Below are 99,360 nucleotides of genomic sequence, written 5' to 3'. Positions count from 1 at the left end.
AATGAAGGCAGGGCCAGATTGCGGTGACTGTGAAGACGACACGAACCGAGAGTTTGTTCGCACATTACCGAACTATCACATACCCATTCGCTGGGACGTAACCCGCAAGGGCCAACGCACCGGCAACCGAATTTCTTGACGACCATAGAGCATTGGAACCACCTGATCCCATCCCGAACTCAGTAGTGAAACGATGTATCGCCGATGGTAGTGTGGGGTTTCCCCATGTGAGAGTAGGTCATCGTCAAGATTAAATTCCAGAACCCCTGATCGCTTACGCGTTCAGGGGTTTTGTTTGTGCGCGAAGAAAAAGGATTAGCCGTAGGAGCGCGCTTGCCCTTGACGGACGACCACGCGTTGGACCTGGCACACCGCCTCGCTACCGGGTAGGACCGAATTCATTCGGGAAGGCTATATGTCAGGCGATACATAAGCTGCGGATGTACCGCCCCCTCGCGAACAAGTTCGCTCCTACCGTCCATGCGCGAACCTCGGTAGGACCGAATTCATTCGGGAAAGCTATATGTCAGGCGATACATAAGCTGCGGATGTACCGCCCCCTTGCGAACAAGGAGGGCTTTCTCAGTACCAGCGATTACTCACCGCGGTAGATACAACCACTGGTGCACGTTTCGTGAATACGTATAGCAGACAGCTCCGGCAACAGCGGCTTGAGCTCAGCAAAGATCCATTTGGCGAGGTTCTCGCTGGTTGGGTTTTCAAGCCCGGGTATGTCATTCAAATAGTGGTGGTCGAGGCGTTCATAAAGCGGCTTGAAGATCGCCTTGATTTCAGAAAAGTCGCGGATCCAGCCGATGTGCGGATCGACTTCACCTTCCAGATGAATAGCGATGCGGAAGGAATGCCCGTGCAGCCGTCCGCATTTATGACCTTCGGGCACGTGAGGCAGGAAGTGGGCCGACTCGAACGTAAACTCTTTAAAAATTTCCAAAATGCTCAACTCTAAAAATGGCGATCGTCGCAGCGACGCATGCAGGCCAAGAGTTTATCAGCATTGGTTTGGGCTTTGCGCTAAAACGCGGTAGTTCATCCGCACTGATGGCACCTAGCCAGATAGATTCAGGTTGAATTAAGTTGGGACGTTTATTCTAAATGCATAGGAATAAACATTTTCGACGGAGCCTGATAGTGAAAACCCTGACTGCGCTTTTGGCTTCTGCCCTTCTGGTATTTACCAGCGGTGCAGTCAGCGCTCGCGACATTTCCCCTGACGAAGCTGCTACATTGCGCGCCGCTGGTAGCATTCAAAGCGCGGAGCAGCTTAACGCAGTAGCGTTGGCCAGGCACCCTGGCGCGACCATCAATGACACCGAGCTTGATGAAAAATACGGCAAGCATGTTTATGAGGTTGAGCTTACCGACCCTCGAGGTATCCACTGGGACGTAGATATCGATGCCGCGACCGGGAAGGTGCTCAAAAATCATCAGGACCGATAATGAAGTTACCTAAGCGTCGTGGCACTCTTGTTTGCCTTGTGCTGGTCTGCATCTCTGTGCAAGCGAGGGACCTGGATCAGGATGAAGCGCTGAGCTTGCGTCAGAAGGGCACTATTCTTCCGCTTGAGCAGTTGATGGATTTGGCCATGGCCCGTCATCCGGGCGCCAAGTTATTAGAGGCGGAACTTGAAGAGAAGCATGGCGTGTACGTTTATGAGTTTGAGATTCTGACCTCGGAAGGGGTCGTCCGCGAGCTGAAATATGATGCTCGGGACAGTCGACTATTGAAGGATGAGGAAGACTGATGCGCCTGTTACTGGTAGAAGACCATGTCCCGCTGGCTGATGAGCTGCTTGCCGGTCTGGGCCGGCAGGGCTATGCAGTTGACTGGCTTGCGGACGGGCGTGATGCGGTTCACCAAGGCGTAACCGAGCCTTATGATTTGATTATTCTCGACCTTGGCTTGCCAGGGCTTCCAGGTCTGGAAGTGCTCGAGCAATGGCGTACCGCAGGTCTGGCAACGCCGGTTCTGGTACTCACGGCGCGAGGTTCCTGGTCTGAACGTATAGAAGGGCTGAAGGCCGGTGCTGACGATTACCTGACCAAGCCTTTTCATCCGGAAGAGCTACAGCTGCGTATTCAGGCGTTGTTGCGCCGCTCCAAAGGGCTGGCGAATCAGCCTCGTCTTGAATCCGCTGGTTTGCATCTGGACGAAGGGCGTCAATGTGTTAACCAGGGCGGAGTAGATATTCAGCTGACCTCCGCTGAATTCAGATTGCTGCGTTACTTCATGCTGCACCCCGAGCAGATTCTTTCGAAAAGCCATTTGGCTGAGCACCTTTATGACGGTGAAAACGAGCGTGATTCCAACGTCATTGAAGTGCATGTGAATCACCTCAGACGCAAGCTGGGTAAAGCTGTGGTCGAAACCCGGCGCGGTCAGGGCTATCGTTTTGGCGGGGAGCCTGCTGCTTGAAGTCTATTCAACGTCGCTTGAGCATCGGGCTCATCAGCGTGATGGTTCTAGTGTGCGTTGTGTTGGCTCAAACCAGCTTGTGGCTGTTTGAGTTAGGTTTGCAGCGTTATCTGGAAGCCGGATTGCGCAACGAAAGCGAAAGCCTGCTGGTTGCCTTGGTGCGCGGCCAGAATGGCGTGCAACTGGATGAGCATCGACTGTCGCCTGCCTATCAGCGGCCTTATTCCGGGCACTATTTTCGAATTGATTTTCCGGAGGGCCACTGGCGCTCCAGATCGTTATGGGATCTGGAAATTCCCGATCCAGGTTCGAGTGGGTTACATGCGAGCTACGAGTTAGGTCAGACAGGCCAGTCCTTGCTACTGCACAAGGCCGATTACCGGAAATTCGGTCAGGACCTGTCAATTACCGTTGCCCAGGACTACACACCGGTCAGGGCGAGCTTTCTTCGGGTACAACAAATTGGCCTCGGGCTGGGACTTGCCGCTCTCCTGCTGATTCTGGCTCTGCAGCGGGTAACGGTGCGTCGTGCCTTGCGTCCACTGGATCGGGCCCGTGAACAGCTTGTTCAGCTCCAGCAAGGCAAGCGTTCCCAACTGGATGAAGAGGTACCCGTAGAACTCGAACCTCTTGTGTCGCAAATCAACCATTTGCTGGAGCATACCGAAGACAGCCTGAGACGCTCGCGCAACGCGCTCGGCAACCTGGGTCATGCATTGAAAACGCCACTGGCAGTCCTGTTCAGCGCCATTGCCAGCCCCAAATTCGATGCCCATCCCGCCCTGCGTAATATTCTGCGTGAGCAACTGGAACAGATTCAGCAACGCCTGGCGCGTGAGCTGAATCGTGCGCGGCTATCCGGCGATGCGTTGCCCGGTGCGCATTTTGATTGTGATGCCGAATTGAGCGGACTGTTCGCCACCTTGCGCATGATCCATGGCGAGCACTTAAACCTTGAGATGCACGTCAAGCCAGGTCTGTCTCTACCTTGGGATCGTGAGGATATTCTGGAACTGCTGGGCAACTTGCTGGACAACGCCTGCAAATGGGCGGACAGCGAAGTATTGCTGACGATTAGTAGGGAGGAAGCGAGCTTCAGTATTGTGATCGAAGACGACGGTCCCGGTATCCCTGAAGCCATGCGCGAGGAAGTCTTCAGCCGTGGTGCGCGTCTGGATGAGCAAATCACCGGTCATGGACTGGGCCTCGGTATCGTGCGCGATATCGTTCAGGTGTGGGGCGGCCATCTGCAACTTGAAGCCAGCCACTCAGGTGGGCTTCGAGTACGGATTGACCTGCCTGATCGTTCAGCGATCGATTGACTTGCTCAGTAAGCCATTAGGCACGTCATTAACCTGGCAACTACCGCTCAATATTCCTGCGTTCAATACGGACTTTACTTACGAGCACTTCAGAAGCCTCTCAACTTTTCAGCCAGATTGCCGATACAGGCCCAAGATCAAAATTTAAAAACAACAAATTGATGCTTGGGGTCCTATGCGCATTAGCCTGAAAGCCAAAGTACTTTCACTGGCGATCCTGCCAGTGCTGATATTCGCGTTGATCATCAGCGTGACGACGATTGTAATGCTGCGCGAGCAAGCAAAGCAGGAAGTCAGCCAAACCCGCGAACGGCTGCTGAATGAAGCCAAGGCTACGCTGCAAAATTATGTCGCCATCGGTATGACAGCTATCAAACCGATCTACGACGCCGCGCCGGCTGGCGATGAGACCGCAAGGGCACAGGCTATAAAACTGCTTTCCGGCATTTCCTATGGCAAGGACGGCTACTTCTTCGGCTACGATTCGCAATCAATACGCTTGTTCAAGGCAAACAGTCCTGATGGTGTCGGGAAGAGCTTCAAAGAAGCACGCGACCCCAACGGCGTCTATGTCAACAATGAACTGGTGGCTGTAGCCAAAGCGGGTACGCACTATCTGCTGTACTCCTCACCGCTGCCTGGCAAAACCGAGCTGCTGCCCAAGCTGGGCTATACCGAATATTTGCCAAAATGGGACATGGCGATCGGTTCATCCGTCAATCTTGATGGTATCGACGCTCAGGTTGCATTGGTCGAGCGGGACGTTGAAGCACGTCTGCAGGAAATGCTGCTGAGCATCGTCGGGGTTGCCTTACTTGTTCTTGTCATTATCAGCATTGTAGGCGTGGTGCTGGCAGGAACCCTGCTGCGCCCACTGCGCCTGATGAAAGATAACCTCGATGACATCGCAGCAGGCGAGGGTGATCTGACTCGGCGTCTGGCAGTGACCAGTCAGGATGAGTTAGGTGACCTGGCCAGTTCCTTTAACCGCTTTGTCGACAAGATCCACAGTCTTGTCAGTCAGATATCCGGCATGACCGGACAATTGACCGGTCTGGTAGGGGAAGTGTCGAGTCAGGCGCAGCGCTCAGAGCAAGCCATGGAACGTCAGCGCCACGAGACGGATCAGGTTGCCACTGCGATCAACGAGATGTCCGCTGCCGCTCAGGAAGTGGCGAAGAGTGCCCAGGGTGCCTCGGTTGCTGCACAGAAGACCGACGAGGAGGGGCAGTCGGCCAAACGCGTCGTCGATGGCAGCATCAAATTGATTCACGCGCTGGTTGAAGATATTCGAAACAGTGGCTCGTCTCTGGATAGCCTGCAGAAAGATGTGTCTTCGATTGTGAGCGTACTCGGGGTGATTCGCTCTATCGCTGAGCAAACCAATCTGTTGGCCCTCAACGCCGCTATCGAGGCTGCGCGTGCGGGGGAGGCGGGTCGCGGTTTCGCGGTGGTGGCCGATGAGGTGCGTGCGCTGGCCAGTCGTACCCAGCAGAGCACGCAGGAAATCCAGGGCATGATTGATCGCTTGCAGAAAGGCACGCAGACGGCTGTTGACGCCATGCGTCGCTCCAGCGAAGCCGGTGATGGTACCTCCGTGCAGGCCAATCAGGCGGGGTCTTCGCTGGATGCCATTGGCGAGCTGATCACCACCATCAACACCATGAACGCGCAAATCGCCAGCGCCGCTGAAGAGCAAACGGCAGTTGCCGAGGAAATCAACCGCAGCGTGCATCAGATTGCTTCTGCCGTTGACACCGTGGCAGACGAAACCCGGCAAAGCGCGCAGACCTCCCGCAGCCTGAATGACCTTGGCCAGCGCCTTGGTGCATTGGTTGGGCAGTTCCGGGTTTAACCCACGTGAGAAGTGCGCTACGAATGGTTGACCTGCAGGAGCGACCTCGTCGTCCGACGCGCTGCACTGTCGCGTAATAAACATGGATCCTGTAGGAGTGAGCTTGCTCGCGATAGCGGTCGATCTGTTAAGAGGCTAGCGTCTGACCTGACGCTATCGCGAGCAAGCTCACTCCTACAGAATAAGCATTTAAACTCAGATAGTTATTTCGTGTTTGATGAGCGCTACCGAAGGCTGCGAGGCATTCATCCTGGCACACCGCTACCACAGCCTTCGGCAGCTCCTACAGATCAAATGTCTGCCGTCAGACAGCGCGATGTTAGCGACACTGTGCGATCTCCTGCAAACCCTGCGGCCAGAAGCATTCTCTGCTGTAATACCCTTTCCAGAGCCTTCATCTGCCCGACCGCAGAATGATCGCACTCGTCCGTCGATTGGCTGACTAAGGATCAGGTCAAGCGAGTTGCTTGCCTACTGACATGGAAAGGACATGAACGAAACCACGCTGCAATACAAAACCCTGATCATGCTGTTGGTGCTGGTGACCATCGCGTTCATATGGATTCTGCTGCCGTTTTACGGCGCGGTCTTCTGGGCGGTGATCCTCGGCATCATCTTTGCGCCGGTCCAGCGTCGCTTGCTGCTGCGCTTTGGCTGGACACGTAATCTGACGTCGCTCTGCACCCTGGTAATCTGTCTGGTCATCGCGATTTTACCGGTCATTGTCATCAGTGCCTTGCTGGTTCAGGAAGGTGCCACGCTCTACAAGAACGTCGAAAGCGGACAGCTCGATATCGCCAGCTATCTGGCCGAGTTCAAAGGCTTGTTGCCGCATTACGTTCAGGGCTGGCTGGATCGACTCGGCATGGGCGATCTCGATGGTCTGCGCGACAAGATCGCCAAAGGCGCGATGCAGGGCAGTCAGTACCTGGCAACGCAGGCATTCAGCTTTGGCCAGGGCACCTTCGACTTCGTCGTGGGCTTTTTCATCATGCTGTACCTGCTGTTTTTCTTCCTGCGTGACGGCCAGGAACTGGTGCGCAAGATGCGTATAGCAGTGCCTCTGGCTGAACCCCAGAAACGTCGCCTGCAGCTTAAGTTCACACGTGTCGTACGCGCTACGGTCAAGGGCAACATTGTGGTTGCGATTACCCAAGGTGCACTTGGCGGCTTTATATTCTGGTGTCTCGACATTCCCAGCGCTCTGCTCTGGGCGGTCATCATGGCGTTTCTGTCGCTGCTGCCAGCCGTTGGGGCAGGGATCGTCTGGGCGCCAGTGGCAGTTTATTTCCTGTTGAGCGGCATGATCTGGCAGGGCGTAGTACTCGCGCTGTTCGGCGTGTTCGTGATTGGACTGGTCGACAACGTGCTGCGACCTATTCTGGTCGGCAAAGATACCAAGATGCCCGATTACCTGATTCTGATCTCTACCTTGGGCGGGATGTCTGTGTTCGGTCTTAACGGTTTCGTGATCGGCCCGATGGTCGCAGCGTTGTTCATGTCCACCTGGGGCTTGTTCGTCAGCGCCAAGAAGGCGGTACGTTTGCCTGGGTAAACTTCCAGGCGAAAAAAAACCTGCTCAATCGAGCAGGTTTTTTTATGCGTCCCTTCATGCCTGATGCTTGAGAGATCAGCCCATCAGACCCGCTTGCTTGACCAGTTCCAGCAGCGGCTGCGGATAGACACCCAGTACGAAGGTCAGAATGGCAATCGCCAGCAGCATCACGCCACCGGTACGTTGCGCCCAGTTAAAGGCCGCATCGTGGCGTGGCAGCTTGGAGTCCACCAGATACAGGGTAACCATCACGCGCAGGTAGTAGAAGACGCCGATAGCGCTACCGATGATCAGCGCACCGAGCAACCACCACAGCTTCGACTCAACGCCGGTCGCGATGATGTAGAACTTGCCGATGAAGCCAGCCGTCAGCGGGATGCCGGCCAGGGAAAGCATCATCAGGGTCATTACCGCTGTCAGGTACGGACGACGCCAGAAAAGACCGCGGTATTCGAACATCGCATCGGTATCACGGCCGCTGTACGGTGACGACATCATGGTGATCACACCGAAGCTGCCCAGGCTGGTCAGTACATAAGTGACCAGATACACGCCGATAGCCTCAACCGCCATGCCTTTGCTCGCCACCAGGGCAATCATCAGATAGCCGAAGTGCGCGATAGACGAGTAACCCAGCAAACGCTTCAAGTTGTTCTGCATCAGTGCCAGCAGGTTGCCGACGATGATCGACGCCACGGCGATGACCGCCAGTACGTCATGCAGTACACCGCTGTTGGCCGCGGGGGAAATCTGGAACAGCCGCACCAGCACTGCGAAAACTGCAACCTTGCTGGCGGTGGCCAGAAAAGCCGCTACCGGGGCAGGGGCGCCCTCGTAGACGTCCGGGGTCCACAGGTGGAAAGGCACCAGCGACAGCTTGAATGCCAGACCTACCAGCATCATGCCCAGACCCAGGCTGGCGATCGGGCTTGGCAGACCGCTTGCAGCCAGCGCCTTACCAATGCCTTCAAAGCCCAGCGTGCCAGCTTCGGCATACAGCAGCGCCATGCCGAACAGCAGGAACGCCGAACCGGCTGCCGAGAGCACCATGTATTTGATACCGGCTTCCAGCGAGCGCTTGTTGAAGAATGCGTAAGCGACCAGACCGTAGACCGGCACCGACAACAGCTCCAGACCGATAAACAGGCCTGCCAGGTGTTGCGCGCTGACCAGTACCAGACCGCCAGCAGCGGCGAGCAGGATCAGCAGGTAAAGCTCTTCACGATTGCCAGGGTAGCCAGCTTTGCCATCGCCGAGATAGGCGTGAGCCATGGTCACGCACGCCAGAGTCGAGGCCAGGATCAGCGCCATGTACAAGCAGGCGAAGCTGTCGATCTGCAGCAGGGGCGTCACTACCAGCGGAGCGACTTTCAATGCCGGGTAGATCGAGAGCAGGGCAAGGTTAAGCCCCCCAACGCTGAGCAGGAAGGTTTGCGAGTGATTGCGGCGCCATGCGATCGCCAGCATCACCACAACAATGGTAAGGCTGGTAATCAGCAGTGGGGCAAGCGCAATAAAATGTTGAGTCGTCAGGTCCATAGCGCTCTTACCGGGCCGAAGCGAGTTGAGTGAAGGCAGTGCCGAGCCATTGCTGCACGCCGTGCATGGTCGCTGCAGACGTATCGAGGAATGGCTGCGGGTAAACCCCGACCAGTACCAGCAATACGGCCAGACCGAGCACCATGATCATTTCCCGTCCGTCCATGCCCTTGAGAGGCTCGTCGGATTTCGCCGGGCCGAAGTAGGCGCGGTGGATCATGATCAGCGAGTAGACAGAGCCAAACACCAGACCGGACGTGGCAATTGCGGTGATCCATGGCGCACTGACAAAGCTGCCCAGCAGGATCAGGAACTCACCCACAAAGTTACCGGTACCCGGCAGACCCAGAGAGGCCGCCGCGAAGAACAGGCTGATCGCTGGCAGGTAGGCGATGCGCGACCACAAACCACCCATTTCACGCATGTCACGCGTATGCAGACGTTCGTACAACTGACCGCTGAGGATAAACAGTGCGGCAGCCGACAGACCGTGAGCAAGCATCTGAATCACAACGCCTTGCAGCGCTTGCTGGCTGCCGGAATAGATCCCGATCAGCACGAAGCCCATGTGCGAGACGCTGGAAAACGCGATCAAACGCTTGATGTCGGTTTGTGCGAACGCGAGGAAAGCGCCGTAGAAAATGCCGATCAGACCCAGAATCATCGCGATAGGCGCGAACTCGGCAGACGCGTTCGGGAACAGCGGCAGTGCAAAACGCAGCAGACCATACGCAGCGGTTTTCAACAGGATACCGGCCAGGTCGACCGAACCCGCTGTTGGTGCCTGGGCGTGAGCATCCGGCAGCCAGGAGTGGAATGGCACCACTGGCAGCTTCACCGCGAAGGCAATGAAGAAGCCCAGCATCAGGATATATTCGGTGCCCGGTGCCAGTTGGGTCTTCAGCAGTGTGGCGTAATCGAACGTGATCACTCCGGTCTGATTGAAGTTGACCAGGACCAGACCGAGGATCGCCACCAACATGATCAGGCCGCTGGCCTGAGTAAAGATGAAGAACTTGGTCGCGGCGTAGATTCGCGTCTTCTTGCCGTCCGCCGAGCTGTGACCCCAGAGCGCGATGAGGAAATACATCGGCACCAGCATCATTTCCCAGAAGAAGAAGAACATGAACAGGTCGATGGCCAGGAACACGCCAATCACGCCACCGAGGATCCACATCAGGTTGAGGTGGAAGAAACCAACGTTACGCTGGATCTCTTTCCACGAACACAACACCGACAGCACACCGAGCAGGCCGGTCAGCAGGATCATCAGCAACGAAAGACCATCAAGGGCCAGGTGGACGCTGATGCCGAAGCGAGCGATCCACAAGTGCTTGAATTCGATAGCCCAGGTTGGGTCGACGCCGGGCGCTGGTGCGTAACTGTAGTTGCCAGTACTCCACAACCAGAGGCCCAGGGCCAGTTCGAGGGACATGGTCAGCAGCGCGATCCAGCGCGGCAGGGTAGGGCCGAAGCGCTCACCTTGCCAGCACAGCAGGCCACCGATAAAGGGGATCAGGATTAGCCAAGGCAGAATCATGACGGGCTCAATTCCTTTCGCAAATTCGCAAGGTTCATGTCAGACCGCAACCACGACGACGGCGCCGAGTACCAGTACGGCACCTACAGCGATCGAAGCGGCATACCAGCGCAGTTGACCGGTTTCGGTACGGGTCATGCTGCCATGACCTGCCTTGACCAGACGTGGGATCAAACCAATGGTGTGGTCCAGTGGGTCGCTACGCAGCAACTGGCAGATAGCCAGATACGGCTTGACGAACAGCTTGTCGTACACCCAATCGAAGCCCCATGCCGCGAACCACCAGGCCGACAGGAAACGGCCCGGTGCGCTGTTGGCGATGGAAGTGACCAAGCGGCGCTTGCCCAGGAACAGCAACGCTGCGAGCAGGATACCGGCGAGAGCGATAGCACCCGAGGCGATTTCCAGGCTGTGCTTGGCATCGCCACCGGCATGGCCGACGCTTTGCGGCAGCACACCCGCCAAGGGTGGGGTGATCAGCGCGCCGATGAAAGTCGACAGCACGATCAGCACACTCAATGGCAACCAGTGGGCAATACCGTGACCTGCGTGCGCTTCCGTTTTCGCTTCACCGTGGAAGGTGATGAAGATCAGGCGGAAGGTGTACAGGGAAGTCATGAATGCGCCGACCAGACCTGCATACAGCAGACCGTTGTTGCCGCTGGCGAAAGCCTCCCAGAGAATTTCGTCTTTGGAGTAGAAACCCGCCGTCAGCAATGGCAAGGCCGCAAGGGCCGAGCCGCCGACGATGAAGCTGGCGTAGGCCAGAGGCAGTTTCTTCCACAGGCCGCCCATCTTGAAGATGTTCTGCTCGTGGTGGCAGGCAACGATCACCGCACCGGAGGCGAGGAACAGCAGCGCCTTGAAGAAGGCGTGAGTCATCAGGTGGAAGATCGCGCCTTCCCAGGCACCGACGCCCAGCGCCAGGAACATGTAGCCGATCTGGCTCATGGTCGAGTAGGCGAGGATACGTTTGATGTCGGTCTGTACCAGTGCTGCGAAACCTGCCAGAACCAGTGTCACGCCGCCGACGATACCTACCAGATGCAGAATGTCCGGAGCCAGAGCAAACAGACCGTGAGTCCGGGCGATCAGGTAAACACCTGCGGTCACCATGGTTGCGGCGTGGATCAGTGCCGAAACCGGCGTCGGGCCAGCCATTGCGTCTGCCAGCCAGGTTTGCAGCGGCAGTTGCGCGGATTTGCCGACAGCACCACCGAGCAGCAGCAGAGTGGCCAGCACGATCCAGAAGTCCCCTACCTTGAAGTGCTCAGGCGCACGCACCAGCAATTCCTGGATATTCAGCGTACCCAGTTGTTGGAACAGGATGAACAGGCCGATGGCCATGAACACGTCGCCGATACGGGTCACGATGAAGGCTTTGAGTGCCGCGTTACCGTTGTTGCGGTTGCTGTAGTAGAAACCGATCAACAAGTAACTGCACAGGCCTACACCTTCCCAACCGAAGTAGAGGAACAACAGGTTATCGCCGAGCACCAGGAACAGCATGCTGGCGATAAACAGGTTGGTGTACGCGAAGAAACGCGAGTAACCGGCTTCGCCACGCATGTACCAGGAAGCGAACAGGTGGATCAGGAAGCCGACGCCAACCACGACACCCAGCATCGTCACGGACAGGCCGTCCAGATACAGGGCGAAGTTGGGCTCGAAACCGTCCACGGCCATCCAGCGCCACAACACCTGGGTGTAGTGACCGCCTTCAGGCGGCGCAACGTTGAATTGCCAGATGACCCAGGCGGTGACAATGGCTGACAGGCCTATAGAGCCGACGCCGATCAATGCCGCGAGGTTTTCCGAGATACGTCCACGGGAGAACGACAGCAGCAGAAAACCGATCAGGGGAAATACGAAAGTCAGAAAGAGTAGGTTCATCCGCGCATCTCGCTGGCAGCGTCGATATCGAGAGTGTGGAAGCGGCGATACAGCTGCATCAGGATCGCCAGGCCAATACTGGCCTCGGCCGCCGCGAGGGTGATCACCAGGATGAACATGACCTGTCCATCCGGCTGAGCCCAGCGGCTACCGGCAACGACGAACGCCAGAGCCGATGCGTTCATCATGATCTCCAGGCTCATCAACACAAAAAGAATGTTACGGCGCACTATCAGACCGACCAGGCCGAGAACGAACAGGACCCCGGCAACCGCCAGACCGTGCTCCAGAGGGATAGCATTCATTGGCTTGGCTCCTTCGCTTCGTTGCGGCCCAAATGGAATGCCGTTACTGCAGCAGCCAGCAGAAGCATCGAGGCCAGTTCAACGACCAGCAGGTAGGGCCCGAACAGGCTGATGCCGACTGCCTTGGCGTCGACGGTGGTGTGACCGATAGCGGCGCCTGTCTGGTTGGCGAACAGCACGTACAGCAACTCAGCCAGCAGCAGCGCGCCCAGAATCACCGGACCGACCCAGATACCGGGTGTGAGCCAGGTGCGTTCCTGCTGAACCGAGGCAGGGCCCAGGTTGAGCATCATCACCACAAAAACGAACAGGACCATGATCGCGCCCGCATAAGCGATGACTTCCAGAACCCCGGCGAACGGAGCGCCAAGGCTGAAAAAAGTCATCGCCACGGCGATCAGCGAAATGATCAGGTAGAGCAGGGCATGCACCGGGTTCGTGTTGGTGATCACCCGCAGGGTGGACACTACAGCGATGCCGGATGCGAAATAGAAAGCGAATTCCATCTTTACTTCCTTAAGGCAGCAAGCTCTTGACGTTGATCGGTTCGGCTTCGTTCTGTGCAGAGCCCTTGGGCTTGCCAGCGACGGCCATACCGGCGACGCGATAGAAGTTGTAGTCAGGGTTCTTGCCGGGGCCGGAGATCAGCAGATCTTCTTTCTCGTAAACCAGATCCTGACGCTTGAACTCGGCCATTTCGAAATCCGGTGTCAGCTGGATCGCCGTGGTCGGGCAGGCTTCTTCGCACAGGCCGCAGAAAATGCAACGCGAGAAGTTGATGCGGAAGAACTCTGGGTACCAACGGCCGTCATCGGTTTCGGCTTTCTGCAACGAGATGCAACCAACCGGGCAGGCCACGGCGCACAGGTTGCAGGCTACGCAGCGTTCTTCACCATCAGGATCGCGGGTCAGTACGATACGACCGCGATAGCGCGGCGGCAGGTACACCGCTTCTTCCGGATATTGCAGGGTGTCGCGTTTGCGGAAGCCGTGACCGAATACCATCACCAGGCTTCGCAACTGGGTACCAGTACCCTTAACGATGTCGCCAATATATTTGAACATGGGTCAAATCCTCACTGAACCGAGCCGGCTGGTGTGTTCAACAGCACAACCGCAGCAGTCACCAGCAAATTGATCAGGGTCAGCGGCAGACAGAATTTCCAGCTGAAATCCATGACCTGGTCATAGCGTGGGCGCGGAATGGATGCACGCAGCAGGATGAACAGCATGATGAAGAACGCAGTTTTGATGGCGAACCAGAAGAACGACAGCGACGGCAGGATATCGAACGGACCGTGCCAGCCACCGAAGAACAGCGTTACCAGCAATGCCGAGATCAGAATGATGCCGATGTATTCGCCAACGAAGAACATGCCCCACTTCATGCCTGCATATTCAATGTGGTAACCGTCAGCCAGTTCCTGTTCTGCTTCCGGCTGGTCGAACGGGTGACGGTGAGTCACGGCGACGCCAGCGATGAAGAAGGTACAGAAGCCGAAGAACTGCGGAATGATGAACCACAGGTTCTGCGCCTGATATTCAACGATGTCGCGCATGTTGAACGAGCCAACCTGCACCACGATGCCCATCAGCGCCAGGCCCATGAACACTTCATAGGACACGGTTTGTGCCGAAGCACGCAGCGCGCCGAGCAGGGCGAACTTGTTGTTACTCGACCAACCGGCAAACAGAACGGCGTAAACCGACAGCCCGGCCATGGCGAAGAAGAACAGCAGACCGATGTTCAGGTCCGCCACGCCCCAGCTTGGGGTGATCGGGATAATCGAGAACGCGATCAGCAAGGCGCTCATGGCAACTACCGGGGCCAGGGTGAAGATCACCTTGTCGGCAAACGGCGGGGTCCAGTCTTCCTTGAAGAACATTTTCAACATGTCGGCAGCAATCTGGAACATGCCGAACGGGCCGACGCGGTTCGGACCGTAACGGTCCTGCCACCAGCCCAGCAGACGACGTTCCACAAAGCTCAGCAGTGCGCCGCAGACCACAACGGCCAGCAGCACAACGATGGCCTTGACGACTGCAATGATCGCGTCGATCACATCAGGGGTGAACCAACTCATTGCGCTGCCTCCTGCAGACCGTCAACGGACTTGCCGAAAATCGCCGGCGGAATACCGGCCAGACCGGCAGGCAACGCCACGAGACCCGCGCCCAGCTCTTCGTTGATACGCAGCGGCAGACGCAGTGTCTGACCAGCAACGTTCAAGGAAAGTAGCGCACCTTCGTTGACGCCCAGGCGATCAGCTTCCGACTTGGCCAGAGCCACATACGGAGAAGGAATGCGTTCTTGAACCGGAGCGGCTTTCGAAGAGTTCTCTTCGCTGCCGAACAGGTGATAGAACGGCACCACTTGCCAGGTCCCTTGGGCCGGGGAGAAGGCGCGAGGTGCGCTGGTGAACCAGATCAGGTTATCGCCCTGGGTTTCGATCAGACGTGTGCCCGGATCACCGGCACGCAAGTGACCGCCGACTTCGTCCTGGAACTTGTTCCAGGCTTGTGGCGAGTTCCAGCCCGGTGACCAGGCAAATGGTACTTGCTGACGTGGTTCAACCGAACCCGAGTAACCTTCCATGGAGAAGGAGAACGCGGTGTCGTTGTCTTGCGAAGTACGCGGTTCGTGCACGCTGATGTTGGCGCGCATTGCGGTACGGCCGCTATAACGCAGCGGTTCGCGAGCCAGCTTCAAGCCTTTGATACGGAACGCAGCCGATGGCGCGGCGTTAACGATGGCGGCCAGTTGCGGATTACTTGCAGCGCAGGCAGCCGTCACGTGGTCCAGCAACGTCCAGTCCACCGGTTTGTTCAACAGGGTGGCGCGCAGGGCGTGCAGCCAGCGCCAGCCTTCGTGAACCAGAATGCTGGCATCCAGATAAGTCGGGTCGAACACCTGGAAGAAGCGCTGAGCACGGCCTTCCTGGCTGACCAACGTACCGTCGCCTTCAGCAAAGCTCGCCGCTGGCAGCACCAGATGAGCACGATCACCGGTCGGGGTTTTCTGATGATCAGCCACGATCACGACTTTCGCCGCGCTCAGGGCTGCATCGACCTTGGCAGCATCGGTGCGGGTGTACAGATCGTTTTCCAGCACGACGATAGCGTCGGCCTTGCCGTCGATTACTGCTTGCAGCGCGGCATCGACAGAGTCGCCACCCAGCAGTGCCAGGCCGAGGCTGTTGGCTTCCGGCACGATCAGGCTGATTGAGCCTGCCTTGTCGCGCAGCTTCAGCGCTTTGGCAATGTTGGCCGCGGCTTCGATCAGTGCTTTGGAACCCAGCGAAGTACCGGCGATGATCAATGGGCGCTTGGCGGCCAGGAGGGCGTCGGCAATGCGCTGTGCCAATTCCAGAGCTTCAGGCTCAAGGCCTTCAACGGCTGGCGCACTGGCATCCAGCGCGTGAGCGACGGCGAAACCGATACGCGCCAGATCGTCCGGTGCTGCGTGGACGCATTCTTCGGCAACATCATCCAGTTTGGTTTCGGCCAGGCTGGCGATGAACAGTGGGTTCAGCTCATGCTGACCGATGTTCTTCACTGCCGCGTCGAGCCATGGCTGGACTTTCATCGCCGCAGCCATGTCTTCGGCCTTGCCTTTCACCGCTTGGCGCAGACCCAGAGCCAGACGAGCAGCGGTCTGGGTCAGGTCTTCACCGAGAACGAAAATAGCGTCGTGGTCTTCGATGTCACGCAGGGTCGGGATCGGCAGCGGGCTGTCTTTCAACACCTGAGCGACCAGACGAATACGCTCAAGCTCTGAGGCTTCGATACCTGAATAGAAGTGCTCGGCACCTACCAGCTCGCGCAGGGCGTAGTTGCTTTCCAGGCTGGCACGCGGCGAACCGATACCGACGATGTTGCGACCGCGCAGCAGATCAGCAGCGTTATCCAGTGCCTGATCCAGGCTCAGTTTGCTGCCATCGGCCAGATGCGGCTGACGTGGACGGTCTTCGCGGTTGGTGTAGCCATAACCGAAACGGCCACGGTCGCACAGGAAATACTGGTTCACCGAACCGTTGTAGCGGTTCTCGATGCGACGGATTTCACCGTAGCGCTCGCCCGGGCTGATGTTGCAACCGCTGGAGCAGCCATGGCAGATGCTTGGCGAGAACTGCATGTCCCACTTACGGTTGTAGCGCTCGGAGTGAGTCTTGTCGGTGAACACACCGGTCGGGCAGACCTCGGTGAGGTTGCCGGAGAACTCGCTTTCCAGAACGCCGTCTTCAACGCGACCGAAATACACGTTGTCGTGAGCGCCGAATACACCGAGATCAGTGCCGCCTGCGTAATCTTTGTAGAAACGCACGCAGCGGTAGCAGGCGATGCAGCGGTTCATCTCGTGAGCGATGAACGGGCCGAGTTCCTGGTTCTGGTGGGTGCGTTTAGTGAAGCGATAACGGCGCTCGTTGTGGCCAGTCATCACGGTCATGTCTTGCAGGTGGCAGTGACCGCCTTCCTCACAGACCGGGCAGTCGTGGGGGTGGTTGGTCATCAGCCATTCGACGACACTGGCCCGGAAGGCCTTGGATTCGTCATCTTCGATGGAAATCCAGGTGTTATCGGTGGCTGGAGTCATGCAGGACATGACGATACGACCACGGGTGTCGTTTTCGTCCGTGTACTGCTTGACCGCACATTGGCGACAGGCGCCAACGCTGCCAAGGGCGGGATGCCAGCAGAAATACGGGATGTCGAGGCCTAGCGACAGACATGCCTGTAACAGGTTGTCTGCCCCATCGACTTCGAGCGCTTTGCCGTCTACGTGGATAGTGGCCATGGTTCAAAGGTCTTCGTTGGCCCGGTGTCAGCGGGCGTGGCTAATGGAATCTTGTTATTCGCACGACTCTAAACAGCCTTCACGGCGTCATCGTGCGATGAACCGGGGGATGTCCCCCGGCCTTGCAAACGGTTACGCGCCGACGATGATCGGTCTTGCCAGAGGGGGAACGGCTGCGCTGGTGGGCGCGATACCGGCCTCGAACTCCGGGCGGAAATATTTGATCGCACTGCCCAGCGGCTCCACGGCACCCGGTGCGTGAGCGCAGAAGGTCTTGCCCGGGCCAAGGAAGCCAACGAGTCCCAGCAGGGTTTCAATATCACCCGCCTGGCCGACACCTTTTTCCAAGGCACGCAAAATCTTCACGCTCCATGGCAAACCGTCACGGCAAGGTGTGCAGAAACCGCAGGATTCCTGAGCGAAGAACTCTTCCATGTTGCGCAGCAGCGAGACCATGTTGACCTTGTCGTCAACGGCCATGGCCAGACCAGTACCCATCCGGGTGCCGACCTTGGCGATGCCACCGGCATACATTTGCGCTTCCAGGTGTTCTGGCAGCAGGAAGCCAGTACCGGCGCCGCCTGGCTGCCAGCACTTGAGCTTGTAACCGTCGCGCATGCCGCCTGCGTAGTCTTCGAACAACTCACGGGCCTGCACGCCGAATGGCAGTTCCCACAGGCCAGGGTTTTTCACCTTGCCGGAGAACCCCATCAGCTTGGTGCCGTGGTCTTCACTGCCTTCGCGGGCGATGGATTTGTACCAGTCATTACCGTTGCCAACGATGGCGGGCACGTTGCACAGGGTTTCGACGTTGTTCACGCAGGTCGGCTTGCCCCACACGCCAACGGCGGCAGGGAAGGGCGGCTTGGAGCGCGGGTTGGCGCGACGGCCTTCCAGTGAGTTGATCAGTGCGGTTTCTTCACCGCAGATATAACGCCCGGCGCCGGTGTGCACGAACAGCTCGAAATCAAAGCCGGTGCCCAGAATGTTCTTGCCCAGCAGGCCGGCTGCCTTGGCTTCTGCCACAGCGCGGTTCAAATGCTTGGCCGCAGTGACGTATTCGCCGCGCAGGAAGATGTAGCCGCGATAGGCTTTCAGCGCACGAGCACTGATCAGCATGCCTTCCACCAACAGGTGTGGCAGCTGCTCCATCAGCATCCGGTCTTTCCAGGTGTTGGGCTCCATTTCATCCGCGTTGCACAGCAGGTAGCGGATGTTCATGGATTCGTCTTTGGGCATCAGGCCCCACTTAACGCCAGTGGGGAAGCCCGCGCCGCCGCGACCTTTAAGGCCGGAGTCTTTGACAGACTGGACGATGTCGTCAGGCGATTGCTGGGTGAGCGCCTTGCGCGCCGCCGCATAACCGTCTTTGGCCTGATACTCGTCGAGCCAGACCGGCTCGCCGTCTTCACGCAGACGCCAGGTCAGCGGATGGGTTTCTGCCGTGCGCGCAATGCGGTTGGCAGGGCCGAAGGAAGTGATGGTCATGGGTAACCCTCCAGCATCTTGGCCACAGTGCCGGGTTGCACGTCGCCAAAGGTGTCATCGTCGACCATCACGGCCGGGGCTTTGTCGCAGTTGCCCAGGCAGCAGACTGGCAGCAGGGTGAAGCGGCCGTCGGCCGTAGTCTGGCCCGGAGCGATGCCCAGCGAGCTCTGGATTTCTTCGACGACCGATTCGTGACCGGCGATGAAGCAGACCATGCTGTTACAGACACGGATGATGTGGCGGCCGACTGGCTGGCGGAAGATCTGGCTGTAGAACGTCGCCACACCTTCAACGTCGCTGGCAGGGATGCCAATCAGTTCGCCGATGGCGTAGATGGCGCCGTCCGGCACCCAGCCACGTTCCTTCTGAACGATCTTCAGGGCTTCGATGGACGCCGCGCGCGGGTCCTCGTAGTGATGCAGCTCGTGCTCGATGGCCGAGCGCTCGGTTTCGCTCAGGGCGAAACGGTCTGTCTGGATAAGCGTGCTGTTCATGCTCATGCTTAGCGGTCCACGTCGGCCATAACGAAATCGATACTACCCAGGTACGCGATCAAGTCCGCGACCATGCTGCCTTTGATCACCGAAGGGATCTGTTGCAGATGCGGGAAGCTTGGGGTGCGGATCCGGGTACGGTAGCTCATGGTGCCGCCGTCGCTCGTCAGGTAGTAACTGTTGATGCCCTTGGTCGCTTCAATCATCTGGAAGGATTCGTTGGCTGGCATGACCGGGCCCCACGAAACTTGCAGGAAGTGCGTGATCAAGGTCTCGATGTGCTGCAGCGTGCGCTCTTTCGGCGGCGGCGTGGTCAGCGGGTGATCCGCCTTGTACGGGCCTTCCGGCATGTTGCGCATGCACTGGTCGATGATCTTGATGCTCTGGCGCATTTCTTCGACGCGAACCATGCAGCGGTCGTAGGCATCACCATTGGCCGCCAACGGCACTTCAAACTCGAAGTTCTCGTAGCCGGAGTAAGGGCGCGCTTTACGCAGGTCGAAATCGCAACCGGTAGAGCGCAGGCCTGCACCGGTGACACCCCATTCCAGGGCCTCTTTGGTGTTATAGGCCGCGACACCAATGGTCCGGCCTTTGAGGATGCTGTTTTGCAGAGCCGCTTTGGTGTATTCGTCGAGACGCTTCGGCAGCCAGTCGACGAAGTCCTTGACCAGTTTTTCCCAACCGCGTGGCAGGTCGTGGGCAACGCCACCGATGCGATACCAGGCCGGGTGCAGACGGAAACCGGTGATGGCTTCGATCACCGTGTAGGCTTTCTGCCGGTCGGTGAAGGTGAAGAACACCGGAGTCATGGCGCCCACGTCCTGAATGTAAGTACCCAGGAACAGCAAGTGGCTGGTGATCCGGAAGAACTCGGCCATCATGATTCGGATGGTGTCGACTTTCTCGGGCACCTTGATGCCAGCCAGTTTCTCGACTGAGAGCACATACGGCAGGTTGTTCATCACGCCGCCCAGATAATCGATCCGGTCGGTGTACGGGATGAAGCTGTGCCACGACTGACGCTCGGCCATTTTCTCGGCACCACGGTGGTGGTAGCCAATGTCCGGAACGCAATCGACGATTTCTTCGCCGTCGAGTTGGAGGATGATGCGGAACGCACCGTGAGCCGAAGGGTGGTTCGGGCCCAGGTTGAGGAACATGTAGTCCTCGTTCGTTCCGGAGCGCTTCATGCCCCAGTCTTCCGGATTGAAGCGCGCGGCTTCTTCTTCCAGTTGCTGCTTGGCCAGCGTCAGGCTGAACGGATCGAATTCGGTGGCGCGCGCCGGGAAGTCCTTGCGCAGCGGGTGACCTTCCCAGGTCGGCGGCATCATGATCCGGCTCAGGTGCGGGTGACCTGGGAAGTCGATACCGAACATGTCCCAGACTTCACGCTCGTACCAGTTGGCGTTGGGCCAGATGCGGGTTACGGTCGGCAGGCTGAGGTCACTTTCGGACAGCGCTACCTTGATCATCACGTCGCTGTTACGTTCGATCGACAGCAAGTGGTAGAACACGCTGAAGTCAGCACCCGGCAAGCCATGGCGCTTGGTACGCAGACGCTCGTCCACGCCATGCAGGTCGTACAGCATGACGTAAGGTTTGGGCAGTTGACGCAGGAAGGTCAGCACCTCGATCAGGCGCGCACGCTCGACCCACAGCACAGGCATGCCAGTGCGGGTCGATTGGGCGGTGAACGCCTCGGCGCCAAAACGGTTGTTCAATTCTACGACGACGTCTTGGTCGTCTGCCTTGTAAGGCGGGATGTACAGAGCACTGCCTGTAGTCATGGTTTTTTATCGCTTTCGGTCAACGTAAAGAATGAAGCCAGCTATTCGTTCTTTAAAAGGAACAGTTCTGGATCAGACTTCGTCGGGGCTGCGCAGATTGGTGACTGCAATTCGCTGTTCGCGGCGCTGTTCCTTTTGCGACGGCATCTCGGCGCGATACACGCCTTGGTCACCGACGACCCAGGAAAGAGGGCGACGCTCCTGGCCGATGGATTCCTGCAACAGCATCAAGCCTTGCAGAAATGCTTCGGGGCGGGGCGGGCAGCCGGGCACATAGACATCCACAGGAAGGAACTTGTCCACGCCCTGAACCACGGAATAAATGTCGTACATACCACCGGAGTTGGCGCACGAACCCATGGAAATAACCCATTTAGGTTCGAGCATTTGCTCGTAGAGACGCTGAATGATCGGCGCCATCTTGATGAAGCAAGTACCGGCAATAACCATGAAATCCGCCTGACGCGGCGATGCCCGGATAACCTCGGCGCCGAAGCGGGCGATGTCGTGGGGCGCCGTGAAGGCGGTTGTCATTTCCACATAGCAGCACGACAAGCCGAAGTTGTACGGCCACAGGGAGTTTTTACGCCCCCAGTTGACCGCACCGTTCAGCACGTCTTCCAGCTTGCCCATGTAGATGTTTTTGTGGACTTGATCTTCTAGCGGGTCGGAAACAGTTTCCCGTTTGCCGATTGGATACTCGTCATTTGGAGCATCCGGGTCGATCCTGGTGAGATTGTATTGCATCGCCAAAGCCTCATTGTTTTAGCTTCGCTTGCCGATTACGGCGACCTTCAGGAGCCCAATCCAGCGCTCCAACCCGCCATAGGTAGACAAGACCTGCCAACAGAATTGCTATGAAAACGAGTGCTTCGACGAATCCGGTCCAGCCGCTTTCGCGGACGGACACAGACCAGGCAAAGAGATATAGGGCTTCAATGTCGAAGATCACGAAGAGCATCGCGACCAGATAGAATTTTGCCGAAAGGCGAAGGCGGGCGCTGCCGGTAGGCAGCATGCCGGATTCAAACGGTTCGTTTTTGCTGCGGCCCCAGGCTTTGCTACCCAAGAGGCTGGAAACACCGAGCATGAAGGCGCACAGGCCGACTACACCCAAAAGGAAAATGGCGAAGCCCCAGTTGTGGGCAATCAAACCTGTCGATTCGGACATGCTGGCATTCCTTGACAGAGATCAATGGTCTCTGAGCTTGAAAATAGTATATGCAGCGACGATATGTCGCAGCGAAATCAATTTCGATGATTTTATGTGCAAAAACAGGGCAAGTAAATTTTCTATATCAAATTAATTTGTGCAATTAATCACTTACAGCCCTGAGTTGAGGGTTTGGAGCAGGCGGGGCGGGGGTTGGCGGGGATTAAGCTAATTATGTTTCGTTCTAAAAAGTTACGGAAGAAGGACAGTTTTCTAAATGATAATAAGTATCATTTGTTATTCGGTGGGTTTAATGGAGTTAATTCTGGAGTAGTTGCAGTTTTTGGCGGATTTCTGACAGTCATGCGTCAACTGCATCTCTGGCACGCAGGCATAAATCTGTTGGAGCGAGGCTTGCCCGCGAATCAGACGCTGCGGTGCATCAGGCATACCGCGTTATCGTTCTTCGCGAGCAAGCTCGGCTCCAACAGAGGATTCGATCTCCTGTTGGCATGGACCTTAGTGAAACTGCTCTTCCTCAGTAGAGCCCGTCAGTGCCGTTACCGAAGACACGCCCCCCTGAATCACGGTGGTCACGTCATCGAAGTAGCCGGTGCCCACTTCCTGCTGGTGCGCCACGAAGGTATAGCCTTTGGCGGCATCGGCGAACTCCTGCTCCTGCAGTTTCACGTAGGCCGTCATGTCGTTGCGGGCGTAGTCGTGCGCCAGGTTGAACATGCTGTGCCACATGTTGTGAATACCCGCCAAGGTAATGAACTGGTGCTTGTAACCCATGGCCGAAAGCTCGCGCTGGAATTTGGCAATGGTCGCGTCGTCCAGATTCTTCTTCCAGTTGAAGGACGGTGAACAGTTGTAGGAGAGCAACTGATCCGGGTACTCCTTCTTGATCGCTTCAGCAAAGCGTCGCGCCTCGTCCAGATCCGGCTTGGCAGTTTCGCACCAGATCAGATCGGCATAAGGCGCGTAGGCCAGGCCGCGAGCGATGGCCTGATCCAGCCCGGCGCGTACCTTGTAGAAGCCTTCATGGGTACGGGTACCCGTCACGAAAGGTTTGTCATACGGATCGCAGTCAGACGTCAGCAGGTCAGCAGCGTTTGCGTCGGTACGCGCCAGGATAATCGTCGGTACACCGGCAACGTCCGCCGCCAGGCGAGCGGCCACCAATTTTTGTACGGCTTCCTGGGTGGGTACCAGAACCTTGCCGCCCATGTGGCCGCATTTCTTGACCGATGCCAGCTGATCTTCGAAGTGCACGCCCGCGGCACCCGCTTCGATCATGCTCTTCATCAGTTCGTAGGCGTTGAGTACGCCGCCAAAACCGGCTTCGGCATCCGCGACGATAGGCGCGAAGTAATCAATGTAGCCTTCATCGCCAGGACCTTTCCCGGCTTTCCACTGAATCTGGTCGGCACGGCGGAAGGAGTTATTGATGCGCTTGACTACGGTCGGCACGGAGTCCACTGGGTACAGCGATTGATCGGGGTACATCGATTCGGCCGAATTATTGTCGGCGGCTACCTGCCAGCCAGACAGATAAATCGCCTGAATACCGGCCTTGACCTGTTGTACCGCCTGACCGCCAGTAAGAGCGCCCATGCAGTTAACGAAGTCCTTGTCAGGACGGAAGGAAGGCTTGGCACCTTGGGTGACCAGATTCCAGAGCTTCTCTGCGCCATTCCTGGCGAACGTGTGTTCAGGTTGAACCGAGCCACGCAGGCGGACGACGTCAGCGGCGGAATACGTACGGGTCACATTTTTCCAGCGCGGATTTTCAGCCCAGTCTTTCTCGAGAGCTGCTATTTGTTGTTCGCGTGTCAGTGCCATGAGCGAAACCCCTTTCACATAAGTTTTGTTGGAATGTCCTGCTCCGCCAAAACGCCCGGATATCGAAGGCAAATGGATGGCTGCTCGCTGATCAGATGTCTGACTATGAGCCTGATTTGCGCGGTGGCGGCGGGAAGAGGTCGTTCGAGGCGGGAAAGGCGAGTTCAGGGCGTAGCTGTGGCGTGCAATCGAGCATCAGAGACGCCCGATTTCGTCACTCAGCAGCTTTGCCGATGGACCGTAATACGCTTCCGTCCCTCAGGACAACTTCGTTCCAGTCGCAACCTCGTCAAACTGCCTTGTGGGCGATACAGACACGAATCGGCTCGTAGGATTTGAGCGCGACCCGAAGGCTCTTTTCAGGGCCTCTGATTAGCGGGAGCGAGGCAATCATGCCTCGCCATTTTTGGCCAGTCAAACGTTTTGTAGTGCTTTTTTATGATCACTACATATTTGCCTCGGTGCGACTGATCAGTCAGTAAAAGGCCCTGTAGTGCCCGATTTTGCGGGAGCCTTCTCACTCAAGGGTTTGCACCATGACGCGCAATGTCATGTCCTCTCGACCCTGGGTTGAATACTGCTGCGTATTGCCTTGGCGGTCAGCAACTGACTGATCGCTCACGCCCGCCAGAGTGATCCATTCACCGAGGCGGCCGCTGACCTGGCTGTCGGTACTTTGGACCTTGAAGGTGTCGGACCGTTCCTGGCTGACGCGATCCCGATTGGTGCTGATGTTCAGGTGCACGATGTCGCCGGTCACGCTGGCTGTAACGTAGAAGCCCTGAGTCACGTTGCGATATTCGGTGTTGCTCTGGGCATAGCCGTAATTGTCGGTCCGTGACGTTGTAACGGGCACGCTCTGACCCACCTGAATCAACGCTGGCGTGCCTTCGCTGGCTTGCACCTGTTGCACGCCACCCTCGCGGCTGGCAGTGCCATAGTTGATGACGCGGTTCTGATTGATGCCATTGCTGCTACGTGAAGCGCTATCGCTGGTGTCGACGCTGATCAGCAAGCGTTTGGCGGCGACATCAAGTTGTGAGAGCAACGCGCGCAGTTCTTCGATTTTGCGCGGCTCGGCATTGACGATCAGCTGGTTGTTATAAGCGCTGACCGTACCGTCCGGGCCGAGGAAGGATTTGGCCACTGGCAGCAGGTCATCGCTGGTCCGGTAGTTGAGGGGAACCACTTCGGTAGCGGCCATGACACCGACACTACATATCAGCAGCAGCGAGGTAAGCAGGGGGCGCAGGAACATAAATCCAATCTCCTGGAACGTCTTAAAAGACCTGAGTTTGCCAGTTTGTCGGCCTGCGTAGGCGCAAGTTGAATCTTCCAATGCAAAACGCCCTGCCGACCTTTACCAGCATAGACAGCTGGCGCAGGCGGGCAGGGCGTCAATTCAGGTCTTTCAGCCTGAGTGGCGGGTCATATTCACGTGAGGCAGTCCTGCCTCAAGAAACTCTTCACTGACGACGGTAAAGCCGAAGCGTTCGTAAAACTCCACGGCTTGTACCTGACCACTGAGTTTTTGTTGCCTCAGATCACGTCGCTCGGCTTCGTTGATGACGGCGCTGAGCAGCGCTTCACCGACGTTCATGCCGCGCCAGTCCTTGAGCACTGACAACCGACCTATTTCACCGTCCGGCAACAGGCGGGCTGTGCCAATGGCAAAGTCACCCTCCAGTGCCAGAAAGTGAATAGCGTCGATGTCTTCAGCATCCCATTCCAGCTCCGGCGGCACCGACTGCTCAGCAACAAACACAGCATCGCGTACACGGCGGATGTCAGCGTTGTCTTTGTGCCAGTCGGCAACACGCACGTTGGTTCTATTCATCGGCAAACCCCAGGCTTCCTTGTTTTACCAGCTCACAGAGCAGGTTGCGTCCTTCTTCATCGGCCAACCATTGGCCGAGGTTGTCACTGTGCAGGGCATCGGCAGCGCAGATCATTTTCAGCAGTTCCCGCAGGCTGCCCGGCAGCAAACGGCTCTGGCCACTGGCAAACAGTAGCAGGTCGTCATCAACTTCGGACCATGCCAGGCGTGCGCTTGGGTTGCGAATGAGAACTGCGCCCTGTTCCAGGCTGCTCAGCAGGTCTTCTTCTTCCAGCTCCGGACCTGTTACCAGTTCCGGGTAGCGTGGTTCTGTCATGAACTGGCCGAACCAGGTCAGCAGCAGGCGCTCGTCGCCCATGTGTTCAGCCAGCAAGGCTTTCAGGCGGTCGAGCGCGTCGTGCTGGATCTGATGAGGATCGTTGGCCGGTTGGGCATCTGCATCCGTGTAGCGCTCTTCATCAGGCGTGAACTGGCTGAGGAAGTCGGTGAAATGGGTCAACACTTCGGCAGCGCTCGGGGCGCGGAAGCCGACCGAATAAGTCAGACAGTCATCAACGGCGACGCCGCAGTGGGCGAGGCGCGGCGGCAGGTAAAGCATGTCGCCCGGTTCCAGCGTCCACTCTTCAGTCATCTGGAAGTCAGACAGGATTCGCAGGTCGGCGTGTTGCAGCAGCGGGCTATCGGAGTCGCACATCTGGCCGATCTGCCAGTGACGCTTGCCGTGGCCCTGTAGCAGGAACACGTCGTAGTTGTCGAAATGCGGGCCGACACCGCCACCCGGTGCGGCGAAGCTGACCATGACGTCATCGATGCGCCAGCTTGGCAGGAAGCGGAAGTTTTCCAGCAGTTCGCTGACTTCCGGCACGAACTGGTCAACGGCTTGCACAAGCAGGGTCCAGTCCTTTTCCGGCAACTTGCTGAACTCGTCTTCCGCGAACGGACCGCGACGCAGTTCCCATGGGCGCTCGCCATTTTCGATGACCAGTCGCGATTCGACTTCTTCTTCCAGGGCCAGGCCAGCCAGCTCGTCAGGATCGATCGGGCTCTGAAAGTCTGGCAGGGCCTGACGGATCAGCAGCGGTTTTTTCTGCCAGTAATCACGCAGGAAAACGCGCGCGCTGATGCCGCCCAGAAGTTGAAGAGGAATATCAGGATTCATGTGTAACCTATTGAAAGTTTGTCTTTTCGAGACTGCAATAAAAACGCCCGGCACTGCCGGGCGTGTGCAATGGTGTGCTTCTGTCAGATGCGCTGTGCTTGAGCTACCGCATTACCGATGTAATTGGCCGGAGTGAGTTTGTTCAACTCGGCCTTGGCCTCGGCAGGCATGTCCAGCGTGTCGATGAACGTCTGCAGGGCTTCAGGGCTGATGCCCTTGCCGCGTGTCAGCTCTTTCAGCTTCTCATACGGGTTTTCGATGTTGTAGCGACGCATGACGGTCTGGATCGGCTCAGCCAGGACTTCCCAGCACGCGTCCAGATCAGCGGCGATTTTCTGCTCGTTGAGCTCCAGCTTGCTGATGCCCTTGAGGGTGGCTTCGTAAGCGATAACGCTGTGGGCGAAGCCGACGCCCAGGTTACGCAGCACGGTGGAGTCGGTCAGGTCGCGCTGCCAGCGGGAGATTGGCAGTTTGCTCGCCAGATGCTGGAACAGTGCGTTGGCGATACCCAGGTTGCCTTCGGAGTTTTCGAAGTCGATCGGGTTGACTTTGTGCGGCATGGTCGACGAACCGATTTCGCCAGCAATCGTGCGCTGTTTGAAGTAACCCAGGGAGATGTAGCCCCAGATATCACGGTCAAAGTCGATCAGGATGGTGTTGAAGCGCGCAATGGCGTCGAACAGCTCGGCAATGTAGTCGTGCGGTTCGATCTGCGTGGTGTAAGGGTTGAAGCCCAGACCCAGTTCGTCTTCGATGAAGGCGCGCGCGTTGGCTTCCCAGTCGATGGACGGATAAGCCGAGATGTGTGCGTTGTAGTTGCCGACTGCACCGTTGATCTTGCCCAGCAGCGGTACCGCAGCGATCTGGGCGATCTGACGCTCCAGACGGTACACAACGTTGGCCAGTTCTTTACCCAGAGTCGTCGGGGAGGCTGGTTGACCGTGGGTGCGCGACAGCATTGGAACGTCAGCAAAACGGATGGCCAGCTCGCGGATCGAATCAGCGATCTTGCGCATCAGGGGCAGCATCACATTGTCGCGGCCTTCGCGCAGCATCAGGGCGTGGGACAGGTTGTTGATGTCCTCGCTGGTGCAGGCGAAGTGGATGAACTCACTCACCTTGTCCAGTTCAGGGAGCTTGGCAGCCTGTTCCTTGAGCAGGTATTCCACGGCCTTGACGTCGTGGTTGGTGGTGCGCTCGATTTCCTTCACGCGCTCGGCGTGGGTGATCGAGAAGTCTTCCGCCAGCGTGTTGAGGATGGCGTTGGCTTCAGCTGAAAACGCTGGGACTTCAGTGATTTCAGGGTGTGCGGCCAGACGCTGGAGCCAGCGTACTTCAACCATGACGCGAAAACGGATCAGACCGTATTCGCTGAAAATGGGGCGCAAGGCCTCGGTTTTACCGGCGTAGCGGCCGTCAACAGGGGAAACCGCAGTGAGCGAAGAAAGCTGCATAGGGTGCTCTCGGACAGTCAGGCAACGAAAAGGGGCGCGTATCATACATGAAAACCAGGCTGGATCGGGTCGGCCTGACCAGCGTATGTCACGCGATGTTTGTCAGCAGTTTCTGCAAATGCGTGGCGAATCAGCCATGCATCAATGGGTACAGTTCTTTCAATAACTTGCGACGGCTTACGACCAGTTGCCAGCGATGGCCGCCATTTTGTCGCCACAGGCGAGCAGAGCGAATACCTGCCAACAGCAGGGCGCGGATTTTCGAGGCATTGCTCGGCTGTTGCAGGTTGCGCATGTCGCCATGCACCTGAATGCGCTGGCGCAGGGTACTCAGGGTGTCCTGATACAAAGCGCCACAGGCCGCGATAACGTTTTCGTGGGCGATGCCGAAGTGTTCAACCTGAGACTGGATTTGTGGCAGGCGGTTGCCTACGGTTTGCAGCATGTCGTCGCGCTTGGCCAGTTGTCTTTCCAGGCCCAGCATCGACAGGGCGTAACGCAGAGGTTCGCGCTGCAGCGTCGACGGATCGCGTTCCAGTGCGCTGGCGAGGGCGCGGTAGCCTTCGCGCAGGTTCAGGTCGTCGCCACCGTAAACGTCCAGCGTGTCTTTGGGATCCTGCACCAGCAGGCTGCCGAGCATGCAGCCCAGGACTGCTTCGCTGCTCTGACCGGTCTTGGCTATGCGGTCTACCAGTACGGCGGCCTGAAATACGCCAGCCAGTGCGACCAATTGCTCCTGAATCGGGGTCATCAACGCTTGTCCTTGCTGTGCCAGGCTTCGGCGATTTCAATCACGCCGCCGCCCAGGCAGATTTCGCCGTCATAAAACACCACGGACTGGCCCGGTGTAACGGCGCGTTGCGGTTCGTCGAAGGTGGCGCGATAGCCGTCGGCGGTCTGCTCCAGCGTGCAAAGCTGATCGCTTTGGCGGTAGCGCACTTTAGCCGTCAGGCGACGCGGCGTGCTCAGGTCGATCGGGTTGACCCAGTAGATCTGCGAAGCCACGAGGGCCCTGGAGAACAGCCAGGGGTGATCGTTGCCCTGACCCACGATCAGCTCGTTGTTCTCAAGGTCCTTGACCAGCACGTACCACGGGTCATCGCTGGCGTCTTTCAGGCCGCCAATGCCCAGGCCCTGGCGCTGGCCGATGGTGTGGTACATCAAGCCGCTGTGGCGACCGATGACTTCACCCTCGGTGGTCTTGATCTCGCCGGGTTGAGCGGGCAGGTACTGGCGCAGGAAATCGGTGAAACGACGTTCGCCAATGAAGCAGATGCCGGTTGAGTCTTTCTTTTTTGCCGTCGCCAGACCGTGCTTCTCAGCGATGGCACGTACTTCTGGCTTTTCCAGTTCTCCGACCGGGAACAGGGTTCGTGCGATCTGATCGCCACCGACTGCGTGCAGGAAGTAGCTCTGGTCCTTGTTAGGGTCCAGCCCCTTGAGCAGTTCGGTGTGGCCATCGATATCCCGGCGGCGCACGTAATGACCGGTGGCAATCAGGTCAGCGCCGAGCATCAGGGCGTAATCGAGGAACGCCTTGAACTTGATTTCGCGGTTACACAGGATGTCCGGGTTCGGCGTGCGACCGGCCTTGTATTCGGCCAGGAAATGCTCGAACACGTTGTCCCAGTATTCAGCAGCGAAGTTGGCGGTATGCAGTTTGATACCGATCTTGTCGCACACGGCCTGGGCGTCGGCCAGGTCTTCACGGGCAGTGCAGTATTCCGTTCCATCGTCTTCTTCCCAGTTCTTCATGAACAGGCCTTCCACCTGATAGCCCTGCTCCATGAGCAGAACGGCAGAAACCGAAGAGTCTACGCCGCCGGACATGCCGACGATGACGCGCTTCTGTGCAGTATCGGAAAGGGTTGAATCAGGCATAGGAATTCAATGGGTAGCTTCGAAAAGGACGCGATTCTAACAGGCCCGGCGGCGGGAGTCTCACGCCTTGTCGCGTAGCAGGTCGAGACTGAAGTGTTCGCCGTTCAGGTAATCGTCCACGCAACGCAGTACCAGCTCACTGCGCCAGCGTTCCTGTTGGGCCACAAGTTCATCCCGGGTCAGCCACAGCGGGCCGATGATGCCGTCGTCCAGTTGATACTCTGGATTGTGGCGCAGCGGTTTGGCGGCAAAGCAGATGCGCTGATAGGTCACACCGTTGCTCGGCGCGGTATACAGATAAATGCCGATGACGCTGGTCAGTTCGACGTCCCAGCCGGTTTCTTCCAGGGTTTCGCGTACAGCGGCGCGCTGCAGGGATTCGTCTGGATCAAGATGCCCGGCAGGCTGGTTGAGTACTGCCTTGCCGCCCTTGAGTTCTTCTACAAAAAGGAATTTGCCTTGATCTTCGACGATCGTGGCGACGGTGACGTGGGCTTGCCAGTTCATGGGGTGGGTGCTCAGTACAGGATTTTTGCTTTTGCGCCTGTACAGACTGTGTGAAAACTACTGCGCTCGGCAATACTGCGTTAAAAACAGCCGAAAAATGCTCATTTAGAACACCTAGACTCCGCTTTTTCGGCTGTTTTTGCCTTGTCTTGCCGTCGCTCGCTACGTTTTCACACAGTCTGTGTAGGAGCGCGCTTGCCCGCGATTGCGTCGTATCAGACGACATCACTATCGATTGGTCTGACGCAATCGCGGGCAAGCGCGCTCCTACAGGCGCAAGACGAAAACGCAAACCCCGGCACAAGGCCGGGGTTCGTGTGCAGCAAAAACCTTAGTTCAGCGAAGCAATCGCTGCGTTCAGGGTTGCGCTTGGGCGCATGACTTTGCTGGTCAACTCAGGGTTCGGGTAGTAGTAACCGCCGATTTCCGCTGGCTTGCCTTGTACAGCGTTCAGTTCGGCAACGATTTTTTCTTCGTTGTCGGCCAGGGTTTTCGCCACTGGGCTGAACTGTGCCTTGAGGGCTGCGTCGTCATTCTGTGCGGCCAGGGCTTGAGCCCAGAACAGCGCCAGGTAGAAGTGGCTGCCGCGGTTGTCGATGTTGCCGACTTTGCGCGAAGGCGACTTGTTGCGGTCCAGGAACTCACCGGTTGCCTGATCCAGAGTCTTCGACAGAACCAGGGCTTTCGGGTTGTTGTAGGTATTGCCCAGGTGCTCCAGAGAAGCGGCCAGAGCCAGGAACTCACCCAGGGAATCCCAACGCAGGAAGTTTTCTTCAACCAGTTGCTGAACGTGCTTCGGAGCCGAACCACCCGCGCCGGTTTCGAACAGACCACCGCCGTTCATCAGCGGCACGATGGACAGCATCTTGGCGCTTGTGCCCAGTTCCATGATCGGGAACAGGTCAGTCAGGTAGTCGCGCAGTACGTTACCGGTGACCGAAATGGTGTCCTTGCCAGCGCGAGTGCGCTCCAGGGTGAACGCCATGGCTTCTACCGGCGACATCACACGGATATCCAGACCGGCAGTCTCGTGATCGGCCAGGTACTTCTGGACTTTCTTGATCATCTCGGCGTCGTGAGCACGAGCCGGATCCAGCCAGAACACCGCAGGGGTGTCGCTGGCGCGAGCGCGGTTGACGGCCAGTTTGACCCAGTCCTGGATCGGCGCGTCCTTGACCTGGCACATGCGCCAGATATCGCCTTCTTCGACGTTTTGCTCCATCAGCACTTTACCGCTGCTGTCCGATACACGGACAACGCCAGCAGTGGCGATCTGGAAGGTCTTGTCGTGGGAGCCGTACTCTTCAGCTTTTTGCGCCATCAGGCCAACGTTTGGCACGCTGCCCATGGTGGTCGGATCGAAAGCGCCGTTTTTCTTGCAGTCGTCGATCACAGCCTGGTAGATGGTTGCGTAGCAACGATCCGGGATCACGGCCTTGGTGTCCTGCAGTTCGCCAGCAGCGTTCCACATTTTGCCCGAGTCACGGATCATGGCCGGCATCGATGCGTCGACGATCACGTCGCTTGGCACGTGCAGGTTGGTGATGCCTTTGTCCGAGTTGACCATTGCCAGTGGGGCGCGTACTGCGTACACGGCCTGGATGTCAGCCTTGATTTCAGCCTGTTTTTCGGCAGGCAGCGCGCTGATACGGTCGTACAGATCGCCGATACCGTTGTTCAGGTTGAAGCCGGCTTGCTTGAGTGCATCGGCGTGCTTGGTCAGCGCGTCCTTGTAGTACTCGGCGACGATCTGGCCGAACATGATCGGGTCGGAGACCTTCATCATGGTGGCTTTCAAGTGAACCGACAGCAGCACGCCTTGCGCCTTGGCATCTTCGATAGCCGATGCGATGAAGCTGCGCAGGGCTTTGGTGCTCATGACCGAAGAATCGATGATCTCGCCTTCTTTCACGGCGGTCTTTTCTTTCAGAACGGTGGCTGTGCCGTCTTGAGCGATCAATTCGATTTTGACGTTATCGGCAGCGCCGATGAGAACGGCCTTTTCACTGCCGTAGAAGTCGCCATTGCTCATGTGGGCAATGTGGGATTTCGAGTCTGCAGCCCAGGCGCCCATTTTATGCGGGTGCTTGCGAGCGTAGTTCTTGACCGACAACGGTGCGCGGCGGTCCGAGTTGCCTTCACGCAGAACCGGGTTCACGGCGCTGCCTTTAGTCTTGTCGTAGCGCGCACGGACGTCTTTTTCCGCGTCTGTGCTCGGCGACTCAGGGTAGTCAGGGATCTTGAAGCCCAGGTCTTGCAGTTCTTTGATGGTCGCCTTGAGTTGAGGGACCGAGGCGCTGATGTTTGGCAGCTTGATGATGTTGGCTTCTGGTGTGGTAGCCAGCTTGCCCAGCTCGGCGAGGTGGTCGCCGATTTGCTGATCAGCGCTCAGGGATTCAGGGAAGCTGGAAAGAATGCGGCCCGCCAGAGAGATGTCTCGCGTTTCAACGTCGATATCAGAGGAGGCAGTGAAGGCTTCGATGATAGGAAGAAGCGAGTAGGTGGCGAGTGCTGGAGCTTCGTCGGTAAAGGTGTAGATGATCTTCGAACGGTTGGACATTTCGTATGAACTCTCTGTTTTGCTGAGCATGCACAAAATCTCGATGCGCGCAGGGTATGCACTTTGCTCGCAGTCTCTTTTTCTTGAGCCTGAGTCGAGGTTTATTCGCGATGATGATGGTAGGTGCATCAGTCGAGCGTCAAGCGGTCGGACGGCAGTTGCTGCCCAACGCATACAAGGGCGCAAAGTCTCTTTCCAGACTGGTTCGCCCCTATGACCCGTTAGTCACGGCGGGAGTATATCAAACCCTTGGCGCTAAGCATTAATGCTAAGCGCTTGAGGTCGCATAAGGTATTGGCCGTTGGTCGAGGTAGGCGGGAAGCGCGGGCTCGCGGTACACGCGCAGAGCATCTGTAAACAGGCGTTACAAACGAAATCGGCCGGTTCAGATAACTGGACCGGCCGATTTTTCAGGATTGGCATATCTGGCAGGTTTTCGGATCAGGCGGTGACCTTCTCCTGCAATCCTGCCCGGGTGGTGACAGGGCTGGGCGACCCCGCTGGCTCGTTTGTGATTGCCGCCTTGATCTCTACAGCATGCATACCCTTGGGGCCCTGGATGATTTCAAAGTTGACGGGCTGACCTGCCTTGAGGGTCTTGTAGCCGTCCATTTTGATAGCAGAATAGTGGGCGAACAGGTCCTCGGACTTCCCGTCCTCCACGATAAAGCCATAGCCTTTCGCATTATTGAACCATTTGACCTTACCGCTATACATAGTCATATCCTTCTGCAAAGGACTCCGTTGGGAGTATCATCAACCTCATCCGCCGGACCGAAAAAAATTTTGGTTGACTGCGCGGACCCTTTTTACCCAATGTGGGTTCTATTGTTTGTAACACTGATTAGCCGATAGTCAAGGTCACGCGGCGGTCCATTTGAAAACCGGTCAGACTGCGACTCATTATTCAATCCGCCCTTTACGAACTTTTCTTTCCATGCATGCAATCAGCAAGATTCGACTAATATCAAATCAGGACAGTCCGGATTCCCATGAGGATGACGCGGCTGGCATCGCGGTTCAGGATGCCAAGCCGACATTACAGGCGCCGCCGATGTACAAGGTGGTTTTATTTAATGATGATTACACCCCGATGGATTTCGTTGTCGAAGTGCTCGAGGTGTTCTTCAACCTGAATCGTGAGCTGGCAACCAAGGTCATGCTGGCCGTCCATACAGAGGGACGGGCAGTATGTGGATTGTTTACCCGCGACATCGCCGAGACCAAGGCAATGCAGGTCAACCAATACGCCAGGGAAAGCCAGCATCCGCTACTCTGTGAGATCGAGAAGGACGGTTAATCGCCGACCACTTGGGTATGAGGTGAAGCTATGTTAAACCGTGAGCTCGAAGTCACCCTCAATCTGGCCTTCAAGGAGGCTCGTTCGAAACGTCATGAATTCATGACTGTCGAGCACCTTCTGCTGGCTTTATTGGACAATGAGGCTGCCGCCACTGTTCTGCGTGCCTGCGGCGCAAACCTCGATAAGCTCAAGCATGATTTGCAGGAGTTCATCGACTCCACCACGCCGCTGATTCCCGTCCATGACGAGGATCGCGAGACCCAGCCAACCCTGGGCTTCCAACGCGTCCTGCAACGTGCTGTATTCCATGTACAGAGCTCGGGCAAGCGTGAAGTCACCGGCGCAAACGTGCTGGTTGCAATTTTCAGTGAGCAGGAAAGCCAGGCAGTGTTTCTGCTCAAGCAGCAGAGCGTGGCGCGCATAGATGTCGTCAACTACATTGCCCACGGCATATCCAAAGTGCCTGGGCAGGGCGATCACTCTGAAGGTGAGCAAGATATGCAGGACGACGAGGGTGGTGAGTCTTCTGCTTCAGGTAATCCGCTGGATGCGTATGCCAGCAACCTTAACGAATTAGCGCGTCAGGGGCGTATTGACCCTCTGGTTGGTCGTGAGCAGGAAGTCGAGCGAGTCGCGCAGATTCTGGCGCGTCGTCGCAAGAACAATCCGCTTCTGGTCGGTGAGGCTGGTGTTGGCAAAACCGCTATTGCTGAAGGTCTGGCCAAGCGTATTGTCGACAATCAGGTGCCTGATCTACTGGCCAATAGTGTGGTGTATTCCCTTGATCTGGGAGCACTGCTGGCGGGCACCAAATATCGCGGTGATTTCGAGAAGCGCTTCAAGGCGTTGCTCGGCGAGCTGAAAAAGCGTCCTCACGCGATCCTGTTTATCGATGAAATCCACACGATCATTGGCGCAGGTGCTGCGTCCGGTGGTGTGATGGATGCGTCGAATCTGCTCAAACCGCTGCTTTCGTCAGGTGATATTCGCTGCATCGGCTCGACGACCTTCCAGGAATTCCGTGGCATCTTCGAAAAAGATCGGGCTTTGGCTCGGCGCTTCCAGAAGGTCGACGTCTCGGAGCCGTCGGTTGAAGACACCATCGGCATCCTGAGAGGCCTCAAAGGGCGTTTCGAGTCGCATCACGACATCGAGTACAGCGATGAAGCCTTGCGTGCCGCTGCTGAACTGGCATCGCGCTATATCAATGACCGTCACATGCCCGATAAAGCGATCGATGTGATCGACGAGGCGGGGGCTTACCAGCGCCTGCAACCGGTCGAGAAGCGTGTGAAACGTATCGAAGTGGCGCAGGTTGAAGACATCGTCGCGAAAATCGCACGAATTCCGCCTAAGCACGTCAACAGCTCCGACAAGGAGTTGCTGAGGAATCTTGAGCGAGATTTGAAGCTGACCGTATTTGGTCAGGATGCGGCGATTGATTCACTTTCCACCGCGATCAAGTTGTCTCGCGCTGGCCTGAAGTCACCTGACAAGCCAGTGGGTTCGTTCCTATTCGCCGGTCCTACCGGTGTCGGCAAGACCGAAGCCGCTCGTCAGTTGGCCAAGGCTCTTGGTATCGAGCTGGTGCGTTTCGACATGTCCGAATACATGGAGCGGCACACGGTTTCTCGCTTGATCGGCGCTCCGCCAGGTTATGTCGGTTTTGATCAGGGCGGTCTTCTGACCGAAGCGATCACCAAACAGCCGCATTGCGTGCTGCTGCTCGATGAAATCGAGAAAGCACATCCGGAAGTCTTCAATCTGCTCTTGCAGGTGATGGACCACGGGACGCTGACCGATAACAACGGGCGCAAAGCGGACTTCCGTAATGTGATCGTGATCATGACCACTAACGCTGGTGCTGAGTCGGCGGCCCGGGCTTCGATTGGCTTTACTCATCAGGACCACTCGTCTGATGCGATGGAAGTCATCAAGAAGAGCTTCACGCCTGAGTTCCGCAACCGTCTGGACACCATCATTCAATTTGGTCGCCTCAGTCATGAGGTCATCAAAAGCGTGGTGGACAAGTTCCTCACCGAGCTTCAGGCGCAGCTGGAAGACAAGCGTGTGCTGCTTGAGGTAACCGAGGCGGCGAGAAGCTATCTGGCACAAGGTGTGTTACGATGCCGCAATGGGTGCCCGTCCAATGGCGCGTTTGATTCAGGACAAGATCAAGCGTCCGTTGGCCGAGGAGATCCTGTTTGGCGAGCTGGCCGACCATGGCGGTGTGGTACACATCGACTTCAGGGACGGCGAGATCACCTTCGACTACGAAACCACAGCAGAAATGGCCTAGGTCTTATCGGGCCATAAAAGCCCCGCATCTCGAAAGAGGTGCGGGGTTTTTTGTTGGCGTTATCGCATCGTCGTAGGACCGGCTTTAGCCGGGAGGGGGTCAGTGTGTTTTGCGGTGTCGCGAAAACTGCCCTCCCGGCTAAAGCCGGTCCTACGTAAAAACCGGGCACACAAAAACGCCCGGCAGAAACCGGGCGTTTTTGTTAAGACTTGCTTATCGAGCGCGGTAAGTAATGCGCCCTTTGCTCAAGTCGTAGGGCGTCAGTTCAACACGCACCTTGTCACCGGTAAGAATACGGATGTAATTCTTGCGCATCTTGCCGGAGATATGCGCGGTTACGACGTGCCCGTTTTCCAACTCCACACGAAACATGGTGTTGGGCAGGGTGTCGACGACAGTGCCTTCCATTTCGAAGCTGTCTTCTTTCGACATGCAGTAAAGCCCTCGGTATCTAATGAGTGGCCCGGTGCAAGTGGCGCCAGGCAAAAGCGGCGTGCATTGTGCCCGAAAAATGCCGGTTAAGCCAAGGTCTTCAATAAAGAGTGATCCATCTTTGGTTTGTCAGCAGCTCGATGGGCCGATATTGGGTCTTGTAATTCATCTTTTGGCAGTTCTTTATCCAGTAGCCCAGGTACACCGCATGCAGCTGCTGGCGTGCAGCTTCGGCGATTTGCCACAAAATGGCGTAGCGCCCCAGACTGCGGCGTTCTTCAGTGGGTTCGTAGAAGGTATAAACCGCAGAAAGGCCGTTGGGCAGTACGTCGGTAACAGCGACTGCCAGCAGGCGATTATCCAGGCGAAATTCATAGAATCTGCAGAACGGCAGGTCGCGTACTAAAAAAGTCGAAAATTGATCGCGGCTAGGTGGAAACATGTCGCCGTCAGCATGGCGCTGTTCGATGTAGCGTTGGTAGAGGTCGAAATATTCTTCAGTAAAACGCGGTTTAGTGCAGCGCACTTCAATGTCGGCGTTGCGTTTGAAAATACGCTTTTGTTGCCGGTCAGGCGAAAAAAGATCGACCGGGATGCGCGCAGGCACGCAAGCACTGCAGTTTTGACAATGGGGTCGATAAAGATGGTCGCCGCTACGGCGAAAGCCCATGTCCGAAAGATCGGCGTAAACTTCCACGTCCATCGGCTGGCTGGGGTCCAGAAACAGCGTGGTGGCTTGCTCTTCCGGCAAATAGCTGCACGAGTGGGGTTGAGTGGCATAAAACTTCAGCCGCGCCAGCTCTGTCATGATTGCCCCCGCCGCAAAAAATAAATCGTTATCAAGAGTGTATGTCAGCCTGCTGAACTCGCCTAGGCAGCCAGTCGGCGTTATTGGGCTGATCCAGATGGCGAGTCAGGAAATCGGAAAACGCTTTGCGTGAAATGGACCTGGCACCGAAGCTTTGCAGGTGACTGGTATGCATCTGGCAGTCAATCAGCACGAATCCCCAGGCTTTCAAGCGCTCCACCAGCGTGGCAAAGCCAACCTTGGAGGCATTGTCAGCCCGACTGAACATCGACTCGCCAAAAAACAGCTGCCCCATCGCCAGTCCATAAAGCCCGCCAACCAGCACTTCGTTTTCCCACACTTCGACACTGTGGGCGTAGCCGCGTTGGTGCAGTTCCAGATAAGCGGCCTGGATTGAGCCGGTAATCCAGGTGCCGTCAGCGTAGGCACGTGGCCCGGCGCACGCCCGTATCACCTCCGCGAAATTCTGATCGAGGGTCACGCGATAGCGCTCCTGACGTATCAGTTTGGCAAGGCTGCGTGAAACATGGAGCTCATCAGGGAAGATCACGGTTCTTGGATCGGGTGACCACCAGAGAATGGGCTGCCCATCCTGAAACCAGGGAAAGCAGCCGTGACGATAAGCCTGCACCAGTCGGTCGGGAGACAGATCGCCCCCTGCCGCGAGCAGGCCATCGGGTTCACGCAAGGCCTTTTCCAGCGGCGGAAAAATCAGGTTGTCACGTTTTAGCCAGGTCAGCATAGGGCAGCACTTTACGGAAGGGGAGGGCGGGGGAAGCAGCGTGATTGCAACTCCATACGGCAGTCGTGGTCATAATCGGTCGTCTGTCGCACGCAAGCGTCTTGCGCGTGCTCCTTGATACGTGAAGCCGTATGGACAATTGATCGTTCGGTTAAAAAATACGGCATAAGTCTTTGTCACAAAAGAGAATGCATGCTCAAATTCAACGTTTGCGGCGGGGCTTGAAGATGGGCCATGTCCACGCCAGACTAATGTTCGGCGAGCAAGGGGCGTTTGACCATCAGCCAAGGCTGGCTTCATCCGACAGCACAATCCGAAACTACCCGGCCAGAACGCCGTTTACAAGGCAGGATGCTACCGTGGCATCAGGCGTACAAATCCGTACAATGCGCGCTTTGCAAGCTGCCGTTCAAGCTGTATGGCATGGCAAATTGTTTTGCAGATTCAGTCGTTGGTAGTCAATCACCAGATGTTCGCGCTCTAGCGCAGGAATAAAAGCGTTTTGAAGAAATCCACCGCAGTACCCAGCCCCGTTCCGCTCTGGCGGCAGCAATTGCACTACCGGCTCAAGGAAGGTGCATTGATCGCCTTTGGCGCGCTGTGCCTGTATTTGATGATGGCGTTGCTGACCTACGACCAGAACGACCCGGGCTGGAGTCATACCAGCAGCTCGGTGGAGGTTCAGAACGCGGCTGGCCGTGCTGGCGCCTTCTGTGCCGATATCCTGTTCATGGTGCTGGGCTACTTTGCCTACATTTTCCCGCTGTTGCTGGCCGTCAAGGCCTGGCAGGTGTTTCGTCATCGCCATGAACCGTGGCAGTGGAGCGGCTGGCTTTTTTCATGGCGGCTGATAGGTCTGGTGTTTCTGGTGCTTGCTGGTGCTGCGCTGGCGCATATTCACTTTCATTTCGCGGCAGGTTTTCCCGGCTCAGCTGGCGGTGTACTCGGTGAAATTCTTGGTGACATGGCCAAGAAGGCCCTGAATATCCAGGGCAGTACGCTGTTATTCATTGCCTTGTTCCTGTTTGGTCTTACAGTGTTTACCGATCTGTCGTGGTTCAAGGTCATGGATGTGACCGGCAAGATCACCCTTGATCTGTTCGAACTGTTTTACGACGCGGTGAACAACTGGTGGGCGGCGCGTAACGAACGCAAGCAGATGGTTGCACAACTGCGTGAAGTGGATGACCGCGTCAACGAAGTAGTAGCGCCTGCTACCTCTGATCGTCGTGAGCAGGCCAAGGCCAAAGAACGTCTGATCGAGCGCGAGAAGGCCTTGAGCACGCATATGGCCGCTCGTGAAACCCATATTCCGGCCGTCATTGCGCCTGCTCCTGCCAAGGCACCGGAGCCAAGCAAGCGTGTACTGAAGGAAAAACAGGCACCGTTGTTTGTTGATAGCGCCGTAGAAGGCACCTTGCCTCCGATCTCGATCCTTGATCCGGCGGAAAAGAAGCAGCTCAATTATTCTCCTGAGTCTCTCGCCGCCGTTGGCCACTTGCTGGAAATCAAGCTCAAGGAGTTTGGCGTCGAAGTGTCGGTGGATTCCATTCATCCGGGTCCGGTGATTACCCGATACGAGATCCAGCCAGCAGCAGGCGTCAAGGTCAGCCGTATTGCCAACCTCGCCAAAGACCTCGCGCGTTCCCTGGCCGTGACCAGCGTTCGTGTGGTTGAAGTCATTCCAGGCAAGACCACAGTCGGTATCGAGATTCCCAACGAAGACCGGCAGATCGTGCGTTTCTCCGAGGTCCTTTCGACCCCTGAGTACGACAACGCCAAGTCGCCGGTCACGCTGGCACTGGGTCATGACATCGGCGGTAAGCCGGTCATCACCGACCTGGCGAAGATGCCTCACTTGCTGGTGGCCGGTACGACCGGTTCCGGTAAGTCGGTGGGTGTAAACGCCATGATCCTGTCGATTCTGTTCAAGTCTGGCCCGGAAGACGCCAAGCTGATCATGATCGACCCGAAAATGCTTGAGCTGTCGATCTACGAAGGCATTCCGCACCTGCTTTGCCCGGTCGTCACAGACATGAAAGACGCCGCCAATGCCTTGCGCTGGAGCGTTGCCGAGATGGAGCGGCGCTACAAGCTGATGGCGAAGATGGGCGTGCGTAACCTGTCCGGCTTCAACCAGAAGGTCAAGGAAGCTCAGGACGCAGGCACGCCGCTGGCCGATCCGCTCTACAAGCGCGAAAGTATTCATGATGAAGCGCCGCTGCTGACCAAGCTGCCAACTATCGTTGTGGTGGTGGACGAGTTCGCCGACATGATGATGATCGTCGGCAAGAAGGTCGAAGAGCTGATTGCGCGTATTGCCCAGAAGGCTCGTGCGGCGGGTATCCACCTGATTCTCGCGACCCAGCGTCCATCGGTTGACGTGATTACCGGTCTGATCAAGGCCAACATCCCGACGCGTATGGCGTTTCAGGTGTCGAGCAAGATCGACTCGCGAACCATCATCGACCAGGGCGGTGCCGAGCAATTGCTGGGTCACGGTGACATGCTGTACATGCCTCCAGGCACCAGCTTGCCGATTCGTGTTCACGGTGCGTTTGTTTCCGATGAGGAAGTACACCGCGTGGTTGAGGCCTGGAAGCTGCGTGGCACGCCGGATTACAACGACGATATTCTGGCCGGTGTCGAGGAGGCCGGTAGCGGCTTCGACGGCGGCAGCGGTGAGGGCGGCGAAGACAGCGAAAGCGATGCGCTCTATGACGAGGCGGTCAAGTTCGTGCTGGAAAGCCGCCGGGCTTCGATTTCTGCGGTACAGCGCAAGCTGAAAATTGGCTACAACCGTGCTGCCCGGATGATCGAGGCCATGGAAATGGCTGGCGTCGTGACCTCCATGAATACCAACGGCTCGCGTGAAGTAATTGCGCCGGCCCCGATGCGCGACTGATCGCGCACTTCCATAAATGCCTCGCCAGCGGTCGATAGCTGGCGAGACTCCACCGAACTCAATGAGGACTCCCATGCGTCTTTTCCGCATGTTGTTGGTAACTGCACTGACTTTCTCCGCGATTCCGGCGCACGCCGACAGCAAAGACGTCGCTCGTCTGACTCAGTTGCTGGAGACGTCCAAAACCCTGACTGCGCGTTTTTCCCAGTTGACCCTGGACGGCGGCGGCACCCAGTTGCAGGAAACTTCGGGTGAAATGGCCCTGCAGCGTCCTGGCCTGTTCAACTGGCACACCGATGCGCCGCAAGAGCAATTGATGGTTTCTGACGGCAAGAAGGTTTCCCTGTGGGATCCGGACCTGGAGCAGGTCACCATCAAGACCCTCGACCAGCGACTGACTCAGACGCCGGCACTGTTGTTGTCCGGTGATGTGTCGAAGATCAGCGAAAGTTTTGATATCACCGCCAAGGAAGCGGGCGGCGTGATTGATTTCACGCTCAAGCCTAAAACCAAGGACACCCTGTTCGACAGCCTGCGTCTGTCGTTCCGTAACGGCATGATCAATGACATGCAGCTAATTGACAGCGTCGGCCAACGCACCAATATCCTGTTCACCGGCGTGAAAGCCAATGAGGCGATCCCGGCGAGCAAATTCCAGTTCCAGATTCCGAAAGGCGCTGACGTCATTCAGGAATAAGAGGTTTTAACGGTTGTCCATGGACCTGTTTCGAAGTGAACCGATTGCACAACCATTGGCCGCGCGTTTGCGTGCGACCAATCTGGATGAGTACGTCGGTCAGGAGCATTTGCTGGCTCACGGCAAGCCTTTGCGCGAGGCGCTTGAGCAGGGTGCTCTGCATTCGATGATTTTCTGGGGGCCGCCCGGTGTGGGTAAAACCACGCTGGCCCGGCTCCTGGCGAAAGTCTCGGATGCGCACTTTGAGACGGTTTCTGCGGTACTGGCCGGGGTCAAAGAGATTCGCCAGGCGGTAGAAGTTGCCAAGCAGCAGGCCGGGCAATACGGCCGTCGCACTATCTTGTTTGTCGATGAAGTACACCGCTTCAACAAGTCCCAGCAGGATGCCTTTCTGCCTTATGTCGAAGACGGCACGCTGATCTTTATTGGCGCGACCACCGAAAACCCTTCGTTTGAACTCAACAACGCGCTGCTGTCCCGGGCCCGGGTGTATGTCCTCAAGAGCCTTGATGAAGTCGCGCTGCGCAAGCTGGTCAATCGCGCGCTGACCGAAGAGCGCGGGCTGGGCAAGCATCAGTTGAGTCTGAGCGATGAAGGTTTTGCCATGCTCATGGCCGCTGCCGACGGTGACGGTCGGCGCATGTTGAATCTGCTGGAAAACGCGTCGGACCTCGCTGAAGATGGCTCGGAAATCAGCCTGGAGCTACTTCAAAGCCTGATGGGCGACAGCCGTCGGCGTTTTGACAAAGGTGGTGAAGCGTTCTACGACCAGATTTCCGCTCTGCATAAATCCATTCGCGGTTCCAACCCGGATGCGGCGTTGTATTGGTTTGCGCGCATGATCGATGGTGGCTGCGACCCGTTGTATCTGGCGCGGCGCGTGGTGCGCATGGCGAGTGAAGACATCGGCAATGCCGATCCACGCGCGTTGCCGTTATGCATGTCGGCGTGGGATGTTCAGGAGCGGTTGGGCAGTCCGGAAGGTGAGCTAGCCGTTGCTCAGGCGATTGTTTATCTGGCCTGCGCGCCTAAAAGCAACGCGGTGTACATGGGATTCAAGGCTGCAATGCGCGAAGCCACTGAACACGGCTCGCTGGAAGTGCCGCTGCATTTGCGCAACGCGCCGACCAAACTCATGAAGCAGCTGGGTTATGGTGAAGAGTACCGGTATGCCCATGACGAGCCGGATGCGTACGCCGCGGGTGAGGATTACTTCCCTGACGACCTTGAACCGCGTCAGTATTACCAGCCGGTGCCCCGTGGTCTTGAGCTGAAAATCGGCGAAAAGCTCAGGCATCTGGCTGCTCTGGATGCTTCCAGCCCTCGTCAGCGGAGAAAGTAGTGCTCAAAACCATTCTTGCGGTGTCGATTGCCGGTATCGCTGGTACATTATTGCGCTTCGCTGCTGGCACGTGGGTCAGCGCGAACTGGCCGAAGCATTTTTACGCGGCAACCCTGGCAGTGAATATCGTCGGTTGCCTGATTATCGGTGTGCTTTATGGCCTGTTCCTGTTGCGCCCGGAAGTACCGATAGAGATTCGCGCCGGCCTTATCGTCGGCTTTGTTGGCGGTCTTACGACCTTTTCATCCTTTTCACTGGATACGCTGCGCCTGCTTGAAAGCGGGCAAATGCCGTTGGCCCTTGGCTATGCCGGTATCAGCGTGTTCGGCGGGCTGCTCGCGACATGGGTTGGCCTGTCCCTTACCAGACTTTGATAAACGAGAGAACGATATGCTCGATTCCAAACTGTTACGTACCCAACTTCAGGACGTAGCGGATCGCCTGGCTTCCCGTGGCTTTACACTGGACGTTGCCCGCATCGAAGCGCTGGAAGCCCAGCGCAAGACCGTTCAGACCCGCACTGAACAGCTTCAGGCCGAGCGTAATTCCCGTTCCAAATCCATCGGTCAGGCCAAGCAACGCGGTGAAGACATCGCACCGCTGATGGCCGACATCGACCGCATGGCCGAAGAGCTCAACACCGGCAAGAAAGAGCTGGATGGTATTCAGGCCGAGCTGGACGCCATGCTCCTGAGCATGCCGAACCTGCCTCACGAGTCGGTACCGGTGGGCGCTGACGAAGACGAAAACGTTGAAGTCCGCACCTGGGGCACGCCAGCCTCGTTTGACTTTCAGGTTCAGGATCACGTTGCGCTGGGCGAGAAATACGGCTGGCTGGATTTTGAAACGGCCGCCAAATTGTCCGGTGCACGTTTCGCTTTGCTGCGTGGCCCGATTGCCCGCCTGCATCGTGCGCTGGCGCAGTTCATGATCAACCTGCACATCAACGAACATGGCTACGAAGAGGCCTACACGCCTTATCTGGTTCAGGCACCTGCCTTGCAGGGCACCGGTCAACTGCCGAAGTTCGAAGAAGACCTGTTCAAGATTTCCCGTGAAGGCGAGGCGGATCTGTACCTGATTCCTACCGCAGAAGTTTCGCTGACCAACATCGTGGCCGGCGAAATCCTCGACGCCAAACAGATGCCTTTGAAGTTCGTGGCTCACACGCCTTGCTTCCGCAGCGAAGCGGGCGCATCGGGTCGTGATACCCGCGGCATGATCCGTCAGCACCAGTTCGACAAGGTCGAGATGGTGCAGATCGTCGAGCCTGAAAAATCCATGGAAGCCCTGGAAGGCCTGACTGCAAACGCTGAGCGCGTTCTGCAGTTGCTGGAGCTGCCTTATCGCGTGCTGGCGCTGTGCACCGGCGACATGGGTTTCAGCGCTGTGAAAACCTACGACCTGGAAGTTTGGATTCCTAGTCAGGATAAATTCCGCGAGATTTCGTCCTGCTCCAACTGCGGTGATTTCCAGGCGCGCCGCATGCAGGCTCGCTGGCGCAACCCGGAAACCGGCAAACCAGAACTGGTTCATACCCTGAACGGTTCGGGTCTGGCAGTTGGCCGTACTCTGGTTGCCGTGCTGGAAAACTACCAGCAGGCTGACGGTTCGATCCGTGTGCCGGACGTGCTCAAACCTTACATGGGCGGCCTTGAGGTCATCGGCTAGATGGAATTTCTGCCGCTGTTCCATAACCTGCGTGGCAGCCAAGTGCTGGTCGTGGGCGGTGGCGAGATTGCATTGCGCAAATCCCGCCTCATTGCCGAGGCCGGTGCTGTAATTCGGGTAGTCGCGCCAGAGATCGAGCCACAACTGCGTGAGCTGGTTGAGAAAAGTGGCGGGCATCTGATTTTGCGTGGCTACAACGTCAGTGATCTGGACGGTTGTGTGCTGATCATTGCTGCCACCGATGACGAGCCTCTCAACGCTCAGGTGTCTCAGGATGCCAAGCGGCGTTGTGTACCGGTCAACGTGGTGGATGCGCCTGCTCTGTGCAGCGTGATCTTCCCTGCCATCGTGGATCGCTCGCCTCTGGTCATCGCGGTTTCCAGCGGCGGCGACGCTCCGGTGCTGGCGCGTTTGATTCGTGCCAAGCTGGAAACCTGGATTCCGTCGACTTATGGCCAGCTTGCTGGGCTGGCGGCGCGTTTCCGTAGTCAGGTGAAGAATCTGTTTCCGGACGTCACTCAGCGTCGCGCCTTCTGGGAAGAGGTTTTCCAGGGCCCGATTGCTGACCGGCAACTGGCCGGGCAGGGCGCTGAAGCCGAGCGTCTGCTGATCGCCAAGATTGCAGGCGATGCGCCGCATGCTCCCGGTGAAGTTTATCTGGTAGGTGCAGGTCCGGGTGATCCTGACTTGCTGACCTTCCGTGCGCTACGGCTCATGCAGCAGGCCGATGTGGTGCTGTATGACCGCCTCGTGGCCCCGGCAATTCTGGATCTGTGCCGACGCGATGCCGAGCGTGTCTATGTCGGCAAGCGCCGCGCGGAGCACGCAGTGCCGCAAGACGAGATCAACAAGCAACTGGTTGATCTGGCCAAGCAGGGCAAGCGCGTTCTGCGGTTGAAGGGCGGTGATCCGTTCATCTTCGGCCGTGGCGGTGAAGAGATCGAAGAACTGGCCGCTCACGGCATTCCCTTTCAGGTCGTACCAGGTATCACGGCAGCCAGCGGTTGCGCGGCGTATGCCGGTATTCCGCTGACTCACCGTGACCATGCGCAATCAGTACGTTTCATCACCGGGCATTTGAAAAACGGTACCAGTGATTTGCCGTGGAGCGATCTGGTAGCGCCTGCACAGACCTTGGTGTTTTACATGGGCCTGATCGGTCTGCCGATCATCTGCGAGCAACTGATCAAGCACGGTCGATCCGCTGATACGCCGGCAGCTTTAATTCAGCAGGGCACCACCTCCAGTCAGCGGGTGTTTACAGGCACCTTGGCCGATTTGCCACGAATGGTGGCGGAGCATGAAGTCCATGCGCCGACATTGGTGATCGTGGGTGAAGTGGTCAAGCTGCGCGAGAAACTCGCCTGGTTTGAAGGTGCTCAGGCTACGGTCTAATGCATCTGAGCACGGCGCCAACTGGTAGGAGCGAACTTGTTCGCGAGGCGTGAGGCCTGATTCACCGCGCAAACCCCTCGCCAACAAGTTGCCTCCTACCTGTCATAGCGTTGAGACAGTGCCAAGGTCACACGCCTGTCTTGTTCCAGATCCCACGTCCCGTCAGTCGCTCACGATCATGTGCTCTGCCCAGATCCTGCTGCGGGCCTTTAGGCACAACAGCTGTCGGATTGATGGTGCCGTGGCTTTCGTAGTAGTGATGCTTGATATGCGTGAAGTCCACCGTTTCGGTGATGCCCGGCCACTGATACAACTCCAGCATCCAGTTGCTAAGGTTCGGATAGTCCGAAATCCGTCGCAGGTTGCACTTGAAGTGCCCGTGATACACCGGATCGAAGCGCACGATGGTGGTAAACAAACGCACGTCTGCTTCAGTCAGGTATTCACCCGTCAGATAGCGCTTCTCGCCCAGCAGCTTTTCCAGCGCGTCGAGTTCGGCAAAGACATCATCGAATGCCTCTTCATAAGCACCTTGAGAGGTGGCAAAACCCGCGCGGTACACGCCGTTGTTCACTGCTGGATAAATACGGTCGTTCAGCTCATTGATTGGCGACTGCAGAGCGTCTGGATACAGGTCCAGACGATTACCGGTCAGGTCGTCAAAGGCACTGTTGAACATGCGGATGATTTCCGCTGACTCATTGCTGACGATGCGTTGCAGTTTTTTGTCCCACAGCAGCGGGACAGTGACCCGGCCGGTGTAGTCGGCGGTGTCAGCCAGGTAGCGCTGATAGAGGAATTCATGATTGTCGAGTGCATCGCCGGTCGAGCCTTTTTCGGAATCGAAGGTCCAGCCGTGTTCACGCATCAGCCAACTGACCACCGAAACGTCGATCAGGCTTTCCAGCCCTTTCAGCTTGCGATAAATCAGCGTGCGGTGGGCCCAAGGGCAGGCCAGGGATACGTACAAATGATAGCGCCCGGCTTCGGCCTTGAAACCGCCTTCACCTGACGGTCCTGGTTGACCGTCTTTAGTGATCCAGTTGCGGCGTTGCGCCTGCTCACGCTGAAACGCGCCATCTTTGCTGCTTTCGTACCACTGGTCTTGCCAGCGTCCTTCGACGAGAAGGCCCATATCAAACTCCAAAATGATGTGCTTAAAGCGTTGGAGGAGAGTCTAGGCCGATTCGTTCGAACAAATAACGCAAAGGATCGGGAGTAATGATCGGTTAAATTGATGTATTCCGGTTTTTCCAGAACACTTCAGCCTGTGCAAATGCCTCCGGGCGAGGCAATCCCAAGCCACGCAGGGCCAGCGCCATCGTCGAAATCAGTGCCAGTTGCGGATAGCTGTCTTCGATTTCGCCCTTCCATAGAGCGACAAGCTGCTGCGGATCGAGAGTTGCCGGCTTTACATGTCTGCGGTCTGAAAGCGCAGGCCATTCTTCATCCCATGGCTGACCGTCGGTGGTGCCATAGAGATGGCTGATAGTGTCGGGATTGATTTCCACCTCGCCGCCATCGCCCTTGATGACGATGGTGTGATTGCCGAGCAAGCCGCTGGCATCACGATGAACGCTTTGGTAGCCCGGGTGGAAAATGCTTTGCAGGCCGCACCGTGCGTTGAGCGGATTGAGGATGCGCGCAAGAGAGTGAATCGGCGAACGCAATCCGAGGGTGTTACGCAGATCGATCATGCGTTGTAATTGCGGAGCCCAGTCGCCCAGCGGAAAGAACGCCAGATTATGCTGTTGCAGCGCCTCGTCCACCGCATGCCAGTTGCGGCACAGCGGAATGCCCAGCAGACCCAGCAACTGTTCGGTGTACAAGCGCCCGGCAGTGTGCGCGCCGCCACCATGCATGAAGACCCGCACCCCATTCTCAGCCAGGCATTTGGCCGCCAGCAGGTACCAGGGTAAATGGCGCTTCTTGCCCGCATATGTGGGCCAGTCAATGTCGACCTGAAGTGGCGGGGCGTTCAACCGTTCGCGCAATGCCTCAGTGAAGCCTGCCAATTCCTCCGGGCTTTCTTCCTTATGCCGCAGCAGCATCAGAAAAGCACCTAACTGGCTTTCTTCGACCTTTTCGTCAATGAGCATGCCCATGGCTTCCCGTGCTTCTTCGCGGGTCAGATTGCGGGCTCCACGTTTGCCTTTGCCCAGAATTCGGACGAATTGGGCGAACGGATGTTCGGCGGGTGTTTCAAGGACGAGCGGGGCGTAGTCGTTCATATGCAATTAGTCGGCTTTGGCAGGCCCGCCAGTTTGGCGGCGAGTTTGGCGGGAGTGCCGTTGAACAGGCGGTTAAGGTGCATGCTGTTACCTTTTTCCGGACCGAGCTTCAGGGCGGTGTACTTGATCAACGGCCGGGTCGCGGGTGACAGCTGGAATTCGCTATAGAAATCTCGCAGCAAAAGCAGCACTTCGACATGCTCGGGGCTCAGTTCAATACCTTCCCGGCCGGATAGCGCATTGGCAACATCCATCGACCAGTCATCAAGGTTTTGCAGAAACCCGTCTTTATCCAGCGCAATGATTCGCCCCGACACGTTCAACTCGTTCATAGCCACGTGTTGACCTTATCGAAGCGAATCGAGAGTTCGACGAAGCCTGGGTAGTCGACGACTCGCACCCAGGCTGGCGCCGCCATGCTCCGCGCCTGAATATCCTCTTCAAGCACAAATACCTGGTTAGCGCTTAGCGCCTGCAGCGCCTCAAGCGGCGCTGTTGAGTCCGCTAACGCGTAAGTGGCGTCGCCGCACAGCAGCACGCCGTCAGCCGCGCCGAGCAGACGCAGGCAACTGGTCAGGCGGCTGTCGGTGAAGGGCGAATGAGATAAAACGTGCAAAGTCGACATCAGATTGTGATCACGTGATCGTAGCGGTCAATGAGTGCGGCGATTTCTACAGATTGCGGCAATTGAATAATGTCCTCATCCACCGCTTCCTGCAGGATGCCGCGCTCGGCAAGGCTCGTGCCGCAGGCGTAGATATCTTCCACGCCAAACATCGAAAGCGCCTTGAGGTTGGCGGTCAGGTCTTTCTGTTGCAGGGCCTTGGCGTTCTGCTCCGGCAATAACTGAAAGACGCCATCGTCCAGAAACAACAGGCCCACGGGCAAATCATAAGCGCCACCGGCCAATACGATATCCAGCACCTCGCGTGCGCCCGGTCCGGACCAAGGTGCCTGGCGGCTGATGATCAACATTGATTTAGCCACTTCAAGGCCCTCCGAAACAGATCACTCGATCAGCGGTTTGCGCCGCGTCGTGTAACTGGCCCAACCCGGATAATTCCCACGGGGCGAGCAGATTGGCCGCGGGCCGCTGATAGCGCTGCGCCTCTTCGGCATTGAGCACGCCACGGCGCAAGGCGGCCGCGATGCACACCACACCGTCAAGTTGATGCTGGGTGATGAACTCGCGCCATTGCGAGGGCAGGTCCTGTTCGTCCTGAGGCGTGACGACATTGGCCGAAGCACTGTGAACGCCGTCCTGATAGAAGAACAACCGCACAATCTCATGCCCCCCGGCCAGCGCCGCCTGCGCAAACAGCAGGGCGCGGCGCGAGGAGGGCGCATGGGCTGCGCTGAACAGATTGATCGCGAACTTCATGACAGGCTCTGAGCAGAAAACTTGACCAATGATAAAGAATTCACGGGCACTAGACAGCAAAAAGCCCGCTAGGCGGGCTTTTTGTTGAAGCAGGGCGACTCATTAGTCGTCGCGGCTCATGATACCGAAGATCTGCAACAGGCTGACAAACAGGTTGTAGATCGATACATACAGGCTGATGGTCGCCATGATGTAGTTACGCTCGCCACCGTGAATGATCGCGCTGGTCTGGAACAGAATGCAGACCGACGAGAACAGCACGAAGCCAGCGCTGATCGCCAACTGCAGGCCGCTGATCTGGAAGAACATGCTCGCCAGCACCGCTGCCAGCAGAACAAAGAAGCCAGCGGTGATGAAGCCACCGAGGAAGCTCATGTCCTTGCGGGTAATCAGCACGTAAGCCGACAGACCACCGAACACCAATGCCGTCATGGCGAATGCCGAGCTGACCACTTCAGCGCCGCCCTGCATACCCAGGTAGCGGTTGAGGATCGGGCCCAGCAGGAAACCCATGAAACCGGTCAACGCGAACGCCGACACCAAGCCCCACGCCGAATCGCGCAGTTTATTGGTGAGGAAGAACAGACCGTAGAAACCGATCAGCACCACGAAAATGTTTGGGTAGCCAACGCGCATCTGCTGCGCGACAAAAGCCATGACACCGCTGAAAGCGAGGGTCAGAGCCAGAAGGCCGTATGTGTTGCGCAGGACGCGGCTAACCTCTAGCTGATCGGCCTGCACGCCGTTATTAACTGCGTAATCCTGTTCGCGCATGGCGAAGCTCCTGGTGGTTGAAATGTGAAGTTGCAAAGATCATAACAGACGACTTGAAATCAGCCACCCAGAGAGTTTGACAGCGTGTTTCATTCCGGTATTATGGCGCCCGCAATGCAAACGGAAGTATGGCCGAGTGGTTTAAGGCAGCAGTCTTGAAAACTGCCGACTGTAACAGGTCCTAGAGTTCTTATATAAGGATACTCTCTGTTGCACGTTACGAGCCATACCGCCAAAAGCGTCAAGAGCACCACGGGAAATTGGCAGAGTGGTTGAATGCACCGGTCTTGAAAACCGGCGTACGTTAATAGCGTACCCAGGGTTCGAATCCCTGGTTTCCCGCCAAACATCGATGAATGAAGGGCCTAGAGCAATCTAGGCCCTTTTTTTCGTCCTCATTTTTTGACGAGCAGAAAATAAAACCTCATTCTGTTATCAAATGTGCAACTGAGTAGTTGCATTATGTTGCGCGTTGTTGCATTGTGTTTGCCAATGCAACAGGTTGTTGCACCTTTGCGGCGGAACGCGAGTGCGTCAGCCGAAGACAGTCGATCAGAAGGGAAGGCTCATGGCTACAATGGTTCACCATCCCATCACGATCTTCGAAACCTTCCGCTCCGGCAAACCAACGTACCGTCTGCTGTGCTCAGATCCAGCTATGAGTGAGTTCTACGACAACTGGATATTTCAGCTATCCAAGCGTAAGAAATGGAACACCGTTAAAGCCTACGGGCATGCAGTGCTCTTGTTCATTCAGTACATCCAGGTCGTCAGCGAGCTCAGAGGCGGTTTGACGCCGTTTTTGTTATCTGAGGCGATTGATGGTTACGAAAACTTTCTCATTTTTGGTACTAATAGCAGCGTCGAGTTGAGCCGGTCTGCAGCGAAGGTGCTGGGTAACCGTAAAATGGGTGGAAGCTCCTTACGCAAAAATACTGCGGCTGTTAATAACTTCATTGATGCGAGTGAGCAGTTCAGAAAGGCGATGCTTCAGCTTCAAGCTACTGGGTACTTAGGTGAGACTATGGTCACAGCGTTGCCATCGATTACCTCTCGGTACGCTGAGGCTCCAATGAAGGTCAGAGCTGCCATCGGCAACAAGAGTTGGTTAGCTGGATGCATCGCTGGTGGGGTGAAGCGAATCCGATTGGTTGGCCTAGCGACGACCGCAAAACCCTCGACTATCGCAAATACCGATATCAATGGTGGAGACGAAAAAGTCTTCCCTATAGATCTGTGCGTGAAGCTCATCGAAAGCAGCACTTGCCTTAGAGACAAAACTCTGTGGTCATTGATTGCCGCTTGCGGTTGCCGAGTATCAGAAGCACTTACAATGCTTATGTCGGATTTGGTACTTTTCGAGGATAGTCCGCTCGATAATAGTGTTTTGATCATCGACCCAAACACTCGCGTCGAACAGCTTGCGAAATTTATGACTGATGTGGATATCAGTAAGCTCCCACACAAGGGGCGCTCTACTCCAGAGACTTTCCTGATTGAACCCTTCGCGTCTCACTTCTGGTTCAACCTCGATCTGTATATCACCGAGCAGCGTTCGCTTGAGGCTTCCCGCCACAGGCCTGTCTCACATCAATTCTTGTTCAGGAACCTTCTGAATGGCGAGGGTATACCGTCTTCCTATCAGGCCGTGTGGGAGCGTTTCAACGCTGCCGCTAAGGCGTTGACGGGGGAGAGCTATGGTTTCCATTCTCTTCGTCACATGTATGCGTACTACCTGCATAACCATTGTCCAAACCCCTTTAGGCCAGGTACCTTCGGATTTGATCTCGGCTTTGTGCAAAAGGTACTGGGTCATTCTTCGGCAACCTCTGTGCAGAGGTATGCCCGTAAAGACGGCCACATGCTCCACGCATCAATGGCAGCAATGAATCTCATGCGGATGCGTGACGGTGGATTCAATACGGCAAAGGTGCAGATTGAGCACTTGAAGCAGCAAATCGTCCTGCTTGAGCAGTCGGCTAACAAACAGCCATAGATTCTCGATCCCGGTAACGGCAATCACAATAGCCGCTGTTAGGGGCTAGGACGCGAAACATTAGGCGGTTTATATCCAGCTTAGGCCTCGGGTTTTTGTTTTTAAATTATATATTTATGAGTGAGCATATTGCGTGAGTTATTTTAATAAGAATACCGTGAAATGGCTAATCCCAACTACGCAGATCGGCCGTGCGTTTCATGAGGCATATACGGTGGTGATTGAGTTGTATCGCCAGTATTCGTCTGGGACATTGCCCAATGTGACATATTACCTGAACAATTTCTTCAAATCCTCGGTGATCAACTATCTAGGGTGGAAGCGGGCAGATTTTGCGGCGCTGATTGCTTGTTGTACTGACGATCCCAACGCGAAATTCGCCGACGTTCATCCGGAATTCAGGCTGTGCAATCCCAAACAAGAAGTCGCAATGGCGAATTTTTTTAAAATGGTACTCACCCTCATGTGGCTGAGAAAGCAGGTAGTTCTTCCGTTATCAGTGAGAAGTGTAACCAATTTGGACTCCGTACTTGATAAGGTTATTTCCTTGGGGGAAATTGATCTGCTGAAGAGTATTAGAGAGCACTTGCGCTATGATGAACTCCATGCAACGGCGAAGGAACGCGATCTCAACAAAAGACTGTACACCCGCTGGACAAAGCTGCTGCTCAGTGGTCAGGTTTACTGCGCAGGTGATTTAACACCAGAATATTGCATGGCTGTTTACCGCGAAGGTACGGGTCGTAAGAAACCATTGGTACAGTATCGTGTGTTCCAGATGCTGCATTTTATCGCTGGTGAGGATGCGAGTGCTCGTCAAATGGTCGATGAGGCGGTGAGCACGGTAAGGCGTCAAAATGCAGAGGCTCAAAAGATTGATCGAGAAAGTCGAAAGAAACCTGAGGCCCCATCCCCTTCTGATAGGGCTTTAAGCCTTGCGATAGAATATGGCAACGGTAAGAGACTCTTACATCTTAGTTCACTTTTTGCTGATGTGGTGAAGCCTTATAGGTTGAAAAGTATGTTCGATAAGGCGGAGGGTTCAAAAAAGTTATACTCGGCATTGCCAAAAAAGGTTGCAAAATTCTGCGCTCATTTGGACGAAACCTTTCGCTCTTATGTAAAATCCAAGCGCTTACAGCGTGAAAAAAATTATATACTTCTGTTGAATCTCATTCTGGCATACCTATCGACTTATCTGCCGAATTTCTTCTTAGCTCGGGACGGGCATCTGCGAGACTATCCGGCCAGTCTGAATGATTTTGACTGCACCTTGTATTTTACCCGCGAGGCAAATTTCGTGAATGGGGTTCTCGTATTCACTAAAGTCCCACCCATGACTTTCTTGAGGTTTTTGGAAGAATTCGCAAAGTTTAATAAGTGGGGCAATGATACTTGGTACGCCCGCGTGCTCTGCGCGGACGAATACTGCGAGTGGGTAGAGGAAAATCGATTTACCCTCGCGAAGGCGGATCGTTTCAGTAACAATTTTTCGTCGGCATGTTACCCCCCCGTCAAAAGGCGCAACGGAACCGTTAAGCGGCCTATTCCGCGTGCTTACTTTGGTGCGTTTTTGAGCATTCTGTACTCTCTGGAATACTTGGTGATGCACCTGAATCTTATGGCCGACGGTGTTATGCCGGGTCTAGTTCGTGGAAAACTATACCAGCCAAGTCTCGCAGAATTACAGGAGTCTTCAGAGTGGCAGTCAATGTGGGGCAAGGGGGATGGCCCTTTGACGATCATTGATCAGACTAAGCTGAACTACTGTCCTATTTTTTATAGTGATGGAAAAATTTATGCGCTGAAGTTCATTCCTCGTTTTTATCGGATACTTGAATATGAACTTGATGGGCGCCTGCAGCAGCGTGTAGTGCCGAATCATGTTCGCTTAACCCAGCTGATGTGCGAAACGGGACTGCGTCAACAACACATAATCTGGCTCGATAAGGATCGCTATGATTGTATGTTGGATCGTAGTAGCAAAAGCCAGCTTGCTCCACTTTTTGTCAGTAGCGACAAATCGCATGGAGAGTGGACAGCCATCGTTGGGCGTCACATTATGGCTGTTTTGGATAGGCAACGAAAATGGTATGCCCGCTGCACTGCACCTGGCTACGAGGGTAAACTTTGGTATGGCATGAAAATCGACTCTAAGTTTGGGCAGTTTCGCCCTTTGTTTAGGATGCCTTTGGAAAAAGCTGAAGGGTGGGCGAATTATCGATTTTATCCGGTGATGTTGTCGATTTTGCAGTATTTTATTCATTGCCAGTTGAAGGATGAGCAAATCACGGAGCTTGTGGTGGTGAGAGCCTCCAAGTGGGGCGAAGAAACTGCTGTCGAGTTCACTGAAGAGTATTTCTCAAAGATTACTGTGGATGATCTTGTCAGTGATTACACACCACATGGTCTTCGTGCTGGATTTGTCTCTGAGGCTGTCAGGTTCTTGCCTGCCTGGATCGTTGGGCAGTACATGACAGGCCAAACCGAGCCTCACGTTTGGTACTACACTGTTTTTGAAGAGGATGACCTTCCGAGCCATCAGAGGCTTCTTGCTAACTATTTGCTAAAAAACACAGACAGTCTCAATGCGGCGGATGCTCCCGAGTTGGCCGCCGCAGTCATCAAGCTGAATGAACGCTTGGCGGCAGACATTAAGGCGGATCCCGTGAAAGCTATTAAAACGCACGGTTTGATTAGCTTAATCGGTGTGAAGGAAGACCAAACCGGTATTGAAGTCATGAGGGCGAAGAAGGGGACGGGGTTTGCCTTCAACCCGACCCATATCTGTCCCTTTAACAACAAGTGCCCTAAGGAGGTTATTGAGGAGCTTGGCGCGGGAAGGCCTTGCGGACTGTGTCAATATGCCATCCGAGGCGTCTCTCATCTCCCTGCCATCAGCGCGGAAAAGGACAAATTCAAGGAAGAAATGGCCGCAGTGCTTCGTAAGCTTAAGCACTATAAAAACCTCAAGCGCAGCGCTACTGACCGCCAAGTGATTGAAAACTTGAATCAAGATCACGATACCTATGCACGGGAGGCGTATTCGTGTGAAGCGATTGAGCAGCAGTTGTACCAAATGGCGCTTGGCGGCCAGCATTCAGGTTTCTTCGTTGCCAGGAAGGATGAATTGCTCGAGCATTTCAAACGTGTCGAGCTAACTGATGCTGAGTATGTGGTAAAGCGGCTGATCGACGTTCAGAATTTTCCTGATGCCACTAGCTCTGAACTGGATACGAAATTCGCCTATCTCCGAGCTGTGCTGCTAATGCGTGAGGGTGATCTCGAAAGCGTTCTGAGTGTTAGCGAGCATACCCCAGGCGTAGCGTTAGCCTCACAAATTGGCAGTATGGTAAATTCAGGGGCTATGGACGTTATGGACGTCTTCAGGATTAGCCAGGCGGCAGCCAAGCCGCTGGTGCCCGAGAGACCCGATTTGTTGATTACGAAGCGGATCGGGCACAGCCACGTGGAGGAAAAAGATGCTGAACCCGAGGAAGGACACATTCGATGAATATAGAGAGAATCATCGGCAACAACGCGTAGATTTCATCAAACGGGCTCTGGTTGTGTTATCTAACGCTAAGTACGTAAATGTTACCCGATTGGCTAGGGATGTTTCCAAGCTGGTAACGGAGTTTGAGGCCAAGGTTCATGCCAATAAAAGCGAATCGGAACGTGATGAGCTGTGCAAACCCGTAAGCCATGTAACCCTCTTAAGAAATATAAGCTATCGTAAAATACTTGAAGATTTCATGGCGGTTGAGGCAAGGTCTGGAACATTGCCAGGGAGTGTTATCACTGATATAGAGGCTCTGCGGATCCGCAATGCAAGTTTGGAGTCGCAGAATTTATTACTGAAAGAGAAGATTCGAAGCGTTGATTTAGGTGTTCGTCAGTTAGATTCGTCAAAGCGCGAGATGTCGGACGATGAGTTTGAGTCACTTCGGAAAGGCGTTTTGACTCTTATAAAAATAATAGATGGAATGGTTGGGCAGGCATCCGATATATATATAACCGTTTTAGAGGGTGAAGAGTCTTCAGAGTATCCGGAGGCTGGTTTTTATGGGCCTTGGGAGAAAATATCTACAATAGATGAACTTAGAGAGTTAGAGAGAATGCGAAAAAGATTACATAAGGAGAGCGCACTTAATTAGGTTTGATGCTTCATTATTAATTATGGTCGGGATTGCTTCCGTGCTTTCGCTCGCCTTGAAAAATTTATAGCTTTAGAGTTAATTTGAGTGTTTTAGTGTATGCCCCTCTTCACCTTGAGTGATTACCTACCCCTGAGTGAATACACGCTGGCCACATCTGTTGGGGGGAACAGCCTGTTTCATGACTCACATGCGGCATGTATGGCCGTACGCTTCAGCCAGTTCCAAGTCCTCGATGCATTGCTTCAGTTGGAATTCGACTATCCTCTCGGCGAACCGACGAGCCTGTTTATCTGGATAGGGATTCTATTTTAAAGCTTCAGTCCGTTCGCATCTTTGGTTTTCGGTCGTTTGGTGCAGAGCCAGTCACTGCTTATCTGTCCTGCCTCACATTCCTATAGGGCCCAACGGCTCCGGCAAGACCGCAACTCTCTAGGCGCTTTGCCGCCTTTGTTCGTTTGGCCCCAGCCAGCGGCGACTCCGTGAATCGGATTTCTTCGTCCCGTACGATGAAAAGCAGGCTCCAGACGAGTGAGGGCTGTCGATCGAGGCTGAGTTCACATTTCCTAAGCTCAGTGACGGTGGAACGGACATTCGACCATTCCCGCGCATTTTGGACATAGTCGTGCTGGCAATTTTCTGGACGCATCTCCCTAAAGCCGATAAGTGCGGCGGCCAGACGAATCCCACTGTCTTCGATAGTCTCAGCGAGCTACCTGAATCCATCTGACGATTGACGATTTCCCCAGAACCACTGGTTCATATCTTCGTACATCTGAAGGTGCCGGCTTTCGAATCCCCCGCGATGCTCATCGACTTCAAACGAGTCGCTGTAAGGGGCGTACTGATGGAAAACTACTGGAGCAGATATGCAGTGCCGTGCTTGCCTTCGAGTAGGGGCTAGCGATGCGTGATGTACGGTGACTCGGTCATTCTATTGTCCTGTTTGAAGTCAAAAACCTCAGTCGAGACACTCTGCACAAAGATGATTTCAATACAAACGGGAGGCTGCTCCTGACACGCCCGCTGACTGATCAGTCAAATTAGCAGAACCTAAGGCTCGTGACACGACGGGGATGGGCTCTCGCCGGTGGCGCAACTTCTTTTTGATCTGTTGAAGGAATTTCGAAAGTAGCGTGGGTTGGGGCCTGGTGGTGAAAATATGGGGCTCCTTGCCCCATCACTGCCCATATTGCATCCACGGTATCTTGTGCTCTAGGTATTTTGAAAGTCTACATGTTGTGTTTGGTAATCTGGATCCATGATAATAATTGTCAAGGTCAAAGCTTGGAGTTCAGCAATGAGCCCCGTCGTATACTAGCGTGCAACGAATAATAGGCGGCCAAGGAATGCGCTTTTACCACACCATGCGAAAGTGGGCGACCTGCTCATCGCAGATCGTGGTAGCGCAACGGCCAAAACGTTGTTACCCATCGTAGGGCGAAAGGAATTCTATGCAGGTAATCAATTTCCACTCAGAGCAACCGGCATCCCAGGATGTGTTCCCCGGGAGCAGTCACGACAAGGTCGCGAGCGCTATTTCGCGGCACATCCTCAGCGAGACTCCGTCCAAGGTCATAGGCCTTGACGGTGAGTTTGGCTCCGGGAAGAGCTCGATCTTGAATATGTTGGATGCGAAATTGACGGCGGCAGATCCTCATTACCGGGTCTGGTTCTTTGACTGCGAGCAGAATTACCAAGGCTCTACCAAAAGTAACTTCATCGAACTGTTCACCGATGAGGCGCTTAAAGGGCTTCCTGCGGCCGGGAAAGAGGCCAGAACCCTGAAGCAGTCCCGAGACCGAGCGCTTGGCCGGTTGTTCGAGTACAGCAAAAATACAACGAGCCGCGTGAGTGCTTGGGCCATGGCGCTCGTCGCTAGCCTGTTTTTTTCCGCGACCTCATTTCGCGAGATTTTCGCGCTGACCCGAACCTCGCAGGATGTCAGCTCTGCGTTTCTCACAATCCACACCGTATCGCTTCTAAGTCCGGTGCTGGTGTTATTGCTGGCGAAAATTTGGCATTGGAAAGTAAAGATAGGTGGAGAGCGATGGAGCCTGCTCAGCCTTTTCAAGGGGTCTACTCACGACCACATCAATGAAAAAATCGAGGTCAGCAAAGAGGTGTCGCCGCTGGATCTGAAGCAGACGCTGATTGAGCAACTGCGAGTGTTAGCGGATAAGCATTTCGTCGTCATCTTGGACAACCTAGACCGGCTGCCGAAAGAGAGCTTGCGATCGGTCTGGAGTGACCTTGAGATCTTTATCGCCGTGGCCGGGAAGGCAGAAAATCTGACAGTAATCGTGCCATTTTGCTCTACCAAGGTCGCAACTTACCTTAAAGCTGAGGGTGACCGCAGGTATGACGCCAAGGATTTCATAGCGAAAAAATTCCCGGTCGTTTTCAGGGCACCGCCGGTAATCACCTCTGGTTGGAAGGACGGTTTCCGTCAACTATGGAATCACACGTTCCCAGCCACTGACGGAATCGCCGTTAACCCAAGCACTATCGAGCAATGTGCACAGTTCCTGCAGCGCCATAGCCCTATGGCCAGCAGTCTCGTAACGCCAAGGCTGCAGAAAAAATTCATCAACGACATAGCGACCACGGCCCTTGTCGTAGGCGAAGAGATCAGCTTGCTCGCGATCGCTGCACATCTGCTGCTGTGCAAGTACGCAGAGTATTCGCTCGTTGAGATTCTGCGCACAGATGGGTTCTCGACAGATTATGCGAAGGAGGTGGGCGAGGTAGAAGCCGGGCTAGTCACGGATACTAAGGGGCTGCTGACATCGGTCATCGGTATTACGATGGAGACTGGTTGGCAGATTCAGTTTCTCCAGATCCACTACCTCACAACGGGCGATATCGCCATCGCTGAGCTGCTTGATACCCCGCTAATGGAGGCCTTTTCAGACAACGATTCGGACGCCCTGGTGAGGCTCACTTCGCTTTTCGGCTTCTCCGATGCGGTGAAACGGTTACTTGCACAGCGTCCGGTATTGGCATCGCTACTTCCGACCATCGCAGCAGCGCATCAAGCACACTCTGGGGAATGGCCTGCTTCGTTGCTAGGGCTTTTGAATGTGGGGCAGCTGGATCTTTTCGGAGAGTCCAAATCGGGTTCCAAAGAATTTTATGAGGCCTTCCAGCACTGTCGTGGGTTGGGGTTGGACGGGAAGTTGCTCGAAGCTCACGGCACGAATTTGAGAGCAAAGCTGCTGAAATGCCTCAATGCCAGCTATGACAAGGAAACCCTCGAACAGGCTCGGGCGCTGCTCCAGGAATACGATTTGTACTTGCACGCTCAGGACAATGTAGTTGGAGGAATGGTTTTGAAGCGGGCAGAACACTTGATGCATCTGCTGCCTGATATGGAAGGTCTATTGGTCATCAGTCGGCACGATTTCACCCTCGAAGATGCTGCCCTGCCCAGCGCCAATCTTCAGCTCGCCTCATGTTCGGAACATCTCCTTTCACCATCACCTTTGCCGGCAGACTCGGTAGTGCCTGCGCTCGAATGGGTTTATGCAGGACGCAAAGTTCGCAATGGAATCGTCGGGGGAGTTGGGCCCGTGGATGTCACAACCCTGGCGGCGTTTACTGGTGCGGCCGGTGAGGAGGAGGGCGCCGTGGTGGGCTTGGCATTGGCGACAACAATTGATCGGACAGTATTGAACGCTCTCTCGACGTTGCTCGCCAATAACGCAAGCCCTTTGATAAAGGCTGTGGCGGCCGTCACTTATATTCGCCAAGCCGACGCGGAGTCGTTGTCCCTGCTCGAAGACCTGGATGGGGTGTTGGAGTCCGAAATATTCAGATCGCTCGGAAATGCTCTGCTTTCGAGCAAGCTTCTGTTTGCCCTATTAACCTCTGAGGAGGTGGGTAGCTCCATCGCGGGATACCTTGCATACCTTGTTGAGGGCAAGAAGATTGGTGCGCTGCAATGTGATTGGGTAGCCAAGAATTTCAGCGCGCTGACCGAGGCATTGGAACCGTACAGCCTGACAGAAGACGAGATCCTGGAGTGGCTGTTGCCGTGGGATATCCGTATAGAAGAGCACTGCCGTGACATTCTGACAGCCGATGCTCTGCTGATTGATCGCGTGATGGAATCAGGAGAAGAGGCGCTGCCGAAGGTGCGAGATTCTGTGATCAAGTCCCTCACTGGCGGGGAAATGACTCAAGGGAGCTGGGTTCAGATCATTTCAGCCGGCGCGAAGCAGCACCTGGCTGTCATACGCGCGATTGTCCGCGAGAACCTTACTATCGCTAGCATATCTGCCGTCACTGATGCCCTCATCGAAGTGCTCACCGCCATCGCAAATGCACAAACGACTGCGCCATGGGGTAATGCACAGTTTGCGATCATAGAGGCACTCTTGGAGGCCCAGGACGCGCAGCAGAGGGGCGTGGTTGGGATTCGCCTGCGCAATCTTATGTTCGCAGTATCAGTGGAACCTGATGACTTTGCAGTGCTGTTGGCCAAGTATGGTCATTTGATCCCCGATATCCAGCCGTCTAATCCGCAGGAGGTTGGAAGGATCATCCTGTTTTTAGACAATCTAAATCGTCATACAAGCGGCGACCAACCCTTGGCCTCGTTTTTCGATGCACGGGCTGAGCAGATAGCTGCCTACAAATACTCTCCTGAAATGAAGAAGATGATGGGAACGGCCGTCTCTAAATTGTCTGACACTACCCCAGCCTTGTACCGTTATTTTGCCCAGGCAAAAGGTTTCGTCCGGCTTCTTCAGTCGCTCAAGCGAGGAGCGCCTGACACCGAGGTGGAGTGATCAGATTGAGGGGGCGCGAAATGACTGATGATTTGGCAGATTGAATAACTAAGACTGTCTCGTCAATAACTTGGTTATCTGAGTCATGAAGCGCTTGGCCTGAGTTAGGTGATGGTTAACGCTACCGAGGCACGCTGATCGCAGTTTCACCGAGCTCTAGATTTTTTGATGTTCAAGCGCATTGAGTAGTCTCTGCGGCGAACTGCGAAGAGTTGAGCCTTCAGGCGCTCGGCGTTATTGAGGATGGCAGCGGACTTGCCTGATGCAACGACCGCATCCTTCTCGGGGAAAAGGCCGCCTGTGCATTCATCAGTAAAGTCGTGGTAGGCCTGATCGACCCCAGATGTATTGAACCCAGAGTAGTCGTCATCCATGGACTGAATGAAAGTGGTCAGACGTGACTGAAGCCCAGCGATATAGCCGGGATTAACTTTGAGCTTGTCGCTAGGATCAATCCGTTCCCACCACAGGCACGAGCACTCTGACAGCTGGTCAATCAGAACAAAGCCCTGCTCTAGTCTCTTTGAGTAGTCAGATGAGAAAGCTGTCCACTTTGCTCTGATCGAAGTGATCCATGCTCCAAACCACCCACCCAGTAACGCCACCACAATTGCCTTAAGGATTTCAGTCGTCGGGGACATCAGGTGTACCCTCCGCACTCGCAATGTAGCGCCAAATCTGATTGCTGATTAGTGGACTCGATGTTTGCAAAATCAGCCGGGAGTTGAGCTCATGCGCGGTGTACTTATCTGCCCTCACAAGTCCCCCGAATGCCTCTTCCAGCCAGGACGATGGGAGAGCAACCGTTCCTTTCAGATCCACTGTGACATTGCCTGGTGACCTAAGGGCCACCAGTAGTTGCTCTTTTCTGAAGGTTTCCCCGCTGTAAATGCCATCAATAGGTGTGCGTCCGCAAGGAAATTTAGCGAGTTCGCGCAGCACAATAGGGCGGCTCATTGCTCATGGCCCAAAGGCATGATGATCTGCACCCGGGTACCTTGAAGCTTTGCGGCACGGCTAGAGAATTGCCTGTCCTCCGTGACGCTAAAGGAGTGATCTCCGCTTTCGATAATGAACGAATGTATAGACCCTCCGCGGACAGCTCGCAAGATAGAGCTGAGGCCCTGCCCACGATACTGGGCTGACGAGCGTTGGTTAATCGCTAAGATGATGGCTTCTAATGAGGAAACATCTTTGTTGATGTGCTTGGATACTGAGCCATAGACCCCTTGACCGTTGTCGCGAACGGTAATGGCTGTTCCCGCGACTGCCTGTTCCACCGTCAACTCCCAGCTTACGCTTGGCGAAGCAGCGCTTGGAGCATGGACATATACGTTGCTTAGCATCTCTGCCAGTGGCTCATAGGCCGCATAGAATATAAATTCCCAACCGGCTTCGACGAAGGCTTTCAAAATGGACTGCATGTCCATAGGTCGATCCGTGGACGATGCGATTTTAAATTGCGGTGATGGAAGTTTCTCAGCTTTCATTGGGGCTACCCGCCATGGTGTCTAGCATCTGCGATGCACAAGAGTCATGCGTACCGCCTGAATGTGCCCGGCATGTTGATTGTCTGTCAATATCGCGAAAGGCCTGCAAGGCTAGTGGTTTGCAGAGCTGAACGCAGATTGCCTTCGCTGCGGCAGGTGTTCTGGTAGCCGTCACTTAGTTGTTCTGCAGTCTGATAGCTCCTACAACACAGTATCGGGGAGACTGGTTTGCCGTGATCAAACAGCCTTTAGCTCTGCACGCGCTGCTACAAGCGCGACTGTCTCCTCGTGGAGTTGACGTACCACCACATTGAGCAAATCAGCGAAGGTTTCGGCGTAGAATTTTGGCTCAGTTTTGAACGGGTGGCCCATTGATGCCTTGTTGATTCCGATGTGTTCAGCTTTATCCGTGAGTCGCTTGAATGACTTCATCACGCCGCTGCCAGTCGTACTGGGATACTGGAACACCTCCGCATGACCGGTTTTGACGAGCGTGTTCATAATGGTTGCGGCGTCGAAGGAAACACCGTGATCAGCGATGAGGGATTTGAGCGTTTTGGCTTGCATACAAAGCATCCTTGCAGGTCGGTGATGGCTCTAGGCTACCAATGGTCTTCTTTTCCTCATGTTTTCACAACCCAATCATCGTCCTCGGTGCGCCTTGGAATTAAGAATGGTTGAGCCGTAAAAGTCTCGCTGATTCTATATTCGCCTGGGTCTGTCCCTTGCTCGTATGAATAGGGGTAAGTGCTGATGCCATACTTCGGTTCAAACAAAGGAGAACAAATGCCAACTGGGGTGACGCGCATGCAGGCAGGCTAGAGTTGTGGGTACTCTTCAAACGGTTCTTCCTGGGTCGGCTCTGACGAAAGCCCCAGTAGGTCGATAAGCGCCTCTGCCAACTCAGAATCCATCGCCAAAGGCCACTCATTGAGGAGTGACAAGTAAAAGTCGCCCACGTCATCGTCGGAGATAATCCATCCGATTTGGCTGTTGGTGACCGCTGCACGAAACAATTCGACGGCGTCCTCCGCCATAAGGTACGGCATATAGGGGGCAAGCTTGCTCACTGCAGAGTGAGTATCCGCAAAGGAGCTGCTCTCAACCAAGTCTTGAATAGCGGCAAGAACCTCCTGACGAGGCACCTTGGCTGCTTCCTGGATGAGGCGTTCCTCTGGGACGACTGCTTCAGACTCATTCTCTGTTCGCGAAGCCTTAGGTATCGGTACGGCCAGTGCACCGGCCGGGTCGATATGATTGGCGGTAGTGGGAGGAACATATTCGACTTCGACGACTTCTGGTGGAGCAGCGGCGTCGGGCTGCTCCAGCTGGTTTTTGTAGTAGGTCACGAGATCTTTGATGTTTCTGAACATGCTCAGATTGCCGCCACCTTTCAAATCGGCCCATTCATCCGACAGGAACGCGAGAGGCCGACTAACCTTATCCATGGTCAGCGGTGATACAAAATCGTCATCCTTGGAGACGATGAACAAATCTCCATCGGGAACATGTCTTAGCAAGGTTTCCCAGTTGTATCGGTCTCCTACGCTCACGCCCTTTCCTGGTGGATTCCCCTTATTCATCCTGACGATGGCCTTTTCGTACAACTCGTCGTCTTCGGCGTACCGGGCAGCATTGCGGAACAAATCGGCAAGCTTGCTATCAACGTCAAGCTCATTGCGCAGGGCGAGCGACGTTGCATTTGCAATCAGCAGAGCCTTGGCCTGCTGAACCGTCTTCACTGCGTCATCGTACTGGCGAGCCGTTGCCGTTCCCCGCATATGGTTGGGTACCTTGCTGGGCAACTTAGCATTGTTGAACTCCGACATCGCAGCTTGAAGCTTGGACTCACGATTTCTCTTGAACTCATTTTCCACCTGTTTGGGCAGGTGTAGAGTGATCTGACCCGGCTGAGTGAGGGCAATGAGTTCGTCCAGTACTTCAAGCCGGTCATCCGGGAATGAGTAAAAATTAAGAAAAATATTTGTGTCGATAAAGACGTGCAACGTAGACATTTTGCTTCCTTTCAACGATGGGCCAAAGGCTATGGTGGTAAAGCACCCCGATGCTTATAGTCCTCGAAGCTTGGCATTAGCGTAGCGGCATTTAGGTTGGCGGCAGCACCGGTCGACTCATGCCGTTCAATTCGGCTCCACTACGAAAAACCGGAGGTTACGTGAAGCACAGTGCACCCCAGAACCTCTCACACCTGAGGAGTTCGATGCGATGATGCTGGAGTTCGATCGGGCCGGCGACTGGATGCTTGAGATACTAAGGCTGGAGCCATCTGCTCCTGAGCCAGCTATCGCTACAGACAAAGAAACAGAGCTTCCAGAACGTGCTTAGAAGGTCTCAAGCGACAACAATAGCTTCTTGATGTGCGAATTGGTCTTCCGCCAAGATGTCGTATTCCCCTACGCTGCTGAGCTGGTAAACATCCCGGGCCTTCTTGACCCGATCAAGGAGCGGAAGAATCTGGCTCGATGCAAGCTCCAGGAAATCGTTTATGTCAGCGCGTGTTCGGGGGATCTTGTACCCCTTCCCACGCAACTACTCCATCAGTCAAAGCGCTCAGCATACTACCTTGTTCTAGTGGGCCACAGTCATGCGCTCCATCGCCCTTTAAGGCCAGCAGGTATATGCCAAATATCCGCCTGCAGAGCTGGCCGATCCGCTGGGCATCAGGACGGCTATCAGGAGGGGGGAACGCGGGACAAATTTCAGTCGTTTCGACTGAGGATGAAGCAAACACTCCCGGGGGCTTCACGAAGGGCATGAGTCTGGCATGAAAAAGGTCGAGCACTGGGGTATGACAAGGGCAGGGTGGCGGGTAGATTTTCGATTGATGAATTATACAAGCCTGAAGGAAAAGCTCGAAAAAGAGGCCAGAAGAAGAAAGTCACAGGCCATGATTGTGCACTTGTCATTCGATGGTGGCGTTGACCACCGCAGTTGAGGCGTTCGTATGGGGCTGGCTGATCGCTTGAATGCGTAAAGCACTAGGTAGAAAACGCAGGATGTAAACCAGCTTTTTGACCTGTAAACCTGATAGGTTTACAGGTGAAATTTGCGGTTTACAGGTTGGGTTTCGATGGTGGCGGCCCGTGTTCACGCAAGCCAGATGGTAGACAAAATCCTCACAGACCAACTGCCTTTCCGCCCACTTTGGCCACCCAAGCCTCCAGGCCATCCGCGTTTGCTGTCAGTCGCCCCAGCTTATCCAATCGCACACTTCCTGGCGCCGTCTCGTCTTGCATATGAGTTTTTCATGATGGCGTTAGATGATCTGATAGTTGTGAAAAAAATCGAGGATCCTCAACAGGTCTTCACTGGTCTGAATGGCATCCTGGCCGAAAGTGAGCCCTTTCAGAACTGGATTTCCATCTATCCGCTGGGCTTCAATACGTTGAACTGTTGGATTCAAACTAGAGAAGCTGTCGAAGGCGTGCTTGAGCTTGGGCGGTTTCGGCTGATTGAATCGACTCGTGGGCATGAGCAGCTACAGGATGTCCTGAAAGAGGAGTTTGGTGTCTCAAGAATCAACGCTGATGAATACCGGCACCAAAATACGCAGGGCGGTGGAGCATTAGCAGGGGAGTGCCTGCTTGCTTTTCCGTGCCATGGCGCTCTAGACCGGCGTGATTTGAAAGCGGGCCAGGGATTCACGTTTTTTTGCAGATTGGCGGAGCTTTTCGCGCAGTTAAGCGACTCGCAGAACTCTAGCTGGCCAAATGGGGGTAGGCCGCTTCGGCATGCCTTCCACGTTCGATCCGAAGACGGCTTCATCGACCGACATCCTCTCCGATCACAATCAAGGCTGAATATTGATCCCTCGGACGAGTTCTACGAGTTACTGGTTGAACAGGATTTCGGCTGGTTCGCGGATAGGATCTTCTATCCAGAAGATAAAGTCCTGCGGAAACTCAAGACGGCCCTGGAGCATTTCTCGCGGGCCTACAGAAGTGAGGACAAGTTCGTTAGGCTGACTGCATCAGTGATTGCGATGGAGGCCGCATTCTACACCGCTGAAAAGGTATCGATCGGAAATCGGCTTTCGCGATTGGTCTCAGCGCTGTGTTTCCCACCTCCGGAACAGGCTCAAGCGTTTGAGACGATGAAAGCCATCTATTGCAAACGATCAAAGGCTCTTCATGGTGATAACGTCACAGTATCGGCAACCTTAGCAAAGCAATCTCACCATTTTGCCGCGCTAGCCAAATTCCAGGCCTTCAAACTCTACAGTCAGTTGAGCGAATCGAGTGCAGAAGGTGAGATCGAGAGACGATATCTGAAAGCGTTGTCGGATTTGGTCTCGTCAAAGGGGATGCAGCCTGAGCCGCGATGAGATGTTTCGGCTTGGGCAGTAGGAGTACGAAATGGCGGCAGGGGCTGTTTAATCCTGCCCTATACAATCAATGTCTGGGCCGGAGCAGGAGAGGGCTGGGTGGAGCTACGCGATTATCTAAAGTTTGTGACGTGGGGCGTCGAAGGGCTAACAGCCTGGTATTTGACAAAGGTGCTGAGACAGAGAATTGTCGAAGGCAGGAAGCTTATTGAACCCCGCGCGGCCCAGCCCTTCTTACGGCTTGGGTTTCGCTGGGTTGGGGATTTGAAGGTAGGGATGATTCATCCCCCGGAGATTCTTTTTCACATAGGTAATCGCGAAGGCCGAGCTATCTATCTCGATCAAATTGATTGGTACTCACCAGCCAATCGATTGAGGTGGGACGCCAAGGTTCAGGGCATTTCGGGCCACGCGCTGCTCCCTGGGCAAGGCTTCACAGTTACTCTTGAGCCTCTCGACACCCTTGAACCGGTGGTCAATCTCACCGAGGTATGGGGAACTTGGTTGTCGCAGATGCGATTGATCTGCGGCCTACGCTTGTCAGTGCGGTTACAGAGCGGCGAAGAAAGCACCATTGCTGCGCCTAGGGTGCTGAAGATCTATCTTGCTCACTTGCATCGTTTACCGCTGCTGGCACGGGGCTTTATCCGATGCCAGTCCTACGTGCGCCCGTAGCACTCAACGGGCTACTGCTTAGTAACCGGCATCCGTTGACACCGTTACGGGAATTTTTGGTATTTCAATGATGATTTCTACGTTCATCTGCAAATTGTCTGTGAGTTGGTTAAAAAAGCGCTCTCCCTGTTCCGACTCGAAATCCGCGGTCAGGAGCAGTTCAATAGAGGGGTAGGTGCGATACCTCTCCCTAATGTGCGCAAAAAGGCCGTTTGTTACCAGATCGACGCATCGCTCGCTCACGCGATGCGCTGGAGCACCACCGGAACCCGGTTAAGGAACAGCGCGAACAAGATCAGCGTCCGCATGAGACTCAGCTCCAGCAAATTCAAGGCGAGTTTCGCCAGTAGCGAGAAACCTTGGCGGTCAAACAGGACGAGCTGACTCGCTTAAATCCTGATAATGAAATTTGGCGCCAAGAAGGCAATCCCAATGGGCTCCTTAAATTTTCGCCAGGGTATCGGATCTGTCCGTTGAATACGCCTTAGCGTAGCCTGCATCTGAGCATATTGAATCAGAATGACTTGAAGATTGCTGAGGTGGGCAAGGAGGGCGATTTGGTGGTGCGATGGTTCGACAACTCGCTAAACTTCAGAACCGAACTGCCGACGCACCGCGATTTTACGGTATCTGCGCACGCCGAGGGGCTGATCTATTTTTTCGCACCGATGCAGCCGCGCTGACATTCACTCGAATCATCACTCAGTGGCAAAACTCGATGCGCTCATGGAGTCGAGTCGTTCTCATCGGCTTATTCGCAGCAAGTGGGGCCTGTTTCATATGGTTTGTCATCCAGCAACTCAAGATTCTGTGGCCTATCCTATTTTGAAACGTGCTGCTGGTTTTGGTGGTCGCATACAGCTCCAAGTGGTGAGCACGGTTAGCAACTGGGCAGAGAGAAGGCTAGCCGCTTGATAAATCCTACTAAGCCTCATTGGAACGTCTTGCGGCCGTCTTGCTGACCGAGAGCTTTGGAACCTCTCGGTTGACGAGCCGAAAATGAAGCTTGTCAGTCAAACCCCTTGGGCAGATATACGGAGTGCAGAACTGGTAATCGCGCAACAATCATCTAGTCCATCCGTTTCGTGAGGTTCTGGTTGTAAATCTACTTTTTGATCTGTAAACCAAGTTGGTTTACAGATCAAAAAGTTGATTTACACGAGCTGCGATGATGCACGCCTATGGAGACCTTCAAAGCCCAACAAAGAGGCTATCCAAAAACTGAAAACCCTTCAGCAGCCTGCTGCTAAACCTCAATGCCCCGCCGCCTCTCACTCACTAAAGAGCAATTTTGTCTGCCGAGAAGAGATAATTGCCTGCTTCCTCGTCTGCGGTAGAGCCTTCACATGGGCGACTGCTGCGCCTGCCTCGAAATCAATCCCAAGGTCGTTGAGTACTCCTGAGCTCTTAAGATCAAGGAGCTCTGTTTCCAACCGATTTAGCAGGTCTCGCAGAGGTGCGCCGCTCTCACATCCGAGCGTTATGGTGACCAGGGTCAGAGGACTAAGCTCCAACGTTTGGCTGATAGCCTGAAGCTTATCGAGTGTCAGGCTGGATTGGGCACGTTCAAGCTTCGAGAGGTAAGTGCGACTACTGGCGTCTGACAGATGTTCTTGGGTAAGCCCGCGACTGTTGCGCATCGCCTTTAGCACGGCGGCGAAAGCTGTCTTCAACGACATGAAAGTTTCCTGGACGCGTTTCGTTTTTCGGGCCGGTTCTCAGTAGGCTGCGTGCCATTCGGCGCTCTAAAGTCATCGAGACTAACACGACCCAGCATCTAGCTGGATCAGCTAACCCAGTGTGTCCGTAGAGACTTCCTTACGTAGCAGATTCATCCCTCAGCATGCCAATGCCTATTCACCGTCGAAGTCGGGACGCCCATCTCCCGGGAAACCTCTGCCTGTGACAAGCCCTTTGCCTTCAGAGACAGCACCGAGGCGCGCATTTCAGCCGCGCGGGCTGTCGTGGGGTGTGGACTTGCAGTTGCGTCAGCGCATTCTGGCGGCTCCGAGTCGAGCAAACTCAATCGCTCCAGATCGGCCATAGCCTGGTTGAGGATTTCTCTCGGAGTAACACCGCGCTCAGCGGCAAATGCAACGGCGAGAAGAGCGCTCGGTTGTACGCCCAGCGCCACCGCGAGTTCAGAACTCATCTTGAGGGTGGGACTCGTTTTACCCGATTCCAACTGACTTACGTGAGAGCCCGTGACCCGGGTGCTGATGTCTTTTTGGGTCAATTGCTGTTTGACCCGAATCAGCCGTAGAGCCGATGCGAAGCCTTTTTGGATCGACATTTCAGGAGATCCTGCAAACGGAACGATATGCCGTGTTTGCTATGGCCCAAACAAATCTATATATTTAACCGAGTGGCATTTCTCATGATTCCGATTACCCCCGACTAAGGTATTACTTGAGTCAGGCGGGCCGCTGCGGGCGTGGCGTGGGATCAGAATCAATATACGGTTAAACCGTTCTATATCGCGAAAAAATACGCGGTACAAACCACCCTTGGAGGCATCTTGAGAGCCAGGATCTACTCAGACCTACACCTCGAATTCGAGAAGGCGATATTGTCAGACCTCACTTCAGAAGATGCGGACGTCGTGATCTTGGCCGGCGACATTCACCAAAAAAACAAAGGTGTGCTTTGGGCTCAAAAGGCTTTTTCTGTCCCAGTTATCTACGTCAGTGGGAACCACGAATTTTATCGTGGACATCTTGATCGGACTCTAGAGGCGATGAGGAGCTCAGCTGAGGGAAGCAACGTGCATGTACTCGAAAACGAGAGCATCGTTATCAATGGTGTTCGATTTCTGGGCGCGACCACCTGGACGGATTTTTCTGCGAACGGGAGCGTTTACGAAGCAGCAGAGGAAGCTAAGCGGTTGATGAATGACTTTCGGTTGATTCGGGTCGGCAGTAATTACCGTCGCATCAATGTTGGGGATCTTATTTCGCGCAATCATCAGACTCACGCTTGGTTAACTGAGAAGTTGGCTGAAGACTTTGGCGGCAAGACGGTAGTTGTAAGTCATCACTGTCCACTCCGAGGCTATGCCGATTCGGAGAGCAGTTCGCCGCTGCTCCCTGCTTATTCAAATGAATGGCCGGAGTTAGTGAGCTTGGCCGATGCTTGGATCTTTGGTCACACGCACAGCCTTGTTGACGCTGTGGTAGACGGATGTCGATTGATTAGTAATCCGAGAGGTTACCCAGGCGAGAATTGCGGATTCGATCCCAGGTTCACTATTCTTCTTGACTGACCTATTTATTGATTGGAGGCATTTTGTATTACCCAGATAAACTAATCGACGCGATATCTATTGAGTTTAGTTTTCCAGTGGCAGGTTTTTTGATGGATGCCAGAATTAAGGATGAAGGTTATCGGGGAGCAATATTCTTTGATGTATTAAAGCGTTGTGAAGATGGTTGCAGCATTACGATTGGCGAGGTTGTCAGTGTAATGCAGGAGCATGGGTATAGTGTTATTCAAACGGGTTGTGGGAGCCGCTATGTTATCGTGAGCCACCTGATGTTTATTGAAGAAAGCTTTGATGGCGTGCCTCAGGCTTTAATTCTCAGGGCTCACTAACAAAATTGAGTAGTGTGGTTCTTTTTCTACTATTGTGAAAGGAGATGTGCAAATGTCGGAGCTTAAAAAAGTCGTTGTCGTTGTTAGGAATTCTCGATATGACGACTCAACTCCATCGATGACGATGTATGAGAATGTCCGGGTTGAGGATGAGCAGGGAAGAACTGTTTATTACAAAAAGCTAGTCGTGCCGGCCTATCTGAAAAAACATGGAGCGGTAGTCGAAGGTATGCCAAGAACTTGGTTTATAAAAAATATTAGCAAAAAAGTCACAGTGCTTCTGGCTTATCAAAAGCCTGATGGGAAGGTTGAATACGATCTCGACGAAATAAAGTTAATGTCGAGGGGGAGCTATGTTACAGGCCTGAAGTTTGCGGTTGCGGCTGTTCCGGCAAGTGTTATCGTTGCTGTTGCAACGTACGGAGTTGGGCTTTTAATATTTCCTCTGTTTGCATATTATGCATATCGATCTTTGTTGACAGTCCCTGCCATGCTAAGTCATAAAACGCTCTTGCAAGACTTTTCGAAGTTTGGGATAAGTATTGAAGCGTGAGATTCGTCTGTGCTGCCGACGGCTATGGAACAATTTGGTCTCGGCAAGTCCATCTCCGTGTTAAACCATATCGTCAGGGAAAATCGGGCGTGACAAATATTTTGCGCAGCGTCGTTGAGCTGTTAGGTAGTGCGGGTGATCCGGCTATCGGATTTGAAGGAAGCGTTGAAGCTGCTGAGGCTCATGCAATTCTCAATTTTGCTGGAAGGCAATATTGCTTGGTAAGGGAATGGATCATCGTCGAAATCGAAGTGACGAACGAGTATCGAGTCGATCTCGCATCTGATGGATTATCACCTTTCGTTTTGTATGCAGCAGATGTGGTATTGCATAGCACCGGCAAGCGCCGGCCGGGCGATTGGGTGCGCAGCACCTACCAAACCTTCATCATCCCCGAACATGTTTTTCAGACGCGCAATACTACCTATGTGCTTGTGGGCCCTGGCAGTAGAAAAAGGCTACCGTGGAAACAGTAATGGCGATCGCAGAATGAGCTTTGACGTACACGATGCGCGATCCGGGAGGACGGCTGGTGTATCCCTCCCGAAGCTACAGCCGCGACTATTTCCATCCCATAACCGCTAGCGACTGAGTGGAGATATACGTGCAAAAGAACGACGTTGAGATCCCGAACCTTGTCATGGTAGCTTGCCAGCTAACCTTCACGGGTAGCGTCACAGCATTTCTTTATCAGCCGCAAAGGCTGAGTTTGAGTCTCGTGGGTACGGCATATTTCGACCGAAAAGACCGATTCAAGAACGGTCGGATGATTCGTACCTCTGATGTGCAGGGCTACGAAGAGGAACACGGCTATTTAATCGCGACGACTCTTTCCGGAAGTCAGTACGTGCTTGTCGACTGTGCCCTAGCGGTCGCTTGGGAGCAGGGGAACCAGTCCGACATTTCTAGCGCACTTGAGCTGCTGTGATTGTCACTGCTACTTTGAAGCGCTGGGAGTGAGTTGTCATGGCTTGGCACTTCATTTATCGGGCGAAGCAAGTTGAGCAGATTACGTGCTCTGTGTCCGGAGCGGCTTAGTAACCATTTTGTTATCAGGCAAAGGATATCAAATGCCAATCACAGGTGTCGTTTTTGACGCATTTGGAACACTCCTTCAAATCAAGACACGACTGAATCCCTACCGTGAGTTGATTCGCTATGGCTCTAGACAAGGCCGCACTCCAACCCCAAGAGACATCGCGACACTGATGACCAGTGACCTTGCATTACCTGAGGCGGCCGTACACCTGGGTATCGATGTCTGCCCTGAGGATATGTGTTTATTGCAGGACGCTCTGAAGCAAGAACTAGCATCCATCGCTCCATTTCCTGACGCGAATGAGGCGATATCATTGCTGCGCGATAACGAGATAAAGGTCGCGATCTGTTCCAACCTCGCAGCTGAGTATGGAGCAACAGTGAAGCACCTCTTTCCCCACATGGACGGATATGCGTTCAGCTACGAGCTTGGCGCGATGAAGCCGAATCTTGAGATCTATCTGGCAGTTTGTGAGCAGATCGATATCGCCCCGGGCGATTATTTCAGCCCTCAGCAAGCGCAAGCGGTAATGATCGGAGACTCAGTTCGATGCGACAGAGATGGCCCAAGAGTCGTCGGCTTAATGGGTTACCATCTCGATCGGAGCGGAAGAGGGGCGATCAGTAATCTGGTTCAATTTGTCAGGCTTGTGATAGAGAAAAACGGCCACTGCTAGGCGAATGGATAACTGATGAATGAAATAAACGGGATCGGATGTTTTCAACATAGGTCGACCAGGGGACATCCCTTGATGTTTCCTCCCTCAGTAAGCAGTCCGTCGATCTAGGGCCATAAACTAGTGAATAGTTAGGACAGGCTCAGATAACTTATATAAACCCGACATAAATGTCTCATCTGCGACATTTTTGCAATTATTTTGCCCCCCACCCCCTAGAAAATTCGTCCCGTCGACGGAGTTGTATTTATATAGAGGCAAAAAAATTTGCCGTCGATTGTATTTTGTTTTCAAAGAAAAAGCGGCGATCTGTGCCTCGCCTTGTGCTCTGAATTGAAATCACGAAGCAGCTTTTACGTTTTTGATTTTCAGCGCTTTGTTGTCCAGCCAGGCGCAGGTGGCAAGGCCTCGACGGTTAAGCCCGCTAGGGCGTAGAGGGATCGTCATTTAGGCAGCGATAGCTGCCGCTTAACATTGACTTCAAAAAGCAGTGTGATTTTTTTCAAATTTTAGACCCCCCCCTTTTTTTACGTGCGGGGTGTTGAATGTAGGCTGTCATTCCTGCTTCTCGGACGTTTTTATCTGCCTACAGACGCGGTCATTTCAACAAGCCGGGTAGGGCGCGACGTGGTATGGACAGCAGTGCAAGCAGGGTTGAATTAGCAGTATGGTCTGTGGCATTCGATCAATACGATCCGTTCGTGTTGCGCGCAGTGTTGCGAGACGCGTGCATCTCTCGTCCGCGCGGATGGAGCTACCCAGAAAGGCTTCATGCTTCGCAAATAACTGGGCCTGCAGTAATGATGATCTGGTCGATCATGGCCGAGCTCAAGCTTCTGAGCGACATGCCCAGCGATCCTCCGCGTTTCATCTCCGTCCGGTCAACGCTACGGGCTCATCTCACGCGGCAACTACAGCTGATGCTGATGCGCGACAAGTTAGCTGATGGGGCCATGATCGATGATCAAATTAGTCGAGATTTTGGGCTCTAAATGACTGTTGAAGCCTAGGTATCTGAGCACGAGATTTCGACGTTCTCATCTGACCGGAATTACAGTGCGACTTCGCCGCTTTGATCGTGTGCATTGCCTCCGCATTCAGAGCAAAGACGTCAATCTCAAAGTCGCAGAGTCCTAAGTATCCACCACGGTACGTCAGGGATAGCGATGAGCTCGCGGTCTTGGGGGTGGTCAAATGCAGCGTCCTATAAGCGAACATCCTGTCCGCATACCTCTAACAACGAGTGGAATTCCGCTGCGCTACCGCACGTGCCTGGCGTTATTTCGAAATGATCCAACGCCTTACCTGGTGGCAGCTATCTTGGCTAATAACAGGGAGGATGTCTGTCATGAACGATAATCAAGCTAGAGAAGCCCGTGAAGCGCTAATCGTTGTATTAAGCACAGCGGCGTCAATGGGCATTGATATTGATCTTCTGTGCCATCTGTCCGCCGAGGAGCTGATGAGCGGGGATATCCGTGAGGATATTAGGCCTTTTGCTTCAGGTGCGATTTACCAAATTGCCACATGCATGAACTACGTAACAGATCCCAGCTGACTGAAAAAGGTCTCATCTCCTTCCAATTCTGAGAGCGCGATGTAAAGAGTGCTCAGCTCAGCATCGCCTCCCGCTCCCCACCCTCAAGACGCTTTCATTCCTTCGCACAGTCCTCCCCGCCATCGGCCACGAGCGTCGTTACGCTCGGATCCAGAGGTGCTCGTTGCCCATTTTCAAGTCTAGGTGCTGGTCATTGATCGGCGCTGGCTTGAACGTGATCTAGGCATGGAGTACATTTGTACTCACTGTTCAGATATACAGCATATTACAAGGAGAGGACACGATGGACATCGACTGCACCGGATTTGATGAGTTAGGAATACCTAGCCCTCTGGAATGCTGGAAGCACCAAGCCCACATGCTTGCATCGGAGGTGTGCGAGCTGCAGAAGGATCTCTCCAAAACTCGGCGTCAGGTTCATCAGTTGATTGGGATGCATGACCAAATGCTCAGGGAACGGGATGCGTTGTCGCTTGAGCTGACGCGAGTGAAATGGGAGCTGTCTGATACGAAGCTAGAGCAGTCTCGACAAGCAACGACGAAGCTCAATGCATTCGCGGCTGCATACAAAGGCCACGGCGAGATAGGCTTAGGCGAAGCGGAAATGAATGCCCAGTCGGGCGCACGATGAGGCAAGTTAGAGGTGAGTAACGTCAACAATCAAGCAAGACGCGAGATTTTAGGCATCAGCGCCGATCTTAAATGGTCGGTGATAGAGCTACGTCGTATCTCGGAAAGGTTGGAAGCTAGCGGGAACATGCCTGACGCTCAGGCGATACTCCGTATGATTCAGAGCTTCCAGCAGGGCGAGTCTCGACTCAATCAAATCGCTGGCGATGCTGACCCAAATGAATAGTGTTCAACTTGCACCTTGATTGTGTGACCCAAGATTCTGAGCTGGACGGCCACTAGCCCGTTCCTAGGCGAAACCAGACTGTTTCCCCGGCGGTGGGCTCGCCAGCACGTTGCGAGGCCACGCTGGTCAACGTGGCTCGCGGATCCCTGTGTGCGGCTTTGTATTGCTGGCTCAGTCAAACACGGTGCAGTGCCGCCAGTCATTTCTGTCTTGGCGGTCGCACAAGCGAGGCCTGTGCTGCCAGTGACGCAAAGCAATGTTATGAACGCTTTCCGCCTACATTCGGCATTCCGCCTTGCTCCATCCATTCTGAGGTCTAGACATGAGGCGCTGGCTGAGAATTTAGCTGGTTGATCATGAGTTCGAGCAATAATTTTCAGTAATGATTGTAACGGCACGAGTATTTAAGGGCGGTGGGTGATGTCCTCCCGACACCGCCCACTATTCTCATCATGGTATCTGGGCGTGAATGACCAACTCTTCATCCTGGGCATGCTGCGCCACCCAAACCTTATATGAACCGCTTTCAGTCGCAAAACCGTCACCTGCGTAACGCGCAAAGATCCGAGGCTCTAGCGTTACATCCACCTGAATTTGTTCTCCTGCGCTGAGGAAGACTTTCTTGAAGCCGGCGAGGCGTTTAACAAAACCATCATCACCTGCTTTGGCCACATAGATTTGCACAGTGGTCGCACCTGCGCGTTTGCCGGAATTGGTTACCCATGCAGAAACGTTGAACGGCGCACCGGCGCTGATGGTTGGGTTGGTGATTTCAAACTGTGTATAGGACAGGCCAAAGCCAAACGGAAAAAGTGGTGTGATTCGTTCTCTTGCGAACCATCGATAACCTACATCCGAGCCCTCAATGTCGTAATCGATAGGAATGATATCTCCCTTACGCGGCATTCCGGGATTGGATGTAGTCGTGTTTGGGTCGAGCTGCTCAGGTCTGGGCAGCTGAGACTCAGCAGCCGGAAAAGTCAACGGTAAGCGTCCGCTGGGGTTTATCCGCCCGAAAAGCACACCGGCAATAGCCGGTGCCCCGCCAGAACCTGGATACCAGGCTTCCACCACGGCACCAACTTTGTCGAGCCATGGCATGAGTACCGGGCCACCTGTTTGTAGCACTACCACAGTCTTGGCATTTGTTTGGGCGACAGCCTCAATGAGCGCATCTTGATCGTCAGGTAATGCTAGGCCTTTTGCATCCAACGCCTCGGAGCGCCACTCCTGAGCAATGATGATGACTGCATCCGCTATCGCCGCCTGTGCGATTGTGAGCGCCACGTCCGCGCCATCCAAGAAGTCTACTTGCTGCGCGCAGCTTTCTTCTCGAATAGCCTGGAGGGGGGAGGAGGGTTGGTACACCTTGGCAACCTGCATCCCTACGATATCAACGCCAGGCAATGACAGGCTCCCAAGAGGGGAAACGGAAGATGATCCTCCTCCGCATAGCACTCCTTGATCTGCATAGGCACCTACGACGAGAAGTCTTTTGGCGCGCTGAGGTAGAGGTAGCATATCGTCAGCGTTTTTAAGCAAAACGATGCCTTCCTCTGCCACGCGCTGTGCCGTCAGCTTGTGCTGGCTGTAGTCAACGGGGAGTGAATTGCTAAGATCTTCATCCAGTGCACCAACGGAAATCAGGCTACGCAGAATACGCGTCACCATGTCATCGATCCTTGCCTGCGGGACGCGTCCTTCCTTGACAGCCTTACGAAGCGCGTCACCGAAATAATCGTTGTCGTCGAGGTTGGCGCCGGATTGAACATCCAGACCTGCAAGCACGGCCTTCTCAGTTGAGTGTGTAGCTCCCCAATCGGACATAACCCATCCAGGGTAAGCCCATTCCCCCTTAAGCACCGTATTCAACAGAAATGCGTTCTCGGATGCATATTCGCCATTCACCAGGTTATAGCCTGGCATGACTGAACCGGGGTTCCCAATTTCAATCGCGAGCTGGAAAGCCAGCAAGTCCGATTCACGAAGCGCTGGCTCGCTGATGTTTGAGCTGACCATCACTCGGCCGGTTTCCTGAGCGTTGGCGACAAAATGTTTGACTGTTGAGACAACCTTTTGGGATTGAATTCCCGCAACCGAATGGCCGGCGAGGGTGCCAGTGAGTAAAGGGTCTTCTGATATGTACTCGAAATTCCGGCCGCCGCGGGGCTCTCGAATAAGGTTGGCCCCACCGGCAAGTTGAACGTTGAATCCTTTCTGTCTAGCTTCCTTACCAACCATAGCGCCAGACTTAAATGCCTGGTCGGGATCAAAGGTTGCGCCGAGTAGTAGAGAGCTTGGCAGTCCCGTTGCGTGATCGCCAGGCCGAACATCGCCAAGGTTACCAACGCCCAAGCTGGCGTCAGATTGTTGTATTGCCGGAATACCTAATCGTGGAATAGCGGGGTAGAACGCAGCAGATCCCAATGCGCCTAGGGGTTTGTCGACCGTTCCCAAAGGGATCGCCATCGGCCCAGACAACCAAGAGAATTTTTCGTCTTCTGTCATTTGAGCGACCAGCGCTCGGGCTCGCTCATCAGGAGGCGATAGGATTGGATGTCGAATGGTTTCACTCATTGTTTACGGTCTCCGGTCGAATGCTGTAAGGGTCTGAGTGGTGTCTGGAACGTGGGTTCCCCTGCAGGGGTAAGAGCAGAAATGCGGTGGTGGCACCATCCGTTCTCAGTTGGCACTCTGCTGGACTTGATTTGGGGGGATTGGGTGAAATCCGCACGCGTTATGGACAGGGCGCTGCTAGGAGGGCAGCGCTTAATTCGACATGCTTTGCGCTTTGCAAGCGTCAGGTGAGTGTCCACTCGACTTTGGATACTCCAAGGCGCTCTGCTGCAGGTTTGGTGAGTTTTGGCGAGTTGTCATTCCGAAGCTTAGGTATTTGACTCAAGCCTGCATCGATTGTCGCCCAATGCCATGCTTCAACGCTGTTCATCTCTGGTGCACAGAGGTGGAACGATTTGAATGCACCATGCAGAAAATAATCGATTCGGTAGTGCTTCTGTTGACCCATTTTATCGAATCCGTAATTTTAATTTTGATACGTATTTCTGTCTTCAGAATAGAGGGCCTTTGCATCACGGTGGCGCTTTGACTCGGAGGAGGATCTGCGTGAAATTATCTGTCGGACATAGTGATCAATCCCTGCTGCCAGCCACACACTGTAAGCCAGTAACTCGACCCCTTCTTCGACGGTCGTTTTAGCCAGACGTGCATAGCCATCGCTCAGAATCACATGCCAAAGAGCACCCATCCCGAATACCCTCGAAAATACCAAGATGCAAAAGCCGGTTGATAGCGTCCCAAACACTCGGCCTTTAGCAAACTCTGCTAAGGAGCTCACGGTGTTGACTCTATTTTTTGAGCTGAATGCAATGAAACATGAAGCTAGGGCAATTGCCAGCAACGGCCAGCGCCATGCTCCATGATTGATAGGATCAAGCAACCCATCTAGCTCTCTAATCAGCAGACATGCGAAGAATCCACCCGTCAAGGTGTGCAGTCCTTTTTGGGAGTGCTCTCCTGGTGCTAGCCAGAAACAGGCCGCACATGTCGCCAGCATGACTTCCTGACCGATTTCGGTAAAAGAAACCTCTAGCATCTGCGTATCGAGCACGGCGATATCTAACCAGATCATGCCCAATGCGCAGATCACTAGACTGAGCTTCAGGAGAAACATGAGCAATGCATATCTAAAATTGTCAGGGAGGTCTAGCAAAAAGCTACTCCAATAGCGCTAGGTGCTCCGCACGTCGCGGAGTGATCGACAGGTATCTGGCTCATCCAATATCAGCTAGCCGTCTCGAGTGAAGGGTGAGGATCCTGAATTGAGTATCGGAGCTTTTAAGCTAGTGGCTTGGCGACGTGATACCAATCCGCTTAGATGACATGGTTTCTGCAGCGAAGTCATGCAGACCCCAATATCTGAGGTCTTTAGTTCGACAAAAACAGCCATTCAGTTGGAAATTTTTCCCTCATCTTGCGCAGTAGGGCGGCCGCCTTTCTTAACTTCTCCTTTTTTGCTTTGGCGCTCCGACGCTTTTTTATCATGAGTTTGGGTTAGGACTTTCGAGTCTGTGGTGCCTGACGCTGAGTCATTCTGCACTGCTTGGTCAGCCCATACCCCGCCTGATACAGCCATACCGAAGATCATAATAGAGCTGAGAATGGAACTTTTCATTGAGCACCTCTGAAATGGTAGTACTTGAGTAGCCTTGGAGAGCCATATCTTGAAGCCAGTCCAGTGTAAGCGGATGTTTAAACGCAGCACAATGCTAGCATATTGCCGCTAAAAACCTACTAGCTGGTAGGTAATCATTTCCTGGTGTTTTTCTGCTGAGAAAACGATAAAAACCATTGTAAAACAGCGGCTTGCAAGTAAATGTTTGACAGATGAACAAAATTTTAGTCTTATTTTTGCTTATAAAAAGATACAAATCAATGAAAGTGGTATCACTTTGATATTGGTTTTGAGATTTATTAGTCGATTTAGTACGGCAAGAAGATTTTTATAGAGAATGCGAGACTTTTGAGACGCTGTTGGAAATCCCATAGCGACTCTATGACCCCCTATTGCCTGAAAACAGTAAGTAGTTTTTAACCATTGAGAGCAGTAATCAAATCATGAAAAAAATGAAGAGATGGAACTATGCGTTGGGTTTGTTAGCTGCTGCTGTCGCACAAGCTCACGCAGTGGATGGAATCAGTACTGAGCAATGGACGGAGCAAGAGCGCACGGCAAATCAAAACGCCCTGAAAGCAGTTTCCCAGATGTCTAATGAAGAGAAACTTAGTTTCCTGTCCGGGACTGGGGGGTGGGATGTACAGGGCGTTCCGAAGCTAGGCATTCCGCAAAGCACCGGAGCAGATGGCGGCGTTGGGATTCGCTATACAAGCAACGGAAACCCTCAAGGGGTGGTCTATCCGTCGGGGCCTAATCTGGCGGCTACCTGGAACCCGCGCAGAGCGGTGGAGTTCGGACGAGCGCTAGGATATGACGCCGCGACGGCAGGCTATCAGTCGGTTACAGGCCCTGGAATTACGCTATACCGCATGCCATACAATGGCCGGGCGTTTGAGTATCTTTCGGGCGAGGATCCCTTCATAGGGGCGAGTTTGGCTCCTGCAGTGGTCAATGGCATTCAGTCACGCGGCGTATGGGCTACCGCGAAGCATTATGCGGTCAACGACCAGGAGAGTAACCGCTTCAACCTGAATGAGATCGTCCCTGAGCGCGTTCTGCGTGAGATGTCCCTCCCTCCATTTGAGTCGGCAGCCAAGAACAGTAAAGTCGCCATAATGATGTGCGCTTTCCAGAAGGTGAATGGGCACTATGCATGCGAAAGTGAGTACCTGATCAAGCATATCCTGAAGAAAGAATGGGGTTATACCGGCTTTGTACAGAGCGATTACAACGCCATCGTCAACGGCCTGAACGCCGCGAAGGCCGGTACTGATGTCGATATGTTGTTCGGCTATCAGATGAACAGCAAGATATTGAAGCCTTACCTGGACAGCGGAGAGCTAACTCAAGCAGATCTTGACGATAAAGTGCGTCGGGTCTTGATGCAGGCCTACCTGTTTGGTTTCGATAAGAAAACGCCGTTGAATGACGACGACATGGACAGTGCCGAAAGCAACCAGGCATCACTCAACACTGCCCGAGAAGGCATTGTACTGCTCAAGAACAAAGATCAGCTGCTACCACTCAACCCTAAGACGGTAAAATCCATTGCGGTTGTAGGTAATTTGGCTAAATACGCGCCGCCTACTGGGTTCGGTAGTGCGAATGTCGAAGCCCGTAATTACATTAGCGAGCTAAGTGGCATCCAGCAGGTCGCTCCTAGGGCCAAGGTCGATTTCATCGACGCCCTGTCTCTGGATCCTCTTGCTACCAAGTGGACGCACCTCAACGAGCAAGGCGATCTTGTTAAAGGGCTTAAAGCTGAGTACTTCACCAACGCAAACTGGTCTGGTGCCCCGGCTAGCACTCGCACAGAAACCTATGTAGATCTTGACTGGGCGAACGGCAATAATCTGCCTACAAACGGCGACGTGGCGAACACCTCCGTACGCTGGAGTGGCAAAATCACTCCAACGCAAAGTGGCGATCAGATCTTCAAAGTTCGTGCCGATGGCGCGGTTCGCGTCACCGTGAACGGGCAGGAGATCATCAATAATGGTGACGGTAATGCTCTCCCCGGCGGCAGTATCCCCCCTACCATCCCTGTCAACGGCAAGATCACGCTTGAAGCGGGCAAGACCTACGACATCAAGCTCGATTACTCACGACGCAACCGCTACATCTCGACGATGGGGGGGCTTAACGGCGTTCAGATGAGCTGGGCATCGTTAGCTGCGCCGCAGGATCTATCTAAGTACGACGCCGTTATGGTCGCAGTGGGCAATAGTAACGAATATGAAGGGGAGGGGTTTGACCACGGGTTTGAGCTGCCTGAATACCAAAACGAGCTGATCCGAAATGTTGCGAAGGTCAACCCTAATACGATCGTCACCTTGCACGGTGGCACCGCTTTGAAAGCCAGTGATTGGATTGACGATGTCGCGGGTACGCTACACGCATTCTATCCAGGTCAAAATGGTGGCCAAGCCCTTGCGGAAATCCTTTTCGGGAAGGTTAACCCTTCCGCAAAACTGCCTATCAGCATCGAGCGTAATATCGAAGATAATCCGATCTACGCGACGTTCCCTGCGTACGATAACTATAAGCAGTTGAAGGAGATGAGTTACAAAGACGACCTGATGCTGGGGTATCGCGGCTATGAGAAGAAAGGTATCAAACCGCTCTATCCATTTGGCTACGGGTTGTCCTACACGTCCTTTAGCTACTCTGATATCAAGGTGACTCCAGGCGTTGCGGTTGGTAATGCTCCGATCAAGGTCTCGTTTGCGATCACCAACACTGGCAAACGTGCGGGCTCTGAGGTTGCGCAACTTTACGTTGGTCAGGCGAATCCAAAAGTCGAGCGGGCAATTAAAGAGCTGAAAGGTTACAAAAAGCTTAAAATTGAGCCTGGGCAGACACGTCGGGTGACCATTGAACTGAATGACCGCTCATTGGCTTATTATGATGACCAAAGCAAACAATGGGTGGTCGACGCAGACACCTTTAATATATCTGTAGGCGCATCGTCGGCTGATATTCGTCTAAACGCGAAAATAGTTAACCCTTACCGTCAAGAGCTTTCAACAACGACCAGCAATCCACTGCCACGATCTGCGTTGAATCAGACCAAAGTCACCGCCGCTCATGCGCCGACTCTGGGAAATATCTATGACCAGGAAAATGATGATGGAAGCGATTCGGATGATGGGAGCTATTCGAATAGCGCTACGGATTCAGTAGGCTACTAACAGAGTTAAGTTTTATCGCTACTCCGACAACTGGCGATTCGGGGGCTCATGATTGAGCCCTCTTTTTTTTGGCCGCAGGTCTTCTTCAAGCCGCTTGAGATAAACGTCGAAACGCTCTACTAGCCAGAGCTGATCGGGAAAGCGTAACCACTGGATCTGCAGACCGTCCATCATAGCGATGATTTCCTGTACGACACCTAGTAAGTCAACGTCCTCGCGCACTTCACCATAGCTTCTCAATGCTTCGAATTCTGTCAGAAGCCGTTTGTAGAGACCTTGATAACGGCTTTGATACCACTCCCATGCCGGATGTGTGTCGGTGAGACTTTCAGCATTAAGAACAGTAAATACTCGGACGACCCCCGCCATGTTGACGTTGGCGCGATTTACTGTACGTAAATTATTGAACAGCTGGTAAAGATGCCTGCTGTTGAGCATTGCACCCGTTAGCTTGCGACTCTCCTCGTCTCGGCGCTCGAGTACCCCCGTCAGCAGTGCAACCTTGTTGGGAAAGTGATGGAGGAGCCCAGCGGTGGTGATCTCTGCAATTTCAGCGATAGTGTTCACTGACGCAGCGCTGTATCCATCACGCGAGAAAACTTCCAATGCAGCATTTAGGATTGCTTCGCGTCGGAGCGGGCCCTTTACAGCGCGTCGAGCTTTCGAGGGCGGTTTGTCGTTGGCAAGACGGTCATTCTGTGAAGCGTCGGTCATGGTGTCCACGGAAGAGCAAAAAAAATTACCCTATCTAGAATGTGAGCTTGGCGCAATCAAGGATACCGGTCGGCGCTCGAGGAAGACCATCAGTTGAATTTCCAGGAAGCCGGTGGAGTCCTGCAACCACGTGTAGCAATCACTGTGGAAGCAGAGTGTCTGCCGGCTCGTTTAAGCCATGTCCAACTAGATTGCAGGGCGGATTCACACCAGAGCCTGCTATACGACTGCGCTTGCTGCTTCAGGAGGGTAGTGAGATTCGAGGCCCATGAAATCCTGAATGCGATTTCGAAGCCATTGCTCAGCTGGATCAGAGTCAGAAATACTCAACCATGTCATTGACAACGGTAGCGTGGGAGTATCAAACGGCATCGGTTCGCAGCGCACTAGCCCTTGGCATTCCATCGCTAGACCCAAGTAATCGGGAAGGTACGAGAGAAAATCTGTCTCTGCCATCAGGGCGGGTAGGGTGCTGAATTGGGATACAGAAACGAACGTACTCCTCTGAAGGCCCATTTCCGCAAGCCACTCATCAGCAAAGCAACTGACATCCGCTATACGCGACACGACCATGTGAGGGCGCGTACAGAACTCTTCCATGGTGACTCGCCCCGGCATTTTGTCTGTTCGAATGACCATAGGGTGAACATTTCTCAACAACTTTCGTTTTGCGTTCGCGGGGAGGTCACGAGTCAGACAAACGCCTACCGAGATAGACCCCGAGACAAGTAGATCCGCTACAGTGTTGTGGCTGACCTTCTGAATGACGATCTTGACATTTGGCGCTTCTGATCGGATGGCTTGATGGAGCGAAGGGAGGAGTGCATAGGTCACATCGTCTTGCAGGCCGATGTGGAACGTCTTCTCGCAGATATGAGGATGGAAGTCGCGACTGGTGTCGAAAGCTGATGAAAATGCATCCAGAGCCGGTGACAATATTTCGATAATTTCCTTGGCCCTGGGCGTGGGTTCCATCCGATTCCCCACCCTCGTGAAAAGGGGATCGTTGTATATGGCCCGAAGCCTGTTTAAGCAGGAGCTGATTGACGCCTGGGTCTGACTGAGCCTTTCTCCCGTGCGTGTCAGATTACGTTCTTGCATGATGGTCTCAAACACTACCATCAGATTGATATCTGCTTTACGCAGCTCATTTCGATTCATCGCGCACTCATTCGAGTTTCTTCATCGGTCACAGTGCTTGAGAGGTGCTTGCCTATGACATGGGATATGGCAAGTAAGCCGGCAAACAAAAACTTCATCACTGTGCGATGACTCACGTTGCCTCTTCCGATCGCTGATGCGCGATGAACCTGTCCCGATTCAGCACGAGCTGGATGGAATTCATCGCAGGTTTCAGTTCATTGCATAGCACTTCAGCGCGCGGGGTGGGCTTGACCCCACCACGGGTTCGCTCGAACAAGACGTCATTGAAATGAGCTCGCAGACGCACCAGTGCATTGCTCACAGCGGGTTGCGTCACGCCGAGTTTGTCAGCAGTCCGGCTGACGTTCAGTTCCTCGTAGATGACAAGAAAGGTGACCATGAGATTCAAATCAATCTCCGAAAAGATATTGGTATCCAGGCGGATTTCCTCTTCACTCACCGCTTTGATGCTCTCAGTTTTCAAGAGGGATTTCACTCTTCGCACTGCAATGCGATTCAGTGTACCGCAATGCGGGTCTTAATTTCATCTATGTCAGTCTCCATTGGACTGCTGAGTCGGCCGCCGGACGCTAATCACGCGATCTAACGGGCCCCAACCCTAGGAGGCTGATGGCTTAAACTGCGTGACGGAACCAAGATCTTGCCTCATTTCAAAATGTACTTGCATGCTAGTATTTCAGTGTGCGAGATTACGTCAACAAAAAAAATAAGCAGGTGTCATATGAAATGCCCATCATCATCCTCGTCTCCGCCTTTTCTCCGCATCCAAGATTGGTTTTTATTTACCCGCAGATCCTGTCCTTCATTAGGAACCTAGGGCTTCGGACGCTTCCGCGCGTGACCTAAATCGTCTCCTCCTTCCTCGGATCATGTTGGTTCGTACCGGTATCCATGCGCCCGCAGGAACGCTCACCTAAAAAGGATAAAATCATGAGCAAAATGCAAGCTGCCCGGCTTCACGAAGTTGGCCCCATCTTCACCATCGACCAAATCGATGTTCCTGTGTGCAATCCGAACGATGTTCTTGTCGAGGTTAAGGCCTGCAATGTCGTTCCAAACCTGCGCAATGTGATTGAGCATTACCCGACATGGTTTCCCTACCTGCCTCTGCCTGAGCTACCTGCTATTTACGGGTTGGACGCTGCCGGGATAGTGAAGGCAGTGGGCTCTCACGTGCATAGCGTGAAACCAGGTGATCGGGTGTACGTCAATCCGGGCCGAAGCTGTGGCTCGTGTCACGCTTGCTTGCGGGGTCAGCATTTGAACTGCACTGCGTTTACCTTTCAGGGCTATTTTGGTTTTGGGCCTGGTTCACAGCGCGTATTCGAAGATTTTCCCTACGGCGGGTTTTGTGAATTCATGACTGCGCCAGTCAGTAGCCTTGTGAAGCTTCCCCATTCTGTAACGTTTGAGCAGGGGTGCCGGTTCGGTTATCTGGGCACGGCTTATTCAGCGCTGCGTAAGGCGGGTGTCGGAGCAGGGCAGACCGTATTGGTCAACGGTGCGACCGGCACATTAGGGTTGGGCGCGGTCATGCTCGCGTTAGCGATGGGGGCAACAAAGGTTCTAGGTATGGCTCGCAACCGAGAACTACTGGAGCGAGTTCGCCAGCTCGATCCCGCTCGGGTACATGTGCTTTCGATCGGTGAGGAGCCTATTGAGTCGTGGGTGCACAGTCACACCGATGGTCTCGGGGCGGATGTTTTTATTGATGCCGTTGGCCCGGGTGCTCCTCATCAGATAAGCGTTGATGGTATTGGCGCGCTGCGGCGCGGTGGAAGGATGGTAGATATCGGAGGTATGTCCGAAGACCTCCCTCTGCCGATGTTTAAGCTTATGTGCTACCAAATCAGCGTGATTGGCTCGCTTTGGTTTTCGGTTGCTGAAGGGCAGGACATGGCTGAGATGGCATCGGCTGGCACGTTGGATCTATCTGTTTTTGATCAACTGATATTCCCGCTTTCGAGAGTTAACGAAGCGCTCGACGCTCTGGAAGCGCGAAAGGGGGGGTTCTCGAACGTTGTGGTAACTCCAGGACTTTGAATTTCTAGGCGCTACGTCGCGTGGCGCCTATCAGGAGGCTTGTGATCATGGTAACGAGACGTTTAGTGACTGGGAATGTTGACGGTCGTTCTGTGGTACTCAGTGATGGAGCTGTTCCTCGCTACCATGAGTACAAAAATGTACCTGGATTTTCGACTGCGCTAGTTTGGGCTACGTCGACTCCTTCTACCGAAGTATTAGCGGATCCTATCACTGCCGTCTCGTCCTATATCCCAGGCAGAGGGGAGACGCGGTTGATTATTGCAACCTTTCCTCCTGATTCGGTATTTACTTCGGAAGACTTTGATCCTTGCGCAGCCTGTACCGAGCAGAAGGAGCATTTGACGGGGTTAGTGGATTCTTTCGACCCGGAACGTCCAGGAATGCATAAGACGCCCACCGTGGACTACGGTATCGTCCTTGACGGCCCCGTTTGGCTAGAACTGGATGATGGCGTACTAGAAAAGCTAGACAGTCATTCCATTTGCATACAGCAAGGCAATATACATGCGTGGAGGAATCTGAGCGACAAGTCAGCGAAAATTGCTTTTGTTCTGATTGACTGTTGATATTAAGTTTTAGCAAGCATCACACCAATAATAAAAAGCGAGAATGCTCATGAAACCTTCGGTGCGCGCGTGTCTGCTGTGTTTTGCTATGGCCTGGGTTCAGTCTATATTAGCTACTGAAAATGGTGATACGACTTGGCCATTAGGGGAACAAACTGTTGTTCCCGCGCTCATGCCACCTCCGGGTGGGACAGAGTTTTATAGTTACACCGTTTACTATGCTGCTCACAGCTTCAGGGATAATTCTGGCCGGTCGGCTATTCCCGGTTTCAAGCTTGGAAATTTTGTTCAAGCTCTGAGGCTCGTACATACTTGGGATTACACAACCGAATCCGGGCTTAGCTTTACAAGCGGTATCATTGGGACAGGAGGGCATACCAAGGTTGAAGCAGGTGGGGACTCTGACGAAAGGACGGGAATGAGGCAGACTTACATTACGCCGCTGAATATTCTGTATTCTCCTACGCCCACCTTGCATCTCTTAGGAGGGGTTAGCGTGTTCAAGCCACTTGGAGGATATGATCGCAACGACTTAGCGAATACAACACCTAATTATACGACTTACATTTCCGAGTTTGCATTGACGTGGTTCCCAAGACCAGAGTGGGAGGTTTCACTGGCGCCAACATTTTCATTCAATGAGCGCAATCGTGATACGGACTACCGGTCTGGTGGTGTGTTTAATGTCGACTATCTGCTCGGATATAGGCTCCCATCGCTGCCCGAACTGCAAGTGGGGGTGGCAGGCTATTATACGAAGCAGTTTTCTGACGACGACAGTGTGCGTGGGGCGAATGTTCCAAGCGGCAACCTACTGCAAAAGCTGGCGATAGGCCCGCAACTTTTTTATTCTTTTAGCCCCTCCACTGGAGTGGTACTGAAATGGTTGCACGAGACAAATGTGAAAAATGGCCCAATGGGCGATTCTGTCTGGCTTGAGGCCGCGTTTCCATTATAACTGAGGCCCTCCAATACGTTTAACCGATGACTGCCTTGTCGTCAGTATTCACAGTCTGAAGCGCTTCAATAACATGCCGGGAAACGCTCTCGATGTGCGACATGGCGGCTGTTCGCGCTCTATCTGGGCTGCGTACAGTCAAGGCAGCAATAATCTCGTCGTGTTCGTCTGTGACATCGCTGAGATGAGCGCTAAAACCACAGCTTTGAACAATAAAAAAGTCAGAAAGCTCGAAGTTGGCTAACTGACGAGTAGACACAATCGGTGACCTGGCCATGGCATGGAGGAGCCGGTGAAACTCAACATTGAACTGGCGGTAACTATCGGAGGCATCACTGTGACTCGGATTTATCTTGGCTATTTTTTCGTTCAGCTCCTGCATTCTTGCCACCTCTGGAGGTGTGCCACGCTCAGCCGCCAGGCTTGCGATAAGCCCCTCAGTCTGTGCAAACATCTGGTAGAAATCGGCTACTTCATCGGCAGTAGGCTGAACCACCTGGCAGCCTACCTGCGCGATGATTTGTACAAAGCCTCGTTCTTGAAGACTGTTAAGCGCGGTCATGATCGGCTGCCGACTGATGCCTGTCGACTCCCCGATTTCTTTGACCAGAATCTTCTCTCCGAACAGGTAGTGTCGTGTCAAAAGACGCTGGAGGATCTCATGGTAAATCGCAACTTTTTTATTCGGAGTGTGCATAGGCTTTCAAGGTACAAATAGTGGCGCCGTCAAGGCGGGCTGAGCGGTCACTTTAGTAGGCAAAGCGCCGGCCTACAAGGGTCGATCCAGCATGGTGAGGATCGACAACCCAAGGCTGACGAATTGGTACTGAGAACCGTTGACGAGCTGATCTTACACGCTAGCGTGCAAGTGAACAATTCTTAAACAGCTGAGCACCTGCTTGGGATGATGCTTGATGCAAAAAAAACATCAAAACCTCCTACGTCACAGATATAAATACCTGTATCGAGCAAGTGGTTAATACATCGCGAGTGCTGAGTCTCATTCGGCCAATAACGCTGTGATGGTCATGTTTTATTTTTGGGCGGGACGTCTGAAGCGTGCTAGGAACGTATGCTTCATGTTTTGGGTGGTCAAGCAATAAAGCGTTAGTAGAACAATAACTACAGGATTTTAATAATGGATATTTCTGATAGAAAAATTTGGCTTGTGCTTCCAGTTGTATTTACTTGCGCCGTGCAAGCGAATGCCGACGGTTTTACTGAAGACAGTAAAGCTACGCTCACATTGCGTAACTATTACTTTGACAGAGACTACAAAGGAGCTACGTCACAGAGTGCAGCCAGGGAATGGGCTCAGGGTGGAGTTGCTAAGTTCACATCTGGCTTCACATCCGGCCCGCTGGGATTCGGGCTTGATGCGCTAGGGATGGTAGGTCTCAAGCTAGATTCGTCTCCTGATCGTTCTGGTACCGGTCTGTTGCCTCGCAACCCAGTGACAAGGCGTGCAACTGACGAGTACTCAGAGCTTGGTCTTACAGCGAAGGCTAAGGTTTCAAAAACCGAAATTCAGGTAGGCAGCATTTCGACTTTTTTACCAATCGCTTTTGCGAGTCCTACACGGTTGCTACCACAAACCTTTCGCGGCACCTATCTGCGTTCTAGTGACATTGATGATCTCAGCCTACACATTGGTTATCTGGATCGAATCAACCTGCGCGACTCAACTGATTATCAGCCTATGACGGTTGCTTCCCCTAACCGACGATTTCTCGCGACCGCCGAATCGGATAGCTTCATGTTCGCAGGCGGGGATTACAAGCTGACCCCTTCGCTGTCACTGAAGTACTACTACGCCGTACTTGAGGATATGTATCAGAAGAATTACGCGGGGTTTGAGCATGTTTTTGCGCTCGGTAGTGGAAAGCTCAAAACTGATTTTCGCTTTTACAAAACGTCCGAGGATGGAGCCGCTGAGGCAGGTCGCGTTGATAACAAAAACACGGGCGTGATGTTCACCTATTCACTTGGTAGCCAAACCTTTGGGGCGGGATACATGCGACTCGATGGAGAAACCGCGATGCCTTATCTCGCCGGAACGGAACCGCTGGTGGTTAGCGAAGGGTTCCTCAGTTCTGAGTTCTTGAACCCCAAGGAGCGTTCATGGCAGGCCTTGTATAGCTATGATTTTGCAGGCTTAGGTGTTCCAGGGCTGAAAGCAACTACTCGGTATATCAAAGGTACGAACATTGAATTGCCGACCCTGGGAGGCGCGGGCCTAACGGAAAGTGAACGATATCTGGAGCTTTCATACGCGTTTCAGGGCAGCTTGAAAGGCCTTTCCATTCGTGCAAGGCACTCGCTCTATCGCAACGATTTCGCCAGCGCCGCCAGTTTCCGAGACGACAACGAGAGTCGTTTGAATATCGACTATACGATGAGCCTTTGGTAGCCGCGCCGCCGTTTTTTCCGCTGACAGATTCACTTTGTTTAGCACTGAAAAGCGAGTCCTTTTTTTAGACTGATTGTCATGCCGTAGCGGTCTAAATCAAGGTGATCTTGGTCTCTTGACCGCATCCTGCGGGGCGAATCGTGGGATGTGGCAACAGCAGACGAGGCGACAAAATGAACTTGCATGCTAGCATGCAGGCGTGCATGATGAGTCCACCAAAAACAAAGCGCACGCATATCGACGTGTGACCAAGGGACGTCCTTGGAGCGGCAAGTCGGCGCAGCTGTATGCCCGAATTGTCCATCGCCGTCGTGACTGTGCTGAAGGAGCATTTCAAATGCATCCGCGCAGAACGAGGTGTATAGAAATGAGTGTTTTTTTGCATTGTCTGTCACACACACCCTTGGTCGGCTTGGTCGACCCGTCCCCTGAAGTGCTCGCGCAGGTGAATGGCGAAATCGCCTCAGCTCGCGATCGCATTGCGCAGTTTGACCCTGAATTGGTCATCATCTTTGCGCCAGATCATTACAACGGTTTCTTCTACGACGTGATGCCGTCCTTCTGCATCGGTATTGCAGCTCAAGCCGTGGGTGATTTCGGCTCAGCTGCTGGCAAGATATCGGTACCCGCTGATCTAGCGGAAAGTTGCGCAAATGCAGTGCTCAATTCTGGTATCGACGCCGCCGTCTCCTACCGAATGCAGGTTGATCATGGTTTCGCCCAGCCCCTAGACATATTGCTTGGCGGATTGGACAGCTATCCTGTCATTCCCATCTTTATCAATTGCCTTGCCCGGCCTATGCCCAGCTTTAATCGTGTGCGGTTGCTGGGCGAGGCCGTTGGACGTTTCGCAGCAGGGCTAAACAAACGTGTGCTGTTTCTTGGCTCGGGAGGTTTATCCCACCAACCACCGGTTCCGGAGTTGGCAACCGCTAATGCGCATTTGAAAGATCGCCTTCTGGGTAGCGGTCGTGATTTACCCGAAGACGAGAGATCCGCTCGTACAGACCGGGTCATTCACGCAGCGCATAAATTTGTCGAAGATCAAACGACCCTTCACCCCCTAAATCCCGAATGGGATCGGCAGTTTCTCGACACTATTGAGTCAGGAAACCTCAAAGCACTAGACGCCTTGAGCAATGACGATGTGTCTGTCGTGGCGGGTAAGTCGACGCACGAAGTTAAAGCCTGGGTGGCCGCTTTCGCCGCGCTATCCAGCTATGGGCCCTATGAGACCAGCAATCGTTATTACCGTGAGATCCCAGAGTGGATCGCCGGTTTTGGCGCCCTCAGTGCGCGTCCGGTAACTCGCTGATTGGTGGCCAACACCGCGTACTCGATCAGCTCTGCAATTTCCTATCTCCTAGTCAATTTAAGGAAAGAACAATGTCAGCTCCTAATCAAACTTTCACCGAAGCCAACACCAGCAAGTTCGTTCGAATCAAGGAGGGCAACCTGGATTTGCAACTGCATTACAACGACGCAGGTGTAGGCGCTGAAACAATCATCATGTTGCATGGCTCGGGCCCAGGCGCGAGCGGGTGGGCAAATTTCAATCGTAATATTGATACGTTCGTCAACGCAGGGTATCGGGTGATCTTGATGGACTGCCCTGGTTGGAGCAAGAGTGATCCGATTGTGAGTACTGGGTCGCGTTCCAATCTCAATGCTGATGCTCTTAAAGGTTTCGTCAACGCGCTAGGCTTGGATCGCGTGCATCTCGTTGGGAATTCGATGGGTGGCCATACGGCTGTAGCTTTCGCTCTGGACAACCCTGAGCGTGTCGGCAAGTTGGTTCTAATGGGTGGAGGGACTGGTGGAGCCAGCTCTTTCGTTCCAATGCCAACAGAGGGCATCAAGCTGATCGGAGCCGTTTATCGTAATCCGAACATTGAAAACCTCAAAAAGATGATGACTGTCTTCGTTTACGACAGCAGTGCCCTTACAGAGGAACTCTTCCAAGGGCGCCTCGACAACATGCTGAGCCAGCGCGAGCACCTTGACAACTTCGTGAAAAGTGCCGAGGCCAACCCTAAGCAATTCCCAGACTTTGGCCATCGACTGTCGGAGATCAACGCTCAGACATTAGTGATTTGGGGACGTAACGATCGCTTCGTGCCGCTGGATACAGGCCTTCGATTGATCGCCGGTATTCCTAATTCCGAGCTGCATGTGTTTAACGCGTGTGGGCACTGGGCGCAATGGGAGCACGCCGACAAGTTCAACCGCATGGTGCTTGATTTCTTTACCCATTAACAGCATCGCACTACGCGCCGTGCAAGCGGCGCGCCTACGAATGGCGGCCCAGTGAGTTCGGGTTACTCAGTACAGCACTCATGCCATCTATGAGGTAATTATGAGCACTAGACAACAACTACTTGAAGAACTCGCCCGATCTTTGCGTGACGCGGAGCTGACAGGTGAAGCCATACCACCGCTGCGGGATCAGATCGGAGAGGACAATCGTTCTGCAGCCTACGCAATCCAGCGCCTGAATGTCGCACATGCCATTGCAAATGGGCGCCGTGTAGTGGGTCGCAAGATTGGTTTGACCAACAAAAAAGTCCAGCAGCAGTTAGGTGTGGATCAGCCGGACTTCGGAACACTTTTCGCCGATATGTGTTTTGGTGACAACGAAGTCGTGCCAATCAACAGTGTTTTGCAGCCAAAGATTGAAGCTGAAATCGCATTGATTCTAGAAGCTGATCTACCTCGAATCGATACATGTTTTGCTGACGTGATGGCTGCGACTGGTTGGGTTGTCCCCTCGCTTGAAATCGTGGGAAGTCGTGTCCAGGGTTGGAATATCAGGTTTGTAGATACTGTTGCAGATAATGCTTCCAGCGGCTGCTTTGTATTGGGCGGGCCAGCGCGCCGACTTGATGGTGTGGATTTGCGCGAAGCCACCATGCGCATGACTCGCAACGGGGAGGAGGTTTCGGCCGGCGGCGGAGCGCAATGCCTGGGTCATCCTCTCAACGCTGCGGTCTGGCTGGCTCGTACGATGGCGAGCCTGGGCGAACCATTGAAGGCTGGCGATATCATTTTGACTGGTGCATTGGGCCCGATGGCGCCAGTGGCTGCAGGTGATCGATTCGAGGCAACTATCAGTGGTGTCGGCAATGTAGCGGTGGAATTTAGCGCCGAGTGATCGGACATACGCGTGCACAGAGAGAATAAGACAATGAAAAAACTCAAAGTCGCCATCATCGGTTCAGGCAACATCGGTACCGATCTGATGATTAAGATCATCCGCAATGCCAAGCATCTGGAGATGGGTGTCATGGTGGGTATCGATCCCGCCTCTGACGGTTTGGCCCGTGCGGCCCGTATGGGGGTAGAAGTCACTCATGAAGGTGTAGAGGGTTTAACTCGGCTCCCGATTTTTTCGGAGATTGATTTCGTATTCGACGCAACTAGCGCCGGCGCACACGTCAAGAACGACGCCTTTCTTCGCAGTGTAAAACCATCAATCCGCCTGATTGACCTTACGCCGGCGGCGATAGGGCCTTACTGCATTCCTGTCGTCAATCTGGAAGACAACCTCAACGCCTTGAACGTCAATATGGTCACGTGCGGAGGGCAGGCGACCATCCCGATGGTGGCCGCTGTGTCGAGAGTCGCGAAAGTCCATTACGCCGAAATTATCGCGTCAATAGCCAGTAAGTCTGCGGGCCCAGGCACTCGGGCGAACATTGATGAATTCACCGAAACGACGTCCAAGGCAATTGAAGCTGTCGGTGGCGCAGGTTGTGGAAAGGCAATCATTGTGATGAATCCTGCAGAGCCACCTTTGATGATGCGCGATACCGTATTTGTTCTTTCTGAAGCTGCTTCTCAGAGCATGGTAGAGGCGTCCGTTGAAGAGATGGCAGCTGCGGTGCAGGCGTATGTGCCTGGATACCGGCTCAAGCAAAAGGTTCAGTTTGAAGTCATCCCTGAAGATTCACCGTTGAATATCCCAGGGTTGGGTCAGTTCTCCGGTCTGAAAACTTCCGTCTTCCTGGAAGTAGAAGGTGCTGCTCATTACCTGCCGTCCTATGCCGGCAACCTCGACATCATGACGTCCGCTGCTTTGGCTACCGCTGAACGCATGGCGCAGTCGATGAAGAACGCCTGAGGAGAAATACCATGACTGTTGACCTGACAAAAAAACTCTACATCTCCGATGTGACATTGCGTGATGGTAGCCATGCGATTCGCCATCAGTACTCCCTCGACAATGTCCAGGACATCGCTCGGGCGCTTGACCTTGCCAAGGTCGATTCGATCGAAGTGGCGCATGGTGATGGCCTGCAGGGGTCGAGTTTTAACTATGGATTCGCCGCGCATACAGATCTCGAATGGATCGAAGCAGCAGCTGATGTGATCAAGCATGCGAAGATTGCCACGCTCCTTATCCCTGGTATCGGGACGGTGCATGACTTAAAGGCCGCCTACAATGCCGGCGCCAGGGTAGTGCGGGTGGCCACTCATTGCACTGAGGCGGACGTCTCTAAACAGCATATCGAGTTCGCCCGTGAGTTGGGCATGGACTCGGTCGGCTTTCTCATGATGAGTCACATGATCGAGCCGGAAAAACTTGCTGAGCAGGCGAAGCTGATGGAGAGCTACGGTGCCTCGTGCGTTTACATGGCCGACTCCGGTGGTGCCATGAACATGCAAGATATTCGTGAACGCTTTCGTGCCTTCAAAGCGGTGCTGAAGCCAGAGACTCAGACGGGTATGCATGCGCATCACAACTTGAGCCTCGGCGTAGCCAACTCGATTACCGCAGTAGAAGAGGGCTGCGATCGGATTGATGCAAGCTTGGCGGGTATGGGCGCGGGTGCGGGTAACGCGCCACTTGAAGTGTTCATTGCGGCTGCGGATCGCTTGGGTTGGAACCATGGGACGGATGTATACAAGCTGATGGATGCAGCGGATGACATTGTGCGTCCTCTCCAGGATCGTCCAGTACGTGTTGATCGTGAAACGCTGGCTCTTGGTTACGCCGGGGTTTACTCCAGCTTCCTGCGTCATGCTGAAGTGGCCGCTAAGCGTTATGGCCTCAAAACAATCGATATCCTCGTCGAACTCGGCAAGCGTCGAATGGTGGGCGGTCAAGAGGACATGATCGTTGATGTGGCCCTGGATCTTCTGAAGCGCTGATCCCAATGGCCGCTTCATGCGGCCGTTTAACGAATTGTAAAACAATAACAATAGGTCAACATTATGAACGCACACCTGCATTCGTTTGTGAGTAAAAACGTCCGTGTCTGCCAAAAAGCTCTCGCAAAAAATTTCGCAGGAGGATGGGGCTTATGAACTCCTCAACAAGCACCCAATCCCGCCTCCGATTAATAACCACCGTCTCGCTCTGTTTCATGGTCGCGCTCATGGAGGGGCTGGATTTACAAGCCCCCGGCATTGCGGCCCAGGGAATGATGAAAACTTTCACCCTGGACAAGCTTTACATGGGCTGGGTTTTCAGCGCTGGGGTACTCGGTATGTTGCCGGGGGCTTTCCTAGGAGGTCGGCTGGCAGACCGATACGGGCGAAAAAGCGTCCTGATGGGATCCGTCGCCCTTTTTGGGATTTTTTCACTGGCAACTGCTCTGGCGTGGGATCTCAACAGCCTTCTTACTGCTCGGTTCCTGACGGGAGTCGGTTTGGGGGCATCACTCCCCAACCTGATTGCGCTCGCCTCTGAAGTCGCTGGGCCAAAGCTGCGGGGCACAGCGGTCAGCATGATGTACTGCGGTGTACCGTTGGGCGCCGCTGGGGCCGCGTTGATAGGTGTTAATGATCTGGGAGTGGGCTGGCAACTCGTTTTTTACGTTGGTGGCATTGTTCCACTGCTGATCGTACCGCTGCTGTGGATGTACTTGCCTGAGTCTCAGGCTTTTTCCAACGCTTCTGACGATAGAGTCAATGTCACGGAGCTGCTTTTCAAAGGTGAGAGCGCCAAGCCAACACTGTTGTTGTGGGTCAGCTTCTTTTTCACGTTAATGGTGACCTACATCCTGATCAACTGGCTGCCGAGTTTACTGGTCGCTCAAGGATTCACCGGGAAAAACGCGAGTTGGGTTGTGCTGTCGATGCAGCTGGGCGCTGCCATCGGAACGTTGATGCTTGGAGCATTGATGGATCGGGTGGCGACGTGGGTTATGTCTGTTGTGATTTATCTAGGGATACTCACTTCTCTTGCAGCGTTGTATTTCTCAGCAAGCATGTCGGCGATGCTCGCCGCGGGGTTTCTCGCTGGGATATTTACAACGGGGGGCCAAAGCGTCCTTTACGCACTCGCGCCGCTCTTCTACCCCGTAAAAGGTCGTGTGACTGGCGTGGGTAGTGCCGTGGCGATAGGACGGTTAGGGGCAATGAGTGGGCCTCTGGTCGCGGGCAAGATGCTGGCGCTTGGGACAGGTACCGCTGGTGTGCTACTCGCCTGCGCGCCAGGGATCGTGGTTGCTGCGCTTTCGCTTTGCTACTTGTCGGCGGTGCAGAAGAAGGCGCATCGAAAGGTTTTTCGCGAACCAGCTACCGATGGTTCATCGGTCGGGAAGGCATGACCAAGAACACGGAAACGTGTTTTACCCATAGTCACTTGCATGCTAGCATGCAAGTGACTTGATCAAGCGCGACATATTGACGCACTTGCCTGTGCTCGCTCCGAGATGAGCGAAGCATCTGAAGCCAGAAAATAATTACAAATCTGTCTTTGATGGAGACTATAAAAATGAGCGATTCCAAGCAGTTTGATACCGACGTTTTGGTGGTAGGCACGGGCCCTGCGGGCGCCACCGCAGCATTAGCTCTGGCCACCTACGGTGTTCGAGTTCGGGTTATAACGATGTTCAACTGGTTGGCCAACTCTCCTCGTGCGCACATTACCAATCAGCGGGCCATGGAAGTACTGCGCGACCTGGGCCTTGAAGACGTTGTTCGCAAAAGTGCCACGCCTTGGGAACAAATGGGTGACACGCTGATCACGACGAGCCTCGCAGGGGAAGAGATTG

The 99,360-nt window shown here is 54.4% G+C and carries 91 protein-coding genes, 1 tRNA gene, 1 rRNA gene and 2 pseudogenes (1 of these 95 running past the window's edge); 46 read left to right on the top strand and 49 right to left on the bottom strand.

Features of this window, described 5'->3' with window-relative positions; all coding sequences use genetic code 11:
• The first annotated feature begins 134 nt into the window (after positions 1–134).
• Positions 135–250, top strand: a 5S ribosomal RNA gene (gene rrf, locus AO242_RS28040).
• A gap of 345 nt (positions 251–595) precedes the next feature.
• Here the strand turns inward: rrf and queD are convergent.
• Complete coding sequence (gene queD, locus AO242_RS28035; protein ID WP_080238016.1) at positions 596–952, bottom strand: 6-carboxytetrahydropterin synthase QueD; 357 nt, start codon at positions 950–952, stop codon at positions 596–598.
• A gap of 197 nt (positions 953–1,149) precedes the next feature.
• Between queD and AO242_RS28030 the strand changes: the two genes are divergently transcribed.
• From AO242_RS28030 to AO242_RS28005, 7 genes and pseudogenes are all read left to right on the top strand, one after another.
• Positions 1,150–1,458, top strand: a complete 309-nt coding sequence (locus AO242_RS28030; RefSeq protein ID WP_099271229.1) for a PepSY domain-containing protein — start codon at positions 1,150–1,152, stop codon at positions 1,456–1,458.
• On the top strand, positions 1,458–1,763 hold the full coding sequence (locus tag AO242_RS28025; RefSeq protein ID WP_099271228.1) for a PepSY domain-containing protein: 306 nt from the start codon (positions 1,458–1,460) through the stop codon (positions 1,761–1,763). Before AO242_RS28030 ends, AO242_RS28025 begins: the two co-directional genes overlap by 1 nt.
• Positions 1,763–2,434, top strand: coding sequence for a response regulator transcription factor (locus tag AO242_RS28020; protein ID WP_027899384.1), 672 nt, complete (start codon positions 1,763–1,765; stop codon positions 2,432–2,434). The genes AO242_RS28025 and AO242_RS28020 overlap by 1 nt, the downstream gene beginning before the upstream one ends.
• Positions 2,431–3,756, top strand: a complete 1,326-nt coding sequence (locus tag AO242_RS28015; RefSeq protein WP_099271227.1) for a sensor histidine kinase — start codon at positions 2,431–2,433, stop codon at positions 3,754–3,756. The genes AO242_RS28020 and AO242_RS28015 overlap by 4 nt, the downstream gene beginning before the upstream one ends.
• 175 nt (positions 3,757–3,931) lie before the next feature.
• A pseudogene (locus tag AO242_RS30355) lies at positions 3,932–4,753 on the top strand (cache domain-containing protein); the annotation flags it as partial.
• Positions 4,754–4,789: 36 nt separating this feature from the next.
• The gene (locus tag AO242_RS30350; protein ID WP_371856764.1) at positions 4,790–5,611 is read left to right on the top strand and encodes a methyl-accepting chemotaxis protein; all 822 of its coding nucleotides are present in this window, start codon (positions 4,790–4,792) and stop codon (positions 5,609–5,611) included.
• 490 nt (positions 5,612–6,101) lie between these two features.
• Positions 6,102–7,166 carry an AI-2E family transporter gene (locus AO242_RS28005; RefSeq protein WP_099271225.1) on the top strand — a complete coding sequence of 355 codons (1,065 nt, stop codon included), beginning with the start codon at positions 6,102–6,104 and terminating at the stop codon, positions 7,164–7,166.
• Positions 7,167–7,241: 75 nt separating this feature from the next.
• Here AO242_RS28005 and nuoN read toward each other — a convergent pair whose 3' ends face one another.
• The 23 genes from nuoN to cspD all read right to left on the bottom strand — a co-directional run bounded on the left by nuoN (position 7,242) and on the right by cspD (position 34,129).
• A complete protein-coding gene (nuoN, locus tag AO242_RS28000) occupies positions 7,242–8,705 on the bottom strand; it encodes an NADH-quinone oxidoreductase subunit NuoN (protein ID WP_099271224.1) in 1,464 nt (487 codons plus the stop codon).
• A 7-nt stretch (positions 8,706–8,712) separates the two neighbouring features.
• Entirely contained in the window at positions 8,713–10,245 is a 1,533-nt protein-coding gene (nuoM, locus tag AO242_RS27995) for an NADH-quinone oxidoreductase subunit M (protein WP_099271223.1), read from the bottom strand.
• A gap of 39 nt (positions 10,246–10,284) precedes the next feature.
• On the bottom strand, positions 10,285–12,138 hold the full coding sequence (gene nuoL / locus AO242_RS27990) for an NADH-quinone oxidoreductase subunit L (protein WP_099271222.1): 1,854 nt from the start codon (positions 12,136–12,138) through the stop codon (positions 10,285–10,287).
• Positions 12,135–12,443 (bottom strand): NADH-quinone oxidoreductase subunit NuoK, encoded by a 309-nt coding sequence (gene nuoK, locus AO242_RS27985; RefSeq protein ID WP_027899390.1) that lies wholly within the window; start codon positions 12,441–12,443, stop codon positions 12,135–12,137. The genes nuoL and nuoK overlap by 4 nt, the downstream gene beginning before the upstream one ends.
• Complete coding sequence (gene nuoJ / locus AO242_RS27980) at positions 12,440–12,949, bottom strand: NADH-quinone oxidoreductase subunit J (RefSeq protein ID WP_027899391.1); 510 nt, start codon at positions 12,947–12,949, stop codon at positions 12,440–12,442. Before nuoJ ends, nuoK begins: the two co-directional genes overlap by 4 nt.
• Before the next feature lie 10 nt (positions 12,950–12,959).
• Positions 12,960–13,508, bottom strand: coding sequence for an NADH-quinone oxidoreductase subunit NuoI (nuoI, locus tag AO242_RS27975; RefSeq protein WP_017123831.1), 549 nt, complete (start codon positions 13,506–13,508; stop codon positions 12,960–12,962).
• A gap of 11 nt (positions 13,509–13,519) precedes the next feature.
• Positions 13,520–14,527 (bottom strand): NADH-quinone oxidoreductase subunit NuoH, encoded by a 1,008-nt coding sequence (nuoH, locus tag AO242_RS27970; RefSeq protein WP_095097525.1) that lies wholly within the window; start codon positions 14,525–14,527, stop codon positions 13,520–13,522.
• Positions 14,524–17,238, bottom strand: a complete 2,715-nt coding sequence (gene nuoG, locus AO242_RS27965; RefSeq protein ID WP_099271221.1) for an NADH-quinone oxidoreductase subunit NuoG — start codon at positions 17,236–17,238, stop codon at positions 14,524–14,526. Before nuoG ends, nuoH begins: the two co-directional genes overlap by 4 nt.
• Positions 17,239–17,370: 132 nt before the next feature.
• Positions 17,371–18,726 carry an NADH-quinone oxidoreductase subunit NuoF gene (gene nuoF, locus AO242_RS27960; protein WP_099271220.1) on the bottom strand — a complete coding sequence of 452 codons (1,356 nt, stop codon included), beginning with the start codon at positions 18,724–18,726 and terminating at the stop codon, positions 17,371–17,373.
• Entirely contained in the window at positions 18,723–19,220 is a 498-nt protein-coding gene (gene nuoE / locus AO242_RS27955; protein WP_032627860.1) for an NADH-quinone oxidoreductase subunit NuoE, read from the bottom strand. Before nuoE ends, nuoF begins: the two co-directional genes overlap by 4 nt.
• An 8-nt stretch (positions 19,221–19,228) precedes the next feature.
• Positions 19,229–21,010 (bottom strand): NADH-quinone oxidoreductase subunit C/D, encoded by a 1,782-nt coding sequence (gene nuoC / locus AO242_RS27950; protein WP_027899396.1) that lies wholly within the window; start codon positions 21,008–21,010, stop codon positions 19,229–19,231.
• Positions 21,011–21,082: 72 nt separating this feature from the next.
• Positions 21,083–21,757, bottom strand: a complete 675-nt coding sequence (locus tag AO242_RS27945) for a NuoB/complex I 20 kDa subunit family protein (RefSeq protein ID WP_032627858.1) — start codon at positions 21,755–21,757, stop codon at positions 21,083–21,085.
• Between the two features lie 10 nt (positions 21,758–21,767).
• Positions 21,768–22,181, bottom strand: a complete 414-nt coding sequence (locus AO242_RS27940) for an NADH-quinone oxidoreductase subunit A (RefSeq protein WP_027899398.1) — start codon at positions 22,179–22,181, stop codon at positions 21,768–21,770.
• A 501-nt stretch (positions 22,182–22,682) separates the two neighbouring features.
• Entirely contained in the window at positions 22,683–24,008 is a 1,326-nt protein-coding gene (gene aceA, locus AO242_RS27935; protein ID WP_027899399.1) for an isocitrate lyase, read from the bottom strand.
• Between the two features lie 517 nt (positions 24,009–24,525).
• A complete protein-coding gene (locus tag AO242_RS27930) occupies positions 24,526–25,266 on the bottom strand; it encodes a secretin N-terminal domain-containing protein (RefSeq protein WP_027899400.1) in 741 nt (246 codons plus the stop codon).
• 153 nt (positions 25,267–25,419) lie between these two features.
• Complete coding sequence (locus AO242_RS27925) at positions 25,420–25,845, bottom strand: GNAT family N-acetyltransferase (protein ID WP_027899401.1); 426 nt, start codon at positions 25,843–25,845, stop codon at positions 25,420–25,422.
• Positions 25,838–27,004, bottom strand: coding sequence for a ribosomal protein uL16 3-hydroxylase (locus AO242_RS27920; protein ID WP_099271219.1), 1,167 nt, complete (start codon positions 27,002–27,004; stop codon positions 25,838–25,840). Before AO242_RS27920 ends, AO242_RS27925 begins: the two co-directional genes overlap by 8 nt.
• An 83-nt stretch (positions 27,005–27,087) precedes the next feature.
• Entirely contained in the window at positions 27,088–28,458 is a 1,371-nt protein-coding gene (purB, locus tag AO242_RS27915; RefSeq protein WP_099271218.1) for an adenylosuccinate lyase, read from the bottom strand.
• A gap of 130 nt (positions 28,459–28,588) precedes the next feature.
• On the bottom strand, positions 28,589–29,209 hold the full coding sequence (gene hflD / locus AO242_RS27910; protein ID WP_027899404.1) for a high frequency lysogenization protein HflD: 621 nt from the start codon (positions 29,207–29,209) through the stop codon (positions 28,589–28,591).
• Entirely contained in the window at positions 29,209–30,339 is a 1,131-nt protein-coding gene (mnmA, locus tag AO242_RS27905; RefSeq protein ID WP_099271217.1) for a tRNA 2-thiouridine(34) synthase MnmA, read from the bottom strand. Before mnmA ends, hflD begins: the two co-directional genes overlap by 1 nt.
• Positions 30,340–30,399: 60 nt before the next feature.
• A complete protein-coding gene (locus tag AO242_RS27900) occupies positions 30,400–30,846 on the bottom strand; it encodes an NUDIX hydrolase (protein ID WP_099271216.1) in 447 nt (148 codons plus the stop codon).
• 331 nt (positions 30,847–31,177) lie between these two features.
• Complete coding sequence (locus AO242_RS27895) at positions 31,178–33,406, bottom strand: NADP-dependent isocitrate dehydrogenase (RefSeq protein ID WP_099271249.1); 2,229 nt, start codon at positions 33,404–33,406, stop codon at positions 31,178–31,180.
• Positions 33,407–33,847: 441 nt separating this feature from the next.
• Positions 33,848–34,129 (bottom strand): cold shock domain-containing protein CspD, encoded by a 282-nt coding sequence (cspD, locus tag AO242_RS27890; RefSeq protein WP_306475070.1) that lies wholly within the window; start codon positions 34,127–34,129, stop codon positions 33,848–33,850.
• 214 nt (positions 34,130–34,343) lie between these two features.
• Between cspD and clpS the strand changes: the two genes are divergently transcribed.
• Together clpS and clpA are read left to right on the top strand one after the other, a co-directional pair.
• Positions 34,344–34,706 (top strand): ATP-dependent Clp protease adapter ClpS, encoded by a 363-nt coding sequence (clpS, locus tag AO242_RS27885; protein WP_027899409.1) that lies wholly within the window; start codon positions 34,344–34,346, stop codon positions 34,704–34,706.
• A 30-nt stretch (positions 34,707–34,736) separates the two neighbouring features.
• Positions 34,737–37,008: pseudogene (clpA, locus tag AO242_RS27880) on the top strand (ATP-dependent Clp protease ATP-binding subunit ClpA).
• Positions 37,009–37,221: 213 nt separating this feature from the next.
• Here the strand turns inward: clpA and infA are convergent.
• From infA to aat, 3 genes are all read right to left on the bottom strand, one after another.
• Positions 37,222–37,440 (bottom strand): translation initiation factor IF-1, encoded by a 219-nt coding sequence (infA, locus tag AO242_RS27875; protein WP_002553999.1) that lies wholly within the window; start codon positions 37,438–37,440, stop codon positions 37,222–37,224.
• A gap of 100 nt (positions 37,441–37,540) precedes the next feature.
• Entirely contained in the window at positions 37,541–38,248 is a 708-nt protein-coding gene (locus AO242_RS27870) for an arginyltransferase (protein ID WP_027899223.1), read from the bottom strand.
• A gap of 31 nt (positions 38,249–38,279) precedes the next feature.
• Positions 38,280–38,990: a leucyl/phenylalanyl-tRNA--protein transferase gene (gene aat / locus AO242_RS27865; RefSeq protein WP_099271214.1), complete on the bottom strand. Its 711-nt coding sequence runs from the start codon at positions 38,988–38,990 to the stop codon at positions 38,280–38,282.
• 502 nt (positions 38,991–39,492) lie between these two features.
• On the opposite strand from aat, the gene ftsK reads away from it, so the two are divergent.
• From ftsK to cysG, 6 genes are all read left to right on the top strand, one after another.
• Positions 39,493–41,895: a DNA translocase FtsK gene (gene ftsK, locus AO242_RS27860; RefSeq protein WP_027899221.1), complete on the top strand. Its 2,403-nt coding sequence runs from the start codon at positions 39,493–39,495 to the stop codon at positions 41,893–41,895.
• Between the two features lie 73 nt (positions 41,896–41,968).
• Positions 41,969–42,592, top strand: coding sequence for an outer membrane lipoprotein chaperone LolA (lolA, locus tag AO242_RS27855; protein ID WP_027899220.1), 624 nt, complete (start codon positions 41,969–41,971; stop codon positions 42,590–42,592).
• Positions 42,593–42,611: 19 nt separating this feature from the next.
• Positions 42,612–43,934: a replication-associated recombination protein A gene (locus AO242_RS27850; RefSeq protein ID WP_099271213.1), complete on the top strand. Its 1,323-nt coding sequence runs from the start codon at positions 42,612–42,614 to the stop codon at positions 43,932–43,934.
• Positions 43,934–44,308, top strand: coding sequence for a fluoride efflux transporter CrcB (gene crcB / locus AO242_RS27845; protein WP_027899218.1), 375 nt, complete (start codon positions 43,934–43,936; stop codon positions 44,306–44,308). The genes AO242_RS27850 and crcB overlap by 1 nt, the downstream gene beginning before the upstream one ends.
• Before the next feature lie 16 nt (positions 44,309–44,324).
• Positions 44,325–45,605: a serine--tRNA ligase gene (serS, locus tag AO242_RS27840; protein WP_099271212.1), complete on the top strand. Its 1,281-nt coding sequence runs from the start codon at positions 44,325–44,327 to the stop codon at positions 45,603–45,605.
• Positions 45,606–47,000 (top strand): siroheme synthase CysG, encoded by a 1,395-nt coding sequence (gene cysG / locus AO242_RS27835; RefSeq protein WP_099271211.1) that lies wholly within the window; start codon positions 45,606–45,608, stop codon positions 46,998–47,000. It begins immediately after the preceding gene.
• A 127-nt stretch (positions 47,001–47,127) separates the two neighbouring features.
• Here the strand turns inward: cysG and AO242_RS27830 are convergent, their stop codons facing one another.
• The 7 genes from AO242_RS27830 to AO242_RS27800 form a co-directional block, all read right to left on the bottom strand.
• Positions 47,128–48,135 carry a glutathione S-transferase family protein gene (locus AO242_RS27830; RefSeq protein WP_099271210.1) on the bottom strand — a complete coding sequence of 336 codons (1,008 nt, stop codon included), beginning with the start codon at positions 48,133–48,135 and terminating at the stop codon, positions 47,128–47,130.
• Positions 48,136–48,229: 94 nt separating this feature from the next.
• On the bottom strand, positions 48,230–49,231 hold the full coding sequence (locus AO242_RS27825; protein WP_099271209.1) for a glycosyl transferase family protein: 1,002 nt from the start codon (positions 49,229–49,231) through the stop codon (positions 48,230–48,232).
• Positions 49,228–49,563 (bottom strand): TusE/DsrC/DsvC family sulfur relay protein, encoded by a 336-nt coding sequence (locus tag AO242_RS27820; protein WP_099271208.1) that lies wholly within the window; start codon positions 49,561–49,563, stop codon positions 49,228–49,230. Before AO242_RS27820 ends, AO242_RS27825 begins: the two co-directional genes overlap by 4 nt.
• Positions 49,560–49,856 (bottom strand): sulfurtransferase complex subunit TusB, encoded by a 297-nt coding sequence (gene tusB, locus AO242_RS27815; RefSeq protein WP_027899212.1) that lies wholly within the window; start codon positions 49,854–49,856, stop codon positions 49,560–49,562. The genes AO242_RS27820 and tusB overlap by 4 nt, the downstream gene beginning before the upstream one ends.
• Positions 49,856–50,218, bottom strand: coding sequence for a sulfurtransferase complex subunit TusC (tusC, locus tag AO242_RS27810; RefSeq protein ID WP_099271207.1), 363 nt, complete (start codon positions 50,216–50,218; stop codon positions 49,856–49,858). The genes tusB and tusC overlap by 1 nt, the downstream gene beginning before the upstream one ends.
• Position 50,219: 1 nt before the next feature.
• A complete protein-coding gene (gene tusD / locus AO242_RS27805; protein WP_027899210.1) occupies positions 50,220–50,612 on the bottom strand; it encodes a sulfurtransferase complex subunit TusD in 393 nt (130 codons plus the stop codon).
• Between the two features lie 102 nt (positions 50,613–50,714).
• A complete protein-coding gene (locus AO242_RS27800; RefSeq protein WP_027899209.1) occupies positions 50,715–51,386 on the bottom strand; it encodes a Bax inhibitor-1/YccA family protein in 672 nt (223 codons plus the stop codon).
• 254 nt (positions 51,387–51,640) lie between these two features.
• Between AO242_RS27800 and AO242_RS27795 the strand changes: the two genes are divergently transcribed.
• From AO242_RS27795 to AO242_RS27765, 5 genes are all read left to right on the top strand, one after another.
• Positions 51,641–51,731: transfer RNA gene (locus AO242_RS27795), tRNA-Ser, on the top strand.
• Between the two features lie 223 nt (positions 51,732–51,954).
• On the top strand, positions 51,955–53,382 hold the full coding sequence (locus AO242_RS27790; RefSeq protein ID WP_257153521.1) for a tyrosine-type recombinase/integrase: 1,428 nt from the start codon (positions 51,955–51,957) through the stop codon (positions 53,380–53,382).
• A 133-nt stretch (positions 53,383–53,515) separates the two neighbouring features.
• The gene (locus tag AO242_RS27785) at positions 53,516–56,896 is read left to right on the top strand and encodes a hypothetical protein (RefSeq protein WP_099271206.1); all 3,381 of its coding nucleotides are present in this window, start codon (positions 53,516–53,518) and stop codon (positions 56,894–56,896) included.
• Positions 56,865–57,539 carry a hypothetical protein gene (locus AO242_RS27780; RefSeq protein WP_099271205.1) on the top strand — a complete coding sequence of 225 codons (675 nt, stop codon included), beginning with the start codon at positions 56,865–56,867 and terminating at the stop codon, positions 57,537–57,539. Before AO242_RS27785 ends, AO242_RS27780 begins: the two co-directional genes overlap by 32 nt.
• A 1,454-nt stretch (positions 57,540–58,993) precedes the next feature.
• Positions 58,994–62,332 (top strand): P-loop NTPase fold protein, encoded by a 3,339-nt coding sequence (locus tag AO242_RS27765; RefSeq protein WP_099271204.1) that lies wholly within the window; start codon positions 58,994–58,996, stop codon positions 62,330–62,332.
• 146 nt (positions 62,333–62,478) lie between these two features.
• Here the strand turns inward: AO242_RS27765 and AO242_RS27760 are convergent, their stop codons facing one another.
• The 5 genes from AO242_RS27760 to AO242_RS27740 form a co-directional block, all read right to left on the bottom strand.
• A complete protein-coding gene (locus AO242_RS27760; protein ID WP_099271203.1) occupies positions 62,479–62,973 on the bottom strand; it encodes a hypothetical protein in 495 nt (164 codons plus the stop codon).
• Positions 62,957–63,289, bottom strand: coding sequence for an STAS-like domain-containing protein (locus AO242_RS27755; protein WP_099271202.1), 333 nt, complete (start codon positions 63,287–63,289; stop codon positions 62,957–62,959). Before AO242_RS27755 ends, AO242_RS27760 begins: the two co-directional genes overlap by 17 nt.
• Positions 63,286–63,822, bottom strand: coding sequence for a hypothetical protein (locus AO242_RS27750; RefSeq protein WP_141562249.1), 537 nt, complete (start codon positions 63,820–63,822; stop codon positions 63,286–63,288). The genes AO242_RS27755 and AO242_RS27750 overlap by 4 nt, the downstream gene beginning before the upstream one ends.
• A 237-nt stretch (positions 63,823–64,059) precedes the next feature.
• Entirely contained in the window at positions 64,060–64,389 is a 330-nt protein-coding gene (locus AO242_RS27745) for a hypothetical protein (RefSeq protein WP_099271200.1), read from the bottom strand.
• A gap of 251 nt (positions 64,390–64,640) precedes the next feature.
• On the bottom strand, positions 64,641–65,837 hold the full coding sequence (locus AO242_RS27740; protein ID WP_099271199.1) for a PIN domain-containing protein: 1,197 nt from the start codon (positions 65,835–65,837) through the stop codon (positions 64,641–64,643).
• Between the two features lie 770 nt (positions 65,838–66,607).
• Between AO242_RS27740 and AO242_RS29505 the strand changes: the two genes are divergently transcribed.
• From AO242_RS29505 to AO242_RS29500, 4 genes are all read left to right on the top strand, one after another.
• Positions 66,608–66,778, top strand: a complete 171-nt coding sequence (locus AO242_RS29505) for a hypothetical protein (protein WP_176560711.1) — start codon at positions 66,608–66,610, stop codon at positions 66,776–66,778.
• Positions 66,779–67,090: 312 nt separating this feature from the next.
• Positions 67,091–68,167, top strand: coding sequence for a HEPN domain-containing protein (locus tag AO242_RS27730; protein ID WP_099271198.1), 1,077 nt, complete (start codon positions 67,091–67,093; stop codon positions 68,165–68,167).
• Positions 68,168–68,266: 99 nt separating this feature from the next.
• Positions 68,267–68,842: a hypothetical protein gene (locus AO242_RS27725; protein WP_099271197.1), complete on the top strand. Its 576-nt coding sequence runs from the start codon at positions 68,267–68,269 to the stop codon at positions 68,840–68,842.
• A 524-nt stretch (positions 68,843–69,366) separates the two neighbouring features.
• Positions 69,367–69,525 carry a hypothetical protein gene (locus AO242_RS29500; protein ID WP_176560710.1) on the top strand — a complete coding sequence of 53 codons (159 nt, stop codon included), beginning with the start codon at positions 69,367–69,369 and terminating at the stop codon, positions 69,523–69,525.
• A gap of 588 nt (positions 69,526–70,113) precedes the next feature.
• On the opposite strand, the gene AO242_RS27715 is transcribed toward AO242_RS29500, so the two are convergent.
• Together AO242_RS27715 and AO242_RS27710 are read right to left on the bottom strand one after the other, a co-directional pair.
• Positions 70,114–70,521, bottom strand: coding sequence for a helix-turn-helix domain-containing protein (locus AO242_RS27715; RefSeq protein ID WP_099271196.1), 408 nt, complete (start codon positions 70,519–70,521; stop codon positions 70,114–70,116).
• A gap of 152 nt (positions 70,522–70,673) precedes the next feature.
• Complete coding sequence (locus tag AO242_RS27710; protein WP_099271195.1) at positions 70,674–71,135, bottom strand: helix-turn-helix domain-containing protein; 462 nt, start codon at positions 71,133–71,135, stop codon at positions 70,674–70,676.
• A 225-nt stretch (positions 71,136–71,360) separates the two neighbouring features.
• Here AO242_RS27710 and AO242_RS27705 point away from each other — a divergent pair, with 225 nt between their 5' ends.
• The 9 genes from AO242_RS27705 (at position 71,361) to AO242_RS27665 (ending at position 76,890) form a co-directional block, all read left to right on the top strand.
• Positions 71,361–72,104, top strand: coding sequence for a metallophosphoesterase (locus AO242_RS27705; protein WP_099271247.1), 744 nt, complete (start codon positions 71,361–71,363; stop codon positions 72,102–72,104).
• Positions 72,105–72,127: 23 nt separating this feature from the next.
• A complete protein-coding gene (locus AO242_RS27700; RefSeq protein WP_257153520.1) occupies positions 72,128–72,433 on the top strand; it encodes a hypothetical protein in 306 nt (101 codons plus the stop codon).
• Positions 72,434–72,485: 52 nt separating this feature from the next.
• Positions 72,486–72,986, top strand: a complete 501-nt coding sequence (locus tag AO242_RS27695; RefSeq protein WP_099271194.1) for a hypothetical protein — start codon at positions 72,486–72,488, stop codon at positions 72,984–72,986.
• Positions 72,987–73,075: 89 nt separating this feature from the next.
• Entirely contained in the window at positions 73,076–73,462 is a 387-nt protein-coding gene (locus tag AO242_RS27690; RefSeq protein WP_099271193.1) for a DUF6957 family protein, read from the top strand.
• Between the two features lie 128 nt (positions 73,463–73,590).
• Positions 73,591–73,914 carry a hypothetical protein gene (locus AO242_RS27685; protein ID WP_176560709.1) on the top strand — a complete coding sequence of 108 codons (324 nt, stop codon included), beginning with the start codon at positions 73,591–73,593 and terminating at the stop codon, positions 73,912–73,914.
• Between the two features lie 142 nt (positions 73,915–74,056).
• Positions 74,057–74,701 carry an HAD family hydrolase gene (locus tag AO242_RS27680; protein WP_099271192.1) on the top strand — a complete coding sequence of 215 codons (645 nt, stop codon included), beginning with the start codon at positions 74,057–74,059 and terminating at the stop codon, positions 74,699–74,701.
• A gap of 632 nt (positions 74,702–75,333) precedes the next feature.
• Positions 75,334–75,693 carry a hypothetical protein gene (locus tag AO242_RS29345; protein WP_141562248.1) on the top strand — a complete coding sequence of 120 codons (360 nt, stop codon included), beginning with the start codon at positions 75,334–75,336 and terminating at the stop codon, positions 75,691–75,693.
• Positions 75,694–76,049: 356 nt separating this feature from the next.
• Entirely contained in the window at positions 76,050–76,259 is a 210-nt protein-coding gene (locus AO242_RS27670; protein ID WP_099271190.1) for a hypothetical protein, read from the top strand.
• A 283-nt stretch (positions 76,260–76,542) separates the two neighbouring features.
• Positions 76,543–76,890, top strand: coding sequence for a hypothetical protein (locus AO242_RS27665; RefSeq protein WP_099271189.1), 348 nt, complete (start codon positions 76,543–76,545; stop codon positions 76,888–76,890).
• A 675-nt stretch (positions 76,891–77,565) separates the two neighbouring features.
• On the opposite strand, the gene AO242_RS27655 is transcribed toward AO242_RS27665, so the two are convergent.
• From AO242_RS27655 to AO242_RS27640, 4 genes are all read right to left on the bottom strand, one after another.
• Positions 77,566–79,692, bottom strand: coding sequence for a beta-glucosidase family protein (locus AO242_RS27655; RefSeq protein WP_176560708.1), 2,127 nt, complete (start codon positions 79,690–79,692; stop codon positions 77,566–77,568).
• 223 nt (positions 79,693–79,915) lie between these two features.
• Positions 79,916–80,140: a DUF6555 family protein gene (locus AO242_RS29900; RefSeq protein WP_099271187.1), complete on the bottom strand. Its 225-nt coding sequence runs from the start codon at positions 80,138–80,140 to the stop codon at positions 79,916–79,918.
• An 18-nt stretch (positions 80,141–80,158) separates the two neighbouring features.
• Positions 80,159–80,806 (bottom strand): hypothetical protein, encoded by a 648-nt coding sequence (locus AO242_RS27645; RefSeq protein ID WP_141562247.1) that lies wholly within the window; start codon positions 80,804–80,806, stop codon positions 80,159–80,161.
• 276 nt (positions 80,807–81,082) lie between these two features.
• Complete coding sequence (locus tag AO242_RS27640; protein WP_099271185.1) at positions 81,083–81,307, bottom strand: hypothetical protein; 225 nt, start codon at positions 81,305–81,307, stop codon at positions 81,083–81,085.
• Positions 81,308–81,750: 443 nt separating this feature from the next.
• Between AO242_RS27640 and AO242_RS27635 the strand changes: the two genes are divergently transcribed.
• Positions 81,751–84,501, top strand: coding sequence for a beta-glucosidase (locus AO242_RS27635; RefSeq protein WP_373562265.1), 2,751 nt, complete (start codon positions 81,751–81,753; stop codon positions 84,499–84,501).
• A gap of 18 nt (positions 84,502–84,519) precedes the next feature.
• On the opposite strand, the gene AO242_RS27630 is transcribed toward AO242_RS27635, so the two are convergent.
• The 3 genes from AO242_RS27630 to AO242_RS27620 form a co-directional block, all read right to left on the bottom strand.
• Entirely contained in the window at positions 84,520–85,215 is a 696-nt protein-coding gene (locus AO242_RS27630; protein WP_099271184.1) for a TetR/AcrR family transcriptional regulator, read from the bottom strand.
• Positions 85,216–85,434: 219 nt separating this feature from the next.
• Positions 85,435–86,376, bottom strand: a complete 942-nt coding sequence (locus tag AO242_RS27625; protein ID WP_099271183.1) for a LysR substrate-binding domain-containing protein — start codon at positions 86,374–86,376, stop codon at positions 85,435–85,437.
• Between the two features lie 112 nt (positions 86,377–86,488).
• Positions 86,489–86,842 carry a LysR family transcriptional regulator gene (locus tag AO242_RS27620; RefSeq protein ID WP_099271182.1) on the bottom strand — a complete coding sequence of 118 codons (354 nt, stop codon included), beginning with the start codon at positions 86,840–86,842 and terminating at the stop codon, positions 86,489–86,491.
• Positions 86,843–87,309: 467 nt separating this feature from the next.
• Between AO242_RS27620 and AO242_RS27615 the strand changes: the two genes are divergently transcribed.
• The 3 genes from AO242_RS27615 (at position 87,310) to AO242_RS27605 (ending at position 89,949) form a co-directional block, all read left to right on the top strand.
• Complete coding sequence (locus tag AO242_RS27615) at positions 87,310–88,422, top strand: alcohol dehydrogenase catalytic domain-containing protein (protein ID WP_176560707.1); 1,113 nt, start codon at positions 87,310–87,312, stop codon at positions 88,420–88,422.
• A gap of 254 nt (positions 88,423–88,676) precedes the next feature.
• Positions 88,677–88,991: a cupin domain-containing protein gene (locus AO242_RS29895; RefSeq protein WP_257153519.1), complete on the top strand. Its 315-nt coding sequence runs from the start codon at positions 88,677–88,679 to the stop codon at positions 88,989–88,991.
• Between the two features lie 49 nt (positions 88,992–89,040).
• Positions 89,041–89,949 (top strand): SphA family protein, encoded by a 909-nt coding sequence (locus AO242_RS27605; protein ID WP_099271242.1) that lies wholly within the window; start codon positions 89,041–89,043, stop codon positions 89,947–89,949.
• A gap of 19 nt (positions 89,950–89,968) precedes the next feature.
• On the opposite strand, the gene AO242_RS27600 is transcribed toward AO242_RS27605, so the two are convergent.
• A complete protein-coding gene (locus AO242_RS27600) occupies positions 89,969–90,646 on the bottom strand; it encodes a GntR family transcriptional regulator (RefSeq protein WP_099271180.1) in 678 nt (225 codons plus the stop codon).
• 441 nt (positions 90,647–91,087) lie between these two features.
• Between AO242_RS27600 and AO242_RS27595 the strand changes: the two genes are divergently transcribed.
• The 8 genes from AO242_RS27595 to AO242_RS27560 form a co-directional block, all read left to right on the top strand.
• A complete protein-coding gene (locus AO242_RS27595) occupies positions 91,088–92,359 on the top strand; it encodes an OprD family porin (RefSeq protein WP_099271179.1) in 1,272 nt (423 codons plus the stop codon).
• A gap of 367 nt (positions 92,360–92,726) precedes the next feature.
• Positions 92,727–93,674: a 3-carboxyethylcatechol 2,3-dioxygenase gene (mhpB, locus tag AO242_RS27590; protein WP_099271178.1), complete on the top strand. Its 948-nt coding sequence runs from the start codon at positions 92,727–92,729 to the stop codon at positions 93,672–93,674.
• 71 nt (positions 93,675–93,745) lie between these two features.
• Positions 93,746–94,615, top strand: a complete 870-nt coding sequence (locus AO242_RS27585) for an alpha/beta fold hydrolase (protein ID WP_099271177.1) — start codon at positions 93,746–93,748, stop codon at positions 94,613–94,615.
• Positions 94,616–94,715: 100 nt separating this feature from the next.
• Complete coding sequence (mhpD, locus tag AO242_RS27580; RefSeq protein ID WP_099271176.1) at positions 94,716–95,510, top strand: 2-keto-4-pentenoate hydratase; 795 nt, start codon at positions 94,716–94,718, stop codon at positions 95,508–95,510.
• A 33-nt stretch (positions 95,511–95,543) separates the two neighbouring features.
• Positions 95,544–96,479, top strand: coding sequence for an acetaldehyde dehydrogenase (acetylating) (locus AO242_RS27575; protein ID WP_099271175.1), 936 nt, complete (start codon positions 95,544–95,546; stop codon positions 96,477–96,479).
• Between the two features lie 11 nt (positions 96,480–96,490).
• Positions 96,491–97,510: a 4-hydroxy-2-oxovalerate aldolase gene (gene dmpG, locus AO242_RS27570; protein ID WP_099271174.1), complete on the top strand. Its 1,020-nt coding sequence runs from the start codon at positions 96,491–96,493 to the stop codon at positions 97,508–97,510.
• 152 nt (positions 97,511–97,662) lie between these two features.
• Positions 97,663–98,913 carry a 3-(3-hydroxy-phenyl)propionate transporter MhpT gene (gene mhpT, locus AO242_RS27565; RefSeq protein WP_373562264.1) on the top strand — a complete coding sequence of 417 codons (1,251 nt, stop codon included), beginning with the start codon at positions 97,663–97,665 and terminating at the stop codon, positions 98,911–98,913.
• Between the two features lie 167 nt (positions 98,914–99,080).
• Positions 99,081–99,360: the 5' portion of an FAD-dependent monooxygenase gene (locus AO242_RS27560; RefSeq protein ID WP_099271172.1), read on the top strand. Its footprint extends 1,478 nt past the window's final position; 280 of the gene's 1,758 nt are visible here — the first part of the coding sequence; the start codon lies at positions 99,081–99,083; the stop codon falls past the right edge of the window.

Origin of the sequence: Pseudomonas sp. ICMP 561 (assembly GCF_002699985.1) — a bacterium.
In the GTDB taxonomy this organism is placed as follows: Bacteria; Pseudomonadota; Gammaproteobacteria; order Pseudomonadales; family Pseudomonadaceae; genus Aquipseudomonas; species Aquipseudomonas quasicaspiana.
Note: the sequence above shows the minus strand (reverse complement) of the source record. Positions and strands in the feature narration are given on the sequence as shown.

Bases quoted from the DNA above. Each gene is read 5' to 3' on its own strand.
- dmpG (WP_099271174.1), top strand. From the start codon at position 96,491: ATGACTGTTGACCTGACAAAAAAACTCTACATCTCCGATGTGACATTG.
- AO242_RS27645 (WP_141562247.1), bottom strand. From the start codon at position 80,806: ATGTTTCTCCTGAAGCTCAGTCTAGTGATCTGCGCATTGGGCATGATC.
- nuoI (WP_017123831.1), bottom strand. From the start codon at position 13,508: ATGTTCAAATATATTGGCGACATCGTTAAGGGTACTGGTACCCAGTTG.
- AO242_RS27745 (WP_099271200.1), bottom strand. From the start codon at position 64,389: ATGCAAGCCAAAACGCTCAAATCCCTCATCGCTGATCACGGTGTTTCC.
- AO242_RS29345 (WP_141562248.1), top strand. From the start codon at position 75,334: ATGGACAGCAGTGCAAGCAGGGTTGAATTAGCAGTATGGTCTGTGGCA.
- cysG (WP_099271211.1), top strand. From the start codon at position 45,606: ATGGAATTTCTGCCGCTGTTCCATAACCTGCGTGGCAGCCAAGTGCTG.
- AO242_RS27850 (WP_099271213.1), top strand. From the start codon at position 42,612: ATGGACCTGTTTCGAAGTGAACCGATTGCACAACCATTGGCCGCGCGT.
- aceA (WP_027899399.1), bottom strand. From the start codon at position 24,008: ATGGCACTGACACGCGAACAACAAATAGCAGCTCTCGAGAAAGACTGG.
- nuoN (WP_099271224.1), bottom strand. From the start codon at position 8,705: ATGGACCTGACGACTCAACATTTTATTGCGCTTGCCCCACTGCTGATT.
- AO242_RS27615 (WP_176560707.1), top strand. From the start codon at position 87,310: ATGAGCAAAATGCAAGCTGCCCGGCTTCACGAAGTTGGCCCCATCTTC.
- nuoC (WP_027899396.1), bottom strand. From the start codon at position 21,010: ATGACTACAGGCAGTGCTCTGTACATCCCGCCTTACAAGGCAGACGAC.
- nuoE (WP_032627860.1), bottom strand. From the start codon at position 19,220: ATGAACAGCACGCTTATCCAGACAGACCGTTTCGCCCTGAGCGAAACC.
- AO242_RS27595 (WP_099271179.1), top strand. From the start codon at position 91,088: ATGGATATTTCTGATAGAAAAATTTGGCTTGTGCTTCCAGTTGTATTT.
- aat (WP_099271214.1), bottom strand. From the start codon at position 38,990: ATGCTGACCTGGCTAAAACGTGACAACCTGATTTTTCCGCCGCTGGAA.
- AO242_RS27695 (WP_099271194.1), top strand. From the start codon at position 72,486: ATGTCGGAGCTTAAAAAAGTCGTTGTCGTTGTTAGGAATTCTCGATAT.
- AO242_RS27655 (WP_176560708.1), bottom strand. From the start codon at position 79,692: ATGAGTGAAACCATTCGACATCCAATCCTATCGCCTCCTGATGAGCGA.
- nuoH (WP_095097525.1), bottom strand. From the start codon at position 14,527: ATGAGTTGGTTCACCCCTGATGTGATCGACGCGATCATTGCAGTCGTC.
- AO242_RS27605 (WP_099271242.1), top strand. From the start codon at position 89,041: ATGAAACCTTCGGTGCGCGCGTGTCTGCTGTGTTTTGCTATGGCCTGG.
- cspD (WP_306475070.1), bottom strand. From the start codon at position 34,129: ATGACTATGTATAGCGGTAAGGTCAAATGGTTCAATAATGCGAAAGGC.
- AO242_RS27635 (WP_373562265.1), top strand. From the start codon at position 81,751: ATGAAAAAAATGAAGAGATGGAACTATGCGTTGGGTTTGTTAGCTGCT.
- AO242_RS27665 (WP_099271189.1), top strand. From the start codon at position 76,543: ATGGACATCGACTGCACCGGATTTGATGAGTTAGGAATACCTAGCCCT.
- AO242_RS27630 (WP_099271184.1), bottom strand. From the start codon at position 85,215: ATGACCGACGCTTCACAGAATGACCGTCTTGCCAACGACAAACCGCCC.
- mhpB (WP_099271178.1), top strand. From the start codon at position 92,727: ATGAGTGTTTTTTTGCATTGTCTGTCACACACACCCTTGGTCGGCTTG.
- AO242_RS27765 (WP_099271204.1), top strand. From the start codon at position 58,994: ATGCAGGTAATCAATTTCCACTCAGAGCAACCGGCATCCCAGGATGTG.
- lolA (WP_027899220.1), top strand. From the start codon at position 41,969: ATGCGTCTTTTCCGCATGTTGTTGGTAACTGCACTGACTTTCTCCGCG.
- AO242_RS27920 (WP_099271219.1), bottom strand. From the start codon at position 27,004: ATGAATCCTGATATTCCTCTTCAACTTCTGGGCGGCATCAGCGCGCGC.
- AO242_RS28025 (WP_099271228.1), top strand. From the start codon at position 1,458: ATGAAGTTACCTAAGCGTCGTGGCACTCTTGTTTGCCTTGTGCTGGTC.
- AO242_RS27825 (WP_099271209.1), bottom strand. From the start codon at position 49,231: ATGAACGACTACGCCCCGCTCGTCCTTGAAACACCCGCCGAACATCCG.
- AO242_RS28020 (WP_027899384.1), top strand. From the start codon at position 1,763: ATGCGCCTGTTACTGGTAGAAGACCATGTCCCGCTGGCTGATGAGCTG.
- mhpT (WP_373562264.1), top strand. From the start codon at position 97,663: ATGAACTCCTCAACAAGCACCCAATCCCGCCTCCGATTAATAACCACC.
- tusB (WP_027899212.1), bottom strand. From the start codon at position 49,856: ATGTCGACTTTGCACGTTTTATCTCATTCGCCCTTCACCGACAGCCGC.
- AO242_RS27830 (WP_099271210.1), bottom strand. From the start codon at position 48,135: ATGGGCCTTCTCGTCGAAGGACGCTGGCAAGACCAGTGGTACGAAAGC.
- hflD (WP_027899404.1), bottom strand. From the start codon at position 29,209: ATGACCCCGATTCAGGAGCAATTGGTCGCACTGGCTGGCGTATTTCAG.
- tusD (WP_027899210.1), bottom strand. From the start codon at position 50,612: ATGAAGTTCGCGATCAATCTGTTCAGCGCAGCCCATGCGCCCTCCTCG.
- AO242_RS27780 (WP_099271205.1), top strand. From the start codon at position 56,865: ATGCTGAACCCGAGGAAGGACACATTCGATGAATATAGAGAGAATCAT.
- AO242_RS27940 (WP_027899398.1), bottom strand. From the start codon at position 22,181: ATGTCCGAATCGACAGGTTTGATTGCCCACAACTGGGGCTTCGCCATT.
- purB (WP_099271218.1), bottom strand. From the start codon at position 28,458: ATGCAGCTTTCTTCGCTCACTGCGGTTTCCCCTGTTGACGGCCGCTAC.
- AO242_RS27750 (WP_141562249.1), bottom strand. From the start codon at position 63,822: ATGAAAGCTGAGAAACTTCCATCACCGCAATTTAAAATCGCATCGTCC.
- AO242_RS30350 (WP_371856764.1), top strand. From the start codon at position 4,790: ATGACCGGACAATTGACCGGTCTGGTAGGGGAAGTGTCGAGTCAGGCG.
- nuoM (WP_099271223.1), bottom strand. From the start codon at position 10,245: ATGATTCTGCCTTGGCTAATCCTGATCCCCTTTATCGGTGGCCTGCTG.
- AO242_RS27755 (WP_099271202.1), bottom strand. From the start codon at position 63,289: ATGAGCCGCCCTATTGTGCTGCGCGAACTCGCTAAATTTCCTTGCGGA.
- AO242_RS27800 (WP_027899209.1), bottom strand. From the start codon at position 51,386: ATGCGCGAACAGGATTACGCAGTTAATAACGGCGTGCAGGCCGATCAG.
- AO242_RS27575 (WP_099271175.1), top strand. From the start codon at position 95,544: ATGAAAAAACTCAAAGTCGCCATCATCGGTTCAGGCAACATCGGTACC.
- serS (WP_099271212.1), top strand. From the start codon at position 44,325: ATGCTCGATTCCAAACTGTTACGTACCCAACTTCAGGACGTAGCGGAT.
- AO242_RS27640 (WP_099271185.1), bottom strand. From the start codon at position 81,307: ATGAAAAGTTCCATTCTCAGCTCTATTATGATCTTCGGTATGGCTGTA.
- AO242_RS27730 (WP_099271198.1), top strand. From the start codon at position 67,091: ATGATGGCGTTAGATGATCTGATAGTTGTGAAAAAAATCGAGGATCCT.
- clpS (WP_027899409.1), top strand. From the start codon at position 34,344: ATGCATGCAATCAGCAAGATTCGACTAATATCAAATCAGGACAGTCCG.
- AO242_RS27925 (WP_027899401.1), bottom strand. From the start codon at position 25,845: ATGAATAGAACCAACGTGCGTGTTGCCGACTGGCACAAAGACAACGCT.
- AO242_RS28005 (WP_099271225.1), top strand. From the start codon at position 6,102: ATGAACGAAACCACGCTGCAATACAAAACCCTGATCATGCTGTTGGTG.
- AO242_RS27930 (WP_027899400.1), bottom strand. From the start codon at position 25,266: ATGTTCCTGCGCCCCCTGCTTACCTCGCTGCTGCTGATATGTAGTGTC.
- nuoK (WP_027899390.1), bottom strand. From the start codon at position 12,443: ATGAATGCTATCCCTCTGGAGCACGGTCTGGCGGTTGCCGGGGTCCTG.
- AO242_RS27870 (WP_027899223.1), bottom strand. From the start codon at position 38,248: ATGACAGAGCTGGCGCGGCTGAAGTTTTATGCCACTCAACCCCACTCG.
- AO242_RS27670 (WP_099271190.1), top strand. From the start codon at position 76,050: ATGAACGATAATCAAGCTAGAGAAGCCCGTGAAGCGCTAATCGTTGTA.
- nuoF (WP_099271220.1), bottom strand. From the start codon at position 18,726: ATGACCATCACTTCCTTCGGCCCTGCCAACCGCATTGCGCGCACGGCA.
- AO242_RS27820 (WP_099271208.1), bottom strand. From the start codon at position 49,563: ATGAACGAGTTGAACGTGTCGGGGCGAATCATTGCGCTGGATAAAGAC.
- AO242_RS27600 (WP_099271180.1), bottom strand. From the start codon at position 90,646: ATGCACACTCCGAATAAAAAAGTTGCGATTTACCATGAGATCCTCCAG.
- AO242_RS27945 (WP_032627858.1), bottom strand. From the start codon at position 21,757: ATGCAATACAATCTCACCAGGATCGACCCGGATGCTCCAAATGACGAG.
- mnmA (WP_099271217.1), bottom strand. From the start codon at position 30,339: ATGCCTGATTCAACCCTTTCCGATACTGCACAGAAGCGCGTCATCGTC.
- infA (WP_002553999.1), bottom strand. From the start codon at position 37,440: ATGTCGAAAGAAGACAGCTTCGAAATGGAAGGCACTGTCGTCGACACC.
- AO242_RS27900 (WP_099271216.1), bottom strand. From the start codon at position 30,846: ATGAACTGGCAAGCCCACGTCACCGTCGCCACGATCGTCGAAGATCAA.
- AO242_RS27710 (WP_099271195.1), bottom strand. From the start codon at position 71,135: ATGTCGATCCAAAAAGGCTTCGCATCGGCTCTACGGCTGATTCGGGTC.
- AO242_RS27680 (WP_099271192.1), top strand. From the start codon at position 74,057: ATGCCAATCACAGGTGTCGTTTTTGACGCATTTGGAACACTCCTTCAA.
- AO242_RS27760 (WP_099271203.1), bottom strand. From the start codon at position 62,973: ATGTCCCCGACGACTGAAATCCTTAAGGCAATTGTGGTGGCGTTACTG.
- mhpD (WP_099271176.1), top strand. From the start codon at position 94,716: ATGAGCACTAGACAACAACTACTTGAAGAACTCGCCCGATCTTTGCGT.
- AO242_RS27625 (WP_099271183.1), bottom strand. From the start codon at position 86,376: ATGAATCGAAATGAGCTGCGTAAAGCAGATATCAATCTGATGGTAGTG.
- nuoL (WP_099271222.1), bottom strand. From the start codon at position 12,138: ATGAACCTACTCTTTCTGACTTTCGTATTTCCCCTGATCGGTTTTCTG.
- AO242_RS27790 (WP_257153521.1), top strand. From the start codon at position 51,955: ATGGCTACAATGGTTCACCATCCCATCACGATCTTCGAAACCTTCCGC.
- AO242_RS27715 (WP_099271196.1), bottom strand. From the start codon at position 70,521: ATGTCGTTGAAGACAGCTTTCGCCGCCGTGCTAAAGGCGATGCGCAAC.
- AO242_RS29505 (WP_176560711.1), top strand. From the start codon at position 66,608: ATGAAAAAGGTCGAGCACTGGGGTATGACAAGGGCAGGGTGGCGGGTA.
- nuoG (WP_099271221.1), bottom strand. From the start codon at position 17,238: ATGGCCACTATCCACGTAGACGGCAAAGCGCTCGAAGTCGATGGGGCA.
- AO242_RS27740 (WP_099271199.1), bottom strand. From the start codon at position 65,837: ATGTCTACGTTGCACGTCTTTATCGACACAAATATTTTTCTTAATTTT.
- nuoJ (WP_027899391.1), bottom strand. From the start codon at position 12,949: ATGGAATTCGCTTTCTATTTCGCATCCGGCATCGCTGTAGTGTCCACC.
- AO242_RS29900 (WP_099271187.1), bottom strand. From the start codon at position 80,140: ATGGGTCAACAGAAGCACTACCGAATCGATTATTTTCTGCATGGTGCA.
- AO242_RS27585 (WP_099271177.1), top strand. From the start codon at position 93,746: ATGTCAGCTCCTAATCAAACTTTCACCGAAGCCAACACCAGCAAGTTC.
- AO242_RS27895 (WP_099271249.1), bottom strand. From the start codon at position 33,406: ATGTCCAACCGTTCGAAGATCATCTACACCTTTACCGACGAAGCTCCA.